Genomic DNA, 83,502 nt, shown 5'->3' with positions numbered 1-83,502 from the left:
GCAGAATCGGCGCTGACCCGGATGGCCCACGAAACGCGCATGCACTGCCGTACCCACAGTGGCAGCAGCACGATCGCAGCAGCGGGCGGTGCCGGACTCGGCATCCTGTGGCGACCCGACATCCGACCCGTACCCGGCACCTGGCGGCCCGCCACCAACCAGCCCTTCCGATACGGCCTGACCTGGCTCACCCTCGACGCCTACGGCCACCGGGTCACCGTCGCCAACTACCAGGCACCACCAGCCGACGGCGATGACCGGCAGGCCCGGCGGGAAGCCGAACTGCTCATCACCGCCCTCGGCCACGATGAGCATGACGTCTTCCTCGCCGGCACCTGGCCCACCAACACTGATCGAGAGCCGGACCGGATCCTGCACACCGCCGGCTTCCACGACACCGCCATCACCTGCGACGCATCCTGGCAACCCACCACCGGCCACTGGCCCGAGAACCCCCACGGCGACCATCGTCCCGACCGCATCCACCATCGCACCGGCCCAGCACACCCCGGACAGATCCAGCGGCACACCGTCGCGGACACCACCCTCGGCCGGGCAGCATCCGACCATCTACTCGTCGCTGTCGAATACCAACCAGCGTCGTCAGCATGATCGATTGTCGGGACCTTTCCCGAGGTCAGCAGGCATCGTAGGTGTTGGCAGACCGGCCGTACCCGTCCGGCACAATGATCGTGTGGCGAAACGCGGAGCCCGCCGGACGACAGCGGCGTACGACTCGACCCGGCCCTGCCCCTGCGGCTCGGCTGAGCCCTACGGCGAGTGTTGTGGCCGGCTGCACCGGGGAGAGACGACCGCCGTGACGGCCGCGCAGCTCATGCGGTCGCGGTTCAGCGCGTACGCCGTGCGCGACGCCGCCTATCTGTTACGGACCTGGCACCCCACCACCCGGCCGGCGCGGCTGACGCTCGATCCGCAGCAACGCTGGACGCAGCTGGAGATCCTCGCCACCGATCGGGGCGGCCTCTTCGACACCGCCGGAAGCGTCGAGTTCCGCGCGCACTATCGCGAGTCGGGGCAGGCTGACGCGATGTACGAGCGCAGCAGCTTCGTACGCGAGAACGGTGAGTGGGTCTACCTGGACGCACTGCCGTCGGCTGACTGAGCAGCGGCGGCCCGGAGCAGCGTATCGATCTTCGCTACTATCGTCCTCTTCGATGTCTTCTGAACGGGGAGTGACACGACGATGCGTAGGATCGCGGCGACCCTGGTGGTCGCCCTCGCTGCGGTACTGCTACCCGGATTAGCCCAGGGTGGAGCCGGTACGCCGGGCAGGGCTGGCGTACCGGACCCGACGAAGATCGTCACCACGACGCCGGCCTCCGCTGGCCCGGTCGGGGGGACGGCCGCTGACCCGGCCGCTGGGACGGTCAGTGGAACGGCTGCGGTTGCGGCAACCGTGGGCCTCAAGGCGATCAGCCACAACATCTGCGGTGGCATGTGCATGGGAGGCCGGACCGACGATCTGCCGACCATCACCGGTCTCATCGACGATTTTCGCCCTCACCTGATCATGTTGCAGGAGGTCTGCTGGCCGCAGTACGAGTGGTTCGGCAACCATGCCTTCAGCTCCGGCACGTACCAGCTGGGTTTCACCCTCTTGCTCACCACCTACACCGGCTGCGGGGCGACGAACTGTGCGGTGAACGAGGACGATGATCCGGCAAACGACGACCGGCGTTGCTGGATCGGCCAGGTCGTCGGGGCCCGAGGGACGTTGAGCAACCGGGACGAGATTGCCCTCGGTGGCGAGCGGCACCAGATCAACGACACCCGACCGGTCAACCCGCCGCGTACCTTCACCGCTCTCTGCTACGACGTACAACTCGCCGACCTGGGTAGCCGGGTAGTCAAGGGATGCAGCGTGCACATGCGGGCGTTCCGGGACCCGGGCAACATCAACAAGCGGGCTCGTACCGCCCAGGCCGCGCGGCTCGCCTCGGACCTCGACGGCGACATTGTCGCTGGCAAGATCGTCGTGGTGGGTGGGGACTTCAACTCACTCCCCACGGAGACTGCCATGGACGCCTTCTACCAGTCGCAGGCCAAGCCGGGCGGCGGATGGGGGCTGTTCTACGAGGCTGACCAGGACGACCATAACTTCTACAGCAACGCGGGGTGCGCCTCGACCGTGACGGCCTGCCGCAGTGGTGGGCGGACGGCCGGTACGACCGGCACCAACAAGATTGACTATCTCTTCTTCTCGGAGACCACGGATGCCGCATCGGTGAGCGGGCTGCCGATCGAAGTTCCCCGGACCGTCTCCGACCATGCCTTCTACCGAGGGCTGGTGCAGGTGTCCACCTCCTGAGCCGCGCTCGACACCGTACCTGTGCGGTGTCGAGGGTCTCAGCGGACGGCGGCGGAGACGACGAGTGTGCCGGCGCTCGCGTTCAACGTCGCCGGTACGCCGATCGGGACGGTGAGCTGACCGACGCCGTGCCCGATCGGCAACCCGCCGAGCACCGGCACCCCCAGATCGCCGAGCCGCTCGGCGATCACGTCGGCGACGGTCACCGCCCAGTCGTCGGCGCAGTTGGTGAACTGCCCCACCGCCACCCCGGCGAGCTTCGCCAGCACCCCGGCGCGGCGCAACTGGGTAAGCATCCGGTCCACCTTGTACGGCGGTTCCTCGACGTCCTCGATCAGCAGGATCGCGCCGGCCAGGTCCGGCATGTCGGGGGTACCCAGCGAGGAGACGACCAGGCAGAGGTTGCCGCCGATCAGCGGGCCGGTGGCCGTACCGGGCACCAACACGGAGGCGGTCTCCTCGGTGGGCACCCGGGTCACCGTCACCGGCTCGGTGCTCATCAACGCGGCGCGCAGCGACTCCGCCGACTCCGGCGGGGTGCGCTCATCCAACCAGGCCGCGCCCGGCCCGTGCACGCTGGCCAGCCGGGCCCCGCGCCAGAGTGCGAACTGCAAGGCGGTGATGTCGGAAAATCCGGCGACCACCTTCGGGTTCTGCCTGACGACCGCCATGTCGATCGCATCGACCACGCGTTGCGCGCCGTAGCCGCCCCGAGTGCAGAGAATCCCGCGTACGTCCGGATCGGCGAACGCCGTGTTGATGTCGGCGGCCCGCAGTTCGTCGCCACCGGCAAGATAGCCCTGCCGGGCGTAGACGTTCGGGGCGAGCACCGGCCGCAGCCCCCAGCCGCTGATCAGCTCGATGCCTCGGGCCACCCGCTCCGACCGGGTCGGCCCGGAGGGGGACACCAGCATCACGGTGTCGCCGGGGCAAAGGGCGGGCGGCCGTACGGCATCGGTCATAGCGCCCGAGCCTAGTTGGGGTGACAACACGTGAGTCGCACCTACGCCAAAGGTGTGGCGGAGGGCCTGTTCGTGGGTTCTCCGATCAGGGATCCCGCTGGTAGCTCACCTGTCCTGCGAGGCGCCCTCATCATGCGCCAGCGGTGAGACACGGGGACCGGCGGGACGGGGGACCGATCGGCACCCGATAGCCTCGACTCGTGGCAACCGCGCTGGTGATCGAGAACGACCCGACGGACGACCCTCGCCGGCTGGGGGAGTGGCTGATCGAGGGGGGCCTCGACCTGCACATCCTTCGCCCGTACGCCGGGGATGAACTGCCGGCGGACCTGGACGGCTTCGCGGCGCTGGTGGTGCTCGGGGGTCCGCAGCACCCCTATCCGCTGCCCGATGGCAGCCCCGGCGCGTCCTGGTTCCCCGCCCTCGAAGGGCTGCTACGCAAGGCGGTCCGGCACCGGGTGGCGACGCTGGGGATCTGCCTGGGGGCGCAGCTGCTGGCTACCGCGCACGCCGGGCTGGTCGAGCGCAGCCCGTCCGGGCCGGAAGTCGGTCCGGCGCTGGTGGGCCGGCGGGACGCGGCCGACGAAGACCCGCTGTTCAAGTGGGTGCCGCTGATCCCTGACGTGTTGCAGTGGCACGCCGACGAGATCACCGAGCTACCCCGCGACGCGGTGCTGCTGGCCGCCTCGACCCGATATCCGCACCAGGCGTTCCGGATGGGGGACCGGGCCTGGGGGTTGCAGTTCCACATCGAGCCGGATACCGCCATGATCGCCGAATGGGCGACCGATTCGCGGCTGCTCGCCGAGCTGGACTACGACCCCGAAATGGTGGTCGCCGCCTGCGATGCGGTCATGGCCGACATCGAGGAGGTGTGGCACCCGTTCGCGATCCGGTTCGCCGCGCTGGCGCGGGGCGAGCTGGCCGGGGCGGAACCCCGGCGTAACCTCCCACTACTCGGCCACTGAGGCCCGGCGATGACCAGACCGACGAGCGCTCAGGGCCGGCTCGCCCGGTACGGCTTCGGGGTGGCCGACGGCGACGACGGCGGCCGGGCGGGTGACCTGCTCGGCCCGACCGGGCTGGGCTGGTGGGACCCGGAGACCCAGGAACCGGTCGACCCGATGGCTGGTGAACTGCTCACCATGTTGGGCCGGGCCATCGATCCGGACCTGGCCCTGCGCCAACTACACCGCATCGTCGAAGCCGAACGGCGTACTGAGCAGCAGGAAGTTAGCGCACTGCTCGCTGCCCTGCGTACGGATGTGGGGCTGCGGCGCCGGCTGGTCGCCGTACTCGGGGCGTCGTCTGCGCTCGGCGATCACCTGGCCGCCAACCCACACCAGTGGCGGGCCCTGGCGACCGGAGCGGACGGGTTGGCCCCCGCCGCCGACGGGACACTCATCTTGCCGGCGGCAGCGCCGGACCGGCCGGCCGCGCGTATTCCGGTGCTACGGCAGGCGTACCGGTTGGCGTTGCTGCGGATCGCGGCGGCCGACCTGACCGGCGCGCGCAGCCTGGAGCAGACCATGGCCGCCCTGTCGGGGTTGGCCGACGCCACCCTCACCGCCGCGTACGACCTGGCGGTCAGCGAGCTGCCGGCCGATACGCCGACGCCCCGCCTGGCCGTGGTGGCGATGGGCAAGTGCGGCGGCGACGAGCTCAACTACGTCTCGGACGTGGACGTCATCTTCGTGGCCGACACGGACGAGGACCTGCCCGCCGCGACCACGGTCGCCACCCGCCTGATCCACATCTGTGGGCTGGTGGCCTGGCCGGTGGACGCGGCACTGCGCCCCGAGGGCAACCGTGGGCCGCTGGTGCGTACCCTCGCCAGCCACCTGGCCTACTACCGGCGGTGGGCGCGTACCTGGGAGTTCCAGGCGTTGCTCAAGGCCCGGCCGGCGGCCGGTGACCTCGCCCTGGCCCAGGAGTGGATCGAACAGCTCGCCCCGATGGTCTGGTCGGCGGCCGAACGGCCGGAGGCGGTCTCGGACATCCGGTCCATGCGCCGCAAGATCATCGAGAACATCCCGCCCGGGGAGCAGGACCGGGAGATCAAACGCGGGCCGGGCGGGCTGCGCGACATCGAGTTCGCCGTGCAACTGCTGCAACTGGTGCACGGTCGCGCCGACGAGACGCTGCGCGCACCGGGCACCATCCCCGCGCTGAAAGCCCTGGTCAACGGCGGCTACGTCGGTCGTGCCGACGGCGAGGCACTGCTGCGTGGCTACCGCTTCCTGCGCGGCGTCGAACACCGGCTCCAGCTGCGTGGCCTGCGCCGCACGCACACCGTACCGGCCGATCCGGTGGCGCTGCGCTGGCTGGCACACGCGCTCGGCTACACCGCCACCCCCGGCCGGGACGCCGTCGCGGCGTTCCGCGCCGACTGGGTCACCCACGCCACCGAGGTACGCCGGCTGCACGCCAAACTGCTCTACCGGCCACTGCTGGAGGCGGTCGCCCGGGTACCCGCCGACGGGCTGCGGATGACCCCGGCGGCGGCCCGGCAGCGGTTGGAGGTGCTCGGCTTCGCCGACCCGGCTGGGGCGCTGCGGCACATCCAGGCGCTCACCGGCGGCTTGACCCGTACCGCCGCGATCCAGCGCACCCTGCTGCCCGTACTGCTCCAGGACTTCGCCGACGCGCCGGAACCGGACCGGGGGCTGCTCAGCTACCGCCAGGTCTCCGACAAGCTCGGCGGCACCCCCTGGTACCTACGATTGCTCCGCGACGAGGGGCCGGTGGCCCGCCGACTGGCCCGCGAACTGAGCCTGTCCCGGTACGTCGCCGACCTGCTGGCCCGGGACCCGGAGGCGTTACGCCTGTTGGCCGAGGACGCCGAGCTGGCCCCCCGGAACAAGCAGGTGCTCTGCGACGGGTTCATCGCGGCCGCCAACCGGCACCTGGCCGGTACGGGCACGGATGCCCCCACCACCACTCGCCCGGTTGCCGGCACCACCACCCGCCCGGCCGATGTGGCCGAGTCGATCCACGCCGTACGAGCCCTGCGCCGCCGGGAACTCATTCGGCTGGCCAGCGCCGACGTGCTGCGCCACGCCGGCACACTGGCCCCGGAGACCGTCACCCGCCTCGACGTACTCGCCATCGGCGCGGGACTCTCCGCCGTCACCGACGCCACCCTCGCCGCCGCACTCCACACCGCCCGGGTGGCCAACCCCGCGCCGCCCGGCCTGCGGTTCGCCGTCATCGGCATGGGCCGGCTCGGCGGCTACGAAATGAACTACCTCTCCGACGCCGACGTGCTCTTCGTTTACGACCCGCCGCCCGGGATGCCCGACGGTACGGCCAGCGCCGCCGCGCACGCCATCGCCGAGGAACTGCGCCGACTGCTCGGCATGCCGGCCCCCGACCCGCCGCTGGGCGTCGACGCCGACCTGCGCCCCGAAGGCCGCCAGGGGCCACTGGTACGCAGCCTGGCCGCGTACGCCCAGTACTACGCGCGCTGGTCGAAGGTGTGGGAGGCGCAGGCGCTGCTGCGCGCCCGGTTCGTCTGCGGTGACGTCGACCTGGGCACCGAGTTCGAGACGATGATCGAGCCGGTGCGCTACCCGGACCGGGGGCTGAGCCGGGAACAGGTGGTCGAGATCCGGCGGATCAAGGCCCGGGTGGAGACCGAACGCCTCCCTCGGGGTGCCGATCCGGCCACCCACACCAAACTCGGTCGGGGTGGACTGGCCGACGTCGAGTGGGCGGTACAACTGCTCCAACTGCGCCACGCCGGGCAGCATCCGCAACTGCGCGGGACGCGTACCCTCGACGCCCTGGCGGCTGCCGCGGACGCCGGCTTGGTCGACCCGGCGGACGCCGCTGCGATGGCCACCGGCTGGACCAGCGCCGCCCAGGTACGCAACGCGTTGATGCTGGTCCGGGGCCGGGCCGGGGACCAGCTGCCCCGGCACGGGGTCGAACTTGCCGGCGTGGTGCACCTGCTCGGCGGCGACGACCCAGGCGAGTTCCTGGACGACTACCTGCGGGCCGGGCGACGCTCCCGTACCGCCGTGGAGCACGTTCTCGATGCCTGACCGGCGTCGCCCCGGCCCGGTCGTCGTCGCGAGCGCGGCCACGGCTCTGCTGCTTGCGGTGGCGTTCCTGCTCGCCCCGCCGATGGGCACCGACCTGTCCGCGCAGGTCGCCCGCGCCGACTTCTACGCCCGGCACGGGTACGCGGTGCTCGACTTCGGCTGGTACGGCGGCGTTTCCCCGTACGGCTACAGCCTGATCACCCCACCGCTGATGAGCTGGCTGGGGGACGGCCATCTCGGTCCCCGGGTTGCCGGGGCGATCGCGTTGCTGGTCTCGGCGTGGGCGTTGGCGTTGCTCCTGCTGCGTACCGCCGCCCGCCGGCCGATGCTGGCCGGGGTGATCGGTGCGGTCTGCGTCGCCGGCAACCTTGTCTCCGGCCGGATCACCTACGCCATCGGGGTGGCGTTCGGGCTGCTCGCCCTGCTGGCGTTGACGCTGGGCCGCCGCTGGCTACGTCTGCTCGCCGCGACGGTGGCGGCCCTGCTGGCCTCCGCCGCCAGCCCCGTCGCCGGACTCTTCGTCGGCCTGGCCGGCGTCGCCCTGGTGCTCGGAGCACTCCCGGTGGGTGCACTCCGCCGCAGACCGGATCGCAGTCGGCTCGTCGACGGGGCGGTGCTGGCGGTCGCCGCCGCCGTACCGATGGCGGTCATGTCGCTGCCGTTCGGGGCGGGCGGCTGGATGAACATCAGTCTGCTCGACGCGGTACGCGCCATCGGCGCCAGCCTCGTCGTCGCGCTGCTGGTGCCCCGCCGCCCAGTACGTTTCGGCGCGCTGCTCTCCGCGCTGGGCGTGGCGGTGGCGTTCGTCGTACCCACCCCGGTCGGGTTGAACGCCACCCGGCTCGCCGCCATGTTCGCCCTGCCAGTGCTGGCCGGGTACGCCGTCGTACCGGCAGCGCTGTCAGCCCGGATCAAGAGTCGGATGGGCCGGGTGGCCGCGACCGCCCGGGCGGCTGGTGCGGCAGCCTTGGCGGCGCTCCTGGTGTTGGTCGCGATCGGGCAGCCGCCGGTGTCGGTGGGGGACCTGCGGAACGCCGATGACCCGGCCGCGTCCCGGGCCTACTTCCAGCCGCTGCTGGACGAGTTGGCCCGTCGGCAGCCAGCCCGGGTCGAGGTGGTGCCGACCGGCAACTACTGGGAGGCGGCGTACGTGCCGGAGACCGCCCCGCTGGCCCGGGGCTGGCTGCGCCAGGCCGACCAGGCGTACCACCGATTGTTCTTCGACGGCAGCATCGACGCGGCTTCGTATCGCGACTGGCTGCTGGACAACGGGGTGGCGTACGTGGCGCTTGCCGAGGCGAAGCCGTCCTGGGTGGGTCGGCGGGAGGCGGAACTGATCCGGGGCGGCCTGCCCTACCTGACCCCGGTTTGGCGTAACGCCGACTGGACCCTCTACGCCGTGTCCGAGGCAAGCTCGATCGTGTCCGGTGCAACCTCGATCGTGTCCGGCGCGACGTCGACCGGTGCCAGCCTGGTCGAGCTGACCCCGACCAGGCTGATCGTCGACGTTCCGCGCGCCGGTGAGGTGCTCGTACGTCTGCGCTGGTCGCGCTGGCTGAGCCTCGATGGGCCGGCCGGGTGCCTGGCTCCCCAAGGTGACTGGATCGTGCTGCGGGCCGACCAGCCGGGCCGTTACACGATCAGCGGCAGCCTGACCGGGGCTGGCCCACACTGCACCGGCCCCCGCGCCCGCTGACCCGATCAGGGCGTGATTGCGTCGGGCGCGCCCGCGGTTTCCTGCTCACCGATGCGATGCCCACACGCTGGGCAGCGATCCAGCTCACGGCGCGGCAGGCGATGGCGCAGCGCCACCGTGAACGGCGTCAGGGCCGCAGCGATGACAGTGAGTAGCGCCGTGGTTCCAGCGAGCCCCGCCCAGCTCAGCGGGCCGTTACCGACCGTACCGGCGAAGACCCGCGTGACTGGGTGGACTGCGAGCAGGCTGATTGGAGTGAGTAGCACCAGCGCTGCCCACAGACCCCGCGAGTCGTGTCGCAGCGCATAGCCGACGCCAGCGATCAACGAGCAGCTGACGAGTACGAGCGCGGCGACACCCAGGATGTGTTCGCCGAGCCAGTAGTAACCAGTCTCCGCGAAGATCGACAGGGCTGCCGGGGGCCGCAGCATGACGGCGGCCGTCGCGATGGCCACCCCGGTGAGGACCGCGATCCATCCCCAGCGGCGGGACCGTGTCGGCAGAGCCAGGGCGAGCGCGCCCAGTGCGATCTGCGGTGCCAGCACGTACAGCGGCGGGCGGAGGTACCCGGTCAGCGCACTGGCTGGCACGACGACGACGGTCAGCACGAGCGCGACCGCGATTCCGGTGCGGACCCAACGTCCGGGCAGCACGGTGGCCAGTGCCGCAGCGGCCAGCCAGCCGATCCAGACCACCGCGCCGAGAGTGAGGAAGGGGCGAAGGCGACAAAAGATATCCCGGACAACCAGGCCGTTTCCACCGTCATGAGCCAGGCGGTCGCCAATGCGACGGCGACGGGGAGGGCCAGTGCGGCGGCCAGCCGTACCCCGTCGATGAGGCCGAGTGAGTCAGCGGCCCGCAGCCGCTGACGCAGCCCGCCACGTAGCAGGTCGGCGACGTCGGACAGGGACGGCCGCCGTCGGTCCGAACCGGCCAGATCGAGGTACGTCCCGACGATTTCCGGGCCACGGTGGGTGCGATAGTCCGCCGGGTATGCCCACAGCAACCGCCGGTAGCGGCGTTCGAGTGTCGACGGCTGACTGTTCTCGTCGTTCTCATTGCTCATGCTGGTCATGCGAGACCTCCCGCCAGCCCGGTTGAGCCCGGTGCAGGGACGGTTCGACCGGTGGCGGAACGGGCCGTCCGGGTCCTGGCCCGTAGGCGCTCGGTGGCGGCGGCCACGTTGCGGCGTAGACGCTCGGTCTCGGCGGCGAGTACGCCGCCACCCGCGTCGGTGAGCCGGTAGTAGCGCCGGAGCCGCCCGTCGACGACTTCCTCCCGGTCGGCCTCGACCAGCCCTTCGTCGGTGAGGCGGTCGAGCGCACCGTAGAGGGTGCCGGGTCGCAGTGTCAGTCGCCCGTCGGAGAGCGCGGTGACTTCGCCGATGATGCCGTAGCCGTGCATCGGTTCCCCGGCCAGCGCGGTGAGGATGAGGAAGGTGGGTTCTCGGAGTGGGATGCTCACTCAGCCAATATAACGCCTACCGAGTTATAACGGTGGACGATAGTTGACGGGGTGCCGTTTCCGACGGTGGGACGAGGTAGCCGAAACACGGATCGGGCCGACCCGCTCTCGGCGGATCGGCCCGACTCAGCGCGCCTGCTGCGGTGTTAGGAAGGGCCCCTTCTTATCGCTTTTTGTATAGGAAGGGGCCCTTCCTAACATCCAAGCCGTCAGCAATCGAAGTACATCGCGAACTCGTGCGGGGTCGGCCGCAGCCGAACCGGGTCGACCTCGTTGGTCCGCTTCCAGTCCACCCAGGTCGAGATCAGGTCGGGCGTGAAGACGCCGCCTTCGAGCAGGTAGTCGTGGTCGGCCTCCAGAGCGTCGAGCACCTCGGGCAGCGAGCCCGGAACCTGCTTGACCGAGCCCCACTCCTCCGGCGGCAGGTCGTACAGGTCCTTGTCGATCGGCTCCGGCGGCTCGATCTTGCTCTTGATGCCGTCGAGGCCAGCCATCAGCATCGCCGAGAAGGCGAGGTAGACGTTGGCCGACGGGTCCGGCACGCGGAACTCGACCCGCTTGGCCTTGGGGTTGCTACCGGTGACCGGGATACGGGTGCAGGCGGAGCGGTTGCGCTGCGAGTAGACCAGGTTGACCGGCGCCTCGAAGCCCGGCACCAGCCGGCGGTACGAGTTGACCGTCGGGTTGGTGAAGGCCAGCAGCGACGGAGCGTGGTGCAGCAGACCGCCGATGTACCAGCGGGCGGTGTCGGAGAGGCCGGCGTAACCGGTCTCGTCGTAGAAGAGCGGCTCGCCACCGAGCCACAGGCTCTGGTGGGTGTGCATGCCGGAACCGTTGTCGCCGAAGAGCGGCTTGGGCATGAACGTCGCGGTCTTGCCGGCGGCCCAGGTCTCGTTCTTGACGATGTACTTGAACAGCTGCAACTGGTCGCCCGCGTGCAGCAGCGTCGAGAACTTGTAGTTGATCTCGGACTGGCCGGCGGTGCCCACCTCGTGGTGCGAACGCTCGACGGTGAATCCGGTGTCGACCAGGCGACGGACGATGCTGTCGCGCAGGTCGGCGTAGTGGTCCACCGGCGGCACCGGGAAGTAGCCGCCCTTGTACGCGGTCTTGTAGCCCCGGTTGCCGCCCGGCTCCTCGCGGCCGGTGTTCCAGGCGCCCTCGATCGAGTCGATGTAGTAGAACGCCTGGTGGGCCGAGGTCTCGTGGCGGATCGAGTCGAAGATGTAGAACTCCGCCTCGGCGCCGAAGTAGGCGGTGTCCGCGATGCCGCTGGCCGCGAGGAAGGTCTCGGCCTTCTTCGCCACGTTACGCGGGTCGCGGGAGTAGGCCTCACGGGTGAACGGGTCGTGGATGAAGAAGTTGAGCGCAAGCGTCTTCTGCGCCCGGAACGGGTCGATGAAGGCGGTGGCGACGTCGGGCAGCAGCAGCATGTCCGATTCGTGGATCGCCTGGAAGCCGCGGATCGACGATCCGTCGAAGGCGAGACCGTCGGTGAAGACGCTGTCGTCGAACGACTCGACCGGCAGATTGAAGTGCTGCATCACGCCGGGCAGGTCACAGAAGCGTACGTCGACGAACTTCACGTCCTCGTTCTTGAGGTATCGCAGGAGTTCCTCGGGGTTGGCGAACACACGTCCTCCTGGCACGTCCACTGGGTGGCTAGGCTGTTGGCGACGCTATGGCTGCGGGGTTGCCCGGGCATGTCTTCAGTGTTTCTGCCGTGTTACGTCCTTCGCGGAGCGTCATCCCCGCCGGTCGGGCGCTTGCGGTGTAGCTCGGGGCATACCCGCGAGTGATGCTTGATAACGTCTTGTCGGAATTCACCCTATCTGCGCTGGTCAGGTCGATGGTCAGCGGGTTGCGCCTGCCAGAGCACGGTCTCCCCTCGGGGTGGCCGGTGCCGGAGCTCTCAGGAATGGCGGATACCCTGACTCTCCGTGGCGATACAGCAGGATGCGCACGCGATGGCCGTCCCACCCGCAGCCGACCCTGATCTCGTCCCGGCCGACCTGGGGCGCCGCTTCGGCGCGTTGATCATCGACTGGGTGCTCTGTCTGCTGGTCGCCAACTTCTTCGGGGATCCGCTGCGGGACGGCTGGCCGCCGGTTGCTGTGCTGATCGGCGAATATGCCCTGTTCGTGGGTCTCTTCGGGCAGACCCCCGGAATGTGGATGACTCGGGTCAGGTGTGTCTCGTACGCCCACGGTGGGCGGATCGGCGTCATTCGCGGACTTGTGCGCGGAGCGCTGCTCGCCGTGGTGATTCCTACGCTGATCATGGACTCTCAGCGGCGTGGTCTGCACGACCGGGCCGTTGGTTCGGTCATGCTCCCGGCCACTGCCCCGAAATCGTCGACACCCTCGTCCGCAGTCGCCGGTTGATCCCCGCCCGATCCTGTCTGGGTCGGATGTCCGAATCCCAGTCATGATCAACAGGCGGTGGGTGGGCTGGCGTGGAATGCCGGCGGCCGGCGGGTGGTTATATCTCGCGTACGACCGAGTAGCGCTGTCTTCTTGGCGGTGCGAGCGCGGCCATCTGTTCGGGTGGCGTGCGGGTTCGTCTTCGAGATGGGCCCGGGGTCGCTGGAATGTTGGCGGCTGGTTGGTCGTTGTATCTTGTCTACGCCCCCGCCCTGGGACCTTGGGGTTGGGTGTGGCGTTCTGATTCTTTCCCCCTTGTCTTTCAGGTGAGCGTGGCGCGCTTTTGTGTGTGTGCCTGCTGCCTGGCGTCTCCTGTACCCCCGGGAGGCGTTCCTTTCCCCCGGTATTGGAGCTTTGGTCATGAATACGATTCTGCGTAAGAGTGTGCTTGCTGCTGCTGGTCTTGCTTTCACTGGTGGTGTGTTCGCTGGTCCGGCGTTGGCCGATCCGGCGGTTGCCGCTCCGGTTACGTCGGTTGGTGTGGTGCAGGCTGACAAGCCGGCCAAGGACAAGCTGATCCCGCACGGCACGCAGGGTGAGCAGTCGCGGATTCCGCTGAACGCCGAGCAGACCAGCAATGTGAAGGCGATCATCGCGGCTACGAAGAAGGCTGGTATGGACGAGCGGGCTGCTGTGGTAGCCATCGCGACGAGCCTGCAGGAGTCGAAGTTGGAGAACCTGGGTCATCTGGGTGACCGTAACGATCATGACTCGCAGGGTCTGTTCCAGCAGCGTCCGTCTTCGGGTTGGGGTTCGGTGGAGCAGATCACTGATCCTGAGTACTCGACGATGGCGTTCCTGAAGGGTTTGAAGCAGGTCGACGGTTGGGAGAAGATGCCGTTGACGCAGGCGGCGCAGAAGGTTCAGGTGTCGGCGTATCCGTTCCACTATGCGCAGTGGGAGACCCAGGCTGCTGACCTGGTCGCCGAGCACTGGAACAACAGCTGACAGCAGGAACAACTGAATCGCAACGGGCTCAATCGCAGCGGGCTCCCGGCCGGACGGAATCCGGTCGGGAGCCCGTTTTGCTCTGCGCCCGCAGCCTGGGTGCCGCGTGCGGTCTGGGTGTTAGGAAGGGCCCCTTCCTATGCAAAATGCGAGGCGGTTTCTAGGGGTCGTCGCAACACTTGATGGCTTATGTGACTGTTACTAGATCATGCAGACGCTCGGCTGGGTTGTCCCAGCCGAGCGTTTTGCGTGGGCGGCCGTTGAGTTCTTGGGCGACGTGTTCAAGATCTTCGGGTCCGTAGACGGACAGGTCGGTACTTTTGGGGAAGTACTGGCGTAGCAGGCCGTTGGTGTTCTCGTTCGATCCGCGTTGCCAGGGTGAGTGCGGGTCGCAGAAGTAGACGGGCACCCCGGTGGCGACTGTGAACTGTTTGTGGGCGGCCATTTCCGTTCCCTGGTCCCAGGTCAGCGATCCGCGTAGGTGGGCTGGTAGGACGGTGATGAGGTCCACGAGCACATCGCGGACTTTCTCGGCGGTGTGTCCGCCGGGCAGGTGTCCGAGCATGACGTACCGGGTGGAACGCTCGACCAGCGTGACGATGGCGGAGGCATTACCCGCCCCCATGATCAGGTCGCCTTCCCAGTGGCCGGGCACGGCACGGTCTTCGATCTCGGCTGGCCGTTCGCTGATCATGACCATGTCATCGACGAACCGTGAGGTGCGCTGGTCAGGGCGGCGATGTGGTTTGCGTCGGGTACGGCCGGTACGCAGCGCGGCGGAGACCTCGCGCTTGAGCGCGCCGCGGGCTTGGACGTACAACGCCTGGTAGATCGTCTCCGGGCTCACCTTCATCTCCTGGTCCTCGGGGTACTCCCGGACCAGAGCGTTGCAGATCTGCTGCGGTGACCAGCGTTTGCGTAGCCTGTCGGCCACGAAGTCGCGCAGCGGACCATCTTGCAGGAGCTTGCGGTTCTTGGGGCGGGGCCGGGACGCAGCCCAGGCCCGGTGCGCGGCGTAAGGGCGGTAGACACCGTCCTCACCGGTGTGGTTGTCGATCTCACGTTTGATGGTTGAGGCAGGCCGCCCGAGCGCACGCCCGATCGCGTTGAGCGACTCGCCGACACGGCGCATGTCCGCGATCGTCTCCCGCTCCGCCAAGGACAAAAACCGTGAGTGCAGTTCCTTGTCCAACGCCGTCACCGACGGCGACACCTGAGTACTCACCCCGGTGTTGTAGTCCACCCGACGCCCATCCGGGTACGTCCGCGAGTTGCGTGTCTTGCGTACTCCCCAGTCCCAGTCCTTGGCGGTGCGTTCGTTGACCCCGACCTGTTCGGCGGCACGACGTCGGGCGACCCCCTGGCGGCGCAGGGACTCGTACTCATCCCGGCGGGGGTGACGCCGCGAGGCGGGCATCAAACAGCGATCTGCCCGACGAACCCACCCGTAGGCGGTGTTCCGGTTGACCCCGGCCTCACGCGCAGCAGCGGCCACGCTACCGACACGGTCGAAAACCTCGAAGAACTTCGCTTTCAGCTCAACGGGAACGGACACGGTCCTCGCAACCCCCAAAGGTCTGGGTGTTGCGAGGACCGCTAGAGCCCGAGCGATAAGAAGGGGCCCTTCCTAACACCTCAGCGCTGGCGGCCGGCGCCCCGGAAGCCCGGCGGGCGCATGTTCTTGGGGATCGCGCCCTTGGGCATCTGCGGCCGGGCGGAGAGCGCCTTCAAGCGCTTGTCGAGGGCGTTGACGTCCTTACCACTGAGGTTGCGGGGGAGCTTCATCAGCGTCATCCGCAGTTTGCGGATCGGTAGCTCGTTTTCGCCCTGCCCGATCATGTAGTCGAAGATCGGAGCGCTGCCGATCACCTTGGCCAGCCGTCGCTTCTCCTGGCCGAGCAGTCCGCGCACCCGATGCGGGTTGCCTTCGGCGAGGAGGATCACGCCGGGGCGTCCGATGACCAGGTGCACCATGTCCATCTGGGTGGTCGAGCTGATGGCCGGGGTCACCCGCCAGTCGCCCCGCATGCTTTCCATGATTGATGCGGCGGCACCCGGCTGTCCCTCGGCGGCGCTCATCATCGCCGTGTTCGAGCGCAGGTTCAGCACGATCAGCAGGGCGAGCAGTGCGACCAGGATGCCGATCGGCAGCCAGAACCAACCCCAGAACATGACCGCCACCACGGCGAGCGCGAGCGGGATCAGCACCGCGGCGGCGGCCAGCGGTACGAACCACTTGTCGCGTTTCGCGGTGAACGAGAAAACCATCCCGATCTGCTTCAGCCGTTGGCCGAACGACACCTTCTCCTGGGGTTTTGCCATGCTCGGAGTGTAGTGGCCCGCTCGGATCCGGCTGATTCGCGTCCGGCACTCCGGTGCGAAGAATCTTCGGCACCCGCGTCGAGGGGTGGCGTCGCGCACCGGGAGGCGACCCCGGGGTAAGGACCTTAGGGGCGTAAGCCGTCCTCCGGCGGCCAGGTAAGGAGGCCGCTCCGGCCAATGATCAGGCGGCAGCCCCATGCGGCTTGGGGGCCTTCCCGCGAAAAGTGGTGCTCAGCAGAGAAACCGCCACTTCTCAGCAGAGAAATCCCCACTTCCCAGGAGGAAGCCATGTCGGGCACCACAGACGCACACTTCGTTCTCCAACTCCACCGGACCCGTGCCGAGGCGCTACGGGCCGAGGCCGACGTCGACCGGCTCGCCCGCTCCCTGGCCGGCAGACCAGGACACGGACGGTTGAGGTTCTGGACCGGACTACGGCAACGCGCGGCCGGTCGTACCGTCCGGTGACGGTCGTGCGGGCCTCGCCGCCGACTGCGGGGGCCGGCCACCGCGACACCCAGGGCTGGCGTGGCATTCTCGACGCCGTGACCTATCGCGCCACCAGTACCGTTCTCGTTGGCCGCCAGGCCGAACTCACCGCCCTACGTGACACGTTCCATCGGGTACGCGGTGGTGAGCCGGCAGCGGTGCTGGTGGGCGGTGAGGCCGGGGTGGGCAAGAGCCGGCTGATCGAGGAGTTCGGCCGGCTCGTGGTCGCCGACGGTGGCCGGCTGCTGATCGGTCAGTGCCTGGCACTCGGTGAACAGGGGCTGCCGTTCGCGCCGTTTGCCGCCGCGCTGCGTACCGTGCTCCGCCGCGACGGTGCCGAGGTGTTCGGCGGCTACGAGCAGGAGTTCGCCCGACTGCTGCCCGAGTTGGCTCGGACGCCGGGGCGGAGTTTAGCCGGTCCGGGCGGGTCCACCGGCCTTCCGACCGGCCTGGACCCGCACCAGGGCTACCTGTTCGAGCTGGTCGGCGAACTGTTCACCCGGCTGGCCGCCGCAGCGCCGCTGGTGCTGGTGGTCGAGGATCTGCACTGGGCCGACCGGTCGACCCATGATCTGATTTCCTTCCTGATTCGGGTCGCCCGCTCCGCGCGAGTCATGCTGGTCTGCACCTACCGTTCGGACGAACTGCACCGAGGGCACCCACTGCGCCCGTTCCTCGCCGAACTCGACCGGGTCCGCGGTGTCGAGCGAGTCGACCTGGTTCGGCTGGACCGGGACGGCACCGCCGCGATCCTCACCGACCTGCTCGGTGGGGAACCGATGATGCAGGCGATTGACAACATTCACGATCGGGCCCAGGGCAACCCGTTCTTCATCGAGGAACTCGTCGCCGCCGGTGACCCGGCTGGCTCCGCGGATCTGCCCGGCGCTCTGCGTGACCTGCTGCTGGCCCGGGTCGACCGGCTGCCCGAGTCGGCGCAGCGGGTGCTGCGGACTGCCGCCGTCGGGGGCACCTGGATCAGTCACGACCTGCTCGCCACCGTCGCCGGGGAGTCCGAGGCGGAGTTGGAGGGCGCGCTGCGGGCGGCGGTAGGTGCGCAACTGATCGTCGCCGACCCGGACGGCGGATACGAGTTCCGGCACGCGCTGGTGCGTGAGGCCGTACACGACGAACTACTCCCCGGCGAGCACGGCCGACTGCACGCCCGCTACGCGATCGCCATCGAGAACGATCCGCAGCTGGTCGCCGTCGGGCGCGCACCGGCCGAGATCGCACACCACTGGTACGCCGCACACGACCATCCCCGGGCGCTGACCGCCGCTGTGGCGGCGGCCGAGGCAGCCGCTGCCCGATACGCGTACGCGGAGCAGAGTCGACTGCTGGAACGGGTGCTGGAGTTGTGGGAGCAGGTGCCGGATGCCGCCGAGCGGCTCGGCATGAAGCATCTCGACCTGTTGGAGGAGACCCTGTGGGCGACGTGGACGGCCGGTGACCATGGCCGGGCGTTGACCCTGACCCGGGCGGCGCTGGCTGAGGTGGACCGGGCGGCCGAACCGCTGCGGGCAGCCTGGTTGTTGGAGCGACGCGGCCGGTTGCTGCGCCTGCTCGGCACCGACGACGGGACTCATGAAACACGGGCCGCCTACCACCTGATCGCGGAACTGGACGACGATCCGGAACGGGTACGGCTACTTGCCGAGATAGCCATCCAACTGGCCAAGGTCGATGCGGCGGAAGCACCGCTGATCGCCGAAGAGGTGATGGCAGCAGCGCGGGCGCTCGACGATCCGGCGTCGTTGTTCTTCGCGGAACTGGCCAAGCTGCAGATCAAGTGCTGGCACCTGGCTGACGAGGCCCGGTTGGCCGCGCTCGCCCGGGCCGAGGACCTGGCCCGGACGATCAGGGACCAGCCGGGGCTGGTGGCCGTACTGGTCAACAGCTCGGATGCGCTCTTCGAACTGGGCCGGTACGCGGAGTCGGCGAAGGCTGCCGAACGGGGAGTGGACTGTGCCCGGCAGGTCGGCGTCAGCCGTTCCACCGGTGCGTTCCTCTTCTCCAACCAGGCCGAGGCGCTGGTGGCACTCGGTCGTTGGGACGAGGCGGAGGAGATGTGCGCCCAGGCCGCCCGGCTCGACCCGCCCGGCGCGCTGGGTCTGCACTGGTTGCAGGTACGGGCCCGACTGTGGCTGGCCCGGGGCAATCCCGGTGCCGACGACCTGGTTACCCGGTCGCTGGCCTTCCTTGGTCGTCGTTACCTCGACGCGGCCCAACGACTGATGCTGCACGAGTTGCGGATCGACGCGGCGTACGCCAGCGGAGATCTGTCGGCCGGGCTGGTCGCCGCGCACGAGGCGCTCCGGGCAGCCGCCGACAGTGACTATCCCCGCTACCGGTGGCCGGTGCTGGCCGCCGCCACCCGGGTCGCGGTCGCCGGGGCGGACGGACCGCTGCTCGACCAGCTTCGTACGGCGGCCAGCGTCGGGTCGGCCCGTCACCCGGCCGAGCGGGCCTACGCTGCCGAGGTGACCGCCGGTCTGGCCGGGGACTCCGAGGCGGTGGCCGCCTGGCAGGCTGCGGTCGAGGCGTGGCGGGCGGACGGGCAGCCGTACCCGCTGGGGCGGGCGTTGCTCGGGTTGGCCCAGGCCGCCGCCGCAGCTGGAGACCGGGCCACGGTCGCCACCTCGATCGGGGAGGCGACCGGGATCGCCGACAACCTGGGCGCGGCCCTGCTTCGGGAGCAGACGGCGACCCTGGCCCGGCGGGTCGGCCTGACCGGCACCGGGCGGGACGGGCCGGACCTGCTCACCGATCGGGAAAGGGAGGTGTTGCGTCTGGTCGCCGAGGGGCACAGCAACAGCCGGATCGCCGAGCAACTCTTCATCTCGCCGAAGACGGCCAGCGTCCACGTCTCCCGGATCATCGCCAAGCTGGACGTCACCAACCGGGTCGAGGCGGCAGCGGTCGCGCACCGCCTTGGTCTGATCGACCCGCCCGGGTGACCTTCTTCGGCAGGATCGGGGCGGCCCGGCCGGTACCGTGCTCGCCACCGCCACCGCCACCGCCACCGCCACCGCCACCGCCACCGCCACCGCCCTGCTGGGCTGGGCGCTTTTCCTCGTGGTACTCCTCCTCGACGTTGACCTGCCACACGTCGTGGCTGGTCCCGTCGAGGATGTTCTCCACGGAGAGCATGGCGGTGAGCATCGAGTGGTCCTGGTTGTTGTACCGGTGCATGCCGTTGCGCCCGACCGGGTGCACGTTCGGCACCGCCTCGGCCAGCCAGCGCCGGATGGTGTCGACGGACTCCTCGTAGCCCTCGTCGTAGACCGGGTACGCCTTGGGCATGCGTACCACGTAGCCGGCGCTGACCGAGCCCGGCGTGACCAGCTTGAGCTGCTCCAACTCCCGGGTGGCGAGGGCGATCAGGTCCTCGTCGGTGGACTCCCACAGGTGGTCACCCTCGTTGACGAAGAACTCCAGCCCGAGGCAGGTGTATCCGTCCTGCACCAGGTACGGCGACCAGGAACCGAAGTTCTGGATCCGCCCGACCTTCACGCCGGGGGTGTGTACGTAGATCCAGTTGTCGGGGAACCCGGCCGCCTGGGGGACGACCAGGGCCACGGTGAGGAAGTCCCGGTAGCGCAACTGGTCGGCTGCGGTCCGGACCGGCTCCGGGGCAGGCGGATCCATGGCCTGGACGAGTTGCGACAGCGGCATGGTCGACACGACGTGATCGGTTTCGACCCGGCGTTCACCTTCGGCAGCCGCCACGGTCACCGCCACCACCCGGCCGTCGGACCGGTGGAGGGTCTTGGCCCAGGTGTTCATGGTGACCACGCCACCGGCCTTGTCGATGTGCTCCGCGCAGCGTTCCCACATCATTCCCGGCCCGAACTTCGGGTACTGGAACTCCTCGATCAGGCTGGTGATGTCCTTCTGGTTGCGCTTCGGCATCAGCGCGTTGACGACTGCGTTGAACAGCGAAAGGTTCTTGATCCGCTGGGCCGCCCAGGCGGCCTGCAACTCGGTGGCCGGGATGCCCCACAACTTCTCGGTGTATGTCTTGAAGAAGATCGAATAGAGCCGCTTGCCGAATCGGGCGGTGACCCAGCCCTCGAAGTGGCTCTGGTCCTTCGGTGGCCGGACCTGCGCCCACAGGTAGGAGCCGACGCAGCGGACCGCCTCGACGATCCCCAGGTTGCCCAGTGCGTTGCTGGCCTTCAGCGGGTAGTCGAACAGCTTTTCGCGGTAGTGGATTCGGCTCATCCGGGGGCGGAGCAGGAAATCCTCGTCCGGCAGGATCTCGTGCCACAACGCCTCGACCTGCGGGACCTTCGTGAAGAAGCGGTGGCCGCCGATGTCGAACCGCCACCCGTCCCGCTCGACCGTACGGCTGATCCCCCCGACCACGTCGTCGGCCTCGAAGACCTGGACAGTGGCGTTGCGCTTGGTGAGCGCGTACGCCGCAGTCAGGCCAGCCGGTCCGGCGCCGATGACCACCGTATGAGGGGATGTCGTCATGCTTTAATTCATCACCTTCGAGGTAATGCTGGCAACCGTCCGGCGCGCCGCCAACGTCGGACGGCCGGAATTTAGCACGGCTTTCACCCTGATGGGCGATTCGCCGTTGCCAGTGCCGGCCGTTGCCAGTGCTCGGTGTCGACGTCGGTGATGGCCTCGAGGAGATGAGTGGATGACAGGTGGCGACCTACCGGGGAGTCGCCACCGTCGCCGCGTCGCGGGCGTCGATCGCCTGCTGGTAGAGCCGACCCGCCCGGTACGACGAACGCACCAACGGCCCGCTCATCACACCAGCGAAACCGATCTGCTCGGCCTCCTCGCGCAGCTCCACGAACTCCTCCGGCTTGGCCCAGCGCTCCACCGGGTGGTGCCGAGGAGTGGGGCGCAGGTACTGCGTGATGGTGATCAGCTCGCAGCCGGCGTCGTGCAGGTCACGCAGTGCCTGCGAGATCTCGCTGCGCTCCTCACCCATACCGAGGATCAGGTTGGACTTGGTGACCAGCCCGGCCGCGCGGGCCTGGGTGATCACGTCGAGCGAGCGCTCGTAACGGAACGCGGGGCGGATCCGCTTGAAGATGCGGGGCACGGTCTCCACGTTGTGGGCCAGCACCTCCGGCCGGGCGGCGAACACCTCGGCCAACTGCGCCGGGTCACCGTTGAAGTCGGGGATCAGCAGCTCCACCCCACAGCCCGGCTGGAGCGCGTGGATCTGGCGTACCGTCTCGGCGTAGAGCCAGGCACCGCCATCCGGCAGATCGTCGCGGGCGACGCCGGTGACGGTGGCGTACCGCAGGCCCATGGTGGCGACCGACTCGCCGACCCGGCGCGGCTCGTCAGCGTCGAACTCGGCCGGCTTGCCGGTGTCGATCTGGCAGAAGTCGCACCGCCGGGTGCACTGGTCACCGCCGATGAGGAAGGTCGCCTCGCGGTCCTCCCAGCATTCGTAGATGTTGGGGCAGCCAGCCTCCTGGCAGACCGTGTGTAGGCCCTCCCGGGACACCAGCCCGCGCAGCTGGGTGAACTCGGGCCCCATCTTGGCCTTGACCTTGATCCACGGCGGTTTGCGCTCGATCGGTGTCTCGGCGTTGCGCGCCTCGATCCGCAGCAGTCGTCGACCCTCGGGAGCAATCGTCACGATGCCGAGCGTACGCCGGACGCCGCTGGTCGATGAACTGCAGGCGATACGACTCACGGCGCGGTCGGCCGTGACACCGCTCACGTCCTGCCGTGCTCGAGGGGTGGGCATCGCGGTGGGACTCCGTTTTCGCCAGTTGGCCGGCGTCGGACCTGATGTGTGTCAGTTCGATGTTGGCTGCCGAGCGAGGTGATCTCGCAGTACGGTCACGACCGGGTTCCACGGTCGCCCCGTCGGGCCGGTGAAGACCAGCGTCCGGCGTACCACCGGGTCGAGCGGCACCATGGTGAGGTTGGGGGTAAGTAACGACCTGCCCAGGGAGGGCATGATCGTCACACCGACGTGATCAGCGACCATACCGAGCAGCGTGCCCAACTCGCGTACCCGATGGGCGGGCCGGAAGTTGCGGTCCGCCTCCCGGCAGATCCGCATCACGTCGCCGTAGCATCCCCCGGTCGAGACGACCACCGGGTCGTCGAGCAGGTCGTGGATGGAGATGGCGGGCTCACCCGCGTACGGATGGTCCTTGTGGACCACGGTCTCGTAGGCGTCCCGCATCACCACCACACCCCCGTCCGGCCACGGGTCAGGGTTGATCAACACTGCGGCGTCCACGATGTCCTCCTCCAGCCAGGGAGTCATCTCGCTGTCGTCCGCCTCGAAAATCTTTACCGTGATCTCCGGTAGGTACTCGCGCCAGTTGGCGATCCAGCCCGGGACGAGTGTGTGGCAGGCGGTTGCGGGCGCGGCCAGCCGGACAACCTCGGTGTCACGGTCGACATGGTTCTGAGCCACGACCGCCATCGCGTCCAGTCCGGCCAGGATGGTCCGCGCGTGTGGCAGTAGCCGGTGCCCCAACAGGGTTGGTATCACGTCGGGGTGGCGGCGGAGTACCGGAGCGCCGAGGAGGCGTTCCATGCCAGTCACCGCGTGTGAGACAGCAGGCTGGGTGGTCCGCAGCACGGTCGCCGCGCGGCCGAATCCTCGGCAGTCGACGGTAGCGACGAAGGCCCTGAGCTGCGCCACCGTAATCTTCAGGGCATCGTTGGCCCGCCCGCTCGACGACGGTCTTTCCGGCATGTCTCCCCCTCACCGTCCGGGGCGTATCACCGGTCTCGGCGTACGAGTCCGGCCCGATCGGCAGGCAGCGGCATCCGGACACCGATCCCCCTTCAGCCCCGGGTCGTCGACGATAAGGATCGCTCATGGCTCCATGAGTCGATCTAATTTGCGGCCGGGCTGATTCTTCCGCGAACGTTGAAGCCGGTCAATGACCAACGGTAGAAACCTGGGTACTTACAGTAAGAGCTAGCTTCGCGGGGGAAACAATGTTCAAAGCTGTCGGGCGGGGACTCGGATCCCGCTCAGGTCTTGGTGTGCTCGCCGCCTACGTGGCACTCTCCCTGACCTGGGGATCGAGCTTCTTTTCCATAAAGATCGCCGTCAACGGCCTCACGCCGCAGCAGCTGGTGCTCGCCCGACTCGTCCTCGGAGCCCTCACCCTCAACCTCATTCTGCTGGTGACCCGACGCCGCTGGCCCCGCGACCTCACCCTGGTCCGGCACCTCGCCATCGTCGGTTTCCTGCTCTGTGTGTTGCCGCTGCTGCTCTTCGCCTGGGCGGCCCAGCACATCCCCTCCGGCCTCTCCAGCATCTACAACGCGACCACCCCGCTGATGACGATGGCCATCGGTGTCGCGGTGCTGCCCGCCGAGAAGATGGGACCGCTGCGATCCGCCGGCATCCTCGTCGGTGCCGTCGGCATCCTGATCGTGCTGGCGCCCTGGCAACTGCTGCAACAGTTGAACGAGCTGTCCGGTACCGGCCTGGCCCAGTTGGCCTGCCTCGTTGGGACGGCCAGCTACGGGCTCGCCTTCACCTACCTGCGCCGTTTCGTCACCGGCAAGTACGACTGCGACGCCCCGACCGTCGCCGCTGTCCAAGTGACGCTCTCGGCCGCGATGATGCTGGTCGTCTCCCCGTTCTTCATCGCCACGCCGATGCGCCTCGACACCGGCATCGCGCTCAGCGTGTTGGTCCTGGGGGTCCTCGCCAGCGGCATCGCCTATATCTGGAACACCCTCATCGTGGAGCGGTGGGGCGCCACTCCGGCCTCGACCGTCACCTACATCTCACCCCTCGTCGGGGTCGCGCTGGGCATCATCGCGCTCGATGAACGCCTCTCGTGGAACCAGCCCGTCGGGGCGGTGATCGTCATCGTGGGAATCATGGTCAGCCAAGGGCTCATCGGGGGCACCACGAAGAAGGCCCCCGCAGAGAACCGCCCCCTCGACCGGTCCATTCGCTGACCGACCCCCCTTTTTTTGACGAGTGCAGCGCCGCACTCGCCATGCACCCTGCCCACATCTCAGCCGGGAGAACCCCATGACCACGCTGCCGACAGATCTCGACACCCTCGAAAAGCTCCTCATCAAGGAGATCGAAGAGGAGACGGGCCACCAGAACGTCACCCGCACCGGAAGGCTGAACGAACTCGACATGGACTCGCTGACCTTCTCCGAGATCCTGATGAACCTGGAGCGGCAGTTGGGTGTCGAGTTGGACCTGGTCGAGACCTTCGAGATCGACCGGGAAACGAGCGTCGCCGACCTGCTACGCGCCATCTCCGCCGAGCTCTGATCGGGCAGAAACGAAAGGGTTTGGCCATGACCGCCGACACCAGGACCACTGCACTACAGGATCTGTACCAGGAGTGGGAGCAGACGGGCGTCTCGCCGTTCTTTCCCGTGATCGAAGCCAATGACGGCAACCTCGTCGCCACCGACCGGTACCCCGCGCTCACCATGTTCGGCTCCTGCGACTACCTCGGTCTGTCCCAGAGCCCGGTGCTCAAGGAGGCCGCGATCGATGCTGTCCGGCGATACGGCACCAACACGTACGGAGCACAGCTGCTCTGCGGCCACACGCGGCTACACCACGACGTCGAGGCCACGCTCCGCGCGATGTCACCGCTGGACTCCGCCATCCTCTTCCCCTCCGGCATGGCGGCGAACCTGGCCGTGATCACCGCCATGGCCTCGAAGGACGACGTCATCATCAACGACCGCACCGACCACGTCTCCATCTTCATGGGCAGTCAGCTCTCCGGAGCCGAGGTGCGTACCTTCCCACACAACAACATGGCCAAGCTCGAGAGTCTGCTGCAACGGTCGGGCGACAAACGTCGGCGCATCATCATCGTCGACGGTCTCTACAGCGCTGACGGCGACTTCGCGCCACTGGACCAGATCGCTGCCCTGGCCGACCGGTACGACGCGCGGATCGTCGTGGACGAGGCGCACTCCTTTGGCGTGGTCGGCCCGAACGGACTGGGTGTCGCCGAGTACTACGGCGTGCTGGATCGGGTCGACGCGGTGGTCGCGACGATGAGCAAGGCGCTCGGCAGCACCGGTGGCTTCGTGTTGACCAACGCCGAACTCGAACGTCAACTGCGGTACATGGCCCCGTCGTACACGAGTTCGCGCGGATCGGCCCCGGCGGCGGCCGGTGCGACGCTCGCCTCGCTGCGGCTGCTCGCGGAGTCCGGTGCCGACCTGCGTCGTCGCCTCGACGACAACGTCCAACTGGTGCTTACCGGGTTGCGGGCCGCTGGCGTGGACCTGATGGACACCCGCAGTCACATCGTTCCGGTGCTGGTCCGGGACGAGGACAAGACGGTGGCCGTCGCCAACTGGTTGATGGAGCGGGGAATATTCACCGCCACCTTCGTCTACCCGCATGTGCCGCAGAACACCGGACGACTCCGGATCGGGATCACCGCCGGCCACACCACCGAGGAGTGTGAACGCCTCGTCGACCTGATCGTCGAGGCCAGCCGGGAGTTCACCTTCTGAAGCGACGAGCAGAACGGGATACGACATGCGTAGAGCTGCGGTCCTATCCGGCCTCGGTGCGTGGGTGCCGCCGGGCACTCTCACGAACGAGACGCTGGCCGCCGAACTCGACACCTCCGACGAGTGGATCAGAACCCGTACCGGAATTGGCCAGCGTCACATCATCAGCGCCGGAATGTGCACCAGCGACCTGGCCGTCGAGGCGGGCCGCCGGGCACTGGAGAGCGCGGGAGTAGCCGCCGTCGACTATCTGTTGGTCGCGACCACCACTCCGGACCGGCTCTGTCCGGCCACCGGGCCGGAGGTGGCCACCAGGTTGGGGCTTGGCACCATTCCCGCATTCGACCTCTCCGCAGTCTGCTCCGGTTTCCTGTACGGCTTGCAGACGGGGCGGGCGCTGATCCTGTCCGGACTGGCGGAGGCCGTGCTGGTGGTGGGGGCCGAGAGCTTTAGCACCTTGGTGGATCCGGAAGACCGGGGCACCCGTCCGATCTTCGGCGACGGGGCGGGTGCCGTGGTGCTCCGGGCCGGACATTCCGACGAGCCGGGCGCGTTACGGGCGGTCAACGTCTACAGTGACGGCTCACTCGCCGAACTGATCACCGTTGCCGGGGGCGGAGCCCGCGCGCGGGCGGCTGGCGACAGCCAACCAGCCCATATCCGGATGCAGGGGCGGTCGACCTTCGTGGCGGCGGTGTCGCACATGGAGACAGTGACCCGCCAGACCGTGGACGAGGTGGGGTGGCAACTGTCCGAGGTTGACCGGGTGGTCGGGCATCAGGCGAATGTTCGGATCCTGCAGTCGTTGGTCAAACACCTTGGCCTGCCGGAGTCTGCGGCGATCGTGCACCTGCACACCGTGGGGAATACTGCGGCAGCCTCCATACCCCTGGCGTTGCACTACGGCGTGACGACTGGTCGGCTCGGTGTGGGGCAACGGGTGGTGGCACCCGCCTTTGGAGCGGGCGCCACCTGGGGTGCGGCGGCGCTGGTCTGGCCGGACGTCAAGGTGCTGCCCGACTGACCTGGTTGGTCGTGGCCGGGCCAATCCCGGATACGGCCGGCGGTGCGTCGGCGCTACAGCTGACGTCGCGGAAGTCGACCCGTACCGGCATGGTCTTCGCCGCACCGACCGTTGCCACCGAGATCACCACCTCCGTCGCTGGTCGGCTGACCACTCCGTACGACCACGAGGTGAGCGCGATCTCCGGCGAGCCGACAGGCTGGAGGAGCGGACCGGGCCAGTTGGCTGCTACGGACCGGGGGAGCGGCGTGTGGCGGCGGGCGGCGGGCGGCAACGGCATGAGCCGGCGCAGTCCGCCGTCCCGCAGCCCGCGACCGTACGCCTTGCCGGTCGCCTCCTTCTGCGTCCAGAGCAGGAGGAAGTCGTCCGGGTGGCGGGCCACCCAGGCCGCCTCCTGCGGCGCGAACCAGCGGGCGGCCAACTCGACCGATGGCAGGTCGCGTACCTGCTCGACGTCGACGCCGACGGGCCCGGCGGTCGTCACGGCGACGACCGCGACTCCGTGCGAGTGGCTGATCGACACCTCCAGCCCGGCGCCGGCACCGGTCAGGACGGGGCGGCCACCCGGTGCGCGGCCGACGCCGATCTCGGCCAGCGGGGCGTCCGCGAGGTGTGCTGCGGCCTGCCGGGCGAGGGTGTGGGCGTCCAGGGTCATACTCAACAAGACATCGATCATCATCGAAGTCCATCACGGTGTCGCGCCACCCCGCCACCCCTGGCGCAGCCGGTTATGAGCCTGCTCACGTCGTATCGCCAATTACCTGTCGCCGCCGCCCCGAAGGCTGCTAGCCTCGCCGGCAACAGCGACGACGGAGCCGATTAGCGTCCCGACCACCGGAGTCCAGAGAGCCACCGGCAGCTGGGAAGGTGGTCTCCGGTCGGGCCGTGAAGACCCTCCTGAGCTGCGGGAAGAACGGCGTTGGGTGGGGCGGAACCAGCACCCGGCGTTCAGTAGACCCCGCCGGCCGGCCCCCGTGATCGGGCGACGAATGAGGTGCCGGGCATCAGCCAGGCACGAAGGTGCGGTGGTACCGCGAGGACCCGCTCGCCCGCACCTCCCGGGATCGCGTTGCGATTCGACGAGGAGGTACGCCCCATGCAACGCATCCTTTCCGCGACCCTGCCCGACCACGTCGGCGAGACGGTGACGCTCGCCGGCTGGGTGCACCGCCGCCGGCTGCTCAAGTCGGTGGCGTTCCTGATCCTGCGGGACGCCGGCGGGCTGGCCCAGGTGGTGGTCACCGAACCGCACAGCCGGACCTGGCTCGCCACACTGACCGAGGAGACCGTCGTCGAGGTGGTCGGCACGGTAGCCGCCAATCCCGCCGCGCCGGCCGGGGTCGAGGTCATCGAGCCCACCGTACGGTTGCTCGGTGAGGTAGCCGTGCCCCCGCCGTTCGACCTGTACCGGCCGGGGCTGACCGCGACCCTGCCGACGCAACTCGACCACGCGCCGGTGGCACTCCGACATCCCACCCGCAGCGCGGCGCTGCGCATCTCGGCGGCTGCCGTGGCCGGCTTCCGATCCACCCTGGACGCGCTGGGCTTCGTCGAGATCCACACCCCGAAGATCGTTGCTTCGGCGACCGAGAGCGGGGCGAACGTCTTCGCCATCGACTACTTCGGGACGCCCGCCTACCTGGCCCAGTCGCCCCAGTTCTACAAGCAGTTGATGGTTGGCGTGCACGAACGGGTCTACGAGGTCGGCCCGGTGTTCCGGGCCGAGCCACACGACACCACCCGGCACCTGGCCCAGTACACCTCACTCGACGTGGAACTCGGTTTCGTGACCGACCACCGCGACGTGATGAGCGTGCTGCGGGACGTGCTCGCCGGGATGCTCGCCGGAGTGGCCGATCGGGCTGCGGTGCCGCTGGCCACGCTCGATGTCGAGGTGCCGGACGTACCGGCCCGGATTCCGACGGTGCACTTCACCGAGGCGTTGGCCATCGCCGGCGCGTCACCCGACGAGCCCGACCTGGCGCCAGCGCACGAGCGGGCACTGGGGGAGTGGGCCCGGTCCGAACACGGCTCCGACTTTCTGTTCGTCACCGGATACCCGATGGCGAAACGGCCGTTCTACACCCACCCCGACCCGGACCGGCCGGCGTACTCGAACGGGTTCGACCTGCTCTTCCGCGGCGTGGAGCTGGTCACCGGCGGGCAACGGCTGCACCGGTACGGCGACTACCTGGCGGCGCTGGCCGCCCGGGGCGAGCCGGTCGAGCCGTACGCGTCGTATGTCGAGGTGTTTCGACACGGGATGCCCCCGCACGGCGGCTTCGCGATCGGGCTGGAACGTTTCGTGGCTCGGCTCGTCGGTGCGGCGAACGTCCGCGAGGTGACCGCCTTTCCCCGCGACCTGCATCGTCTGACGCCGTAGCGGACCCTGCCCCCGTGGCTAGGCCGCCGGTCGAGGACTTTCGAGTCCTCGACCGGCGGGATCAGACGCCGCCGCCGTCGCTGTGGCCGTTGGCGTTGGCGAGACCGCGGTTGCTGCCACCGATATCCGGGCGCGCATCGGCCGGACCGGCATCAGCGGGATCGGGATCGGTGTCGGTCAGGTTGGCTCGGCACAACCGTGGCTCGACGAAGGGGTCGAGCCGGTCGACGGTCACCGGTGCCCGAAGCTCGGTCAGCACACCCTGCATCAGGCCGAGGTGCACGGCACAGACGACCTCCCGGCTGTGTTCGGCGATCTCCCGGAACGGGCAGTGCCGTAGCAGGATCTGTGGCTGGGTTCCGACCGGACCCACCACCGGGTTGAACCCAATGTCGGTGAGCACCCCGGTCAGCCGACCGATGGCCTCGTCCCTCGTGAGCCGTTGAAACGGAGCGGGTCGCTCGGTCAGGTAGCGTCCCCAGGTCCGTCCGGCCTCGGAGGCGGCCATCGATGGATTGGGTGTGGCGTGGGCCGTGACGCCGGTGAGGATCTCGGCGAGTAGCCGATAGCTGCGAGTGCCCGTGCCCGTGCCGAGGTCGGGGTCGGTCGACACGGCTTGATAGACCACCCTTGGCCGACCGGGCTGGTCGCGGCTTTCGGTCTCCCGTTCGGCCAAGCCGGCGTCGACGAGCCCGTCCAGGTGGAACCGGGCCGTGTTGAGGTGCAGCCCGGTGCCTTCGGCGATCTCCTGAACACCCAGTGGTGTCGGTGCCGCCCGAAGCAGGTCGAGGATCTGTGTGCGGCGCTCACCGAGCGGTGACCTGTCGTGTCGGTCGCCCCACTGCCACCTGTCCATCAGGGCACTTTACTCCGTGTCGATTGTATAAACTATCGTCGATTATTTCTGGTGGGTGCCGGACGCCCAGGCGTCCGGCACCCACCTGGAGTGCCGCTGGAGGGGGGACAGCAGGCACCTTCGGGCTGGCCTCGGCCCGTACTCGACCGGCCCGCTCAACCGGCCCGCTCAACCGAGCCGAGGTCAGCCAAGCCGAGGTCAGCCGGGTGGGTCAGTCGGGTGGGGGCACCGGGACCCGGGCTAGCTGCCGCGCCATCCGCACGAGCAGCACGCAGTGCGGAGTCGCGACCGCCACCAGGACAGCCACCTCCACCGGTCGGTGGTGGCGGAACAGTTCGGCCGCCAGCAGCACGACCGCGACCGCCGAGATCGACAGCGAGAGCACCCGATGGAACCGACCCACCTCCGAGTGAGGCCAGTCCTCCCGTTCGGCTGGCTCCGGCGCATCGGGCACCGCCCGGCGGTAGCCGGCGAAGATCCGTGACGACCACGCGCTGGTCGACTGCCGTCCGTACAACTCGAGCGCCCCCACCACGGCGAGCAGCACCAGGGCGTACCCGGCGGCGAAGCCCGCCTCGCCGCTCACGGCGCGGCCTGTCCGGCGGGTTGGGCCTTGTCGAGCAGGTCCGCGCCGTCGGTGCCGCCGCCGTCGGGGTGGTAGCCGTCGTCCGGACTACCGTCGTGGTCCGGGCCACGGCCGTCGGGGTCGTTACCGTCGGGGTCGTTACCGCCCGCGAGTTGGCCGCCATCGGCCTCGTCGTCGGGCACGATCTCGGTGAACAGCAGCGTCTGCTCCTGCTCCTCCGGTGGGCGGGTCTTCTTGCTCCGATACCGGACGCCCTGCCAGGTCATCCAGAGCAGGGGCAGCACCCCACCGGCGATGAACACCACGTCACCGGGCAGGCGCATCCACTCCAGGAACACGTTCGTGCCGCCCTGCAGATAGCCGAGGCTGCGGGCGTCGGCATACCCGGCGTCGAGTACCTCGTACAGTTGCAGCGCCCCGGCGGGCAGCAGCGTGGCGAACGACATCCACGCCAGGCCCAGGTTGAGCGACCAGAAGGAGATCGCCGCCAGCCGGTCCGACCAGCGTTCCTCGGGGATGAAGTAGCGCAGCGCGAACATGGCGAAGCCGACGGCCAGCATGCCGTACACGCCCATCATCGCGGCGTGGGCGTGGTTGGCGGTCAGACCGGTGCCCATCTCGTAGTAAGAGACGATCGGCAGGTTGATCAGGAAGCCGAACACACCGGCACCGAGGAAATTCCAGAACCCGACCGCGGCCAGGAACATCACCGCCCAGCGGTGCGGGAACGGGGTCTTCGACGGGCTGTGCCGCCGGGCACCGAGCTGCAGGAAGCCCCACGCCTCGACGGTCAGGAACAGCAGCGGCACCACCTCGAGGGCCGAGAACACGGAACCGAGGGCAAGGTGCTCGGCCGGCTCACCCGAGAAGTACAGGTGGTGCATGGTGCCGATGACGCCACCGGCGCCGTACAGGACGATGTCCAGGTAGATCACCGCGAGAGCGACCCGTTCACGCACTACGCCGAGCAGCACGAACAGGTAGGCGACGGTGGCCGTGGTGAACAACTCCATGAAGTCCTCGACCCACAGGTGCACCACGATGAACCGCCAGAAGTCGGCGGTGACGAAACTGGAGTCGGTGTCGGCCAGCAGCCCTACGGCATAGAACGCGGGCAGGGCGAGGGCGGCGAGGAAGAACAGCCACGGCATGTTGGCCATGTGCTCGGTGCGCAGGCGCTTGCGCAGCCCGCGGAACAGGATCGCCACCCAGATGACCATGCCGAGGGTGAGTAGCACCTGCCAGAAGCGGCCGAGGTCGAGGTACTCCCAGCCCTGGTTACCGAAGTACTTCCACAGCGGTCCCAGCCAACCGCGCATGCCGGCGAACTCGCCAAGCAGGCTGCCGACGACGACCACGACGAGTGCGCCGAGTAGCAACCGGGTCAACAGGGCCTGCCGGCGAGGCTCCCAACCCCGGCTGATCAGCGGTGCCAGGAAGATCGCGATCGCGAGGAAGGAGGTGACCACCCAGAAGATCGACAGCTGGACGTGCCAGGTGCGGGTCAGGTTGTAGGGCAGCCATTCGTCGAGCGGAAACCCGAAGAACGATTCCAGGTCCGCCCGGTAGTGCTGGGTGGCTGAACCGAGCAGGGTCTGGGCCAGGAACAGCCCGGACATGATGAGGAAGAACCAGGCGGTGGCCCGCTGCCCCGGGGTCAGTCTCACGTCGCGAGGGGCGTGGAAGCGTAGTTGCCGCTGGTCACGGCCGTGCCAGCCGAGGAAGTTCCAGCGGCCGAAGGCAGCGAAGAGCGCGCCGACACCGACCAGCAGGAAGATCAACGACAGTACGCTCCACACCACGGTGTGCCCGGTTGGTTCGTTCTCCACCAGCGGCTCGGCCGGCCAGTTGTTGGTGTAGGAGTAGGTCTCGCCGGGTCGGTCGGCGGCGGATGTCCACGCCGACCAGCCGAAGTACGCGGTCAGGTCGTGGATCTCGTCGGGGTCGGTGATCGCGTTGGGCCGTAGCCCTTGTTTGCCTTCGGGTGCGCCGAGCAGTTCGGCGTAGTGGGGGATCAACTGCCGGAACGCCAGTGTCTGAGCATCGCTCCACTGCAGGGTGCCGGTGGCCTCGTCGTACCGGTTGATCCGGTAGTCGTCGACGGTACGTGCGTGTCCGGCCTCGGCACCGCCGTACTGGTCCCGCACGATGGTAGCGGAACGGTGCAGGTAGTCCGCGGTGAAGTCGGGGCCCAGGTAGGCACCGTGCCCGTAGATCGAGCCGTACTGCATGAGGCCGTTGCGCAGGAACACCTCCTGTCCCTGCTTGATGTCCTCGCCGGTGAACAGGACCGTTCCGTCCGCGTTGACCACCCGGTCGGGGATCGGCGGTTGCGCTTGGTAGGTGCGGATCGCCAGGTATCCGAGGACGAAGAAGCCGGCGAGGGTGACCAGGATGGCCGCCTGTACCCAGCCTTTGCCGATGATGCGCGATCGCTTGCCTTTGGCAGAGCCGGCCGCTGGGGTGGTGGGTTCCGGGGAACCTCCCTGTCGCGGCGCGGTATCCGATAACGCCATTCGTCCTCCTTGGCGCACGCGGGCCGCGGGTGTTGTCCGCGCGGCTCGAGTTTCAGTGGGCGGCCGTAGAGTACGACGATTTGTAGTAATAACAAACTGAGTTGTTAAAACTCGCATTCTGGACGGTCGACTGAGGTCGGCGGAGAGTCGCCGTGCGCGGGCTGGGACGCCTCGCGGGGCGGCCGGAGCACGCGGATGAAGGGGGAGGGCTGGAGCTGGAGGCTGCACCACTGGCCCGCCGATTTGTTTTCACAATGTTCTGTCGTATAAAAGGGGTGGGTGTCGGCTAGTGGGCCGCACCGTCGGGGTCCGTCCAGGGGTCGACGGCTCCGGACAGCATCGAGGAGATCCGCCAAGGCCACTGAGGACCGACAGATCGACGTCCGCACCGAGGCTCCCGCCCGGCGCCACGACCTGATCTTCAGCACCTACGCTGCACTGGCTGCGGGGGAGACGTTCGTGCTCGTCAACGATCATGACCCGAAGCCGCTGCACCACCAGTTCGCGGCCGAGCACGCAGGTCAGTTCAGCTGGGACTACCTGGAGTCGGGGCCGAGTACCTGGCGGGTGCGGATCGGGCGTCCCGATCCTGTTGCCGGTGAGTAGCCGTCGGAGGGCGGGCTAGGGGCGACCCCGGTACATGCCGGCTGTGTGGGCATCTTCTGATCGAAGAGGTCCTCTTCGATGATCGGGGTTGCCCGTGGTGGAGGCTGGAGTCGCTCCCGTTTCGTATTCACGGCCCGGCCATGCATGATCCGTTTGACCGGTACCCGACCGCGGCCCTTGACCGGCACAGGTGCGACTTTGTGGTCAGCCGATCCCCCAGCGGGGGCCGTCGACGACCTGACGGCGGTCTCACCACCGCCGCGTCGACCAGGTGGTCCCGCGAGAACGCGAGCGCTCAGCCAGTTCACTCCGGCTCAGGCCCCTGTCCTCGCGGGCCACTCTGACCACTGGCCACTCTGACGACTGCCGCGAGACCCTTCAGCTTGCGCGCGGCGAACGCGGGCTTCGTCCCAGCTCCGCCGCGCAGGGATGAGTGGGCGTGGCTACGCCGCAGCGGGTTCCCGTAGCCGGGACAGGGGCGGCATCGCCGTGGCCCCGCCCCTGGTTTCGCAGGCGAGCGAGCCCGCGCGGACGGCGAACGCGACGACGCTGCGCCACTGCTCCTCGGTGGTGGGAAGGCCACCGGTAAGCAGGGCGAAGTTCAGCGCGGCCATGGTCGCGTCTCCAGCACCGGTGGCATCGATCGCGTGGACGGGCGGGGGAGTGACGAAGAACTCGGCGTCGGCGACGAAACCGAGCGCGCCCCGCGCACCGAGGGTCACCACCACGGCTCCCGCGCCGAGGCTGAGCAGGTGCTTCGCCGCAGCGGTGGCGTCGAGGTCGAAGAGCAGCCGCGCGTCCGGTTCGCTGAGCTTCACGAGGTCGGCGGTGGACGCGAACCACTCGATGGTCGCCCGCAGCGCCGCGGGGTCGTCGAGCAGGTCGGGCCGTACGTTCGGGTCAATGGTGCGCAACGGACCCGGGGTCGCCCACGCGGCCTTCGTCGCGGCCAGGGTCGTCGGCTCCAGCAGGGCGATCGACCCGCAGTAGAGCGTCCCGGCCCCGGCGATCACGTCGAGGTCCACCGGGTCGAGCAACCCGTACGAGGGCGGGTTGCCGTAGAAGGCGAACTCCGGCTCCGCCCCGTGCAGGCTCGTCACCGCGAGCGTGGTCGGCACGTCGACGCTGACGCAGCCGCTGTGGTCGACGCCCTGCTCGGTGAGCAGGGCACGGATCCGGTCGCCGAACGCGTCGGAGCCGAGCGAACCGACGAACCTGGCCTCGGCTCCGAGCCGCGCGATCCCGCAGGCCACATTGAGGGGCCCGCCGCCGACCATCGGCCGGAAGACCCGCTCGCCGGCAACCTCGACCTCGAAGAGATCGACCAGCGCCTCACCCAGAACCACCGCGTACGGCATCACCGCAGGTCTCCGATCAGCGCGTCCGCGCCACCGTGCTCGAGTGGGTCGGCCGCGTGCGGGACGGCCATGACTGGCGGCAACTCGAGCGCAGCGCTTGCGAGCCGTTTCCTCGTCAGCCAGTCGTTCACCCTCGGGTCTGCTGTCATCGGATTCCTTCCGTGGATACTCCGGCCTTCAGGCCGGAAAGGAAACGGAAATCCTGCGGTGCAGGGCAGGGATAGCCGATCCGCCGCCAAGGCGGATCAGCGTCTGCCCGCATGTCACCGCGAGGTTCACCGGTATGCGCGGTAGCGTGTGAGTGATATCCAGAACTGTGAAGCGGGCGTTCAAGTGCCGCTTCTACCCGACCGGGGCGCAGGCAGTAGAGCTGTCGCGTACGTTCGGTTGTGTCCGGAAGGTCTACAACATGGCGTTGCAGGCCCGCACCGAGGCATGGACCCTGCGGCAGGAACGGATCAACTACAACGCCACCAGTGCGATGCTCACCACGTGGAAGAAGACCGATGAGTTGGCGTTTCTCAACGAGGTCTCCTGCGTGCCGTTGCAGCAGGTTCTGCGGCACCTGCAGGCCGCGTTCACCAACTTCTTCGCCAAACGCGCCCGGTACCCGAGCTTCAAGTCCAGGAAGAAGTCCCGCAAGTCGGCGGAGTACACCACGAGCGGCTTCCGCTACAGCGACGGGCGGCTGATCCTGGCGAAGATGGCCGAACCGTTGGACATCGTGTGGTCGCGGCCGTTGCCCGAGGGGGTATCGCCGTCGACCGTGACGGTGTCGCAGGACGCTGCTGGACGCTGGTTCGTGTCCCTGCTGTGCGACGACGTGATCGCCCAGACGGCCGCCGCCGGCCAGGTCGGGATCGACGTCGGGCTTGACAGCCTGCTCACCCTCTCCACCGGGGAGAAGATTACCAACCCGCGCCATGAACGTGCCGACCGTGGCCGGCTCGCCCGCGCCCAGCGTCGGCTCGCCCGCAAGCAGAAAGGGTCGATCAACCGGGCCAAGGCCCGGCTGAAGGTGGCCCGTGTTCACGCCCGGATCACCGACCGCAGGCGGGATCACCTGCACAAACTGACTACTCGGCTCGTTCGTGAGAACCAAACGATCGTGATCGAGGACCTGATTGTGCGAAACATGGTCAGAAACCACGCCGTTGCCAGGGCGATCAGCGATGCGGCCTGGCGGCAGTTTCGCACTCTGCTCGAATACAAAGCCGACTGGTACGGCCGGAACCTGGTCGTGGTGGACCGATGGTTCCCGTCGTCGAAACTGTGTTCGACGTGTGGTGCGCTTGTTGAGCGGATGCCGCTGGACGTGCGGTCGTGGACCTGCCGATGCGGCAGTGTCCATGATCGGGATGTCAACGCGGCCCGTAACATTCTGGCGGAGGGGCTCTCCGTTACCGCCTGTGGAGCCGGTGTGAGACCCCGACGGGCGGATGCCCGGATGAGGCAGTCGGTGTCGAAGCAGGAAAACCCAAGGGCGACCAAGGGAATCCCCGCCCGTCAGGGCGGCGGAGGATGTCAATGTGACTCCGCTCTTTGCTGACGTGGCGTCTTGCCGTAGGTCCGGAGGAACTGCCGGTTGAAGTTGGAAAGATTGGCGTAGCCGACGGTCGTCGCAATCGTGGTGATCGGCTTGTCGGTGCTCTTCAGCAGATGGCAGGCCTGTGTCAGACGCAACTGGCGCACCATGTCGGTGAACTTCTGGCCGCTGCGCGCCTTGAAGTACCGAGAGAACGCCGAGTCGCTCATCGTTGCGATCCTGGCGGCGTCGTGGAGTCGCACGCCGGTGGCGAGGTTCTCGAATATGTAGTCGATTGCGCGGCTCATGGGTTCGGAAGGACCTCCGTCGTCGAACTGGGGCACCCAGGCTCGTACGACGGGCGTCGCGTCCTCAAGGGACGCCTCGGCGAGGATTCGTAGGAGGTCCAGGGCCCGGACAACACGCTCCGCGCCCTCGGCGGCGTCTCGGATCGCGAGGAGAGCGTCCGTGGCGCGGGTGCGGGCCGCGCCGTGGAACTCAATTCCCCGGCCGGATCGCCGCAGGAGAGAGTCGAGCACCCGCAGCTCTGGCATCGCGGCCTGGCATGCCCTTATCCAGCCGTCGGTGAAGTGGAGTACGGCGTGGGCGTCCGTCAGGTGCTCGTCGGGTTCCCGGTCGGCGATCCAGGAGTGCGGCAGATTCGGCCCGATCAGCATGAGCTGACCGGGATCGTAGGACCCGATGGCGTCGCCGAGGATGAAGCGGCCCGATGACCTGAGGATCAGATGCACCTCGTACTCGGGGTGGTAGTTCCACGAGGCGAACGGGTGGGGCTCGTCGTGCACGTAGAACCGGAACGACGAGGTGCCGTCCAGCGTGATCACTTCGCGGGAGGCGGGACGGCGAAGCTTCGCCTTGGCGATGGTTGCGGTGCTATTTTCGGACATTTGGCCTATTCCATCCGATGTCCTGGTCTCATCTGGCACGACGACCTCGATCCAGCCGTTGCGGCCCGCAAGAAAGTATCAGAACTCGGTTTGCGAGGTCATACCCTGGCCGGCCCGTCCGCCGGAGAGTAGTGCCCAGCCCGAGAAAGGAACGGGACCAGGGTCGAAAGCCCTGGTAGTGCGAGGGACCGAAGGTGGAGCGGTGGGAACGAGCGCGACGATGCGTCAGGTGCGGGTGGCGGGGCTGAACGACGTGACGGTCGTCGACTCGCCTGTCCCGGACGTCGGACCAGACCAGGTGCGAGTGGCGGTGACCTATGCGGGCATCTGCGGCTCGGACACGCACGCCATCGCAGGTCATCACCCGTTCCTGCGCCCGCCCTACCTGCCCGGGCATGAGCTGTGCGGCGTCGTTGACTGCGTCGGCGCGGGTGCTGACCCCTCCCTTGTCGGCAAGCGGGTCGTCGTCAGGCCGAACGTCGAGTGCGGCGAGTGTGTCAACTGCCGGGCCGGCCGCATCAACGCCTGCCAGCAGCTTGCCTGGATCGGGTGTGACTCCTCGGGCAAGCTCGCCGGTGGCATGGCCGCCTACGTCGTCGCCCCGGCGCGCAACATCATCCCGGTGCCCGACGAGGTCTCGGACCTCGACGCCGCGCTGGTCGAGTGTCTCGCCACGCCCGTGCACGCGGCCCGGATCGCCGGTGACCTGCACGGCGCGAACGTCGTCGTTCTCGGTGCCGGCACGGTGGGGATCCTCTGTGTGGTCGCGGCCCGTGCGGCGGGTGCCGCCACCATCGTCGTCACCGACCTCGAGCCCGCCAAGCGCGAGCGAGCGCTGAAGCTCGGTGCCGACGCGGCCGTGGACGCCGCCGACCCGCAGTTCGCCACGGCGGTCCGCCGGGCGTACGACGGCGGGCACGCGGACGTGGTGTTCGACTGCGTCGCCATGGAGGTGTCGATCCGTCAGGCATTCGACGTGCTGCGGCGCGCGGGGACGCTGCTCGTCGTAGGTGTGCCGCCCCGTGCGGGAAGCGTGCCACTGCCGGAGGTGCAGGACTGGGAGATGCGCATCCAGGGCTGCGCCAACTACACCGCGGCGGACATGCAGACCGCGATCGCGATCGCCGTGGCCGGGGGACTTCCCAGCGAACAGATCGTCAGCACCGTCTTCCCGGTCGAGGAGGCCGCTGCGGCCTTCGCGGCTGCGGCCAACGGCAGCGTAGGCAAGATTCTCGTGACGCCACGTAGTGATCTCGGGACACACCGGAGATAGGGGTTGGCCGCCGTCTCCGTGTTGGACACCGTGACGGCGGCACCCAACGGCAACCAGACGGTCCCGGATTCGATCCATAACCGGAGAGGGTAAGCGCTCTGACATCGCTGTCATGACTGGGCCTCCCTGCGTGCTGTCCACGAGCCAAGGCAATATCTCAGTTCAGCATCAGCGCTTTTGCTGCGGCAGGTGGCCGACTACTGTTCCGGCCGTGACACCGTTGTCAATCCAGCGCTCATGTCCAGTCGCGACGACCGAGGCTGCGCGGACGACGAGACCCGGGGTCAGGGACGTCCGGCGGTTTCGGGATCAGTCCGGATTTCGAGGAAGGGGTGGTGGGTAGTGCTCGGCTACGTGATCCGGCGTCTGGGGCTCGCCGTCTTCGTGCTCTGGGGCGTGGCCACCGCGGTCTTCGTCATCGTCCGGCTCGTCCCGGCTGACCCAGCCCTGCTTATCGCCGGCTCGGACGCCTCCCCGGAGCAGCTCGCCGCGCTGCGCCAGAAACTGGGGCTCGACGAGTCGATACTCGTGCAGTACGGGAAGTTCCTCGGCGGCGCCGTGACCGGCGACTTCGGCGACTCGTTCCAGCAGCGGGTCCCGGCGATGGATCTGATCGTGCAGGTGCTGCCCAACACCGCCCTCCTCGCCGTCCTGGCCTGCGCCCTCGCCCTGGTACTCAGCTTCCCCCTCGGGCTGCTGGCCTCGCTGCGCGTGAACGGTCTGGTCGACCGGACCGTGACCACCGGGTCGCTGTTCACCCAGGCGCTGCCCAACTTCTGGATCGGCGTCGTACTGCTGCTGGTCTTCTCGCGGGAGCTGAAGTGGCTGCCCAGCGTCGGCCTCGACAGCTGGAAGAACCTGATCCTGCCCACGATCGTGCTGGCGCTGCCGTTCGTCTCGGTGCTGACCCGGATGATCCGCAACGGTCTGCTCGAGGTGATGGGCGAGGGCTACATCCAGACAGCGCGGGCGAAGGGCCTGTCGGAACGGATCGTGATCTTCCCGCATGCCATCCGGAACGCCGCGATCCCCGTCGTCACGATCGTGGGCCTGCAGTTCGGCACGCTGCTCGGCGGTGCAGCCGTCACCGAGACCGTCTTCACGTTTCCGGGGATCGGCAGGCTCCTTGTCGAGTCCCTCCAGGGGCGGGACTACAACGTCGCGCAGGCCTGTGTCCTCGTGATCGCAGCCGTCTTTGTGTTCATCAACCTCGTAGTGGACCTGACCTACGGGTTCCTCGACCCACGAGTGAGGCTCGCGAAGTGACCGCCACCGCACCCGCCGCCACCGCACCCGCCCCCGCCGTCAACTCGACGATGCGGCGCGCCCGCCGGGCCCGCCGGGGCGTCACCGTCCGCATCGTCGTGCCGTTGGTCGTCATCGGCCTGATCGTGGTCGGTGCCATCGTGGTTCCGCTCGTCTACCAGTACGACCCTCTGCAGGCAGACCTCCTGTCCCGACTGAAGCCGCCGGGGACGGTGACGGCGGAGGGCGGCACCGCGATCCTGGGCACCGACCAGATCGGTTCGGACCTCTTCGCGCAGATCATGGCCGGCGCTCGTGTCTCGCTCCTCGTCGGTGTGGCGACGCTCGTCATCTCGGGCGTCATCGGGGTGCTGCTGGGGTTGCTCGCCGGGCACTTCGGTGGCTGGCTCGACGCGCTGCTCATGCGCATCGCCGACATCCAGCTGGCGTTCCCGTCCATCCTGCTGGCGATCCTCGTCGCCTCGGTGCTCGGCCAGGGCGTCGGGAACATCATCCTGGTGTTGTCGATCTCGAACTGGGTCGTGTTCGCCCGAGTGGCCCGCAGTCAGGTCCTCGGGCTGAAGAACCGGGAGTACGTCGAGGCGGCGCGCACTCTGGGTGCCGGCAACTGGCACCTGATGTTCCGTACGCTGCTGCCGGGCTGCATGGCACCCGTCATCGTGGTGGCGACCACCCAGTTCGCCCAGGTGATCCTCACCGAGGCGTCACTGTCGTTCCTCGGTGTGGGCGTGCCGCTCGGCACCCCGAGCCTGGGCAGCACCATCTACAACGGCACGCAGTACCTCTCGACCGCCTGGTGGATCTCGACCCTTCCCGGCATCGTGCTGGTCATCCTCATGCTGGCCTTCGGGATCCTCGGCGACGCCCTGCGTGACAAGTTCGACCCCAGGCTGCGGAGCGCATGATGACGAAGACACCACCGGGCACCGCCCCGTTCACGGACGCGCCACTGCTGAGCGTGCAGGACCTGACGGTGGAGTTTTCCACCGCGGCGGGGGTGGCCCGCGCACTTCACAACGTCAGCTTCGACGTCCAGGCCGGCGAGACACTCGCCGTCCTCGGCGAGTCCGGCTGCGGCAAGTCGACCATCGCCCAGTCGATCATGGCGTTGCTGCCGAAGCCGGCTGGCTCGATCGTCGGCGGCAAGATCCTCTACAACGGACGCGACTTGGCTGCCGAGCGCGTCCCCGCAGTGCGCGAGCTGTGCGGCACGGAGATCGCCATGATCTTTCAGGACCCGCTGAGCTCGCTGAACCCGGTGTTCCGCGTGGGTGCCCAGGTAGCGGAGCCGTTCCGGCGCCGCCTCGGGATGGGCCGCCGGGAGGCCTGGGCGAAGAGCCTGGAACTTCTCAAACGCGTCGGCATCCCCGATGCCGAGACCCGGATCCGCGACTACCCCCATCAGTTCTCCGGGGGCCAGCGGCAACGAATCATGATTGCGATGGCGCTCGCGCTCGGGCCGAAGCTGCTCATCGCGGACGAGCCGACGACGGCGCTGGACGTCACCGTCCAGAAGCAGGTCCTGTCGCTCCTCGCCGACCTCCAGGCAGAGACCGGCATGGCGATGATCCTGATCAGCCACGACCTCGGAGTGGTCGCCGACGTGGCCACTCGCGCGGCCATCATGTACGCCGGTCGGATCGTGGAGACGGGCACGGTACGGGACATGTACGACCACCCGGCGCACCCGTACACGAAGGGGCTGCTCGAGTCGATCCCGAGCCAGTCGAGCATCGGGGGACGGCTGAAGCCCGTCGTCGGATCGCCGCCGAATCTCCTGGACCTGCCGAGCGGTTGCGCCTTCAACCCGCGGTGCCCGTTCGCGGCCGACCTGTGCCGGGAGCAGGTACCGGCACTGCGCACACCGACGACGTGGCCAGCCGGCCACGAGGCCGCGTGCCACGTTTCCGAGGAGGTGCTGACTCATGGCTGAGGCCGAGTCCGCCCCGCTGCTGCGCGTAGCGCACCTGAAGGTCGCCTACCCGATCCGGTCGTCGCTGCTACAGCGTCAGATCGGTGCGAACGTCGCCGTCAGCGACGTGACCTTCGACATCAACCCGGGCGAGACGGTCGGGCTCGTCGGCGAGTCAGGTTCCGGCAAGTCGACGGTCGCGCGCGCCGTGATCGGCCTGGTGAAGCCGGACGATGGCGTGATCGAGTTCGAAGGGCGGAACATCACTGGCTACTCCCGGAAGCAGTTGAAGTCCGTCCGGCGCGATATGCAGATGGTCTTCCAGGACCCGTACGCCTCGCTGAACCCTCGGCTGACGGTCCGCGACCTGATCGCCGAGGGCTGGCGGGTGCACCGCGACATCGTGCCGCGCGACCAGTGGACGGCCGAGGTCAAGAAGCTGATGGATCGCGTCGGCCTCAACCCCGACTACTCGAATCGCTATCCCCACCAGTTCTCCGGTGGTCAGCGACAGCGCATCGGGATCGCCCGAGCGCTCGCCCTGCGGCCCAAAGTGATCATCTGCGACGAGCCGGTCTCCGCGCTCGACGTCTCCGTCCAGGCACAGGTGCTGAACCTGCTCGACGACCTGCAGGAAGAACTCGGACTGGCTTACCTCTTCATCTCGCACGACCTGTCCGTCATCGAGCACCTCTGCGACCGCGTACTCGTCCTGCACCACGGCCACGTGGTGGAACAGGGCAATGCGCGCGAGATCTTCGAACACCCCCGACACGAATACACCAAAGCACTACTGGCCGCCGTGCCAGTCGTGCGCCCATGGCTGGAGCAGGCCGACGAAGGCCGTCACCCCACCGGTGAACCCGCAGCCTAGGTCGGGCAGAAATAAAGGCACATTTACGAAGGAGAAGCAATGATGCGCTCCCGTAAGGGACTGGCGGGGATCGCTGCGGCGGCCACCGCCCTCGCCTTGGCGCTCGCCGGCTGCAGTAGCGGCGGCAGTAGCGGCGACGGTACGTCCGGCGTGCGACTGCCGGACGAACAGCAGAATCTGACCTACGTCCTGAACTATGGATGCACGAGCCTCGACCCCACCGAGAACTTCGACAACTGCCGCATGCAGATGGGCACCAACGTGTTCGACACGCTGGTGACGCTTGACAGCAAGTCACAGCCCCAGCCAAAGCTGGCGAGTTCCTGGACGTGGACGGACCCGACCACGCTGCAGTTCAAGCTCCGTACGGGGGTGACCTTCAGCGACGGCACGCCGTTCACCTCCGCCGACGTCAAGGCCACCTTCGACCGCTACATCGCCATGAAGTCGGTGCTCGCCACGCAGTTGGCGGTCGTCAAGTCCTACACCGCGGACGACCCGACGACCTTCACCATTCGCACCAGCGCTCCGACCGGGACGCTGCTGGGCGTTCTCTCGATGATCTTCATCGGCCAGGAGGCGCACGCCAGTGAAGACAGCTACTGGGCCAAGCCGATCGGCACCGGGCCGTTCGTCATCAGCGACTTCGTCGCGAACGACCACATCACGCTGACCCGCAACGACAGCTACTGGGGCACCAAGGCGCAGCTCAAGACGCTGACGTTCAAGGTCGTCACCGACACGAACGCCAGGATCACGGCGCTGTCCAACGGTTCGGTGCAGGTGGTCGCCGGCGTGACCAACGACCAGATCCCGACGGTGCAAGAGATGTCGGACGTCACCTTCTCGCAGATCCCCAGCTACACGTACACGTTCCTGTGGTTCCAGAACAGCCGCGCCCCGTTCAACGACGTCAAGGTGCGTAGGGCCCTGTGGCAGGCGCTCGACCTGGAGAAGATCGTCAAGGCGCTCCTGGGCGAGACGGCGGACACGATGACCGCGCTCTGCCCGTCCGCGGCCTTCGGCTGCGTGCCGCCCACGAACGCCCCGAAGCACGACCCGGCGAACGCGAAGAAGCTGCTTGCCGAGGCGGGCTACCCGAACGGGTTCAGCACCACCATCGACTACAGCGTCGCCAACACGGGTTACGACCAGATCATCGCGGCGATGATCTCCGACTGGAAGGCCATCGGCGTCACCGTCGCCCCGAAGTCGGACGACCAGGCAACCTTCCTGAAGAACATCGCCAGCCCCGGCGACTTCGACATGATCGTGAACTCGAACCTGACCACCACTGGCGACGCGGACTTCACCCTGAACCGCCTGTACCCGTGCAACGCGAAGCGCCTCGGCTACTGCAACCAGGAACTGGACGCGCTGCTGGCCAAGGCCCGCGAGACGACCGACTTGGAGCAGCGCAAGCCGCTGTACCAGCAGATCGCCAACATCCTGGCCGAGGACGTGCCCGGCATCGGGCTGTTCGAGAACAACATCAACGTGGCGGCCAAGAAGACGGTGCAGGGCCTGAACCTCACGCCGACGGAGAACTACGACTGGAGCACGGTCTACCTGACCGAGTAGTCCGAGCCGGTGGGCGTGGGGACGAGCAAACCCGCGACCGTCCCCATGCCCACGGCCGCAATCTCCAACTGTCCCGCAGTCAGATCCTGAACGTGGAGCCTCTCGATGCAGAAATTCCTCAGCTACGACCGCGGTCTCGAGCGCTTCAACCCGCTCGCTCGCGTCATCACATACGACGACTTCGACACCGGGTTCAACGGCTGGTTGGATCTGACGCCCAACTACGTCTACGACAACTACGAGTCGTTCCCCAGTGTCGTGGACCTTTCGAGTTGGGCACCGAACCAGCTCAGCTCAGGGGCGATGCGGTTCGCCTCGTCGCATGGCTCGATGGAGGGCACCTACTCCCTCAAGCTCACGACGGCGCCGACCGGACGGCCACACACCGAACCGCCGGCGCCGGGCTCGATGGGGCACGCCATCAAGCGGCTCTCGAGTTTCGGCAACCCGAGCCTGATCCAGATCGAGGCCTGGTACTCGTACACACCCGTACAGGACCGCGAGGGCAAGGGCGAGGAGGACATCCGCGCGATTGGCTTCTTCTTCGACGTGCAGGATCCCGAGTACCGGTACATGCCGGGCGTGCGCTACGTGAACTCGCTCGGTGGCGAGCTTGTCAAGAAGTGGCAGTTCTACCAGGTGGGCCCGGATGTGACGCCGGAGGACTGGAACTTCGGTGTCGCCGACGGCTGGTGCGTCCCCGGGATCGACAACCAGTGGTACGGCCGGAGGTTCGCCGACGGCTCCGGTGACGGGTACCAGTGGGTGCCGGGGGGCGAGCAGGACCTGCTCTACAACGAGAGCCCCGACAAGATCAACTGGCTCTACCTGCGGCTGACGGTGGACGTCGAGAAGCGCGAGTACGTCGAACTGCAGAGCATGGACAAGGTCTTCGATCTGCGCGGAATCTCGCCCACCCTCGTGCCGGGCTACCACTCGATCGACAACCTCATCAACCCTGTCTTCTTCGTCGAGACCGATACGAACCGTTCCGTCAATCTCTACATCGACTCCGTCGTGTACTCGACCGAGTGATGCAGGGTCCGGACCGTCACCTCTGAGAGACAGGAAAAATGCAGACAACCAACACATCGGTTCTCGCCCGGCGGGTGAGGATCTCCGACGATTTCGCGACGCTCGCCTACGAGGCAGGTTGGGCGACCGAAGCGGTGTTCTTCGTGCAGACCGAGGGCGACCATCCCGACCTCACCGTCGCGGTGGAGGTTTCGCCGGACGGCGTCAACTGGATCCGCCGGGCCGGCGCGACACTTCCTGCCTCGCAGTCGCTCGTGGACGTGCCCGTGGCGTCGTTCGGGAACTGGTTGCGGGTCGTCATCACTGGTGCGACAAGCGAGCAGCCCGCGCGGGTGCTCGTTCACGTGAATCTTAAGGGCTGAGCAGGTGCGGGACATGGCGGCGACCTCGCCGCCATGTCCCACACCGCATCAATGGAGTGAGAGTGTTCATCACCGAACCACCCCGGGATGTTCCGGTCGTCGGCAGCTTTGACGTCGTCGTCTGCGGCGGCGGCCCCGCGGGCCTCACCGCCGCTGTGGCGGCGGCCCGCAACGGAGCCAGGACGTTGCTGATCGAGCGGTACGGCTTCATCGGCGGCATGTCGACCAGCGCGCTGGTCACTCCGATCAGCGAGTTCCGCCACAACGGCAAACAACACATCGGCGGAATCCCCTTCGAACTCCTGCGGAACGCGGCCGAGCTGGGCGGTGCCGACGTCTCGCGCGACAGCGGGAACTACCCGATCAACGACGAGATCCTGAAGCTCGCGGCGCAGCGGCTTCTGCTCGACAGTGGCGTGACGCTGCTCTACCACTCCTGGGTGTCCGGCTGCATTACGGACACCGGTCGCGTCACCCACGTCATCGTGGAGAACAAGGCGGGGCGGGTCGCCTACGAGGGCAAGGTCGTCATCGACTGCACGGGTGACGCCGACATCGTGCGGGCGGCTGGCTTCGAGACCATCAAGGGTGACGTGTTGCAGCCCGCCTCCCTGTGGTTCCAGCTCGGTGGCGTGGACACCGACGCGCTGGCCCCGCTCTTCGGGGACGCCGTCAACGGCGTCCTGCCGGTCTCCGACGTTATTCGTGGCAGGCTCGCCGAGCTCAATGCGCAGGGGAAGATCCCAGTCTTCGGTGGCCCGTGGATCAACGGGTTCTTCCACGACGGAATGGTCAGCATCAACCTGCTGCGGGAGGCCACCGACGCCAGCGACCCGGAGTGGTTCACCCGCACCGAATGCAGCCTGCGTGAGAACCTGCACATGATCATCGAGGTCATGCGCGAGAACTTCCCGGAGTTCAAGGACTGCTGGCTGGCGAAGTCGGGCATCCAGACGGGCGTCCGCGAGACCTACCACATCGTGGGCCTCTACCAGCTCACGAAGGACGACATTCTCCACCCCAAGGCGTTCCCCGACACGATCGCCAAGGGCGCGCACGTCATCGACATCCACCAGAACGACAGCATCGACCAGAACGAGCTCGTGCTCCCCAAGCAGGAGTACAACGTCCCCCTCAGGTGCCTGGTGCCCCGGGGCAGCATCAACCTCATCACCGCTGGGCGTTGCCTGTCCGCCGACGGGCCCGGATTCGGCTCGGTGCGCGTGATGGCGACCTGCATGGCGATGGGGCAGGGGGCCGGCACCGCGGCGGCCCTCGGTGTGGAGAAGGGCTACAGCATGTCGGACGTGGACTTCGACGTGCTCCGGCAGCGGCTCATCGACCAGGGCGCAATCGTCGACTTCGACAACGTGAACCAGGGAGTGAGGTAGCGGTGAAGCGTCTGGGGAGGTCCGTGCTGGGACTGCTGCCGGACCACGTTGCCGTGCCGCAGTACGACGACACGGACGTACAGGTCGGGATCGTGCACTTCGGCGTGGGCAACTTCCACCGATCGCACCAGGCCAGGTATCTCGACCAGCTGATGAACGCCGGGCTGGCCCGAGACTGGGCGATCTGCGGGGTGGGCCTGCTGGAGGGCGACGCGCGGATGCGCGACGCCCTGCTCGGGCAGGACGGTCTCTACACCCTGACCCTGCGTCACCCCGACGGTACCGACGAAATCTCGGTCATCGGCTCGATCCCCCGCTTCCTGTACGCCCCGGAGCAGCCCGAGGCGGTGCTGGAACAGCTGGTCTGCCCCGACGTGCGCATCGTCTCGCTGACCATCACCGAAGGCGGGTACGTCGCCGACCCGATCAACGGCAAGAACCCCGAGGATGATCCGCTCGTCGCGGCGGAGGTCGCCAGCGGCTTGGCGCAGCCGCGCACCGCGTTCGGCTGGATCGTCGCGGCGCTGCGCGAACGGCGGGCCCGGGGCATCGCCCCGTTCACGGTGCTGTCCTGCGACAACATCCCCGACAACGGGCAGGTATGCCGGCTGTCCGTGGAAGGTGTCGCCCGCCTGGTCGACCCGCAGTTGGCGGAGTGGATCGCCGCCGAGGTCGCCTTCCCCGCCACGATGGTCGACCGCATCACCCCGGTCACCACGCCGGCCGACCTCGACCGCACCCGGGAGCTGCTCGGGGTCGAGGACGCGTGGCCGGTGGCCAGTGAACCGTTCACCCAGTGGGTCGTCGAGGACCACTTCCCGACCGGGCGCCCACCCCTGGAGCAGGTCGGCGTCACCCTCACCGGCGACGTCGAGCCGTACGAGGCGATCAAGCTGCGGCTGCTCAACGGCGCGCACCAGGCGATGGCCTACCTTGGGCAGCTGGCCGGCTTCACCTATGTGGACGAGGCCTGCGCCGACCCGCAGTTCGCCAGCTGGGTGCGGGCGTACATCGAGCGCGAGGGGGTGCCGACCCTCACCGTGCCCGACGGCTTCGACCTGCCTGGTTACATCGAGCAGCTCTTCGAACGCTTCGGCAACCCACAGGTGCGCGACCCGCTCGCGCGGCTGTCCGTGGACACCTCCAACCGCATCCCCAAGTTCGTGCTGCCCGTCGTGGCGGACCGGCTCGCCGCCGGTTCGTCCTGCCCGGTCGGCGCGGCCGTGATCGCGGCCTGGCGAGCCGGCTGCCGGCTGGCGGCGCAGGGGCGGTTCACCCTCGACGACGCGGCCGCCACGTCGCTGGTCGCCGCCGCCGGCGGCGACCGTCGCGACTTCCTCACGCAGGTTCCCACCCTCGCCCCGTTCGCCGCGAACCCGGGTTTCGTCGCCGCCTTCGAACGCGCCGCCGACCTGCTCGATCGCGGCGGCCCGGACGCCCTGATCGACGGCATCAAGTAAGGCGGTTGTCATGCACAAAGTCATCTCGTTCGAGCGCGGGCTCAGCAGGTTCAAACCCCTTGAGAACGTCGTCGTCTACGACGACTTCGATCTCGGCTTCAACGGCTGGCTCGACCTGACGCCCAACTTCGTCGGTCCCGGGTTCCAGCAACAGTCGTCGCGACTCGACCTCGGCTCCTGGGGCCCGGCTCAACTCAGTGCCGCACCGATGCGCTTCGCTGCCTCGCACGGCTCCATGGAGGGCACGTACTCGCTGAAGCTCCCCACCCGGGCGGCTGCCGGTCCGTACGAGCAGCCCCCGATCAGCGGCAGCATGAGCACAGTGATCAAGCGGCTGTCGCTGAATGACCCGGACGCGCGCTACGTGCAACTCGAGGCGTGGTACAGCTACACGCCGCACCAGGACCGCGAGGGCCTCGGCGAGGAGGACATCCGCGCCTTCGGGATGTGGTTCGACATCCAGGACGGGGAGCACCGCTGGCAGCCCGGGGTCCGGTACGTGAATTCCGTCAACGGCGAGCTGGTCAAGAAGTGGCAGTACTGGCAGGTCTCCGACGGCGTGACCAGGCAGCAGTGGACCGGGCTGGAGAACGGGTGGGAGCAGGTCGGGATCGACGCCCTCTGGTGCGGTCGTCGCTACGGCGACGGCTCCGCCGACGGTTTCCAGTGGATCCCGGGCGGCGCGCAGCAACTCGTCTACAACGAGAGCCCCGACAAGCTGAACTGGATGTACATGCGACTGACCGTTGACGTCGTCGCTCGCGAGTATGTCGAGTTCCAGAGCGTCGACAAGGTCTTCGACCTGCGCGGACTCAAAGCCACCCTGTCGCCCAAATACGCCGGCATCACCCAGCTCATCAATCCCGTGTTCTACATCGAGGCGGGGGCGGACCGGATCGTGAACATGTACCTCGACTCGGTCGTCTACTCGACCGGTGCCACTTTTCCCGCGAAGCGAGGAGCGATCTGATGCTCACCTCCGCCACCACGCTCGTCGAGCGACGCACGGTGCTCACCGGCGACTTCGGAACGCATCCATACGAGGCGGGATGGGCCACCGAGGCGCTGTTCTACGTGCGGACCGAGGGGCCCCATCCCACGCTGACCATTCAAGCGCAGGTCTCACCTGACGGTGTGGACTGGCTGGACCGCGGTGCGCGGCTGACCCTGCCAAGCGACCGCTCGCTGATCGACGTGGAACTGTACGGGTTCGGCACGTGGATCCGCCTCTTCATCACCGGTTCCACGCCCGAGCAGCCGACGACATTGTTGGTGCATCTGGCGCTCAAGGGCTGACCGGCCCATCCGGAGCAGGATCGAGGCGTGCGATGCGACTGACTGCCGACCGCCCAATTCGCCGCGTCTGGCAAGGGAATCAGCGAAGCGGTGCTTGCCATGCCCGAGTCCTCCGCCGCTAACATGGACTGTCGCATCCGGGGATCGATGTTGTGATTCTGTGAGTGAATCTATGAGGAGACAGGCATCGATGTCAGAGCGACTCGAGGCGCCCCGCTACGCAACGATGCGCGACGTTGCGGCGCTGGCGGGAGTCGGCGTGAAGACGGTGTCGCGAGTGCTCAACGGCGAGCCGAACGTTTCCGATCAACTGAGGGAGCGGGTCAATCGCGCGGCCGCCGCCCTCAACTATGAGCTCAACGTCTACGCCGGAGGCCTGCGGCGCGCGGGCGCGCGCACCAATGCGATCGGGCTGATGCTGGAGAGCGTCGACAATCCTTTCTCCGCCGCGATCCATCGAGGCGTCGAGACCGTGATGCGCCGACACTCGATCGTCGTGCTCGCGGAAAGTTTCGACGAGGACCCGGGCCGTGAGCGAACCGTCGTCAGGGATTTCCTGCGGCGGCGCGTCGACGGCCTCATCCTCACCACCGTCTCCCACGATCAGGCGTACCTCTCGGCCGAAGTCGCCCGTGGCACGTCGATCGTCTTCGTGGACCGCCCCGCCGTGTCCGTCGCGTTCGACTCAGTCGTCTCCTGCAACTTCGACGGTGCGCTCATCGCGACCCGCCACATGCTGCAGCACGGCCATCGGCGGCTCGCTTTCATCGGCGGCAACCAGCAGATCTGGACGCTCCGTGAACGGCGGCGCGGCTTCCTCGACGAGCTCGACCGCTGGAACATCGAATGCCCACCAGCCCACGACGTCACGGGCCTACTCGGCGAGGAAGAGGCGCGGCTCGCGGCGCACGCCATGCTCGACGCCCCCGATCCGCCGACGGCTATCTTCCCGACGCAGAACCGCTTGGTCGTCGGCGTCGTACGTGCGCTGCATGAGCGTGGTGTTCAGCATCGTGTGGCCATGGTCGGGTTCGACGATGTCGAGCTTCTCGACCTGCTCGATCCGGGCGTGACCGTCATTGCCCAGAACCCGCATCGCCTGGGCGAGCTCGCGGCCGAGCGACTACTCGCACGAATGGCGCGCAAGCCGCTCGAACTGGAGACGCTCAGGGTCCCGACGACGCTCGTCAAGCGCGGATCGGGGGAGATTCCGGGCCCACACGCCGACGCGGTGGACATACCTCGCCCCATGGGGAAGCAGGCCGACCGAGCGTTGCGCGACGCGGGCACCGCAACGGTGCCGGCAGGGACGAGTGAGTGCTATCCGAACGAGGTTACGCCGGCCACTACCAGGGGCGCGGCGTCCGCATCGGGCGCTGCGGTTGCCGCCCCCACGGTCTGACCGACGCGCCTTCGACCTTGCCCGAGTACGGATCGAACGGCGGCCCGTACCCGGTGGGCTGATCCTGGGCTAGCCAGCCAGCGTGGCCAGGTGGCGCTCGACGACCGGGAGCACCTCGGCCACGGTGACCGGGCGGCCCAGTTCGGCGGTGAGCGAGGTGACCCCGGCGTCCCGGATGCCGCACGGCACGATCCGGTCGTAGGCGGTCAGGTCGCAGTCGCAGTTGATGGAGAAGCCGTGCTGGGTCACGCCCCGGGCGACCCGGATCCCGATCGCGGCGACCTTGCGGGCCGGTCCCCGGTCGTCCTCGGGCACCCAGACCCCGCTGCGGCCCTCGACCCGTCCGGCCGCCAGGCCCAGCTCGGCGCAGACGTCGATCAGCAACTGTTCGGTACGGCGGACGTAGGCGACGACGTCGACCGGCTGTCCGTTGTCCGCCCCCGGGAGCTTCATGATCGGATAGCCGACGAGCTGCCCCGGGCCGTGCCAAGTGATCTTGCCGCCCCGGTCCACGTCGACCACGGGTGTGCCGTCCATCGGCCGATCCCACGGTTCGGTGCGCTTGCCCGCCGTGTAGACGCTCGGGTGCTCCAACAGCAGGACGGTGTCCGGCCGCTCGTTGGCGACCACGTCCGCGTGCAGGCGACGCTGCTCGTCCCACGCGGTCTGATAGTCGACAACCCCGAGTCGTACGGCCACCAGGCCGGAAGTCGTACTGGTCACGACGCCCAGCCTAGCCCCGTTCGTTGATCCGACCACCGGTGACAACGATCACCGGCGGTCGCGTCGGGAGTAGCGGTCCAGGTCACCAGCGGTCGCGCCGCAGGCCAACGGTCGCGTCGGCGGTCGGTGGCCTGTGTCAGGCGGGCGGTACCCGCCAGAGCCAGACGTCCTCGACCCGTTCCGGCGGGCCGAACAACTCGGTCGCGGTCTGCCGCAGCGCGTCGGTGTGGATCGGGAACTTCGCCCCGTGCACCTGGTCGGCGAGAATCACCACCTCGACCCGCCAGTAGTGCAGGTCGGCGCGGGCCTCGGCCCGGTCGGCGTTGGTGATGGTCGGCACGATCCCGGTCTCGGCCGCACGCAGCAGCACCGCGTCGGTGTAGCGGGGCACCGGACCGATCTTGCCCCGACCGTCCGGCCCGCCCGGCCCGAGGAAGAACCCGGACGGGATGGCGAATTCACCCTGCCGGTGGGAGAGGGCGTACGCCTGCCAGCGCTGCCCGTCCGGCGTCACGTCGAGAGTGAGCGGCAGCGGCGTCAGTACCCCGCCCGGAGAGACGTACTCCCGCCAGGTACCGGAGGTGATGAACCTCGGGATCGGCTCCCGTTCGACGGTCAGCAGCGGGGTGGGCAGCAAGGGGATCAGGGCCAGCGCGAACGCCGCCGCCCAGCCGAGGCGTACCGGACGGCGCTGCGGTCGGTTGGCGATGAGCTGGTCCACCGCGTACGCCAGCAGCAGTCCGATGATCGGTGCCACGACCAGCGCGAGCCGGGACGGTAGCGCGGCGTTGACCACCGGCAGCTTCCCGAGCAGGGCGAATGGCAGCGGGATATCGGTGTGCTCGCCGAAGATCTTCACGCGTGGCCCCCAGGACAGCACGGTGAAGGTGAGGGCGGTGACGCCCAACGCGCGGAGCGTGGCGCGTCGGCCGGCGTCGGCGTACCGCCACAGCAGGACGAAACAGCCGATGGTGAGCAGCAGCAGCGGTATGCCGAAGAAGGAGTTCTCCTCGGTCGGGTTGGGCGCCAGCGAAGTGTCCAACCCGAGCGCGCCGGCCAGTGACCGTTGCGGGAACGCGCCGTAGGCGGCGATGTCCTCGGCGTGGATGACCGGGTCGAAGCCGGTGCCGTGGAACCGTTGCGGCCCGAAGAAGTGCAACCACAACGGGTACGACAGCAGCGCGAACGCCGTGGCCGCAGCGATGCCGAGCCCGCGTAGGAAGTCGGGTAGGGCGGCCCGGACTTCGGCGCGCCGGGACGGGGTGAATGCCCAGACACCGCAGAACACCCCGAGGGCCAAGGCCGTGAAGAAGAGTCCTTCGGCGGCGATGGAGAAGGCGATGGCGATGAGTACGCCGAGCACGAGGCCGTTGCGCAGCCAGCGCCCCGGTTGCCGCAGCCGCAGCACCCACCAGACGAGGATCGGCACCAGCCAGCCGGCGGACCAGTTCAGGTGGGCGTTGGCGTGCGACACCATGCCGGGCGCGAAGCCGATGAAGAGGCCACCGAGCAGGGCGGCCAGCGGGCTGCGGAGCAGGTGTCGGGAGAGCAGCCAGTACCAGGCGAGCGCGGTGGCGGCGAGGTTGAGCGTGAGGATCACCAGGAAGGTGGCGGGCGGGCCGATCAGGTAGGTCAGCGGGGCGAACACCACGGCGTACACGGTGATCGAGGTGTTGACCGCGAGGTTGACCCCGTCCGGGACGTTTATCAGGTACGTCAACAGCGGGTTCTCGCCGTGGGTGAGGGCGTGCGCGCCGAATGCCAGTAGCCACTCGAAGAGGGCCTGATCGCTGGAGTTCACGGTGATCGCCCGCTGGTTGGGTGCGCCCCACAGTCCACTGGTCACCCAGGCCGCGAGGGCGAGCGCGGTGACCACGGCGATCAGGTCGAGCCGACGGTTCCGCCGGGGGGCGGGCGGGGCGCCCGACGACTCCTGGGACGGGTTGGCGAGCGGGGACGGCGGGATCGGCACGGCCGGAGGTTACCAACAGTCGGGCGACACGCCCATGTCACGCGCCAACTTGACGTGCTTATTGAAAATGACTATCACTTCTAAGGTAGCCGAAGGTGCCTGGAAGGACGCGTACCGTGAAGATCTGTTTTGTCGGTAAGGGCGGTAGCGGCAAGACCACCCTGGCCGCCCTCCTCATCCGGCATCTTGCCGCCGCCGAGGACCTCGGCGTGGCCTGCTACCGGGATGTGGGCCCGTGCTCCGCCCTTCAGCTTCAGGGCGGGAGTGAAGGCCCGTACGGGGAGGGCTGCCAAGGCCCGAGCCATGGCATTGACCGTGGTAGCGTCGCGTCGGGCTCTGGTGATAACGAAGTCGGGGCCCGACGTACCACCGTCGCCGCAGGGCTTGTGGAGACGGAAAACGCCTGTGGAGCGGACGTAAGACCGGGGCAACCTCCGGCGGATCGCGGTGAAGCAGGAACCCACCCGGGCGTTGCGCGTTCCGCGCGTAGCGCGGAGGGAATCCCCGCCATTCATGACGGTGGAGGAAGTCAACACTCCAAGGTCGGTGCCGTGGAGCTGATCCTCAACCACCTGGTCGATGGCCCCGGCGAGTATGTCGTAGTCGACATGACCGCCGGGGTCGACTCGTCCGCCTCCGGGCTCTTCACCCGCTTCGACGACCTTCCTGGTCTGCGAACCGACCCTGCGCAGCGTCGGCGTCTACCGGCAGTACGTCGGCCACGCCCGCGACTTCGGCGTCCGGGTGCACGTCATCGGCAACAAGGTCGACGGCGACACCGCGAGTTCCTATGCGTACACGTCGGTGCCGACCTGCTCACCTGGATCGGTCGCTCGGGCTACGTCAAGGCCGTCGAGCGCGGCACACCGCAGCCGATCACCGCGCTGGGGCCGGACAACCGGGCCGCCCTCGAACTCATGTGCGCCACCGTCGACATGGACTGGGCCACCTACACCCGGCAGGCGGTGGAGCTCCACCTGCGCAACGCCACCGCCTGGGCCAACGACCGGGTCGGCGAGGACGTCGCCGGCCAGGTCGACCCGGACTTCGTACTCGGGCCGGAACCGCTGGTCCGTTGATCCACATCGAAGGAGAGAAGATGTCCCTCGACGTATCCGCCGCTCTGCTGGAGCGAGCCGAGGCCGGTCAACTCGACGACACCGAGTTCGTCGACTGTGTCCGGCAGTCCCTGCCGTACGCCTGGGCGGTGGTCTCCGACGTGGCCGAGCGCTCGCGCGGCACGATCGCCGACTTCGCCGACCACGCCGTACCGCCGCCGAGTGAGGCCGAACGGGGCCAACTGTTGCGCGCCCTGGCCAGCGACGCGATCCGGGGCAGTCTGGAACGCCACTTCGGGGTGAAACTGGCCTTCCAGAACTGCCACCGGGTGGCCGCGTTCAAACTGTCCGCAGTCGGTGGCGAAACCTACCAGCGGTTCATCTCACCACTGGCCCAGGTACGCAACCAGTCGCCGGAACTCCGCAACTGCTGAGGTGTTAGGAAGGGCCCCTTCCTATCGTTTTTTGCATAGGAAGGGGCCCTTCCTAACCAGCAAGCGCGGCGCGCAGCGCCCCCGGCAGGTCCGGGTGCTGGAAGGTGAAGCCGGCCCGGTTCAACACCCCCGGCAGGACCCGGGTGCTGCTCAACGCCTCGACGGAGAACTCACCCAGCAGGATCCGCAGCGCGATGCTCGGGATCGGCATGATCGCCGGCCGGTGCAGGGCGGCGGCCAGCGCCTTGGTGAACTCGGCGTTGGTGACCGGTGCCGGACCCACCACGTTGACCGGCCCGGCGATGTCCTCGCGGTCCAGCAGGAACAACATCGCGTCGAGCCAGTCGGCCATCGACAGCCACGGGATCCACTGCCGGCCGCTGCCGAACCGCCCCGCGATGCCCAACCGGTACGGCAGTAGCTGCGGCTTCAGCAGGCCACCGTCGCGATGCAGGGGCAGGCCGGTGCGCAGCCGGACTACCCGTACCCCGGCGTCCTCGGCCGGGCCGGTCGCTGCCTCCCACACCCGGCACAGGTCGGAGAGGAAGCCCTCGCCGGCCGGGGCGTCCTCCTCGACGGGCTGGTCGCCGGTGTCGCCGTACCAGCCGACCGCCGAGGCGTTGAGCAGGGCCCGGGGCCGGTCGGCTGGGGCCAAGCCGGCGATGGTCCGGGCCAACGTGGTGGTGGTGTCGACCCGGCTGGAACGCAGCACGTTCTTGTAGTGGCTGGTCCACCTTTTGTCGCCAACGCCCGCGCCGGCCAGGTTGATCACCACGTCGACCCCGGCCAGGGCGGCTGGGTCCAGTTGCCCGGTCGACGGCTGCCACCGGACCTCGTCGGGGCGGGTCACCGGCCGACGGACGAGCCGGATGATCTCGTGCCCGTCGGAGCGGAGACGGTCGACCAGCCGAGTGCCGAGGAAGCCGGACGCGCCGGCGGTAAGGATCCGCATGTCCGTATCTTCGCCCACGCCGTACCGCCAGCCCATGTCAGCACCGATAAACAGGCCGGGTCCGCGAGCGCGTCCTTCTCCATGGGTACGTCGGCAGAAGCCCACAGGACGGGCGTTGTCTACCGACGAGCCGGCCTGTCAATGATCGTCACGACGGATTCGGTGTTTTCATGTCCACAAAGCGGCTGCGGTTCGCGGGCCTGTTCGGAGTCCTCCTACTGGGTGCCGGTGGCCTGACCGTCGGCCTGCTCGGCCCTTCTCGAAGCTCGTCCGGCTCCGTGTTGGCAACGACATCGGTGCCCACGCCGGATGGACCCGCCCCGGACGCGCCCACCCCAGATGCGTCCAACGCGGGCGGGTCCAACGCGGGCGGGCCCGGCAATTCTCCGTCCCATCATCCGGTGCCACCACCACCGGAGATCAGTTATCCGCAGGTCGGCAGCGGGAAGTGGACGACCGCCACGGGACGTACCGCGATCCAGGGGCATGCCGGACGGGTGATGCGATTTCAGGTAGCGGTGGAGGAGGGGGTCGTCGGCATCGACCCGCAGCAGTTCGCTGCGGAGGTGCTCGCCACCCTCGGCGATTCCCGCGGCTGGACGGCCGGCGGCCAGTTCCGGTTCCAGCGCGTGGGGCCGGGGGAACAGCGGGATTTCACGGTGTATCTGGCCACCCCGGCAACTCGGGACGCCCTGTGTGGTGATGGGTACGACCGATACACCTCGTGTCGTAACGGTGCCCGGGTGGTGCTCAATGTGGCCCGCTGGGCCAATGGCGTACCCCACTACGGTGCTGACCTCATCGCCTACCGCGCGTACCTGGTCAACCACGAGGTCGGGCACCGACTCGGGCACGGCCACGAACTGTGCCCGGGGAAGGGGAGGCCGGCACCGGTGATGCAGCAGCAGACGCTGGGGTTGCACGGCTGCGTCGCCAATCCCTGGGTGTATCTCGGCGGGCACCGCCATGCGGGTCGGTCCGGCGCGTACGACGATCCGGTGCCGCCGGCCTGACCCGGCTCAGTTTTCTTGGCGTACGAGTAAACCGGGAACCCCGGCCAGCATGTCTACCGTTCGGTAGCCGTGGCGAAGGATGGGGATGCAGGCCAACTTTGAGGAGTTCGTGGTGGCGCGTGGCCGAGCCCTGCTCCGGTTCGCGTACCTGCTCACCGGCGACGGGTACCTCGCCGAGGATCTGGTGCAGGAGGCCCTGCTGCGGTCCCACCGGAGATGGTCCACGGTGGAGCGCACCGACAACCCCGAGCCGTACGTGCGCAAGGCGATCTTGCACCTCTATCTGTCCTGGCGTAGACGCCGATCGAGCACCGAGCTGTCGTACGCCGAACTGCCCGATCGGCCAGGAGCCGAGCAGCCAGCTGATGCCGTCGTGGAACGGGACGCGATGTGGCTGCTACTGCGGCAACTGCCGCGCGCCCAACGGGCCGTTGTCGTGCTGCGCTATTACGAGGATCTTTCCGACGCCGAGATCGCCGTGTTGCTCGGCTGCGCCAAGGCGACGGTACGGGTCCACGCGTTCAAGGCATTGGCGAAGCTGCGCGCCGCGCTGGCGACGCAACCGGCGGTCATGGGAGTCCGTCATGAGTGATCTCGAACAACTTCTCCAGCAGTCGCTGGCCCGGCATGCCGACGAGGCGCCATCCAGCGGCCAGCTTCTGAGCCGTCTCCAGGTACGGACTCGCCAACGGCAGCGACGGCAGATGACGGCGCTCGCCGCCGGCCTGACCATGGCGCTCTGTGTGCTGGTCGTAGGCGTGCAGCGGTGGACCGATGGGCCGGACCATGCCGTGGTGTACGAGCCGGCCGTCGCCCCCGTCGCCCCCGTCGCCCCCGTCGCCCCCGTCGCCCCCGTCGAGCCGTCATCGTCATCGTCGTCATCGGGCGTACCGTCGCCGGGCGCGTCGGTAGCGTTGGTTCTGCAGCCGGGTCCGCTGATGGTCGACGCCTTCCCGTTCACCCCGACCCGTGAGTTGCCCGGGTTGCAGCCGACGGTGCAACTCGTCGAGGGCGTACCCACGATCAGATATGACGGCCCAGAGGGCGGTGTGCAGTGGGCGACCGTATCGGCCGGTGCCGTCGAGCCGAGAGGTCCGGGGGGCGCAGCCCAGATATTCAAGGCGCGTGGGCGGACGGTCAACTACGTCTCTCCGCCACCTGGCGCGGAGGGGGAGTGGACGATGTGGTGGCAGGAAGGAGCGACCCAGTGGATCACCGTCCAGGGCTCTGCCGCGGTCACCATCGACGATCTGCTCGGGTACGTGGAAGGCATGACTTCCCGCGTGATGCCGGTCGTCTCGCCGTTCACCTTCGAGTACCTGTCGGCCAACCTGACGGTCGACAATGTCGCACCGTCGATGATCACGTTTCGGCTTGCCAACGTGCCGCCGGATACCGGCTTCAAGTTCAAACTGGTGGTCCTCTTCGACGAGGAGTTACCGACGGCGGCCGGCCGTACCGTGCAGGTAGGGCAGCAGCGGGGTGTGCTCTACCAGGAGTCCGGCTACACCATTCTCTCGGTCCAACAGCCTGACCAGCGGGCAATCACCATCCAGTTGCCGTCGAACATCACGGTTTCGGAGCCGGATCTGTTCCGGTTCGCCGCTGGGATCCGCAGCACCCCGGCCGCCGTCCCTGGCAAAGGCTAGGACTGGGACTGGGACTGGGAAGCGGCGCAGGCACAGCAGGGACATCCGAGAAAACAAGGGAGGGCGCACGGTCCGCGGACCGTGCGCCCCCTCGGCGTACGGGGTGGATCAGGCCAGGCCCAACTCCGCCTCGAAGTTGCCGCCCTCCAGCCGCTCCTTGATGGCGCTCAGGAAGCGGGCCGCGTCGGCACCGTCGATGAGTCGGTGGTCGTACGACAGGGCCAGGTAGACCATCGAGCGCGGCACGATGACCTCACCCAACTCGGGGTCGGTGATCACCACTGGGCGCTTGACCACCGCGCCGGTGCCGAGCATCGCCGACTGCGGGGCAGGGACGATCGGGGTGTCGAACAGGGCACCCCGGCTGCCCGTGTTGGTCAGCGTGAACGTCGCACCTGCGATCTCGTCCGGGCTGATCTTGTTGGTCCGGGTCCGCTCGGCCAGGTCGGCGATCCGCCGGGCCAGCCCGGCGAGGTTGAGGTCACCCGAGTTGTGGATGACCGGCACCATCAGCCCTCGGTCGGTGTCGACCGCGATGCCCAGGTGCTCCGCCTCCGGGTAGGTGATCGTCCCGGCGTCGAGGTCCATCCGGGCGTTGACCACCGGGTACGTCTGCAGCGCCTCGATCGCCGCCAGCGCGAAGAACGGCATGAACGACAGCTTCACGCCGTGCCGCTGGAGGAAGGCGTCCTTGGCCCGCGCCCGCAGCTGCGCCACCTTGGTGACGTCCACCTCGATGACGGTGGTCAGCTGTGCCGTCTCGTGCAGCGATTCCTGCATCCGCTTGGCGATGACGGCGCGGATCCGGGGCAGCTTCTCCGTACGGCCCCGCATCGGGCTCGGCTGCGGCTTGGCCGCCGGCTCCTTGGCGGTGGCCGGGGCAGCCGGAGCGGCCGGCTTGGCAGCAGCGGCCTTGGCCCGCTCTGCCGCGTCCAGCACGTCCTGCTTGCGGATCCGACCGCCGACACCGGTGCCGTTGACCGTCGACAGGTCGACGCCGTGCTCACTGGCGAGCTTGCGGACCAGCGGGGTGACGTAGCCGGCAGCATCCTCACCGGTGGCCGGGGCCACGGCGGGAGCGGCGGCCCTGGCGGCGGCCGGCTGCTCGGCCTGCTCGGTACGGGTCGGCTGACCGGACTTCTCGGTTGCCGGGGCCGGGGCGGCGTAGTTCGCGCCAGCGGTGCTGGGCTTCGCCTCTGCCTTGGCCGGAGCGGCCGGTGCCGGTGCTGCCGGCTTCGGGGCTTCGGCCTTGGGAGCCTCCGCCTGCGGCGCGGCCGGCTGGGCCGGCTGAGCGGCCGGGGCGGCCCCCGCAGCTCCGATCACGGCCAGCGCGGCACCCACCTCGGCGGTGTCGTCCTGCGCGACCTTGATCTCCAGCAGCGTGCCCGCCGCCGGGGACGGGATCTCGGTGTCGACCTTGTCGGTCGAGACCTCGAGCAGCGGCTCGTCGACCTCGACGGTGTCGCCGACCTCCTTGAGCCAGCGGGTCACCGTACCCTCGGTGACGCTCTCGCCCAGCGCGGGCATCTTGACGACGGTTTGCTCGCCCCCGGCGGCCTCGGCGGATGCCGCCGCCGGCTCCTGCTTCGGCGCAGCGGGCTGTGCCGCCGGCTCTTCGGCGGCGGGCTTCTCCTCGGCAGCGGGCGTGGCGGGCTTCTCCTCGGCGGCCGGCGCGGCCGGCTTCTCCTCGGCGGCCTCGCCCTCACCGGCGATGACGGCCAGCTCGCTGCCGACCTCGGCGGTCTCGTCCTCGCCCACCACGATCCGGCTCAGCACGCCAGCCGCCGGGGACGGGATCTCGGTGTCGACCTTGTCGGTCGAGACCTCGAGCAGCGGCTCGTCGACCTCGACCCGGTCGCCCTCCTGCTTCAGCCAGCGCGTGACGGTACCCTCGGTGACGCTCTCGCCCAGCCGGGGCATGGTGACCGATACCGGCATGTTTCAAGACTCCTTCGTGGCCTTACCCGTCGTCCGACCGGTCGATCGGACGACGCGGATAGATTGGGCTCAGGCGTGTGCGTGCAGCGGCTTACCGGCCAGGGCCAGGTGCGCTTCGCCAAGCGCCTCGCCCTGGGTGGGGTGGGCGTGTACGAGCTGCGCCACCTCGGCCGGGTAGGCCTCCCAGTTGTAGATGAGCTGAGCCTCGGAAACCAGCTCGCCGACGCGCGCACCCACCATGTGGATGCCGACCACGGGACCCTCCTCGACCCGGACCAGCTTGACGAAGCCCGCGGTCTTGAGGATCTGGCTCTTGCCGTTGCCGCCGAGGTTGTAGTTGTAGGACTTGACCTTGTCCGCGCCGTACTGCTCCTTGGCCTTGGCCTCGGTGAGCCCGACGGAGGCGACCTCCGGGTCGGAGTAGGTGACCCGGGGGATGCCCAGCTCGTCGATGACGGTCGGGTTCAGACCGGCGATCTCCTCGGCCACGAAGATGCCCTGCTGGAAGCCACGGTGGGCCAGCTGCAGGCCGGGCACGATGTCGCCGACGGCGAAGACGTTGGGCACGTTGGTCCGCAGCCGCTCGTCGGTCAGGACGAAGCCGCGGTCCATCTTGACGCCCTGCTCCTCATAGCCGAGGTTGGCGGTGTTCGGGCCCCGGCCGACCGCGACCAGCAGCAGCTCGGCCTCCAGGGTCTCGCCACCGGCGATGGTGACCTTGACACCGGTCTCGGTGCGCTCGACCTTCTCGAACGGCTTGCCGGTCTTGAAGCCGATCTTGCGCTTGCGGAACGCCCGCTCCAGTGCTTTGGACGACTCCTCGTCCTCGGCCGCGATCAGGCGGGGCAGCGCCTCGACGATGGTGACGTCCGCACCGAAGGACCGCCAGACGCTGGCGAACTCGACGCCGATGACCCCGCCGCCGAGCACGATCGCCGAAGCCGGCACCCGGTCGAGCGTGAGGGCGTGGTCGCTGGTGATGACCCGCTCGCCGTCGATCTCCAGGCCCGGCAGGCTACGGGAGTAGGAGCCGGTGGCCAGTACGACGTTGCGGCCGGTGTAGCGCTTGCCATCCACCTCGACGGTGTTCGGGGCGACCAGAGTGCCGGCACCCTCCACCACGGTGATCTTGGCGCCCTTGATCATGCCCTGGAGGCCCTTGTAGAGCCGGGCGATCACGCCGTCCTTGTAGGAGTTGACCCCCGCCATGTCGATGCCGACGAGTTCCGTCTTGACACCGAACTGCTCGGACTCGCGGGTCTGGTCGGCGATCTCCGCAGCGTGCAGGAGCGCCTTGGTCGGGATGCAGCCGTTGTGCAGGCAGGTGCCGCCGAGTTTGCCCTTCTCGATCAGCGCGACCGACAGGCCGAGCTGCACGGCTCGCAGCGCGGTCGCGTATCCGCCGCTGCCACCGCCGAGGATTACGACGTCGAAGGTTGCGCCGTTCGGCTCGCTCACAGTTATCTCCCAGGTCGCGTCGCTGCTAACGAGGGTCATGCCGGGGTAGGGGCATACTCGCCTCGGTCATCTTGTCACTTGCACCGTATTGCCGCGCCACGAGGTGCCCAAGGACACGTCAGCGAGACGTACGCTTGCCGCAGTCACGCCACGACAATCGGCACGGACGACGGGGAGGAGAAGATCGGGTGGCCTGGTTCCGACGACGCAAGAAGGCAGGCGCCGCAGCGGGAGATCGGCCAGCAAATCGCGCCGATCTAGACCACCTTGAGCAGTTCGTCAGGTCTCGGCGAGGGGTGGAAGCCTTCATCGAGCCCCGTACTGCCGTGACCGAGACCACAGTGATGCTGATCGCCCACGACGGGGAGTGGACCCGGCGGCGGATCGACGGGCCGGACGCCGCCCGACGGTTCGCCCATCGACTCGCCATGCCGATCTACGACGTGCGGCTGGTGGGCTACCCGCAACGCATGCGGGACTTCAACGAGCGCCGCAAGCGCCGCCCAAGCTGAGCATGGATGTTAGGAAGGGCCCCTTCCTATGCAAAAAGCGTTAGGAAGGGGCCCTTCCTAACATCAGGCGTTGGCGGCGATGTCGTCCACCAGTGCGAGCAGGGTACGCACCGGCACGCCGGTGCCGCCCTTGGTCCAGTAACCGGTCGGCTCGCCGGAGTGGTAGCTGGGGCCGGCGATGTCGATGTGCGCCCAGGACACCCCCTCGGCGACGAACTCGCGCAGGAACACGCCACCCTGGAGCATGTGTCCGGCCCGGTCCATCCCGGCGTTCACCTGGGAGATGTCGGCCACGTCCGAGTCCATGCCCTTGCGCACATCCTCCGGCAGCGGCATCGGCCAGGTCGGCTCGCCGACCGCGTCACCGGCGACCTTCACCCGCTCGATCAGCTCCTCGGTGCCCATCACCCCGGCGATGCGCTTGCCCAGCGCCACCACCTGGCCGCCGGTCAGAGTGGAGGTCTCGATCAGGTAGTCGCACCCGTCGGCGCAGGCCCGGGCCATCGCGTCACCCAGGATCATCCGGCCCTCGGCGTCGGTGTTGAGCACCTCGACCCGCTTGCCGTTGAACATGGTGACCACATCACCCGGGCGGTACGCGGTGCCGGAGACCATGTTCTCGGCCATCGGCAGGTAGGCGTGTACGGCCACGGCTGGCTTGAGTTCGGCGATCGCCAGCATGGTCGCGGCGACGGCGGCGGCGCCCGCCATGTCCGACTTCATCTCCCACATGCCCTGCGCCGGCTTGATCGACACACCACCGGTGTCGAACGTGATGCCCTTGCCGACCAGCGCGACCCGCTTGACGCCGGCCCCACTGTTGGCCCCGGAGCCGTCGGCAACCTTCGCCGTCGGCTCGTACGACAGCTTCACCAGCCGGGGCGGGGCGTCCGAGCCCAACCCGACGGCGAGGATGCCCCCGTAACCGCCAGCGGCCAGCGCCGCCTCGTCGAGGACCTCGACGGTCAGACCCGCCGCGCGAGCCGTCTCCGCGACCGCGTCGGCGAACGACGGCGGCCGTAGCTCGTTGGGGGCGGTGTTGACCCAGTCCCGGGTGAGCAGTACGGCCCGGGCCACCACCTGGGCGCGGGCGATCTCGGCCTGGGCCGCCTGGTCTCCGGCATCCGGCACGTGCACCGCCACCGAGGTCACCGGCGGACGGCGGGTGGGCTGCGACTTGGTCTTGTAGCCGGCGAACCGGTAGCCGCCCAGCAGCGCGCCCTCGCCGACCGCGCGCAGCGCCGCCGGAGCGTCGGCGTCGTCCGGCACCGGCAGGGTCAGCGCCACCTGGTCGGAGCCGGCCAGCGCCCGGATCGCGGCGGCAGCGGCCCGGCGCAGCGTCTCCGGTGCCGGCGCGGCACCGGTCGGCTCGGGCCCGAGCCCGACGGCTGCAACCAGCGGGGCGGTGACCGTACCCAGGGTGGCGAGCTTGACCACCTCGCCCGGGGAGCCGGTCGCGCCGAGCATGGCCAGGGTCTCGGTCAGCCGGCCGTCGAAGGCGGCGGCGATGCTCTCCGCTCCGGTGGCGAGTAGCAGCGTGCTGGCGAACCCGGCGGGGCCAGAATCAGAGCCGTCCGCAGCACCGGTCCGGCTGTGCACGCCGATCACGATCGCGTCGACGGAAAGTTCGGCTGGGTCCGTGTCGACCAAGCTGAGGGTGGTGCTGGGCGATGTCACTCGGCGTCTCCGGCGGGCCTGGCCGGCCGCGTTCTGAGCGGTCCGGCGATGATGTTCTCCGGCGCAACCTACCCGCCGGACGCTGGGCTGTCCCGCCGACTGCCAGTCGGGGGATCCCGCCGATGCTAACCAGGTGGTGAACCCCCGGTAAGTTGCCACCCATGACCGACGTGACCGCCGCCGCTCCCACCGCCGCGCCGCTCCGCTCCCCGCTGCACGAGCGGCACGCGGAACTGGGCGCCAAGTTTGCCCCCTTCGGGGGCTGGGAGATGCCTCTGGAGTACGCCGGCGGCGGAGTGCTGGCCGAGCACACCGCAGTCCGCTCGGCGGTTGGTGTCTTCGACGTCTCCCACCTGGGCAAGGCCAAGGTGACCGGAGCCGGGGCGGCCGACTTCGTCAACTCCTGCCTCAGCAACGACCTGGACCGGATCGGCCCGGGGCAGGCGCAGTACACGCTCTGCTGCGACGACGCCACCGGCGGCGTCGTCGACGACATCATCGCCTACCGGTACGCCGACGACCACGTCTTCCTCATCCCGAACGCGGCGAACACCGCCGAGGTGGTGCGCCGACTGCGGGCGGCGGCACCGTCGTCGGTCACCGTCACCAACGAGCATGAGGAGTACGCCGTACTGGCGGTGCAGGGGCCGCGCTCGGCCGAAGTGCTGGACGCGTTGAAACTGCCCACCGGGCACCCGTACATGAGCTTCTCCACCGCCGCGTTCGACGGCACCGAGCTGGTGGTGTGCCGCACCGGCTACACCGGCGAGCACGGCTACGAGCTGGTCGTACCGGCCGGTGCGGCGACCGCGGTCTGGGACGCGCTCTTCGCCGCCGGCGAGCCGTACGGCATCCGGGCCTGCGGGCTGGGTGCCCGGGACACGCTGCGCACCGAGATGGGCTACCCGCTGCACGGGCAGGACCTGTCGCTGGAGATCACCCCGGTGCAGGCCCGGTCCGGCTGGGCGGTCGGCTGGGACAAGCCGGCGTTCTGGGGACGCGAGGCGCTGCTCGCCGAGAAGGCGGCCGGGGCCACGCGCACCCTGTGGGGCCTGGTGGCGGTGGAGCGGGGCATCCCACGCCCCGGCATGAGCGTGTACGTCGGTGACCAGGTCGTCGGCCAGGTGACCAGCGGCACCTTCTCGCCGACCCGCAAGACCGGTATCGCCCTGGCGCTGCTGGACCGGGCAGCCGAACTCGGCGTCGACTCGCCGGTCGAGGTCGACGTACGCGGCCGGCGCTACCCGATGCGGGTGGTCCGCCCGCCCTTCGTCCAGCCCTCGGTCAAGTAACCGTCCCAGCGATCGCGTCCCGGTCCGCGGCAGCCCGCCGGCCGGGATGGGTCAGGGGTGGTTGCCACCGTCCAGCACGGCCTGGGTCCAGCCACCCTCCACCACCCCGGTGCCGTCGAGCAGCGCCCAGTCGACCACGTCGCAGGCGTCGATGACGACCGGTTCGCCGATCCGTATCGTCGGGTCGGCGGCGGCGTCGCTGGCACTGACTCCGTGGATTCGATCCTCGGTCGACCAGTCGGTCACCCCAGCCCAGACGAACTCGGGCCCCTCCTCGGTGGGCAGCCCGTACTTGACCACCAGTTGCGCCTCGGCTGGTAGCCCACCGTCGAGGAAACGTTCCCGGATCTTGGACAGGCCGCTGCGGGCGGTGGCAACCGCCCGAGCCATCGCATCCCCGGGCCGGGCGTAGCGTACGTCCGACTGTGCGGCGGCGAAGACGGTCGCGCAGACCGCGGCGAAGTACCGACCTGCTGGTCCGTCGTGGCCGCTGGGCGGGCGCAGGCTCAGGAACGAGTCGGCCTCCGGATCGGTGGCCGGGTCGAGTTCCAGGCGCAGCAGGGCCGGTCCGGTCGCGTCGTGCCGCTCCGGATTGCCGTAGGCCACCGCGATGTCATGTCCGGTGACGGCGGTCAGCACGGGCAACTGGACGAAGGCGGGAACCTCCTCGTCGGTCAACCCGTCCACCCAGGTACGCAGCAGCCGTCGGGCGGTACCGGTCATCACTGCGCCCCAGGCTCGGGTGAGATGGGCTGGCACCCCCTGGGCCTGCAACTCCAGCAGCCCGAACCGGCGCAGCCCCTTGGTGGTGAACCAGAGCCCCTCCTCGTCCGAGGAGTAGGGCACCAACACCCAGTCGACCAGCCGCATCCGGCCCTCGTCGTCGGGCAGCGAGCGCAGCGCGGCGGCCGGGTCGAGGAACTGTAGGCCGAAGACGTCCACCAGGTCACCGCCGATGACCTCGGCCATCGCCGCGGCGACCGTACGGGCGGCCCACTCGTGGGCCGGTGGCCACCCGGGTCGGTAGGTGGCCTGGACGACCACGAGGTCGGTGGCCGCCGCCAACCGGCCGAGCTGCTCCTTGGTGGCACCGAAGGCGGTGAGCAGGTCGGGCGGAAGGCGGGGGAACTCCGACACGGGTCGGGTGTCGACCGTCATCAGTGGGCTGTCGAGCATCTGCCGGGCGAGGTCGTAAACCGGGCCGGAGAGCCGCCCGGCCAGCGCTGCGACAGCTTGGGCCGGGCTGGTCCCAGGCACGGTCGAGGTGGGCACGAGATAGGTCGCGCTCAGCGTCTCCGGGACCGGGACGGGCAGGAAGTCGTCCGTGATGAGCATGTTGTGTCCCCGAAGGAGGGTGTTGGTGTTGTCGTGGCGAACGCTACTCGCGACGCGGCGTGTGGTCAGCCGGTCAGGACGAGACCGAGGTAGACCAGCGTGGCGGTGATCTCGACAGACGCGCCCAGCACGTCCCCGGTGACGCCGCCGAGCCGTCGTACGACGTGCCGCAGGACCAGCAGCTCGACGGCGATGGCGGCGATGACGGTGAGCGGCCCCTGCCACGGGCGGCCCGGCACGGCGGGTACGGCCAGCGCGGCGACGGCGGCCGTGGCCACCACCAGGGTGGGCCAGCCGACCGTGCCGGCGACCAGCGCGCCGAGCCCTTCCGGGCGGGCCGCCGGTACGCCTCGACGGCAGGCCCAGCTCACCGCCAGCCGGCCGGCGGCGGTGGCCGCGACCACCCCGGCGACGATCGCCGGCCACGGCCGGTCGGGTAGCGCGGCCAGCGACCCGGCCTGGATCAGCAGGACGAGCACGATCGCGGCCACCCCGAACGGGCCGACGTCCGGCTTCTTCATGATCTCCAGCGCGCCCGGTCCGGAGCGGTAGGAGCCGAGCGCGTCGACCGTGTCGGCCAGCCCGTCCAGGTGTAGACCTCGGGTGAGCAGCGCTCCGGCCGCGACGGTGACCGTACCGGCGACCAGTGTCGGTCCGGCGGCTGCCGTGCCGATCAGGAGCGCGGCGAGCGGTATCCCGAGCGCCACCCCGACCAGCGGGGCCAGGGCCATGGCCACCGCCGCGACCGGGCGGTCCACCCGACCCGCGCGCAGCGGCAGGATCGTGAAGGTGGTGAGCGCCAGCCGGAGCCCGGCCGTGAGTCGGCCGTCAGGCACCGCGTGGTGCGGCGGCGTTGTCGGTCCCGGGCGAGGCCGACGCGGTGGCGTTGTCGTTTGTCGGCGATGCGGGTGCGGGCGTCACCGGCTCGGGCGTCACCGGCTCGGGCGTTGCCGGTCCCGGCCCGGCCGGCTCCGGTTCGACGAACTCCTCGCCGCTGTCCTCGCCGCCCTCGCGGTCGCCGGCACCGGTCTCGGTTTCCGGCTCGTTCTCGGTTTCTGGCTTGTTTTCGGGCGACCCGTCCAGTCCGGGGTCCGTACCGCCGAGCAGGGGATGGGTGGTGAGCGCACCGGCCAGGGCGATCGCCGAGCGCAGCAGCGGCAGGGTGGCCAGCGAGGTGGCCCCCTCGCCGAGATCGAGCCGCAGATCGAGCAGCGGTTCCAGGCCGAGCACCTCGGCGGCGAGCTTGACCCCGGGCCGCCGGCCGTGGTCCGGCAGCAGGCACCAGTGTCGGGCCTGCCCGGCGAGGTCCCGGCTGATCAGACCAGCGGCCAGGCCGACCGGGCCGTCGAGCAGCACTGGTGTCCGTCGGGCGGTGGCACCGAGCAGCACGCCGGTGGCGATCGCGATGTCGCCCCCGCCCAGCTCGGCGAGTATCCCCTTGGCGCTTCGCCCGATGGTGCGGCTGCGGTGCATAGCGTCGCGGACGGTACCGCAGCGGATCATCCAGGCCGTGTCGTCGATCTGCTGGCCGGGGATGATTACCCGGCCGAGCACCGCCACCGGCTCCGCGCCGACGTTGGCGGCCAGGACCGCGCTGGCGGCGGTCTCGCTGCCCGCACCGCAGGCGGCCAGCACGATCAGTTGTACGCCGGCGTCCACCGCCTCGTCGGCGAGCTGCCAGCCGTACCGCAGGGCGGCCTCGACGGCCTCGGCGGACAGCGCCGGCCCCGCTTCGATCGGGGCGGCAGACGGGGCGTCCACGACCTGTAGGGTCGCGCCGACCTCGGCGGCCTGCCGGGCCAGCGGGCCGATGCCGGCCCGGGCCTGGGCGGCCTGCCGGGCCGACTCGCCGGGGATGGAGCCGGCGGCGGCCCCGCCCTCGTGGTCGCCGTGCAGCAGCAGTACGCGTACCGACTGCCACGGGGTGGGCGTGGCGTTGCCCTGGGTGGCGGCGGCGAAGCCGACCACCCGTTCGAGGTCGCCCAACCCCGCCCCCGGTACGTCGAGGGCGGCGATCCGGTCGAGCGCCTGGGCGCGGGCGTCCTCGTCGGGCAGGGGGAGGTCCATCCCGGGCTCGATCACCACGTCGGTGTCGGCCGGTGCCGGGGTGGGCAGGAGCTTCCCGGTGGGTGCCGCCGTCTGGGCGAATCGGTCCGGGATGTTCGGGGTGAGTACGTCCGGCGACGGCTGGGTCGGCCGGATCCGGGTCGGGGCGGCCTGCGCCGGCAACGTCACGGGTGTCGGGGTGCTGCCGACGGCTGTGATCTCCGGCTTCAGCCGGGACGGTTGGCCGGCCACCACCAGGACCACCGAGTCACAGGCATCGGCGACGGCCTGGTTGGTGGCACCGAGCGCGTCGGCGAAGGCCCGGCCCACCGGGGTCGTGGGCACCAGGGAGAGCCCGACCTCGGGGCTGACCAGCACCAGCTGCGCCGCGCAGCCGCGGATCGCGGTGGCCAGTTCGTCGATCGTGGCGAGGTCGTCGGCCGGCTGTCGGGCCGGATCCAGCAGGGCGGTCACCCAGCCACCGAGATCGTCGACGAGCAGCGTCTCGTCCATCTTCGCGGTGGCGATCACCTCGGCGAGCCGGTGCGGGTCGGCCCCGATTTCCTCGGTGGTCCAGGTCCCCGGTCGTCTGGTCCGGTGATGCTTGATCCGAGCCGCCCAGTCCGGATCGTCGGGGCCGGCGTCGACCGATGTGGCGACGTACCGGACACTCGGCGCATCGCCGATCAGCGACTCCGCGTATTCCGACTTACCGGACCGGATCCCGCCGAGCACGAGAATGGTGTTCCACCCGTCAACGGACATGCTCGTACCTTAGAGCCAACAGTACGGGTTTTCGGCCCGAGGGTGTCCCCGCTCGGCCCGTCGGAGCCACCCGGGTCCGGGGGCATCGGCAGCCGGACGGTACGGGTCGCCGGAGCGCCGCGCCGACTAGGCTGGCGAGGGTTGATCGACGGGACTCCGGCGAGGGGAGACGCAACATGCCGTGGAGCTGGCGGTACGAGGGCACGGACGGCGGCCCGGTGGAGGGGCCGACCGACACGTTCGGCAGCCAGGCCGACGCCGAGTCCTGGATCGGCCAGAGCTGGCGGCAGTTGGCGTCCACCGGTGTCGCCTCGGTCGTCCTGATCGAGGACGACCGCGAGGAATACCGGATGAGCCTGCTGCCCGCAGCCGAGTGACCGGGATGGGGATCGACCGCCCGGGCGGGGAGGATCTGATCCTCGGTGTGCCCCGGCAGGCATTCCGGCCCAGCCCGATCTTCCTGGCGCTGGTCGCGCTCTTCGCGACCAGCGGGGTGATGGCCTGGAACGGCTTCGGCAACGTCCGGCTCGACGTCTTCCTCTTCGTCGTCTCCGGCTGGCTGGTGTCGCTCTGCCTGCACGAGTACGCCCACGCCGTGGTGGCATTCCGGGCCGGCGACCGGGCAGTGGCGCATCGGGGCTACCTGACGCTGAACCCGCTGAAGTACAGCCACCCGTTGTTGTCGATCGTCTTCCCCGTGGTGATCGTGCTGCTGGGCGGCATCGGCCTGCCGGGCGGGGCGGTCTGGGTCGATCGGCACCAGATTCCCGGGCGGCTGCGGCACAGCCTGGTCAGCCTCGCCGGGCCGGCGACCAACGTCGTCTTCGCCCTGGTGCTGGTGGTGCCGTTGGTGCTCGCCACCGACGTGGACGCGCATCAGGAGTTCTGGGCCGGGCTGGCGCTGCTCGCCTTCCTCCAGCTGACCGCGAGCGTGCTCAACCTGCTGCCGGTGCCCGGCCTGGACGGGGGCAACATCATCCAACCGTGGCTGTCGCCGCAGTGGCGGCGTGGCTACGACCTGATGGCCCCGTACGGTTTCATCCTGCTCTTCGCCCTGCTCTGGAACCCGAGGATCGGCGGCTGGTTCTTCGACGCCGTCTTCGCCGTCGGTGATCTGCTCGGGTTGCCCGCCTGGCTCTACGCCGAAGGGCTGCGGCTGATCCGCTTCTGGCAGGGCTGATCCGGCCCGCCGGCTGCCTGGCACCCCACGGACACCCTGGCCCGCCGGCCGCCTGATGTCCTGTGGATACCCGGGGCGGCCGGCGGGGGTGGAGCTTACGGGCGGCCGGCTGGGCTCTGGGTCTTGGCCGGGTCCCGTTCGGTGATCGGATCGACGATCTCGTCGATCGCCTTGAGTAGCGCCGCGTCGAGCTTCACACCGGCGGCCTTGACGTTGTCGTGGACCTGCTCGGGCCGGGTCGCCCCAATGATCGCCGAGGAGACGTTCGGGTTCTGCAGCACCCAGGCGATGGCCAGCTGGGCCATGGTCAGCCCGGCCTGCTCGGCCAGCGGCTTGAGCCGCTGCACGGTGGAGAGCACCTCGTCGGTCAGCCACTGCTTGATGAAGCTGGCACCGGACTTCTCGTCGGTGGCCCGGGAACCGGCCGGCGGCGGCTGCCCCGGCAGGTATTTGCCGGTCAGCACACCCTGGGCCATCGGCGACCAGACGATCTGTCCGAGCCCCAGTTCCTCGCTGGTCGGCACCACCTCGGCCTCGATGACCCGCCACAGCATCGAGTACTGCGGCTGGTTCGAGACGAGCTGGATCTTCAGCTGCCGGGCCAGCTCGTACGCCTCCCGGATCTGCTCGGCCCGCCACTCGGAGACGCCGATGTAGTGCGCCTTGCCGGAGTGCACGATGTCGGCGAACGCCTCCATCGTCTCCTCCAGCGGGGTGGCGTAGTCGAACCGGTGGGCCTGGTAGAGGTCGACGTAGTCGGTCTGCAGGCGACGTAGCGAGCCGTTGATCGACTCCATGATGTGCTTACGGGACAGGCCCCGGTCGTTACGGCCGGGACCGGTCGGGAAGTAGACCTTGGTGAAGATCTCCAGGCCCTCCCGCCGCTCGCCCTGCAACGCCCGGCCGAGCACCTCCTCCGCGCGGGTGCCGGCATAGACGTCGGCGGTGTCGAAGGTGGTGATGCCAACGTCCAGGGCGGCCCGGACGCAGGACACGGCGGCGTCCTCCTCGACCTGCGAACCGTGGGTGATCCAGTTGCCGTACGAGATCTCACTGACCAGCAGGCCGGAACGGCCTAGGTGACGGAATTCCATGTCCTGACCCTAACCTGACCAAAGGTCGCCCCCGAGGGCGGCGAACCGCCGGATGCTGGGCTGCCCCCGAGGGCGGCGAACCGCCGGATGCTCGGCTGCCCCCGAGGGCGGCGACCGTTGCCGCCCCCGGGTCAGAGCACCGGTTTGGTGTCGGCGAGGAGCCGGTCGATCTCCTCCATCACGTCGGTCCGGCTGGGATGCGTCACATCGATCAACGGCTCGCCGTGTCGGTCGAGTGCCCCCCAACGACCGGTGTTGTCGCCGACCAGGAAGGCGACCGGGTGGATCACCAGCGCCGGATGTGCGGGTGGCACGATCACCAGACCGGACCGGTCCACCACTGCCTTGTGCCCACCCGCTGCCACGATGGCCAAGCCCTCGTCGGTGAACCCGTCCAGGTAGCGGCCATCGGTCAGCGCGGTGTGGAAGCCCGAGTAGCGGGTGGGCAGCACGACCCGCCCCGCCTTGTCGACCGCACCCCAACCACCATCCCGGCGGACTGCGGCGACCCCACGGCGGAACGGGCGTACGTCGTCGTAGCCGGTCGGGACCACCACCGTGTTGGTCTTGTCGATGGCGATCCAGGCGCTCGCGCCATTGGTGGAGACCCAGGCCAGACCGTCCGAGTAGGAACCGACCCCGAGGTAGCCGGCCGACTCGTCGATGACCGTCTCGCCCGACTCGTCGATGAGTTCCCAGGTCTGCGCCTCGGGTCGACGTACCCAGGCCACGCCGTCGTGGAACGGCTGTACGTCCGCGTAGCTCGGGGCGATCGCCAGCTCGCCGTCCGGCTGGTCGTACCCCCAGCGTTGGACCTTCTCGCTGAAGGCCGGCACCGGTGGGCGGTGTACCTGAAGGATCTCGTCCCGGTGGCGGGGATACGGACCCCAGCCGTTCTTGGCCACCTTCTCGAAGACCGCGTCCAGGGCAAGTTCGGTACGTGCGATCAGGTCCGGGTCCTCGACCTTACGCAGCTCCAACGCCCGCTCGAAGTGGTTGCACGCCTCGATGTAGCGACCCTGGTCGTAGCAGGATCGGCCGGCGTGTTCGTGCATCGTGGCGCGCAGCCGGTCGGGCAGCTCCGAGGAGTTGGCCTCCTCGAACAACCGGTCCGCCTCGGAGAAGTCGCCCCGCCATTGGTGTACGTGCGCCAGCCGGGCCTGCGCGATGGCGATGCGGCGTAGCTCACCGGTGGCCTCGGCGTGCGCCAGGGCGAGTTTGCCGTCGGCGAGCGCCTTGCCCAGGTCACCGAGGATCCGGGAGACGACCGCGCGCAGGCTCAGCAGCCGGGCCCGGGCCCGGTTGTCGGTTGCCGGTTCGATCTTCTCGGTCAGCCGGTCGCGGATGGCCCGTAGCTCCTCCGGGTCCTCGACCAGCTCACGCAGGGTCTCATGGTGGAACCGCCACTCGTACGACGCGAGCACCTGTTCCGGGTCGGCAGCCGGCGGTGCGGGTGCGGCCGGTGCTGCCGGGGTCGGTTCGGGCTCCTCCGGCTTGTCCACCTGCACGATGGGGGTGAGCATCGTCGGCGCTCGGAGCGCGGTGGCCGCCCCGGCGGCCGGCCCATCCGGGCCGGGTAGCACGGTGTCCGGGCTCGCCTCGGCGACCGGTGACCCCGGCGGGCAGACGCCGGGCGGAGCGGAAACCGGCGTCGCGTCGTCGTCGGCCGGCGCGTCGGTGGGCACCGTTTCATCGGGTACGGCGTCAGCTTCATCAGGTACGGCGTCAGCCGGTGACGCGTCGGCCAGGACCGGATCGGGTACGGGCGAAGCCATCAACGGTTCCTCGGCCGATGGGTCCTCGGCTGGTGACTCCTCACCAACGGGGTCCTCGGCTGACGATTCCTCAGACGGTGGGGTGCTAGCCGGAAGGTCCGTCCCGGTCGCGTCGTCCTGAGCGGCGATGTTCTCATCCACGCTGCCCCGATCGGACCCGGCGTGTCCGTCGACGGGGACGGTAGGCCGGTCCTCGTCCTCGTCCAGGGACACCAGTTCCGGCTCCGGCTCGGACGCCGAACTTGGCTCGGACTCAGCCTCTGGTTCGGACTCCGGCTCCGCGGTCTCGGGGTCTGCGATGCCGGCTCGTGCGATGGTCGTCTCCGCCACGGCCGGCTCCGCGCTGGGCACGTCGCCGGTCGACGCGGTCGAGTCGTCGTCGACCAGTGCGGCACCCGATGTGGCACCGGTCGGTGCCGTGAGCGGTGCCACATCTTCGGTCGAAGGTACGGAGTCGGCTGTGGTCTCGGTGAGTGATGCGGAGACCGTAATCGACTCGGCAGGCTCATCGACCCGAGCGAGGTCGATGACCGGCTTGTCGGCCGACGGGGCCGATGCCGGGGTATCTGGTGCGGCCGGTGCGGCCCGGTTCCCGGCGGAGGGTGGCGATGCGGGCAGGAACTCCAGGCGTAGCCCGGTAACCGGTGGGGGTGGGATGGGCTGACGTGGCTTCTTCCCGGATTCGTCACCGAGTGGTGTACGCGGCCGTTCGGTTGGCTCGGCCCGCGACTCCACCTTCGGCTGACGCGCTGGCTCCCCTGACTGACGCGTCGGCTCCGGCCCTGGCTCCGAGCCCGACTCGATGACCGGCGGTCGGGTCGGCCGGGCGGCCGGAGTCAACCAGCCGGACGGAGCCGGTACCTCGTCCTCGGCGGGGGGCACGGCGGTCGGTGGACGTCCGACGGGCGGCATCTGGTCCGGGGCCGGCCGGTGGGGCGTCAACCAGCTGGAGTCGGCGTCTGGTGCCTGGGCGGGACGCGGCGGCGTCGAGGCGGCGTGTGGCGGTGCCGAGACGACGGGGCCCGGCGGTGCCGAAACCGGATGCGGCGGCGCGGAGATAGGACTTGGCGGTGCGGAGACGACGGGGCCCGGCGGTGCCGAAACCGGATACGGCGGCGCGGAGATGGGACCCGGCGGTGCCGAGACCGGATACGGCGGTGGCTGGGCCTGACGTGACCGTGGCTCGACCGGCGGGAGGAAGCCCTGTTCGGGCTGGCTGGGCCAGTCGCGCGGCGCCGGCCGGCCGGCTCGGGCCTCCGTTTCTCGGGGCCGCCTCGAATCGTCGTACTCGTGCGTGCCGCGAGGGGATGGCTCGTCCCAACCGTCGGTCCAGTTTGCACCGGCTGGCCGCCTCGCCTCACCCAGGTCCCGTCGGCTCGGCGGAACCACCCGTTCCTCGGTCGGATGCCGGTGCCGCTCGTGGGGCAGCGGCTGGGTCGCTTCTGGTGGCGTGTCCGGCAGCCAACCGGAGGGACGGTCGACGCCCGAGCCGTAGGTACGCCCGGTCGAGGGGCGATCATGGCGGTCCGGCTGCGCCGCCCCGTGCTCCCAACGTTCCCGTTCCCATTCCCGTTCCCGGCCCCGGTACGCGTCGTGGTCGGGTCGCGGTTCCCGCTCGCGGTACGTCTCCCGCTCGCGGTACGTCTCCCGTTCGCCGTAGGTCTCCCGCCCGCGGTGCGTTTCCCGGTCCGGGCGGGAGCCGTACGTGCGGCCGGGCTCGCGGTCCCAGGAGTCTCGCCGTGACTCGGATTCCCGCTGCTCCCTACCTGAGCCGCCAGGGCGGCCAGGGGCGCCCGAGCCGGTTCGGCCAGCCGCTGGCGACCACTGTCCATCCTGCGGCGAGCGACCATCCTGTCCGGATCGGTGTGACGGTCGAGGCGGGTACGCCCCGGCGGGGGAGGTGGGGCGATCCTCAAGCGGGTACGCCCCGGCCGGGGAGGTGGGGCGGTTCTGCGGCGGGTGAACTTCGGCCCGGCCGGAGGCGGTCGGGGTACGTCGCCGGGGTGTCCGCTGCGGTCCGATGTCGCCCGGATAGCGCTGCCCGGGGAACTGTGCGTGCCATTCGGCGGTCGGCTGAACCACCCAGGACGGTTCGGCGGGATCGCGCCAGAGGTCGGCGTACCGGTCGGTCATGAGCCGCCCCCGGGCCGGGGCGCGCGGTGCGGCCGGGAGAACGGCTCGCGTGGCTCGCTCACGGCGGTGTCACCTCGTTGAAAAATCTCGCTGGACAGTCGGCGGCCCCGGGTAGAGTCACCCGGTTCTGTGCAGCGTGGTTGTGGAAGGAGGGTAACGGCGTGGGCTCGCCTGCCGCCACTGTGGGATTGTCCCTGAATAGAAACGTTATCGCGCGGTTTTGGACATTTGCGGCGATAACCGGATCAGGTTACCGTCGCTACTCTACTTACCGTCAAGCAACGATTGCGGGCGCCTTTACCAATACCGTCTTCGGCTTTCTCAAGTGTTACGTCCTGCTCGCCGTGGCGAGTGGCGCCAGCGGCCTTGCTGCGGGCTACACCCGAGCCCAGTTGGCCACCTTCGTCTGGGTCGGGCAGGGAATGCTGGCCGTCATCCTGCTCTGGGGCTGGACCGAGCTGGCTGACAAGATTCGTACCGGCGAGGTGGTCAGTGACCTGCTGCGCCCGGTACATCCGGTGGTCAACTATCTGGCGGCGGACCTGGGCCGGGCCGGGTACGCCCTACTGACCCGCTTCGTGCCGCCGGTCCTGGTCGGGTTTGTCTTCTTTGACGTCTACCTGCCGCAGCGCTGGTACACCGGGCCGCTGTTCGTGCTCTCCCTGGCCCTGGCCCTGGTGATCTGCTTCGGTTGTCGCTACCTGGTCAATTTGACCGCCTACTGGCTGTACGACATCCGTGGTCCGATGATGTTCTGGACGCTCTCCTCGGGGGTGCTCGCCGGCCTTTACTTCCCGCTGCGCTTCCTGCCGGAATGGGGCTATGTGCCGCTGTGGTTGGCCACACCGTTCCCGAGTCTGTTGCAGACCCCGCTCGACGTGCTGGTGGAGCGGGACGCTGCGAGTGTCCAGTTGGGCATGGTGGCCGTACAGCTGGTCTGGGCCGGGCTGATCCTGGTCGCCTGCTGGCTGGTCCAGCGCCGGGCGGAACGACGGTTGGTGGTGCAGGGTGGCTGACCTGGCGACGCCGCGCGCCCGGCCCTATCTGGCCCTGCTCCGTGCCCAGACCCGCTCGCAGGCGTCCTACCGCACGTCGTTCGTGATCGACCTGGTCAGCAACGTTGGTGTCGTCGCGCTGGACGTGCTGGCCGTACTGGTGCTGTTCCGGGTGACCGGCACCCTGGGCGGGTTCGACCTACGCGAGACGACGGTCATGGTCGGTCTGTCGGCGTTCGCCTTCGCCACCGCCGACCTGACCGTCGGCAACATCGAACGGATCCGGCAGTACGTCCGCACCGGCCTGCTGGACGCGGTACTGGTCCGGCCGCTCGGGGCACTGCCCCAACTGCTGCTGATGGACGTGCCGGTCCGCAAGGTTTCCCGGTCGCTGTTCGGCTTGGCGGTGCTGGTCGCGGCGCTGGCCCATGCCGGAATCGAGTGGACCCCGGGGCGGGTGGCGCTGGTGGTGGTGGCCCCGCTGGCCGGGGTGGTCTTCTTCGGTTCGATCTTCGTCGCCGCCGCCACCGTGGCGTTCTGGTGGATCGAGTCCGGTGAGGTCGGCAGCGCCTTCACCTACGGGGGACGCGACTTCACGTCGTACCCGATCACCGTCTACAGCGGATGGTTTCGAACAGTTTTCGCGTACGGTCTGGGGCTCGCCTTTGTCAGCTACTACCCGGCGCTGGCGCTGCTCGGCCGGGCCGACCCGCTTGGTCTGCCGGACTGGGTGGGGTGGGTCTCGCCGGCCGCCGCCGTCATCGCCGCCACCGCCGCAGCCATCGCGTGGCGGATCGGCATCAGGCACTATCGGAGCACCGGATCATGAACATCATCGAGGCGCGCGGACTGCGCAAGGACTTCACGGTACGGGTACGGGCCGGCCGGCTGCGCCGGGAGAAGCGGGTGGTCTCGGCGGTCGACGGGGTCGACCTGACAGTGGCCCGGGGCGAGATGCTGGGCTACATCGGCCCCAACGGGGCCGGTAAGTCGACCACTCTGAAGATGCTGACCGGGGTGCTGATGCCCTCGGCTGGCGAGGCGCGGGTCTGCGGCCTGCGGCCGGTGGCGCAGCGGACCCGGCTGGCGATGCGGATCGGGGTGGTCTTCGGACAGCGGTCGCAGCTCTGGTGGGACCTGCCACTTCGGGACTCGTTCGACCTGCTGCGGCACATCTACCGGGTGCCGGCCGCCGACCATGCGGCCCGGCTGCGCCGCTGCCGGTCGTTGCTGGACCTGGACGAATTCCTGGACGTACCGGTCCGGCAGCTCTCGCTCGGGCAGCGGATGCGCGGCGAGCTGGCCGCCGCGCTGTTGCACGGCCCCGAGGTGCTCTTCCTCGACGAGCCGACGATCGGGTTGGACGTGATGAGCAAGCGGGCGGTACGCGAGTTCCTCGCCGAGCTGGGCCGTACCGGGGACACCACACTGGTGCTGACCACACACGACCTGGCCGACATCGAGCGGCTGTGCCAGCGGCTGGTGGTGATCGACCACGGTCGGGTGGTGCATGACGGCAGCATCGAGGCGCTGCACGCGCGGTACGGCTCACATCGGCTGGTCGTGGTCGACCTGGACGAGCCGTTGCCGGAGCCGCCGGTGCTGCCCGGGGCGCCGCTGCACCGTACCGAGGCCGAGGGTCGGCGGCTGGCGTTCGCCTGCGAGTCGGTGACGGCCGGTGAGGTGGTGGCCCGCCTGTCCGGGCTGGCCACACTGCGGGACATCGCCATCGTCGAGCCGGACATCGAGGACGTGGTGGCCCGCCTCTACACCGCCCCGGAGCCCATCCTCGCCGCCCCCACCCTCCCCGTTGATCATGAAGTTGTAGTGGCCCCGGACGGGGCGGGGCGATAACCTCATGATCAACGGCGCTGGTCAGGGGTGTTCCATCACCAGCACGGCGACGGTTCCGGGGACCAGCGCCTCGTAGCGGTGGGGAACGTCGCCGGGGAACGCGACGTAGTCGCCCGGCCCGAGTTCCACCGGTGCCGAGATGGGGCCGGTACGCATCCGTCCGGCCGTTACCACCAAATGCTCCACGCTGCCCGGGATGTGCGGCTGGGCTTCCCGTCCGGCACCCGGCTCCACCTCGATCAGGTAGATGTCCCGTCGGGCGTGTGCGGAGCCGGGGGAGAGCAGGGTGCCGGTGAAATCGGCCTGCTCGGAGCGGAGCCGGGGACCGTCGCCGGCGCGGATCACGTGTACGGCGGGCACTGGCGGCTCGATCAGTCGGCTGAACGGTACGCCCAGCGCCACCCCGAGTGCCCACACCGTCTCCACGCTCGGGTTGCCATTGCCCGCCTCCAGCTGGGAGAGGGTCGACTTGGCGATTCCGGCGCGTCGTGCCAGCTCGGTGAGGGAGAGCCCGGCCCGATCCCGTTCCCGTCGTAACGCGGCGGCGAGGTTGGCCACGGGCGACTGCGTGCCGGGGCCGGCGGGCGCAGGCTGCGCGGCGGGACCAAGCTGCTCGGCGGGCGAGGGTGCGGCGGGCATGTTCGCTCCATCGGTCGATCTGTTCGGCTTGACGAACGGCAGTCGCCGTGTTCATTATTTTGGACCATGCGTACGGTAGAACGAACGCCACGGTTGCCGCTCGTCCGGGACGTGGCCGCCATCGGCATCGCGATGCTGGCCGTCGGAGCCTCCTTTGGCGCGATCGCGGTGGCCTCTGGCCTGCCCGGATGGGCCGCCATCGCGATGTCGGTGATCGTCTTTGCCGGTGGTGCGCAGTTCATGGCCGTCGGCCTGATCGCGGCGGGCAGTCCGATCGCCGCGGTCTTCGCCGGCCTGCTGCTCAATGTTCGGCACCTGCCATTTGGACTGGCCCTGGCCGAGACGATCGGCACCCGCTGGCGGGACCGGCTGGTCGGCGGTCACGTGATGACCGACGAGAGCACCGCCTTCGCACTGGCCCAGCCGCCGGGCAGTGGGCGAAGACGTGCCTACTGGGTGGCGGGAGGCGGCTGGTTCCTCGCCTGGAATCTCGGCACGGTCCTCGGCGTACTGCTCGGTGCCCGGGTCGGTGATCCGCAACGGTTCGGCCTGGACGCCGCTTTTCCCGCCGGGCTGATCGCGATGCTGATGCCGGCGCTGCGTGAGCCACGCACCCGTCGAGTGGCGTTGACCGGTGCCGCCGTCGCGGTGCTCACCACCCCGGTACTGCCCGCCGGGCTGCCTGTCCTGCTCGCGCTGACCGGCCTGGCCGTACTGCTCCTGCCCCAGCGGGCCGGGGAGCGGCCGTGCTGACCGGCCCGAGCGCCACCGCCGCGCCGCAGGGGCCGGCCGTGCTGGTCGCGGTGATTCTGGCGCTCGCGATCGGGACGTACGCCTTCCGGCTCGCCGGGGTGGTCCTGCACGACCGGCTGGACCTGCCCGGATGGCTGCGTCAACTGCTCCCGGTCGCGGCGGCCACACTGCTGGCGGCGCTCGCCGCCACCGCGACCCTGACCGAGGGAGGTGTCTTCGCGGGCCTTGCCCGCCCGGTCGGTGTGCTGGTCGGGGTGGGGCTGGCCTGGCTCCGGGCACCGTTCGTGCTGGTCGTCGTCGCCGCAGCCGCCACGACCGCACTGCTCCGCCTGGCCGGGCTGCCCTGATCTGGTTGAGCGACCCGGCTGGGACGACCTAGATGGCTTCGCCGAGCTCGACGCGGGGGACCGGCGTACGCATCCGGCGGAACGTGATGGCCCGCATGATCGCGTAGAGGTAGAGGGAGCCCATCCGCTCGCTGGTCTTGGGGAACCGGGCGCGGACCAGCTTCTTGATCTTTCGAGAGATCAGGATCGAGTCGACCACCACGCCGAGCGCCAGGGCACCCCACAGCAGGTTGGAGACGAGCTGCACGATCGGCGGCATCCCCGGAGAGGAACCGACCAGCACGATCAGCGCGCCACCGAAGAACCAGGTGCCGACCGTACGGCGGGAGTCGACGACGTTACGGGCCAACAGCCGCTCCGGAGTCTTGTCCCGGGGGCCGCCCTCAACGCGGAACTCGGCCGCCGACTCGGCCCGCAGCTGGCGCCGCCGTTCCCGCGCCTCCTGCTTGGTGAGTGGCTTCGTCGAGGTGGCCACCCGCCGGCTCGCGGTCGGGCGCTTCGGGGTCTCCTGCCCAAGCTCTCGCTTGCTCGGTGTGTAACCCCGGGGATGGGCGGATGCGGCCTCCTCGTCGGGCGTGACCGTGGTGACGGTCTCCTCGGCGAGGTTGGCGGACTTGCGGCGAAACAGCGACGGCACGCATGAAGGGTAGCCAACGGTCGGCGACCACCGCACATCACGGTACGGCGGACGCCGGTCGTTGGCCCTGCTTGCTGGTAACCTGCCGGCCTTCTACCCCAGCCGGGGTGGCGGGAATGGCGTCAGGGACGTTCGATGTGCGCGCCGAGGGCGGCGAGCTTGGCCTCGAAGTCCTCGTAGCCCCGGTTGATCAGGTCCACGCCGTACACCCGGGAGGTCCCCTCGGCGGCGAGCGCGGCGATCAGATGACTGAACCCGGCCCGCAGGTCGGGGATGACCAGGTCGGCGGCGTGTAGCTTGCTCGGTCCGGCGATGACGGCCGAGTGCTTGAAGTTGCGCCGGCCGAACCGGCACGGCGTACCACCCAGGCAGTCCCGGTAGACCTGGATGGTGGCCCCCATCTTGTTCAGCGCCTCGGTGTAGCCCAACCGCTGCTCATAGACCGTTTCGTGCACGATCGACAGGCCCCGGGCCTGGGTGAGCGCGACCACCAGGGGCTGCTGCCAGTCGGTGCCGAAGCCGGGGTGTACGTCGGTCTCCAGAGCCACCGCGCGCAGCTCACCGCCCGGGTGCCAGAACCGGATGCCGCCCTCCTGACCGGGGGAGTTACCCCGGGGCGGGCAGGGGTCGACGACCTCGTACGCCCCGCCGACCGAGCGGAACACGTTGAGGAAGGTCATCATGTCGACCTGGTTGGCGCCGAGCACCTCGACGTCGCCCCGGGTGGCCAGCGCGGCGGCGGCCCAGCTGGCAGCCTCGATCCGGTCCGGGATGGGGCGGTGAGAATAACCACTCAGCCGCGGTACGCCCTGGATCTCGATCACCCGGTCGGTGTGCACCTTGATGATCGCGCCCATCTTCTGCAGGACGCAGATCAGGTCGATGATCTCCGGCTCCACGGCGGCGTTACGCAGCTCGGTGACGCCCTCGGCCATGACCGCGGTGAGCAACACCTGCTCGGTGGCGCCGACGCTCGGGTAGGGCAGGGCGAACTTGGTGCCGTGCAGCCCGTTGGGGGCGGTCAGGTGCAGGCCCTCGGGCCGCTTCTCGACCACCGCGCCGAACTCCCGCAGCGCCTGCATGTGGAAGTCGATCGGTCGGGGGCCGATGTGGCAACCACCCAGGTCGGGGATGAACGCGTGGCCGAGGCGGTGCAGCAGCGGGCCGCAGAACAGGATCGGGATCCGGCTGGAACCGGCGTGCACGTTGATCTCGTCGGTCGAGGCGCTCTCGACGTTGGCGGGGTCGAGGACGAGTTCACCGTCTTCCTCGCCGTCGGTGACCTTGACCCCGTGTAGGCCGAGTAGTCCCCGGACCACCTCGACGTCCCGAATGCGCGGTACGTCGTACAACCGGCTGGGCTCGTCGCCGAGCAGGGCGGCGACCATCGCCTTGGAGACGAGATTCTTGGCGCCTCGGACCCGGATCCGCCCCTGCAGGGGGGTACCACCATGTACGACCAAAACGTCGTCAGTCAACGCAAACCTCCAGCGCGTCGGTGTCACCG

Annotated in this window: 75 protein-coding genes; 44 read left to right on the top strand and 31 right to left on the bottom strand. The window is 69.0% G+C overall.

The genetic code is table 11. The features are described 5' to 3' along the window. The 3 genes from ACWDV4_RS15205 to ACWDV4_RS15195 form a co-directional block, all read left to right on the top strand. Window positions 1-612, top strand: a 612-nt coding sequence (locus tag ACWDV4_RS15205) for a hypothetical protein (RefSeq protein ID WP_449978696.1), incomplete at its 5' end; no start/stop codon positions are given. 82 nt (window positions 613-694) lie between these two features. Beyond that, complete coding sequence (locus tag ACWDV4_RS15200) at window positions 695-1,123, top strand: YchJ family protein (protein ID WP_449978694.1); 429 nt, start codon at window positions 695-697, stop codon at window positions 1,121-1,123. A gap of 81 nt (window positions 1,124-1,204) precedes the next feature. Beyond that, a complete protein-coding gene (locus ACWDV4_RS15195) occupies window positions 1,205-2,329 on the top strand; it encodes an endonuclease/exonuclease/phosphatase family protein (RefSeq protein WP_449978691.1) in 1,125 nt (374 codons plus the stop codon). Between the two features lie 38 nt (window positions 2,330-2,367). Here ACWDV4_RS15195 and ACWDV4_RS15190 read toward each other — a convergent pair whose 3' ends face one another. Then, window positions 2,368-3,291, bottom strand: coding sequence for a S66 peptidase family protein (locus tag ACWDV4_RS15190; RefSeq protein ID WP_449978690.1), 924 nt, complete (start codon window positions 3,289-3,291; stop codon window positions 2,368-2,370). 200 nt (window positions 3,292-3,491) lie between these two features. On the opposite strand from ACWDV4_RS15190, the gene ACWDV4_RS15185 reads away from it, so the two are divergent. The 3 genes from ACWDV4_RS15185 to ACWDV4_RS15175 are packed head-to-tail and all read left to right on the top strand — an operon-like array spanning window position 3,492 to window position 9,033. Beyond that, a complete protein-coding gene (locus ACWDV4_RS15185; RefSeq protein ID WP_449978688.1) occupies window positions 3,492-4,259 on the top strand; it encodes a type 1 glutamine amidotransferase in 768 nt (255 codons plus the stop codon). 9 nt (window positions 4,260-4,268) lie between these two features. Next, window positions 4,269-7,337: a bifunctional [glutamine synthetase] adenylyltransferase/[glutamine synthetase]-adenylyl-L-tyrosine phosphorylase gene (locus ACWDV4_RS15180; RefSeq protein WP_449978686.1), complete on the top strand. Its 3,069-nt coding sequence runs from the start codon at window positions 4,269-4,271 to the stop codon at window positions 7,335-7,337. After that, window positions 7,330-9,033, top strand: a complete 1,704-nt coding sequence (locus ACWDV4_RS15175; protein ID WP_449978683.1) for a hypothetical protein — start codon at window positions 7,330-7,332, stop codon at window positions 9,031-9,033. The genes ACWDV4_RS15180 and ACWDV4_RS15175 overlap by 8 nt, the downstream gene beginning before the upstream one ends. Window positions 9,034-9,038: 5 nt before the next feature. On the opposite strand, the gene ACWDV4_RS15170 is transcribed toward ACWDV4_RS15175, so the two are convergent. From ACWDV4_RS15170 to glnA, 4 genes are all read right to left on the bottom strand, one after another. Further along, the gene (locus ACWDV4_RS15170; protein ID WP_449978682.1) at window positions 9,039-9,728 is read right to left on the bottom strand and encodes a hypothetical protein; all 690 of its coding nucleotides are present in this window, start codon (window positions 9,726-9,728) and stop codon (window positions 9,039-9,041) included. Next, the gene (locus ACWDV4_RS15165) at window positions 9,635-10,108 is read right to left on the bottom strand and encodes a hypothetical protein (RefSeq protein WP_449978680.1); all 474 of its coding nucleotides are present in this window, start codon (window positions 10,106-10,108) and stop codon (window positions 9,635-9,637) included. Before ACWDV4_RS15165 ends, ACWDV4_RS15170 begins: the two co-directional genes overlap by 94 nt. Next, window positions 10,105-10,497 carry a PadR family transcriptional regulator gene (locus tag ACWDV4_RS15160; protein ID WP_449978678.1) on the bottom strand — a complete coding sequence of 131 codons (393 nt, stop codon included), beginning with the start codon at window positions 10,495-10,497 and terminating at the stop codon, window positions 10,105-10,107. The genes ACWDV4_RS15165 and ACWDV4_RS15160 overlap by 4 nt, the downstream gene beginning before the upstream one ends. Before the next feature lie 209 nt (window positions 10,498-10,706). Further along, a complete protein-coding gene (glnA, locus tag ACWDV4_RS15155) occupies window positions 10,707-12,131 on the bottom strand; it encodes a type I glutamate--ammonia ligase (RefSeq protein ID WP_449978675.1) in 1,425 nt (474 codons plus the stop codon). 333 nt (window positions 12,132-12,464) lie between these two features. Here glnA and ACWDV4_RS15150 point away from each other — a divergent pair, with 333 nt between their 5' ends. Then, window positions 12,465-12,881, top strand: a complete 417-nt coding sequence (locus tag ACWDV4_RS15150; RefSeq protein WP_449978719.1) for an RDD family protein — start codon at window positions 12,465-12,467, stop codon at window positions 12,879-12,881. A 399-nt stretch (window positions 12,882-13,280) separates the two neighbouring features. Further along, window positions 13,281-13,868: a hypothetical protein gene (locus tag ACWDV4_RS15145; protein ID WP_449978672.1), complete on the top strand. Its 588-nt coding sequence runs from the start codon at window positions 13,281-13,283 to the stop codon at window positions 13,866-13,868. A gap of 187 nt (window positions 13,869-14,055) precedes the next feature. Here the strand turns inward: ACWDV4_RS15145 and ACWDV4_RS15140 are convergent, their stop codons facing one another. Both ACWDV4_RS15140 and ACWDV4_RS15135 read right to left on the bottom strand, forming a co-directional pair. Further along, on the bottom strand, window positions 14,056-15,285 hold the full coding sequence (locus ACWDV4_RS15140) for an IS30 family transposase (protein ID WP_449978670.1): 1,230 nt from the start codon (window positions 15,283-15,285) through the stop codon (window positions 14,056-14,058). Window positions 15,286-15,503: 218 nt separating this feature from the next. Further along, window positions 15,504-16,190: a DUF4191 domain-containing protein gene (locus ACWDV4_RS15135; protein WP_449978669.1), complete on the bottom strand. Its 687-nt coding sequence runs from the start codon at window positions 16,188-16,190 to the stop codon at window positions 15,504-15,506. A gap of 288 nt (window positions 16,191-16,478) precedes the next feature. On the opposite strand from ACWDV4_RS15135, the gene ACWDV4_RS15130 reads away from it, so the two are divergent. Beyond that, window positions 16,479-16,658, top strand: a complete 180-nt coding sequence (locus tag ACWDV4_RS15130; RefSeq protein WP_449978666.1) for a hypothetical protein — start codon at window positions 16,479-16,481, stop codon at window positions 16,656-16,658. Further along, complete coding sequence (locus ACWDV4_RS15125) at window positions 16,655-19,639, top strand: helix-turn-helix transcriptional regulator (RefSeq protein ID WP_449978663.1); 2,985 nt, start codon at window positions 16,655-16,657, stop codon at window positions 19,637-19,639. Before ACWDV4_RS15130 ends, ACWDV4_RS15125 begins: the two co-directional genes overlap by 4 nt. Here the strand turns inward: ACWDV4_RS15125 and ACWDV4_RS15120 are convergent. From ACWDV4_RS15120 to ACWDV4_RS15110, 3 genes are all read right to left on the bottom strand, one after another. Then, a complete protein-coding gene (locus tag ACWDV4_RS15120; RefSeq protein ID WP_449978660.1) occupies window positions 19,575-21,161 on the bottom strand; it encodes an NAD(P)/FAD-dependent oxidoreductase in 1,587 nt (528 codons plus the stop codon). The two genes, ACWDV4_RS15125 and ACWDV4_RS15120, sit on opposite strands and share 65 nt — an antisense overlap. Window positions 21,162-21,348: 187 nt before the next feature. Beyond that, window positions 21,349-22,296 (bottom strand): lipoyl synthase, encoded by a 948-nt coding sequence (gene lipA, locus ACWDV4_RS15115; protein ID WP_449978658.1) that lies wholly within the window; start codon window positions 22,294-22,296, stop codon window positions 21,349-21,351. A 162-nt stretch (window positions 22,297-22,458) separates the two neighbouring features. Continuing rightward, window positions 22,459-23,376: a LysR family transcriptional regulator gene (locus ACWDV4_RS15110; RefSeq protein ID WP_449978655.1), complete on the bottom strand. Its 918-nt coding sequence runs from the start codon at window positions 23,374-23,376 to the stop codon at window positions 22,459-22,461. 248 nt (window positions 23,377-23,624) lie between these two features. Here ACWDV4_RS15110 and ACWDV4_RS15105 point away from each other — a divergent pair, with 248 nt between their 5' ends. From ACWDV4_RS15105 to ACWDV4_RS15090, 4 genes are all read left to right on the top strand, one after another. Continuing rightward, window positions 23,625-24,605: a DMT family transporter gene (locus tag ACWDV4_RS15105; protein ID WP_449978653.1), complete on the top strand. Its 981-nt coding sequence runs from the start codon at window positions 23,625-23,627 to the stop codon at window positions 24,603-24,605. A gap of 76 nt (window positions 24,606-24,681) precedes the next feature. Beyond that, the gene (locus ACWDV4_RS15100; protein ID WP_449978650.1) at window positions 24,682-24,936 is read left to right on the top strand and encodes a phosphopantetheine-binding protein; all 255 of its coding nucleotides are present in this window, start codon (window positions 24,682-24,684) and stop codon (window positions 24,934-24,936) included. A gap of 26 nt (window positions 24,937-24,962) precedes the next feature. Next, complete coding sequence (locus tag ACWDV4_RS15095) at window positions 24,963-26,150, top strand: aminotransferase class I/II-fold pyridoxal phosphate-dependent enzyme (RefSeq protein WP_449978648.1); 1,188 nt, start codon at window positions 24,963-24,965, stop codon at window positions 26,148-26,150. A gap of 25 nt (window positions 26,151-26,175) precedes the next feature. Further along, window positions 26,176-27,174 (top strand): beta-ketoacyl-ACP synthase 3, encoded by a 999-nt coding sequence (locus ACWDV4_RS15090; protein ID WP_449978645.1) that lies wholly within the window; start codon window positions 26,176-26,178, stop codon window positions 27,172-27,174. Here the strand turns inward: ACWDV4_RS15090 and ACWDV4_RS15085 are convergent. Both ACWDV4_RS15085 and ACWDV4_RS15080 read right to left on the bottom strand, forming a co-directional pair. Next, window positions 27,155-27,829 carry a 4'-phosphopantetheinyl transferase family protein gene (locus ACWDV4_RS15085; RefSeq protein ID WP_449978717.1) on the bottom strand — a complete coding sequence of 225 codons (675 nt, stop codon included), beginning with the start codon at window positions 27,827-27,829 and terminating at the stop codon, window positions 27,155-27,157. The two genes, ACWDV4_RS15090 and ACWDV4_RS15085, sit on opposite strands and share 20 nt — an antisense overlap. A gap of 293 nt (window positions 27,830-28,122) precedes the next feature. Beyond that, on the bottom strand, window positions 28,123-28,272 hold the full coding sequence (locus tag ACWDV4_RS15080; protein WP_449978643.1) for a hypothetical protein: 150 nt from the start codon (window positions 28,270-28,272) through the stop codon (window positions 28,123-28,125). On the opposite strand from ACWDV4_RS15080, the gene aspS reads away from it, so the two are divergent. Beyond that, window positions 28,271-29,557: an aspartate--tRNA(Asn) ligase gene (gene aspS / locus ACWDV4_RS15075; RefSeq protein WP_449978641.1), complete on the top strand. Its 1,287-nt coding sequence runs from the start codon at window positions 28,271-28,273 to the stop codon at window positions 29,555-29,557. The genes ACWDV4_RS15080 and aspS overlap by 2 nt on opposite strands. A 61-nt stretch (window positions 29,558-29,618) precedes the next feature. On the opposite strand, the gene ACWDV4_RS15070 is transcribed toward aspS, so the two are convergent. The 3 genes from ACWDV4_RS15070 to ACWDV4_RS15060 form a co-directional block, all read right to left on the bottom strand. Next, window positions 29,619-30,413: a helix-turn-helix transcriptional regulator gene (locus tag ACWDV4_RS15070; protein WP_449978639.1), complete on the bottom strand. Its 795-nt coding sequence runs from the start codon at window positions 30,411-30,413 to the stop codon at window positions 29,619-29,621. 211 nt (window positions 30,414-30,624) lie between these two features. Continuing rightward, a complete protein-coding gene (locus ACWDV4_RS15065) occupies window positions 30,625-30,999 on the bottom strand; it encodes a hypothetical protein (protein WP_449978637.1) in 375 nt (124 codons plus the stop codon). Further along, window positions 30,996-33,515, bottom strand: a complete 2,520-nt coding sequence (locus ACWDV4_RS15060) for a nitric-oxide reductase large subunit (protein WP_449978635.1) — start codon at window positions 33,513-33,515, stop codon at window positions 30,996-30,998. The genes ACWDV4_RS15065 and ACWDV4_RS15060 overlap by 4 nt, the downstream gene beginning before the upstream one ends. Window positions 33,516-33,794: 279 nt before the next feature. On the opposite strand from ACWDV4_RS15060, the gene ACWDV4_RS15055 reads away from it, so the two are divergent. Next, window positions 33,795-34,121 carry a DUF2249 domain-containing protein gene (locus tag ACWDV4_RS15055; RefSeq protein ID WP_449978632.1) on the top strand — a complete coding sequence of 109 codons (327 nt, stop codon included), beginning with the start codon at window positions 33,795-33,797 and terminating at the stop codon, window positions 34,119-34,121. 443 nt (window positions 34,122-34,564) lie between these two features. Here the strand turns inward: ACWDV4_RS15055 and ACWDV4_RS15050 are convergent, their stop codons facing one another. Next, window positions 34,565-35,479 (bottom strand): carbohydrate kinase family protein, encoded by a 915-nt coding sequence (locus ACWDV4_RS15050; protein ID WP_449978714.1) that lies wholly within the window; start codon window positions 35,477-35,479, stop codon window positions 34,565-34,567. A gap of 301 nt (window positions 35,480-35,780) precedes the next feature. Between ACWDV4_RS15050 and ACWDV4_RS15045 the strand changes: the two genes are divergently transcribed. After that, window positions 35,781-37,028: an RNA-guided endonuclease InsQ/TnpB family protein gene (locus tag ACWDV4_RS15045; protein WP_449978630.1), complete on the top strand. Its 1,248-nt coding sequence runs from the start codon at window positions 35,781-35,783 to the stop codon at window positions 37,026-37,028. On the opposite strand, the gene ACWDV4_RS15040 is transcribed toward ACWDV4_RS15045, so the two are convergent. Then, complete coding sequence (locus ACWDV4_RS15040) at window positions 37,004-37,912, bottom strand: AraC family transcriptional regulator (protein WP_449978627.1); 909 nt, start codon at window positions 37,910-37,912, stop codon at window positions 37,004-37,006. The two genes, ACWDV4_RS15045 and ACWDV4_RS15040, sit on opposite strands and share 25 nt — an antisense overlap. A gap of 202 nt (window positions 37,913-38,114) precedes the next feature. Here ACWDV4_RS15040 and ACWDV4_RS15035 point away from each other — a divergent pair, with 202 nt between their 5' ends. From ACWDV4_RS15035 to ACWDV4_RS14975, 13 genes are all read left to right on the top strand, one after another. Further along, window positions 38,115-39,185: a zinc-dependent alcohol dehydrogenase gene (locus ACWDV4_RS15035; RefSeq protein ID WP_449978624.1), complete on the top strand. Its 1,071-nt coding sequence runs from the start codon at window positions 38,115-38,117 to the stop codon at window positions 39,183-39,185. A 342-nt stretch (window positions 39,186-39,527) separates the two neighbouring features. Continuing rightward, window positions 39,528-40,451, top strand: coding sequence for an ABC transporter permease (locus ACWDV4_RS15030; RefSeq protein WP_449978622.1), 924 nt, complete (start codon window positions 39,528-39,530; stop codon window positions 40,449-40,451). Beyond that, complete coding sequence (locus tag ACWDV4_RS15025) at window positions 40,448-41,356, top strand: ABC transporter permease (RefSeq protein ID WP_449978620.1); 909 nt, start codon at window positions 40,448-40,450, stop codon at window positions 41,354-41,356. Before ACWDV4_RS15030 ends, ACWDV4_RS15025 begins: the two co-directional genes overlap by 4 nt. Then, window positions 41,356-42,384 (top strand): ABC transporter ATP-binding protein, encoded by a 1,029-nt coding sequence (locus tag ACWDV4_RS15020; RefSeq protein WP_449978618.1) that lies wholly within the window; start codon window positions 41,356-41,358, stop codon window positions 42,382-42,384. The genes ACWDV4_RS15025 and ACWDV4_RS15020 overlap by 1 nt, the downstream gene beginning before the upstream one ends. Continuing rightward, window positions 42,377-43,237 carry an ABC transporter ATP-binding protein gene (locus ACWDV4_RS15015; protein ID WP_449978616.1) on the top strand — a complete coding sequence of 287 codons (861 nt, stop codon included), beginning with the start codon at window positions 42,377-42,379 and terminating at the stop codon, window positions 43,235-43,237. The genes ACWDV4_RS15020 and ACWDV4_RS15015 overlap by 8 nt, the downstream gene beginning before the upstream one ends. Before the next feature lie 39 nt (window positions 43,238-43,276). After that, window positions 43,277-44,818, top strand: a complete 1,542-nt coding sequence (locus ACWDV4_RS15010; RefSeq protein ID WP_449978613.1) for an ABC transporter substrate-binding protein — start codon at window positions 43,277-43,279, stop codon at window positions 44,816-44,818. A 105-nt stretch (window positions 44,819-44,923) separates the two neighbouring features. Then, window positions 44,924-45,853, top strand: coding sequence for a DUF6772 family protein (locus tag ACWDV4_RS15005; protein ID WP_449978610.1), 930 nt, complete (start codon window positions 44,924-44,926; stop codon window positions 45,851-45,853). A 38-nt stretch (window positions 45,854-45,891) separates the two neighbouring features. Next, window positions 45,892-46,215: a DUF6385 domain-containing protein gene (locus ACWDV4_RS15000; RefSeq protein ID WP_246446714.1), complete on the top strand. Its 324-nt coding sequence runs from the start codon at window positions 45,892-45,894 to the stop codon at window positions 46,213-46,215. 62 nt (window positions 46,216-46,277) lie between these two features. Then, window positions 46,278-47,606, top strand: coding sequence for an FAD-dependent oxidoreductase (locus ACWDV4_RS14995; RefSeq protein ID WP_449978608.1), 1,329 nt, complete (start codon window positions 46,278-46,280; stop codon window positions 47,604-47,606). A gap of 23 nt (window positions 47,607-47,629) precedes the next feature. Next, complete coding sequence (locus tag ACWDV4_RS14990; RefSeq protein ID WP_449978605.1) at window positions 47,630-49,066, top strand: mannitol dehydrogenase family protein; 1,437 nt, start codon at window positions 47,630-47,632, stop codon at window positions 49,064-49,066. 10 nt (window positions 49,067-49,076) lie between these two features. Next, window positions 49,077-50,036 (top strand): DUF6772 family protein, encoded by a 960-nt coding sequence (locus ACWDV4_RS14985; RefSeq protein ID WP_449978603.1) that lies wholly within the window; start codon window positions 49,077-49,079, stop codon window positions 50,034-50,036. Next, window positions 50,036-50,362, top strand: a complete 327-nt coding sequence (locus ACWDV4_RS14980) for a DUF6385 domain-containing protein (protein WP_449978600.1) — start codon at window positions 50,036-50,038, stop codon at window positions 50,360-50,362. The genes ACWDV4_RS14985 and ACWDV4_RS14980 overlap by 1 nt, the downstream gene beginning before the upstream one ends. A 190-nt stretch (window positions 50,363-50,552) precedes the next feature. Then, a complete protein-coding gene (locus ACWDV4_RS14975) occupies window positions 50,553-51,764 on the top strand; it encodes a LacI family DNA-binding transcriptional regulator (RefSeq protein WP_449978599.1) in 1,212 nt (403 codons plus the stop codon). 69 nt (window positions 51,765-51,833) lie between these two features. Here the strand turns inward: ACWDV4_RS14975 and lipB are convergent, their stop codons facing one another. Further along, window positions 51,834-52,487, bottom strand: a complete 654-nt coding sequence (lipB, locus tag ACWDV4_RS14970; RefSeq protein WP_449978597.1) for a lipoyl(octanoyl) transferase LipB — start codon at window positions 52,485-52,487, stop codon at window positions 51,834-51,836. Between the two features lie 136 nt (window positions 52,488-52,623). After that, window positions 52,624-54,453 carry a DUF2079 domain-containing protein gene (locus tag ACWDV4_RS14965; protein ID WP_449978711.1) on the bottom strand — a complete coding sequence of 610 codons (1,830 nt, stop codon included), beginning with the start codon at window positions 54,451-54,453 and terminating at the stop codon, window positions 52,624-52,626. 557 nt (window positions 54,454-55,010) lie between these two features. Here ACWDV4_RS14965 and ACWDV4_RS14960 point away from each other — a divergent pair. Both ACWDV4_RS14960 and ACWDV4_RS14955 read left to right on the top strand, forming a co-directional pair. Beyond that, window positions 55,011-55,538, top strand: a complete 528-nt coding sequence (locus ACWDV4_RS14960; RefSeq protein ID WP_449978595.1) for a hypothetical protein — start codon at window positions 55,011-55,013, stop codon at window positions 55,536-55,538. A gap of 20 nt (window positions 55,539-55,558) precedes the next feature. After that, window positions 55,559-55,951 (top strand): SCO5389 family protein, encoded by a 393-nt coding sequence (locus ACWDV4_RS14955; RefSeq protein ID WP_449978592.1) that lies wholly within the window; start codon window positions 55,559-55,561, stop codon window positions 55,949-55,951. 52 nt (window positions 55,952-56,003) lie between these two features. On the opposite strand, the gene ACWDV4_RS14950 is transcribed toward ACWDV4_RS14955, so the two are convergent. Then, window positions 56,004-56,903 (bottom strand): TIGR01777 family oxidoreductase, encoded by a 900-nt coding sequence (locus ACWDV4_RS14950; protein ID WP_449978590.1) that lies wholly within the window; start codon window positions 56,901-56,903, stop codon window positions 56,004-56,006. A gap of 170 nt (window positions 56,904-57,073) precedes the next feature. Between ACWDV4_RS14950 and ACWDV4_RS14945 the strand changes: the two genes are divergently transcribed. The 3 genes from ACWDV4_RS14945 to ACWDV4_RS14935 all read left to right on the top strand — a co-directional run bounded on the left by ACWDV4_RS14945 (window position 57,074) and on the right by ACWDV4_RS14935 (window position 59,565). Next, the gene (locus tag ACWDV4_RS14945) at window positions 57,074-57,916 is read left to right on the top strand and encodes a DUF3152 domain-containing protein (protein ID WP_449978588.1); all 843 of its coding nucleotides are present in this window, start codon (window positions 57,074-57,076) and stop codon (window positions 57,914-57,916) included. A gap of 85 nt (window positions 57,917-58,001) precedes the next feature. Further along, the gene (locus tag ACWDV4_RS14940; RefSeq protein ID WP_449978586.1) at window positions 58,002-58,508 is read left to right on the top strand and encodes a SigE family RNA polymerase sigma factor; all 507 of its coding nucleotides are present in this window, start codon (window positions 58,002-58,004) and stop codon (window positions 58,506-58,508) included. Beyond that, window positions 58,501-59,565, top strand: a complete 1,065-nt coding sequence (locus ACWDV4_RS14935; RefSeq protein ID WP_449978584.1) for a hypothetical protein — start codon at window positions 58,501-58,503, stop codon at window positions 59,563-59,565. Before ACWDV4_RS14940 ends, ACWDV4_RS14935 begins: the two co-directional genes overlap by 8 nt. Before the next feature lie 108 nt (window positions 59,566-59,673). Here ACWDV4_RS14935 and sucB read toward each other — a convergent pair whose 3' ends face one another. Beyond that, entirely contained in the window at window positions 59,674-61,503 is a 1,830-nt protein-coding gene (gene sucB / locus ACWDV4_RS14930) for a 2-oxoglutarate dehydrogenase, E2 component, dihydrolipoamide succinyltransferase (RefSeq protein ID WP_449978581.1), read from the bottom strand. Between the two features lie 69 nt (window positions 61,504-61,572). Further along, on the bottom strand, window positions 61,573-63,000 hold the full coding sequence (lpdA, locus tag ACWDV4_RS14925) for a dihydrolipoyl dehydrogenase (protein WP_449978578.1): 1,428 nt from the start codon (window positions 62,998-63,000) through the stop codon (window positions 61,573-61,575). 149 nt (window positions 63,001-63,149) lie between these two features. Between lpdA and ACWDV4_RS14920 the strand changes: the two genes are divergently transcribed. Continuing rightward, window positions 63,150-63,473, top strand: coding sequence for a hypothetical protein (locus ACWDV4_RS14920; protein WP_449978576.1), 324 nt, complete (start codon window positions 63,150-63,152; stop codon window positions 63,471-63,473). A 63-nt stretch (window positions 63,474-63,536) separates the two neighbouring features. On the opposite strand, the gene ACWDV4_RS14915 is transcribed toward ACWDV4_RS14920, so the two are convergent. Continuing rightward, window positions 63,537-65,150, bottom strand: coding sequence for a leucyl aminopeptidase (locus ACWDV4_RS14915; RefSeq protein ID WP_449978573.1), 1,614 nt, complete (start codon window positions 65,148-65,150; stop codon window positions 63,537-63,539). Between the two features lie 161 nt (window positions 65,151-65,311). Here ACWDV4_RS14915 and gcvT point away from each other — a divergent pair, with 161 nt between their 5' ends. Then, on the top strand, window positions 65,312-66,442 hold the full coding sequence (gcvT, locus tag ACWDV4_RS14910; RefSeq protein ID WP_449978570.1) for a glycine cleavage system aminomethyltransferase GcvT: 1,131 nt from the start codon (window positions 65,312-65,314) through the stop codon (window positions 66,440-66,442). Window positions 66,443-66,493: 51 nt separating this feature from the next. Here gcvT and ACWDV4_RS14905 read toward each other — a convergent pair whose 3' ends face one another. The 3 genes from ACWDV4_RS14905 to ACWDV4_RS14895 form a co-directional block, all read right to left on the bottom strand. Continuing rightward, a complete protein-coding gene (locus ACWDV4_RS14905) occupies window positions 66,494-67,777 on the bottom strand; it encodes a DUF2314 domain-containing protein (protein ID WP_449978568.1) in 1,284 nt (427 codons plus the stop codon). A gap of 65 nt (window positions 67,778-67,842) precedes the next feature. Beyond that, the gene (locus ACWDV4_RS14900) at window positions 67,843-68,613 is read right to left on the bottom strand and encodes an adenosylcobinamide-GDP ribazoletransferase (RefSeq protein ID WP_449978566.1); all 771 of its coding nucleotides are present in this window, start codon (window positions 68,611-68,613) and stop codon (window positions 67,843-67,845) included. After that, window positions 68,606-70,588 carry a bifunctional adenosylcobinamide kinase/adenosylcobinamide-phosphate guanylyltransferase gene (locus ACWDV4_RS14895; RefSeq protein WP_449978563.1) on the bottom strand — a complete coding sequence of 661 codons (1,983 nt, stop codon included), beginning with the start codon at window positions 70,586-70,588 and terminating at the stop codon, window positions 68,606-68,608. The genes ACWDV4_RS14900 and ACWDV4_RS14895 overlap by 8 nt, the downstream gene beginning before the upstream one ends. 176 nt (window positions 70,589-70,764) lie before the next feature. On the opposite strand from ACWDV4_RS14895, the gene ACWDV4_RS14890 reads away from it, so the two are divergent. Together ACWDV4_RS14890 and ACWDV4_RS14885 are read left to right on the top strand one after the other, a co-directional pair. Continuing rightward, the gene (locus ACWDV4_RS14890) at window positions 70,765-70,965 is read left to right on the top strand and encodes a hypothetical protein (RefSeq protein WP_449978560.1); all 201 of its coding nucleotides are present in this window, start codon (window positions 70,765-70,767) and stop codon (window positions 70,963-70,965) included. A 5-nt stretch (window positions 70,966-70,970) separates the two neighbouring features. Beyond that, entirely contained in the window at window positions 70,971-71,768 is a 798-nt protein-coding gene (locus tag ACWDV4_RS14885) for a site-2 protease family protein (protein ID WP_449978558.1), read from the top strand. Window positions 71,769-71,863: 95 nt separating this feature from the next. On the opposite strand, the gene ACWDV4_RS14880 is transcribed toward ACWDV4_RS14885, so the two are convergent. After that, a complete protein-coding gene (locus tag ACWDV4_RS14880) occupies window positions 71,864-72,862 on the bottom strand; it encodes an aldo/keto reductase family protein (RefSeq protein WP_449978555.1) in 999 nt (332 codons plus the stop codon). A 131-nt stretch (window positions 72,863-72,993) separates the two neighbouring features. Then, complete coding sequence (locus ACWDV4_RS14875; protein WP_449978553.1) at window positions 72,994-76,770, bottom strand: WG repeat-containing protein; 3,777 nt, start codon at window positions 76,768-76,770, stop codon at window positions 72,994-72,996. Window positions 76,771-77,114: 344 nt separating this feature from the next. Here ACWDV4_RS14875 and ACWDV4_RS14870 point away from each other — a divergent pair, with 344 nt between their 5' ends. Genes ACWDV4_RS14870 through ACWDV4_RS14860 form a run of 3 tightly spaced genes read left to right on the top strand, consistent with a single transcriptional unit; the run spans window position 77,115 to window position 79,619 of the window. After that, on the top strand, window positions 77,115-77,786 hold the full coding sequence (locus ACWDV4_RS14870) for an ABC transporter permease (RefSeq protein WP_449978551.1): 672 nt from the start codon (window positions 77,115-77,117) through the stop codon (window positions 77,784-77,786). Continuing rightward, complete coding sequence (locus ACWDV4_RS14865) at window positions 77,779-78,594, top strand: ABC transporter permease (protein ID WP_449978548.1); 816 nt, start codon at window positions 77,779-77,781, stop codon at window positions 78,592-78,594. Before ACWDV4_RS14870 ends, ACWDV4_RS14865 begins: the two co-directional genes overlap by 8 nt. Then, window positions 78,591-79,619: an ABC transporter ATP-binding protein gene (locus ACWDV4_RS14860; RefSeq protein ID WP_449978545.1), complete on the top strand. Its 1,029-nt coding sequence runs from the start codon at window positions 78,591-78,593 to the stop codon at window positions 79,617-79,619. The genes ACWDV4_RS14865 and ACWDV4_RS14860 overlap by 4 nt, the downstream gene beginning before the upstream one ends. A 21-nt stretch (window positions 79,620-79,640) precedes the next feature. On the opposite strand, the gene ACWDV4_RS14855 is transcribed toward ACWDV4_RS14860, so the two are convergent. After that, window positions 79,641-80,258, bottom strand: a complete 618-nt coding sequence (locus tag ACWDV4_RS14855; RefSeq protein ID WP_449978542.1) for a helix-turn-helix domain-containing protein — start codon at window positions 80,256-80,258, stop codon at window positions 79,641-79,643. Between the two features lie 66 nt (window positions 80,259-80,324). Between ACWDV4_RS14855 and ACWDV4_RS14850 the strand changes: the two genes are divergently transcribed. Next, entirely contained in the window at window positions 80,325-81,011 is a 687-nt protein-coding gene (locus ACWDV4_RS14850; RefSeq protein ID WP_449978539.1) for an AzlC family ABC transporter permease, read from the top strand. After that, window positions 81,005-81,358, top strand: coding sequence for an AzlD domain-containing protein (locus tag ACWDV4_RS14845; protein ID WP_449978536.1), 354 nt, complete (start codon window positions 81,005-81,007; stop codon window positions 81,356-81,358). The genes ACWDV4_RS14850 and ACWDV4_RS14845 overlap by 7 nt, the downstream gene beginning before the upstream one ends. A 28-nt stretch (window positions 81,359-81,386) precedes the next feature. On the opposite strand, the gene ACWDV4_RS14840 is transcribed toward ACWDV4_RS14845, so the two are convergent. Then, entirely contained in the window at window positions 81,387-81,995 is a 609-nt protein-coding gene (locus ACWDV4_RS14840; protein ID WP_449978533.1) for a DUF3043 domain-containing protein, read from the bottom strand. Window positions 81,996-82,117: 122 nt separating this feature from the next. Further along, window positions 82,118-83,473, bottom strand: coding sequence for a UDP-N-acetylglucosamine 1-carboxyvinyltransferase (gene murA / locus ACWDV4_RS14835; protein ID WP_449978531.1), 1,356 nt, complete (start codon window positions 83,471-83,473; stop codon window positions 82,118-82,120). Window positions 83,474-83,502 lie beyond the last annotated feature (29 nt).

Source organism: Micromonospora sp. NPDC003197, assembly GCF_053590565.1.
The sequence above is the reverse complement of the archived record's forward strand: the minus strand, read 5'-3'. Positions and strand labels throughout refer to the sequence as shown.

What these genes read in the sequence shown, in the direction of transcription:
- ACWDV4_RS14985 (WP_449978603.1), top strand. Translation starts at nt 49,077, where the DNA reads ATGCACAAAGTCATCTCGTTCGAGCGCGGGCTCAGCAGGTTCAAACCC.
- ACWDV4_RS14860 (WP_449978545.1), top strand. Translation starts at nt 78,591, where the DNA reads ATGAACATCATCGAGGCGCGCGGACTGCGCAAGGACTTCACGGTACGG.
- ACWDV4_RS15010 (WP_449978613.1), top strand. Translation starts at nt 43,277, where the DNA reads ATGATGCGCTCCCGTAAGGGACTGGCGGGGATCGCTGCGGCGGCCACC.
- ACWDV4_RS14875 (WP_449978553.1), bottom strand. Translation starts at nt 76,770, where the DNA reads ATGACCGACCGGTACGCCGACCTCTGGCGCGATCCCGCCGAACCGTCC.
- ACWDV4_RS15005 (WP_449978610.1), top strand. Translation starts at nt 44,924, where the DNA reads ATGCAGAAATTCCTCAGCTACGACCGCGGTCTCGAGCGCTTCAACCCG.
- ACWDV4_RS15100 (WP_449978650.1), top strand. Translation starts at nt 24,682, where the DNA reads ATGACCACGCTGCCGACAGATCTCGACACCCTCGAAAAGCTCCTCATC.
- ACWDV4_RS15145 (WP_449978672.1), top strand. Translation starts at nt 13,281, where the DNA reads ATGAATACGATTCTGCGTAAGAGTGTGCTTGCTGCTGCTGGTCTTGCT.
- ACWDV4_RS15165 (WP_449978680.1), bottom strand. Translation starts at nt 10,108, where the DNA reads ATGACCAGCATGAGCAATGAGAACGACGAGAACAGTCAGCCGTCGACA.
- ACWDV4_RS15190 (WP_449978690.1), bottom strand. Translation starts at nt 3,291, where the DNA reads ATGACCGATGCCGTACGGCCGCCCGCCCTTTGCCCCGGCGACACCGTG.
- ACWDV4_RS14955 (WP_449978592.1), top strand. Translation starts at nt 55,559, where the DNA reads ATGTCCCTCGACGTATCCGCCGCTCTGCTGGAGCGAGCCGAGGCCGGT.
- ACWDV4_RS14880 (WP_449978555.1), bottom strand. Translation starts at nt 72,862, where the DNA reads ATGGAATTCCGTCACCTAGGCCGTTCCGGCCTGCTGGTCAGTGAGATC.
- ACWDV4_RS15105 (WP_449978653.1), top strand. Translation starts at nt 23,625, where the DNA reads ATGTTCAAAGCTGTCGGGCGGGGACTCGGATCCCGCTCAGGTCTTGGT.
- ACWDV4_RS14945 (WP_449978588.1), top strand. Translation starts at nt 57,074, where the DNA reads ATGTCCACAAAGCGGCTGCGGTTCGCGGGCCTGTTCGGAGTCCTCCTA.
- ACWDV4_RS15000 (WP_246446714.1), top strand. Translation starts at nt 45,892, where the DNA reads ATGCAGACAACCAACACATCGGTTCTCGCCCGGCGGGTGAGGATCTCC.
- ACWDV4_RS15130 (WP_449978666.1), top strand. Translation starts at nt 16,479, where the DNA reads ATGTCGGGCACCACAGACGCACACTTCGTTCTCCAACTCCACCGGACC.
- ACWDV4_RS14895 (WP_449978563.1), bottom strand. Translation starts at nt 70,588, where the DNA reads ATGTCCGTTGACGGGTGGAACACCATTCTCGTGCTCGGCGGGATCCGG.
- ACWDV4_RS14980 (WP_449978600.1), top strand. Translation starts at nt 50,036, where the DNA reads ATGCTCACCTCCGCCACCACGCTCGTCGAGCGACGCACGGTGCTCACC.
- ACWDV4_RS15140 (WP_449978670.1), bottom strand. Translation starts at nt 15,285, where the DNA reads ATGCCCGCCTCGCGGCGTCACCCCCGCCGGGATGAGTACGAGTCCCTG.
- ACWDV4_RS15095 (WP_449978648.1), top strand. Translation starts at nt 24,963, where the DNA reads ATGACCGCCGACACCAGGACCACTGCACTACAGGATCTGTACCAGGAG.
- ACWDV4_RS15050 (WP_449978714.1), bottom strand. Translation starts at nt 35,479, where the DNA reads ATGCCGTACGCGGTGGTTCTGGGTGAGGCGCTGGTCGATCTCTTCGAG.
- ACWDV4_RS15020 (WP_449978618.1), top strand. Translation starts at nt 41,356, where the DNA reads ATGACGAAGACACCACCGGGCACCGCCCCGTTCACGGACGCGCCACTG.
- ACWDV4_RS15090 (WP_449978645.1), top strand. Translation starts at nt 26,176, where the DNA reads ATGCGTAGAGCTGCGGTCCTATCCGGCCTCGGTGCGTGGGTGCCGCCG.
- ACWDV4_RS14850 (WP_449978539.1), top strand. Translation starts at nt 80,325, where the DNA reads ATGCGTACGGTAGAACGAACGCCACGGTTGCCGCTCGTCCGGGACGTG.
- ACWDV4_RS15180 (WP_449978686.1), top strand. Translation starts at nt 4,269, where the DNA reads ATGACCAGACCGACGAGCGCTCAGGGCCGGCTCGCCCGGTACGGCTTC.
- ACWDV4_RS15120 (WP_449978660.1), bottom strand. Translation starts at nt 21,161, where the DNA reads ATGACGACATCCCCTCATACGGTGGTCATCGGCGCCGGACCGGCTGGC.
- ACWDV4_RS15150 (WP_449978719.1), top strand. Translation starts at nt 12,465, where the DNA reads ATGGCCGTCCCACCCGCAGCCGACCCTGATCTCGTCCCGGCCGACCTG.
- ACWDV4_RS14940 (WP_449978586.1), top strand. Translation starts at nt 58,002, where the DNA reads ATGCAGGCCAACTTTGAGGAGTTCGTGGTGGCGCGTGGCCGAGCCCTG.
- ACWDV4_RS14950 (WP_449978590.1), bottom strand. Translation starts at nt 56,903, where the DNA reads ATGCGGATCCTTACCGCCGGCGCGTCCGGCTTCCTCGGCACTCGGCTG.
- ACWDV4_RS14890 (WP_449978560.1), top strand. Translation starts at nt 70,765, where the DNA reads ATGCCGTGGAGCTGGCGGTACGAGGGCACGGACGGCGGCCCGGTGGAG.
- ACWDV4_RS15060 (WP_449978635.1), bottom strand. Translation starts at nt 33,515, where the DNA reads ATGGCGTTATCGGATACCGCGCCGCGACAGGGAGGTTCCCCGGAACCC.
- ACWDV4_RS15015 (WP_449978616.1), top strand. Translation starts at nt 42,377, where the DNA reads ATGGCTGAGGCCGAGTCCGCCCCGCTGCTGCGCGTAGCGCACCTGAAG.
- ACWDV4_RS14905 (WP_449978568.1), bottom strand. Translation starts at nt 67,777, where the DNA reads ATGCTCATCACGGACGACTTCCTGCCCGTCCCGGTCCCGGAGACGCTG.
- aspS (WP_449978641.1), top strand. Translation starts at nt 28,271, where the DNA reads ATGCAACGCATCCTTTCCGCGACCCTGCCCGACCACGTCGGCGAGACG.
- ACWDV4_RS15040 (WP_449978627.1), bottom strand. Translation starts at nt 37,912, where the DNA reads ATGTCCGAAAATAGCACCGCAACCATCGCCAAGGCGAAGCTTCGCCGT.
- ACWDV4_RS15080 (WP_449978643.1), bottom strand. Translation starts at nt 28,272, where the DNA reads ATGGGGCGTACCTCCTCGTCGAATCGCAACGCGATCCCGGGAGGTGCG.
- ACWDV4_RS14885 (WP_449978558.1), top strand. Translation starts at nt 70,971, where the DNA reads ATGGGGATCGACCGCCCGGGCGGGGAGGATCTGATCCTCGGTGTGCCC.
- gcvT (WP_449978570.1), top strand. Translation starts at nt 65,312, where the DNA reads ATGACCGACGTGACCGCCGCCGCTCCCACCGCCGCGCCGCTCCGCTCC.
- ACWDV4_RS15135 (WP_449978669.1), bottom strand. Translation starts at nt 16,190, where the DNA reads ATGGCAAAACCCCAGGAGAAGGTGTCGTTCGGCCAACGGCTGAAGCAG.
- ACWDV4_RS14975 (WP_449978599.1), top strand. Translation starts at nt 50,553, where the DNA reads ATGTCAGAGCGACTCGAGGCGCCCCGCTACGCAACGATGCGCGACGTT.
- ACWDV4_RS15175 (WP_449978683.1), top strand. Translation starts at nt 7,330, where the DNA reads ATGCCTGACCGGCGTCGCCCCGGCCCGGTCGTCGTCGCGAGCGCGGCC.
- ACWDV4_RS15085 (WP_449978717.1), bottom strand. Translation starts at nt 27,829, where the DNA reads ATGACCCTGGACGCCCACACCCTCGCCCGGCAGGCCGCAGCACACCTC.
- ACWDV4_RS14855 (WP_449978542.1), bottom strand. Translation starts at nt 80,258, where the DNA reads ATGCCCGCCGCACCCTCGCCCGCCGAGCAGCTTGGTCCCGCCGCGCAG.
- sucB (WP_449978581.1), bottom strand. Translation starts at nt 61,503, where the DNA reads ATGCCGGTATCGGTCACCATGCCCCGGCTGGGCGAGAGCGTCACCGAG.
- lpdA (WP_449978578.1), bottom strand. Translation starts at nt 63,000, where the DNA reads ATGACCCTCGTTAGCAGCGACGCGACCTGGGAGATAACTGTGAGCGAG.
- ACWDV4_RS15195 (WP_449978691.1), top strand. Translation starts at nt 1,205, where the DNA reads ATGCGTAGGATCGCGGCGACCCTGGTGGTCGCCCTCGCTGCGGTACTG.
- ACWDV4_RS14935 (WP_449978584.1), top strand. Translation starts at nt 58,501, where the DNA reads ATGAGTGATCTCGAACAACTTCTCCAGCAGTCGCTGGCCCGGCATGCC.
- ACWDV4_RS15070 (WP_449978639.1), bottom strand. Translation starts at nt 30,413, where the DNA reads ATGGACAGGTGGCAGTGGGGCGACCGACACGACAGGTCACCGCTCGGT.
- ACWDV4_RS15110 (WP_449978655.1), bottom strand. Translation starts at nt 23,376, where the DNA reads ATGCCGGAAAGACCGTCGTCGAGCGGGCGGGCCAACGATGCCCTGAAG.